General features: G+C 27.6%; 105 protein-coding genes, 1 other RNA gene and 1 riboswitch (1 of these 107 running past the window's edge). Of the genes, 84 read left to right on the forward strand and 22 right to left on the reverse strand.

Annotated elements, in window-relative coordinates; all coding sequences use genetic code 11:
• Positions 1–199: 199 nt before the first annotated feature.
• Positions 200–1,543: a magnesium transporter gene (gene mgtE / locus HMPREF0216_RS09605; protein WP_005213853.1), complete on the forward strand. Its 1,344-nt coding sequence runs from the start codon at positions 200–202 to the stop codon at positions 1,541–1,543.
• A gap of 96 nt (positions 1,544–1,639) precedes the next feature.
• On the opposite strand, the gene HMPREF0216_RS09610 is transcribed toward mgtE, so the two are convergent.
• A complete protein-coding gene (locus HMPREF0216_RS09610; RefSeq protein ID WP_005213854.1) occupies positions 1,640–2,104 on the reverse strand; it encodes a GreA/GreB family elongation factor in 465 nt (154 codons plus the stop codon).
• A gap of 389 nt (positions 2,105–2,493) precedes the next feature.
• Here HMPREF0216_RS09610 and HMPREF0216_RS09615 point away from each other — a divergent pair, with 389 nt between their 5' ends.
• From HMPREF0216_RS09615 to HMPREF0216_RS09640, 6 genes are all read left to right on the forward strand, one after another.
• Positions 2,494–7,491 (forward strand): glycoside hydrolase family 2 TIM barrel-domain containing protein, encoded by a 4,998-nt coding sequence (locus HMPREF0216_RS09615; protein ID WP_051040693.1) that lies wholly within the window; start codon positions 2,494–2,496, stop codon positions 7,489–7,491.
• 131 nt (positions 7,492–7,622) lie between these two features.
• A complete protein-coding gene (locus HMPREF0216_RS09620) occupies positions 7,623–11,624 on the forward strand; it encodes a discoidin domain-containing protein (RefSeq protein WP_005213856.1) in 4,002 nt (1,333 codons plus the stop codon).
• A 135-nt stretch (positions 11,625–11,759) separates the two neighbouring features.
• Entirely contained in the window at positions 11,760–12,743 is a 984-nt protein-coding gene (locus HMPREF0216_RS09625) for a LacI family DNA-binding transcriptional regulator (RefSeq protein WP_040419615.1), read from the forward strand.
• Positions 12,744–13,045: 302 nt separating this feature from the next.
• Positions 13,046–14,710: a glycoside hydrolase family 13 protein gene (locus HMPREF0216_RS09630; protein ID WP_005213858.1), complete on the forward strand. Its 1,665-nt coding sequence runs from the start codon at positions 13,046–13,048 to the stop codon at positions 14,708–14,710.
• A 45-nt stretch (positions 14,711–14,755) separates the two neighbouring features.
• A complete protein-coding gene (locus HMPREF0216_RS09635) occupies positions 14,756–16,423 on the forward strand; it encodes a PTS transporter subunit IIBC (protein WP_005213859.1) in 1,668 nt (555 codons plus the stop codon).
• 2 nt (positions 16,424–16,425) lie between these two features.
• Positions 16,426–17,223 (forward strand): endonuclease/exonuclease/phosphatase family protein, encoded by a 798-nt coding sequence (locus HMPREF0216_RS09640; protein ID WP_005213860.1) that lies wholly within the window; start codon positions 16,426–16,428, stop codon positions 17,221–17,223.
• A gap of 99 nt (positions 17,224–17,322) precedes the next feature.
• Here HMPREF0216_RS09640 and HMPREF0216_RS09645 read toward each other — a convergent pair whose 3' ends face one another.
• Both HMPREF0216_RS09645 and HMPREF0216_RS09650 read right to left on the reverse strand, forming a co-directional pair.
• Positions 17,323–17,505 carry an alpha/beta-type small acid-soluble spore protein gene (locus HMPREF0216_RS09645; RefSeq protein ID WP_005213861.1) on the reverse strand — a complete coding sequence of 61 codons (183 nt, stop codon included), beginning with the start codon at positions 17,503–17,505 and terminating at the stop codon, positions 17,323–17,325.
• Between the two features lie 207 nt (positions 17,506–17,712).
• Positions 17,713–18,303: an ECF transporter S component gene (locus HMPREF0216_RS09650; RefSeq protein ID WP_005213862.1), complete on the reverse strand. Its 591-nt coding sequence runs from the start codon at positions 18,301–18,303 to the stop codon at positions 17,713–17,715.
• A gap of 281 nt (positions 18,304–18,584) precedes the next feature.
• Here HMPREF0216_RS09650 and HMPREF0216_RS09655 point away from each other — a divergent pair, with 281 nt between their 5' ends.
• The 13 genes from HMPREF0216_RS09655 (at position 18,585) to HMPREF0216_RS09715 (ending at position 31,360) form a co-directional block, all read left to right on the forward strand.
• A complete protein-coding gene (locus HMPREF0216_RS09655) occupies positions 18,585–18,923 on the forward strand; it encodes a hypothetical protein (protein ID WP_005213863.1) in 339 nt (112 codons plus the stop codon).
• Positions 18,924–18,926: 3 nt separating this feature from the next.
• Positions 18,927–20,201, forward strand: coding sequence for a TcaA 3rd/4th domain-containing protein (locus HMPREF0216_RS09660; protein ID WP_005213864.1), 1,275 nt, complete (start codon positions 18,927–18,929; stop codon positions 20,199–20,201).
• Between the two features lie 377 nt (positions 20,202–20,578).
• Positions 20,579–20,815 carry a hypothetical protein gene (locus tag HMPREF0216_RS09665; protein WP_005213865.1) on the forward strand — a complete coding sequence of 79 codons (237 nt, stop codon included), beginning with the start codon at positions 20,579–20,581 and terminating at the stop codon, positions 20,813–20,815.
• Positions 20,816–20,957: 142 nt separating this feature from the next.
• On the forward strand, positions 20,958–21,197 hold the full coding sequence (locus HMPREF0216_RS09670) for a hypothetical protein (protein ID WP_040419618.1): 240 nt from the start codon (positions 20,958–20,960) through the stop codon (positions 21,195–21,197).
• Between the two features lie 295 nt (positions 21,198–21,492).
• Positions 21,493–22,776 carry a trigger factor gene (tig, locus tag HMPREF0216_RS09675; RefSeq protein WP_005213867.1) on the forward strand — a complete coding sequence of 428 codons (1,284 nt, stop codon included), beginning with the start codon at positions 21,493–21,495 and terminating at the stop codon, positions 22,774–22,776.
• Positions 22,777–22,929: 153 nt separating this feature from the next.
• On the forward strand, positions 22,930–23,535 hold the full coding sequence (gene clpP, locus HMPREF0216_RS09680) for an ATP-dependent Clp endopeptidase proteolytic subunit ClpP (RefSeq protein ID WP_005213868.1): 606 nt from the start codon (positions 22,930–22,932) through the stop codon (positions 23,533–23,535).
• Between the two features lie 38 nt (positions 23,536–23,573).
• Positions 23,574–24,872: an ATP-dependent Clp protease ATP-binding subunit ClpX gene (gene clpX, locus HMPREF0216_RS09685; protein ID WP_005213869.1), complete on the forward strand. Its 1,299-nt coding sequence runs from the start codon at positions 23,574–23,576 to the stop codon at positions 24,870–24,872.
• 165 nt (positions 24,873–25,037) lie between these two features.
• Entirely contained in the window at positions 25,038–26,687 is a 1,650-nt protein-coding gene (gene lonB / locus HMPREF0216_RS09690) for an ATP-dependent protease LonB (RefSeq protein ID WP_005213870.1), read from the forward strand.
• Between the two features lie 267 nt (positions 26,688–26,954).
• Positions 26,955–29,282, forward strand: a complete 2,328-nt coding sequence (lon, locus tag HMPREF0216_RS09695; protein WP_005213871.1) for an endopeptidase La — start codon at positions 26,955–26,957, stop codon at positions 29,280–29,282.
• Positions 29,272–29,892, forward strand: a complete 621-nt coding sequence (yihA, locus tag HMPREF0216_RS09700) for a ribosome biogenesis GTP-binding protein YihA/YsxC (RefSeq protein ID WP_005213872.1) — start codon at positions 29,272–29,274, stop codon at positions 29,890–29,892. The genes lon and yihA overlap by 11 nt, the downstream gene beginning before the upstream one ends.
• A 150-nt stretch (positions 29,893–30,042) precedes the next feature.
• A complete protein-coding gene (locus HMPREF0216_RS09705) occupies positions 30,043–30,426 on the forward strand; it encodes a hypothetical protein (protein WP_005213873.1) in 384 nt (127 codons plus the stop codon).
• Between the two features lie 24 nt (positions 30,427–30,450).
• A complete protein-coding gene (locus HMPREF0216_RS09710) occupies positions 30,451–30,750 on the forward strand; it encodes a hypothetical protein (protein ID WP_005213874.1) in 300 nt (99 codons plus the stop codon).
• Between the two features lie 112 nt (positions 30,751–30,862).
• The gene (locus HMPREF0216_RS09715) at positions 30,863–31,360 is read left to right on the forward strand and encodes a hypothetical protein (RefSeq protein WP_005213875.1); all 498 of its coding nucleotides are present in this window, start codon (positions 30,863–30,865) and stop codon (positions 31,358–31,360) included.
• Positions 31,361–31,522: 162 nt separating this feature from the next.
• On the opposite strand, the gene HMPREF0216_RS09720 is transcribed toward HMPREF0216_RS09715, so the two are convergent.
• Positions 31,523–32,443: a hypothetical protein gene (locus HMPREF0216_RS09720; protein WP_005213876.1), complete on the reverse strand. Its 921-nt coding sequence runs from the start codon at positions 32,441–32,443 to the stop codon at positions 31,523–31,525.
• A 78-nt stretch (positions 32,444–32,521) separates the two neighbouring features.
• A complete protein-coding gene (gene perR, locus HMPREF0216_RS09725; protein ID WP_005213877.1) occupies positions 32,522–32,926 on the reverse strand; it encodes a transcriptional regulator PerR in 405 nt (134 codons plus the stop codon).
• A 232-nt stretch (positions 32,927–33,158) separates the two neighbouring features.
• On the opposite strand from perR, the gene HMPREF0216_RS09730 reads away from it, so the two are divergent.
• Together HMPREF0216_RS09730 and HMPREF0216_RS09735 are read left to right on the forward strand one after the other, a co-directional pair.
• The gene (locus HMPREF0216_RS09730) at positions 33,159–33,491 is read left to right on the forward strand and encodes a hypothetical protein (RefSeq protein ID WP_005213878.1); all 333 of its coding nucleotides are present in this window, start codon (positions 33,159–33,161) and stop codon (positions 33,489–33,491) included.
• A gap of 188 nt (positions 33,492–33,679) precedes the next feature.
• Positions 33,680–33,898: a hypothetical protein gene (locus HMPREF0216_RS09735; protein WP_040419619.1), complete on the forward strand. Its 219-nt coding sequence runs from the start codon at positions 33,680–33,682 to the stop codon at positions 33,896–33,898.
• 115 nt (positions 33,899–34,013) lie between these two features.
• Here the strand turns inward: HMPREF0216_RS09735 and HMPREF0216_RS09740 are convergent, their stop codons facing one another.
• Positions 34,014–35,480: a nicotinate phosphoribosyltransferase gene (locus HMPREF0216_RS09740; RefSeq protein WP_005213880.1), complete on the reverse strand. Its 1,467-nt coding sequence runs from the start codon at positions 35,478–35,480 to the stop codon at positions 34,014–34,016.
• A gap of 121 nt (positions 35,481–35,601) precedes the next feature.
• Here HMPREF0216_RS09740 and HMPREF0216_RS09745 point away from each other — a divergent pair, with 121 nt between their 5' ends.
• The 5 genes from HMPREF0216_RS09745 (at position 35,602) to HMPREF0216_RS09765 (ending at position 41,984) form a co-directional block, all read left to right on the forward strand.
• Positions 35,602–37,599 carry an ATP-dependent helicase gene (locus HMPREF0216_RS09745; RefSeq protein ID WP_005213881.1) on the forward strand — a complete coding sequence of 666 codons (1,998 nt, stop codon included), beginning with the start codon at positions 35,602–35,604 and terminating at the stop codon, positions 37,597–37,599.
• An 18-nt stretch (positions 37,600–37,617) separates the two neighbouring features.
• Positions 37,618–37,998 carry a hypothetical protein gene (locus HMPREF0216_RS09750; RefSeq protein ID WP_005213882.1) on the forward strand — a complete coding sequence of 127 codons (381 nt, stop codon included), beginning with the start codon at positions 37,618–37,620 and terminating at the stop codon, positions 37,996–37,998.
• Between the two features lie 145 nt (positions 37,999–38,143).
• Positions 38,144–39,325: a M20 metallopeptidase family protein gene (locus HMPREF0216_RS09755; protein WP_005213883.1), complete on the forward strand. Its 1,182-nt coding sequence runs from the start codon at positions 38,144–38,146 to the stop codon at positions 39,323–39,325.
• Between the two features lie 68 nt (positions 39,326–39,393).
• Positions 39,394–40,362 (forward strand): RluA family pseudouridine synthase, encoded by a 969-nt coding sequence (locus tag HMPREF0216_RS09760; protein ID WP_005213884.1) that lies wholly within the window; start codon positions 39,394–39,396, stop codon positions 40,360–40,362.
• 17 nt (positions 40,363–40,379) lie between these two features.
• Entirely contained in the window at positions 40,380–41,984 is a 1,605-nt protein-coding gene (locus tag HMPREF0216_RS09765; protein WP_005213885.1) for a putative polysaccharide biosynthesis protein, read from the forward strand.
• Between the two features lie 94 nt (positions 41,985–42,078).
• Here the strand turns inward: HMPREF0216_RS09765 and spoVB are convergent, their stop codons facing one another.
• Positions 42,079–43,581 carry a stage V sporulation protein B gene (gene spoVB, locus HMPREF0216_RS09770; RefSeq protein WP_005213886.1) on the reverse strand — a complete coding sequence of 501 codons (1,503 nt, stop codon included), beginning with the start codon at positions 43,579–43,581 and terminating at the stop codon, positions 42,079–42,081.
• A gap of 256 nt (positions 43,582–43,837) precedes the next feature.
• On the opposite strand from spoVB, the gene HMPREF0216_RS09775 reads away from it, so the two are divergent.
• The 19 genes from HMPREF0216_RS09775 to HMPREF0216_RS09865 all read left to right on the forward strand — a co-directional run bounded on the left by HMPREF0216_RS09775 (position 43,838) and on the right by HMPREF0216_RS09865 (position 64,444).
• Positions 43,838–45,115 carry a PQQ-dependent sugar dehydrogenase family protein gene (locus tag HMPREF0216_RS09775; RefSeq protein WP_005213887.1) on the forward strand — a complete coding sequence of 426 codons (1,278 nt, stop codon included), beginning with the start codon at positions 43,838–43,840 and terminating at the stop codon, positions 45,113–45,115.
• Between the two features lie 254 nt (positions 45,116–45,369).
• Positions 45,370–45,867: a hypothetical protein gene (locus tag HMPREF0216_RS09780; protein WP_040419620.1), complete on the forward strand. Its 498-nt coding sequence runs from the start codon at positions 45,370–45,372 to the stop codon at positions 45,865–45,867.
• A gap of 14 nt (positions 45,868–45,881) precedes the next feature.
• Positions 45,882–47,567 (forward strand): B12-binding domain-containing radical SAM protein, encoded by a 1,686-nt coding sequence (locus HMPREF0216_RS09785; protein ID WP_040419654.1) that lies wholly within the window; start codon positions 45,882–45,884, stop codon positions 47,565–47,567.
• Between the two features lie 199 nt (positions 47,568–47,766).
• A complete protein-coding gene (locus HMPREF0216_RS09790; protein WP_005213890.1) occupies positions 47,767–48,093 on the forward strand; it encodes a hypothetical protein in 327 nt (108 codons plus the stop codon).
• The gene (locus tag HMPREF0216_RS09795) at positions 48,080–50,029 is read left to right on the forward strand and encodes a V-type ATP synthase subunit I (RefSeq protein WP_005213891.1); all 1,950 of its coding nucleotides are present in this window, start codon (positions 48,080–48,082) and stop codon (positions 50,027–50,029) included. The genes HMPREF0216_RS09790 and HMPREF0216_RS09795 overlap by 14 nt, the downstream gene beginning before the upstream one ends.
• Positions 50,030–50,041: 12 nt before the next feature.
• Positions 50,042–50,527: a V-type ATP synthase subunit K gene (locus HMPREF0216_RS09800; RefSeq protein ID WP_005213892.1), complete on the forward strand. Its 486-nt coding sequence runs from the start codon at positions 50,042–50,044 to the stop codon at positions 50,525–50,527.
• 33 nt (positions 50,528–50,560) lie between these two features.
• A complete protein-coding gene (locus HMPREF0216_RS09805) occupies positions 50,561–51,145 on the forward strand; it encodes a V-type ATP synthase subunit E (protein ID WP_005213893.1) in 585 nt (194 codons plus the stop codon).
• 11 nt (positions 51,146–51,156) lie between these two features.
• Positions 51,157–52,158: a V-type ATP synthase subunit C gene (locus tag HMPREF0216_RS09810; RefSeq protein ID WP_005213894.1), complete on the forward strand. Its 1,002-nt coding sequence runs from the start codon at positions 51,157–51,159 to the stop codon at positions 52,156–52,158.
• Positions 52,151–52,462, forward strand: coding sequence for a V-type ATP synthase subunit F (locus tag HMPREF0216_RS09815; RefSeq protein ID WP_005213895.1), 312 nt, complete (start codon positions 52,151–52,153; stop codon positions 52,460–52,462). The genes HMPREF0216_RS09810 and HMPREF0216_RS09815 overlap by 8 nt, the downstream gene beginning before the upstream one ends.
• Positions 52,463–52,479: 17 nt before the next feature.
• Positions 52,480–54,255 (forward strand): V-type ATP synthase subunit A, encoded by a 1,776-nt coding sequence (locus HMPREF0216_RS09820; protein ID WP_005213896.1) that lies wholly within the window; start codon positions 52,480–52,482, stop codon positions 54,253–54,255.
• Positions 54,248–55,630, forward strand: coding sequence for a V-type ATP synthase subunit B (locus tag HMPREF0216_RS09825; RefSeq protein WP_005213897.1), 1,383 nt, complete (start codon positions 54,248–54,250; stop codon positions 55,628–55,630). The genes HMPREF0216_RS09820 and HMPREF0216_RS09825 overlap by 8 nt, the downstream gene beginning before the upstream one ends.
• 3 nt (positions 55,631–55,633) lie before the next feature.
• A complete protein-coding gene (locus tag HMPREF0216_RS09830; RefSeq protein ID WP_005213898.1) occupies positions 55,634–56,281 on the forward strand; it encodes a V-type ATP synthase subunit D in 648 nt (215 codons plus the stop codon).
• 221 nt (positions 56,282–56,502) lie between these two features.
• Entirely contained in the window at positions 56,503–57,453 is a 951-nt protein-coding gene (locus HMPREF0216_RS09835) for an MraY family glycosyltransferase (protein ID WP_005213899.1), read from the forward strand.
• 44 nt (positions 57,454–57,497) lie between these two features.
• Positions 57,498–57,601, forward strand: a riboswitch (SAM riboswitch).
• 120 nt (positions 57,602–57,721) lie between these two features.
• A complete protein-coding gene (gene metF, locus HMPREF0216_RS09840) occupies positions 57,722–58,597 on the forward strand; it encodes a methylenetetrahydrofolate reductase [NAD(P)H] (protein WP_040419621.1) in 876 nt (291 codons plus the stop codon).
• A 22-nt stretch (positions 58,598–58,619) separates the two neighbouring features.
• On the forward strand, positions 58,620–59,075 hold the full coding sequence (locus tag HMPREF0216_RS09845) for an S-ribosylhomocysteine lyase (RefSeq protein ID WP_005213901.1): 456 nt from the start codon (positions 58,620–58,622) through the stop codon (positions 59,073–59,075).
• Between the two features lie 166 nt (positions 59,076–59,241).
• The gene (locus tag HMPREF0216_RS09850) at positions 59,242–59,907 is read left to right on the forward strand and encodes a hypothetical protein (RefSeq protein WP_005213902.1); all 666 of its coding nucleotides are present in this window, start codon (positions 59,242–59,244) and stop codon (positions 59,905–59,907) included.
• The gene (locus HMPREF0216_RS09855) at positions 59,897–62,275 is read left to right on the forward strand and encodes a homocysteine S-methyltransferase family protein (protein ID WP_040419622.1); all 2,379 of its coding nucleotides are present in this window, start codon (positions 59,897–59,899) and stop codon (positions 62,273–62,275) included. Before HMPREF0216_RS09850 ends, HMPREF0216_RS09855 begins: the two co-directional genes overlap by 11 nt.
• 181 nt (positions 62,276–62,456) lie before the next feature.
• A complete protein-coding gene (locus HMPREF0216_RS09860) occupies positions 62,457–63,176 on the forward strand; it encodes a LytR/AlgR family response regulator transcription factor (RefSeq protein ID WP_005213904.1) in 720 nt (239 codons plus the stop codon).
• Positions 63,176–64,444, forward strand: coding sequence for a sensor histidine kinase (locus tag HMPREF0216_RS09865; protein WP_005213905.1), 1,269 nt, complete (start codon positions 63,176–63,178; stop codon positions 64,442–64,444). Before HMPREF0216_RS09860 ends, HMPREF0216_RS09865 begins: the two co-directional genes overlap by 1 nt.
• Before the next feature lie 87 nt (positions 64,445–64,531).
• Here HMPREF0216_RS09865 and HMPREF0216_RS17120 read toward each other — a convergent pair whose 3' ends face one another.
• Together HMPREF0216_RS17120 and HMPREF0216_RS09870 are read right to left on the reverse strand one after the other, a co-directional pair.
• Positions 64,532–64,669, reverse strand: a complete 138-nt coding sequence (locus tag HMPREF0216_RS17120) for a hypothetical protein (RefSeq protein ID WP_005213906.1) — start codon at positions 64,667–64,669, stop codon at positions 64,532–64,534.
• Positions 64,647–65,228: an accessory gene regulator B family protein gene (locus HMPREF0216_RS09870; RefSeq protein ID WP_005213907.1), complete on the reverse strand. Its 582-nt coding sequence runs from the start codon at positions 65,226–65,228 to the stop codon at positions 64,647–64,649. The genes HMPREF0216_RS17120 and HMPREF0216_RS09870 overlap by 23 nt, the downstream gene beginning before the upstream one ends.
• A 238-nt stretch (positions 65,229–65,466) precedes the next feature.
• On the opposite strand from HMPREF0216_RS09870, the gene HMPREF0216_RS09875 reads away from it, so the two are divergent.
• Entirely contained in the window at positions 65,467–66,753 is a 1,287-nt protein-coding gene (locus HMPREF0216_RS09875) for a sensor histidine kinase (protein WP_005213908.1), read from the forward strand.
• A 36-nt stretch (positions 66,754–66,789) separates the two neighbouring features.
• Here HMPREF0216_RS09875 and HMPREF0216_RS17330 read toward each other — a convergent pair whose 3' ends face one another.
• Complete coding sequence (locus HMPREF0216_RS17330) at positions 66,790–66,936, reverse strand: hypothetical protein (protein ID WP_005213909.1); 147 nt, start codon at positions 66,934–66,936, stop codon at positions 66,790–66,792.
• A gap of 179 nt (positions 66,937–67,115) precedes the next feature.
• Between HMPREF0216_RS17330 and HMPREF0216_RS09880 the strand changes: the two genes are divergently transcribed.
• The 5 genes from HMPREF0216_RS09880 to HMPREF0216_RS09900 all read left to right on the forward strand — a co-directional run bounded on the left by HMPREF0216_RS09880 (position 67,116) and on the right by HMPREF0216_RS09900 (position 74,650).
• Entirely contained in the window at positions 67,116–67,385 is a 270-nt protein-coding gene (locus HMPREF0216_RS09880) for an ACT domain-containing protein (protein WP_005213910.1), read from the forward strand.
• A gap of 21 nt (positions 67,386–67,406) precedes the next feature.
• Positions 67,407–68,762: a PFL family protein gene (locus tag HMPREF0216_RS09885; RefSeq protein ID WP_005213911.1), complete on the forward strand. Its 1,356-nt coding sequence runs from the start codon at positions 67,407–67,409 to the stop codon at positions 68,760–68,762.
• 364 nt (positions 68,763–69,126) lie between these two features.
• Entirely contained in the window at positions 69,127–71,418 is a 2,292-nt protein-coding gene (helD, locus tag HMPREF0216_RS09890) for an RNA polymerase recycling motor HelD (RefSeq protein WP_005213912.1), read from the forward strand.
• 348 nt (positions 71,419–71,766) lie between these two features.
• Positions 71,767–72,756 (forward strand): calcium/sodium antiporter, encoded by a 990-nt coding sequence (locus HMPREF0216_RS09895; protein WP_005213913.1) that lies wholly within the window; start codon positions 71,767–71,769, stop codon positions 72,754–72,756.
• Between the two features lie 211 nt (positions 72,757–72,967).
• Positions 72,968–74,650: a cell shape-determining protein gene (locus tag HMPREF0216_RS09900; protein WP_234088588.1), complete on the forward strand. Its 1,683-nt coding sequence runs from the start codon at positions 72,968–72,970 to the stop codon at positions 74,648–74,650.
• 98 nt (positions 74,651–74,748) lie between these two features.
• On the opposite strand, the gene HMPREF0216_RS09905 is transcribed toward HMPREF0216_RS09900, so the two are convergent.
• Complete coding sequence (locus HMPREF0216_RS09905; protein ID WP_005213915.1) at positions 74,749–75,378, reverse strand: NUDIX hydrolase; 630 nt, start codon at positions 75,376–75,378, stop codon at positions 74,749–74,751.
• A gap of 107 nt (positions 75,379–75,485) precedes the next feature.
• Here HMPREF0216_RS09905 and HMPREF0216_RS09910 point away from each other — a divergent pair, with 107 nt between their 5' ends.
• The 4 genes from HMPREF0216_RS09910 to ssrS all read left to right on the forward strand — a co-directional run bounded on the left by HMPREF0216_RS09910 (position 75,486) and on the right by ssrS (position 77,107).
• Positions 75,486–75,995: a SprT-like domain-containing protein gene (locus tag HMPREF0216_RS09910; protein ID WP_005213916.1), complete on the forward strand. Its 510-nt coding sequence runs from the start codon at positions 75,486–75,488 to the stop codon at positions 75,993–75,995.
• A 116-nt stretch (positions 75,996–76,111) separates the two neighbouring features.
• Positions 76,112–76,387, forward strand: coding sequence for a DUF1292 domain-containing protein (locus HMPREF0216_RS09915; RefSeq protein WP_005213917.1), 276 nt, complete (start codon positions 76,112–76,114; stop codon positions 76,385–76,387).
• 14 nt (positions 76,388–76,401) lie between these two features.
• Entirely contained in the window at positions 76,402–76,800 is a 399-nt protein-coding gene (locus HMPREF0216_RS09920; protein WP_005213918.1) for a hypothetical protein, read from the forward strand.
• 129 nt (positions 76,801–76,929) lie between these two features.
• A non-coding RNA gene (gene ssrS, locus HMPREF0216_RS16800) (6S RNA) lies at positions 76,930–77,107 on the forward strand.
• 37 nt (positions 77,108–77,144) lie between these two features.
• Here ssrS and HMPREF0216_RS09925 read toward each other — a convergent pair.
• Positions 77,145–77,354 (reverse strand): hypothetical protein, encoded by a 210-nt coding sequence (locus HMPREF0216_RS09925; RefSeq protein ID WP_005213919.1) that lies wholly within the window; start codon positions 77,352–77,354, stop codon positions 77,145–77,147.
• 546 nt (positions 77,355–77,900) lie between these two features.
• Between HMPREF0216_RS09925 and HMPREF0216_RS09930 the strand changes: the two genes are divergently transcribed.
• The 3 genes from HMPREF0216_RS09930 to HMPREF0216_RS09940 are packed head-to-tail and all read left to right on the forward strand — an operon-like array spanning position 77,901 to position 80,431.
• Positions 77,901–78,095: a DUF896 domain-containing protein gene (locus HMPREF0216_RS09930; protein ID WP_040419624.1), complete on the forward strand. Its 195-nt coding sequence runs from the start codon at positions 77,901–77,903 to the stop codon at positions 78,093–78,095.
• 13 nt (positions 78,096–78,108) lie between these two features.
• Positions 78,109–79,017, forward strand: a complete 909-nt coding sequence (gene hprK, locus HMPREF0216_RS09935) for an HPr(Ser) kinase/phosphatase (RefSeq protein WP_005213921.1) — start codon at positions 78,109–78,111, stop codon at positions 79,015–79,017.
• 25 nt (positions 79,018–79,042) lie between these two features.
• Positions 79,043–80,431, forward strand: a complete 1,389-nt coding sequence (locus tag HMPREF0216_RS09940; protein WP_005213922.1) for an aminopeptidase — start codon at positions 79,043–79,045, stop codon at positions 80,429–80,431.
• Positions 80,432–80,481: 50 nt separating this feature from the next.
• Here HMPREF0216_RS09940 and HMPREF0216_RS09945 read toward each other — a convergent pair whose 3' ends face one another.
• Positions 80,482–81,312 (reverse strand): PHP domain-containing protein, encoded by an 831-nt coding sequence (locus HMPREF0216_RS09945; protein ID WP_005213923.1) that lies wholly within the window; start codon positions 81,310–81,312, stop codon positions 80,482–80,484.
• 97 nt (positions 81,313–81,409) lie between these two features.
• On the opposite strand from HMPREF0216_RS09945, the gene HMPREF0216_RS09950 reads away from it, so the two are divergent.
• From HMPREF0216_RS09950 to folK, 7 genes are all read left to right on the forward strand, one after another.
• Positions 81,410–81,994 carry an anthranilate synthase component II gene (locus tag HMPREF0216_RS09950; protein WP_040419625.1) on the forward strand — a complete coding sequence of 195 codons (585 nt, stop codon included), beginning with the start codon at positions 81,410–81,412 and terminating at the stop codon, positions 81,992–81,994.
• An 81-nt stretch (positions 81,995–82,075) separates the two neighbouring features.
• Positions 82,076–83,422: an aminodeoxychorismate synthase component I gene (gene pabB / locus HMPREF0216_RS09955; protein ID WP_005213925.1), complete on the forward strand. Its 1,347-nt coding sequence runs from the start codon at positions 82,076–82,078 to the stop codon at positions 83,420–83,422.
• Positions 83,422–84,171 (forward strand): aminotransferase class IV, encoded by a 750-nt coding sequence (locus HMPREF0216_RS09960; RefSeq protein WP_005213926.1) that lies wholly within the window; start codon positions 83,422–83,424, stop codon positions 84,169–84,171. Before pabB ends, HMPREF0216_RS09960 begins: the two co-directional genes overlap by 1 nt.
• The gene (folE, locus tag HMPREF0216_RS09965) at positions 84,171–84,722 is read left to right on the forward strand and encodes a GTP cyclohydrolase I FolE (RefSeq protein ID WP_005213927.1); all 552 of its coding nucleotides are present in this window, start codon (positions 84,171–84,173) and stop codon (positions 84,720–84,722) included. Before HMPREF0216_RS09960 ends, folE begins: the two co-directional genes overlap by 1 nt.
• Before the next feature lie 40 nt (positions 84,723–84,762).
• Positions 84,763–85,242: an HD domain-containing protein gene (locus tag HMPREF0216_RS09970; protein ID WP_005213928.1), complete on the forward strand. Its 480-nt coding sequence runs from the start codon at positions 84,763–84,765 to the stop codon at positions 85,240–85,242.
• A gap of 55 nt (positions 85,243–85,297) precedes the next feature.
• Entirely contained in the window at positions 85,298–86,107 is an 810-nt protein-coding gene (gene folP, locus HMPREF0216_RS09975; protein ID WP_040419626.1) for a dihydropteroate synthase, read from the forward strand.
• A gap of 9 nt (positions 86,108–86,116) precedes the next feature.
• Positions 86,117–86,929, forward strand: a complete 813-nt coding sequence (gene folK, locus HMPREF0216_RS09980; RefSeq protein ID WP_005213930.1) for a 2-amino-4-hydroxy-6-hydroxymethyldihydropteridine diphosphokinase — start codon at positions 86,117–86,119, stop codon at positions 86,927–86,929.
• 62 nt (positions 86,930–86,991) lie between these two features.
• Here folK and HMPREF0216_RS09985 read toward each other — a convergent pair whose 3' ends face one another.
• Positions 86,992–87,480 carry a DUF4883 family protein gene (locus tag HMPREF0216_RS09985; RefSeq protein WP_005213931.1) on the reverse strand — a complete coding sequence of 163 codons (489 nt, stop codon included), beginning with the start codon at positions 87,478–87,480 and terminating at the stop codon, positions 86,992–86,994.
• Positions 87,481–87,656: 176 nt separating this feature from the next.
• On the opposite strand from HMPREF0216_RS09985, the gene HMPREF0216_RS09990 reads away from it, so the two are divergent.
• From HMPREF0216_RS09990 to HMPREF0216_RS16805, 5 genes are all read left to right on the forward strand, one after another.
• Positions 87,657–88,679: a pyruvate kinase gene (locus tag HMPREF0216_RS09990; protein ID WP_005213932.1), complete on the forward strand. Its 1,023-nt coding sequence runs from the start codon at positions 87,657–87,659 to the stop codon at positions 88,677–88,679.
• A 68-nt stretch (positions 88,680–88,747) separates the two neighbouring features.
• Positions 88,748–90,208 (forward strand): amino acid permease, encoded by a 1,461-nt coding sequence (locus HMPREF0216_RS09995; RefSeq protein WP_005213933.1) that lies wholly within the window; start codon positions 88,748–88,750, stop codon positions 90,206–90,208.
• 182 nt (positions 90,209–90,390) lie between these two features.
• Positions 90,391–90,672, forward strand: a complete 282-nt coding sequence (locus HMPREF0216_RS10000) for a tripartite tricarboxylate transporter TctB family protein (RefSeq protein WP_005213934.1) — start codon at positions 90,391–90,393, stop codon at positions 90,670–90,672.
• Positions 90,673–90,988: 316 nt separating this feature from the next.
• Positions 90,989–92,194, forward strand: a complete 1,206-nt coding sequence (locus tag HMPREF0216_RS10005; protein WP_005213935.1) for an NADP-dependent isocitrate dehydrogenase — start codon at positions 90,989–90,991, stop codon at positions 92,192–92,194.
• A 96-nt stretch (positions 92,195–92,290) separates the two neighbouring features.
• Entirely contained in the window at positions 92,291–92,467 is a 177-nt protein-coding gene (locus HMPREF0216_RS16805; RefSeq protein WP_005213936.1) for a hypothetical protein, read from the forward strand.
• Positions 92,468–92,672: 205 nt separating this feature from the next.
• Here HMPREF0216_RS16805 and HMPREF0216_RS10010 read toward each other — a convergent pair whose 3' ends face one another.
• Positions 92,673–93,902, reverse strand: a complete 1,230-nt coding sequence (locus tag HMPREF0216_RS10010; RefSeq protein ID WP_005213937.1) for an aminopeptidase — start codon at positions 93,900–93,902, stop codon at positions 92,673–92,675.
• 214 nt (positions 93,903–94,116) lie between these two features.
• On the opposite strand from HMPREF0216_RS10010, the gene glsA reads away from it, so the two are divergent.
• From glsA to HMPREF0216_RS10030, 4 genes are all read left to right on the forward strand, one after another.
• Complete coding sequence (gene glsA, locus HMPREF0216_RS10015) at positions 94,117–95,037, forward strand: glutaminase A (protein WP_040419627.1); 921 nt, start codon at positions 94,117–94,119, stop codon at positions 95,035–95,037.
• Between the two features lie 144 nt (positions 95,038–95,181).
• Positions 95,182–97,791 carry a DNA polymerase I gene (polA, locus tag HMPREF0216_RS10020; RefSeq protein ID WP_005213939.1) on the forward strand — a complete coding sequence of 870 codons (2,610 nt, stop codon included), beginning with the start codon at positions 95,182–95,184 and terminating at the stop codon, positions 97,789–97,791.
• Between the two features lie 9 nt (positions 97,792–97,800).
• A complete protein-coding gene (gene coaE, locus HMPREF0216_RS10025) occupies positions 97,801–98,397 on the forward strand; it encodes a dephospho-CoA kinase (protein WP_005213940.1) in 597 nt (198 codons plus the stop codon).
• A gap of 14 nt (positions 98,398–98,411) precedes the next feature.
• Entirely contained in the window at positions 98,412–98,954 is a 543-nt protein-coding gene (locus tag HMPREF0216_RS10030; RefSeq protein ID WP_005213941.1) for a lytic transglycosylase domain-containing protein, read from the forward strand.
• A gap of 39 nt (positions 98,955–98,993) precedes the next feature.
• Here HMPREF0216_RS10030 and HMPREF0216_RS10035 read toward each other — a convergent pair whose 3' ends face one another.
• The 5 genes from HMPREF0216_RS10035 to HMPREF0216_RS10055 form a co-directional block, all read right to left on the reverse strand.
• Entirely contained in the window at positions 98,994–99,854 is an 861-nt protein-coding gene (locus tag HMPREF0216_RS10035; RefSeq protein ID WP_005213942.1) for a 50S ribosomal protein L11 methyltransferase, read from the reverse strand.
• A gap of 15 nt (positions 99,855–99,869) precedes the next feature.
• Entirely contained in the window at positions 99,870–100,637 is a 768-nt protein-coding gene (locus HMPREF0216_RS10040; protein WP_005213943.1) for a flavin reductase family protein, read from the reverse strand.
• A 260-nt stretch (positions 100,638–100,897) separates the two neighbouring features.
• Positions 100,898–102,178 (reverse strand): D-alanyl-D-alanine carboxypeptidase family protein, encoded by a 1,281-nt coding sequence (locus tag HMPREF0216_RS10045; protein WP_005213944.1) that lies wholly within the window; start codon positions 102,176–102,178, stop codon positions 100,898–100,900.
• A 29-nt stretch (positions 102,179–102,207) separates the two neighbouring features.
• Positions 102,208–102,930, reverse strand: a complete 723-nt coding sequence (locus HMPREF0216_RS10050) for a type 1 glutamine amidotransferase (protein ID WP_005213945.1) — start codon at positions 102,928–102,930, stop codon at positions 102,208–102,210.
• A 14-nt stretch (positions 102,931–102,944) separates the two neighbouring features.
• Entirely contained in the window at positions 102,945–104,306 is a 1,362-nt protein-coding gene (locus tag HMPREF0216_RS10055) for a Mur ligase family protein (protein ID WP_040419629.1), read from the reverse strand.
• Between the two features lie 285 nt (positions 104,307–104,591).
• Here HMPREF0216_RS10055 and HMPREF0216_RS10060 point away from each other — a divergent pair, with 285 nt between their 5' ends.
• From HMPREF0216_RS10060 to HMPREF0216_RS10070, 3 genes are all read left to right on the forward strand, one after another.
• Positions 104,592–105,518: an alpha/beta hydrolase gene (locus tag HMPREF0216_RS10060; protein WP_040419630.1), complete on the forward strand. Its 927-nt coding sequence runs from the start codon at positions 104,592–104,594 to the stop codon at positions 105,516–105,518.
• 84 nt (positions 105,519–105,602) lie between these two features.
• Positions 105,603–106,154 carry a TspO/MBR family protein gene (locus tag HMPREF0216_RS10065; protein ID WP_005213948.1) on the forward strand — a complete coding sequence of 184 codons (552 nt, stop codon included), beginning with the start codon at positions 105,603–105,605 and terminating at the stop codon, positions 106,152–106,154.
• A 181-nt stretch (positions 106,155–106,335) separates the two neighbouring features.
• Positions 106,336–108,510, forward strand: a complete 2,175-nt coding sequence (locus tag HMPREF0216_RS10070; protein ID WP_005213949.1) for a type IA DNA topoisomerase — start codon at positions 106,336–106,338, stop codon at positions 108,508–108,510.
• A 51-nt stretch (positions 108,511–108,561) separates the two neighbouring features.
• On the opposite strand, the gene HMPREF0216_RS10075 is transcribed toward HMPREF0216_RS10070, so the two are convergent.
• Positions 108,562–109,263: an LrgB family protein gene (locus HMPREF0216_RS10075; RefSeq protein WP_040419632.1), complete on the reverse strand. Its 702-nt coding sequence runs from the start codon at positions 109,261–109,263 to the stop codon at positions 108,562–108,564.
• Positions 109,264–109,267: 4 nt separating this feature from the next.
• The gene (locus tag HMPREF0216_RS10080; protein WP_051040695.1) at positions 109,268–109,666 is read right to left on the reverse strand and encodes a CidA/LrgA family protein; all 399 of its coding nucleotides are present in this window, start codon (positions 109,664–109,666) and stop codon (positions 109,268–109,270) included.
• Positions 109,667–109,847: 181 nt separating this feature from the next.
• On the opposite strand from HMPREF0216_RS10080, the gene HMPREF0216_RS10085 reads away from it, so the two are divergent.
• The 6 genes from HMPREF0216_RS10085 to HMPREF0216_RS10110 all read left to right on the forward strand — a co-directional run.
• A complete protein-coding gene (locus tag HMPREF0216_RS10085; protein ID WP_005213952.1) occupies positions 109,848–110,891 on the forward strand; it encodes an ABC transporter substrate-binding protein in 1,044 nt (347 codons plus the stop codon).
• Between the two features lie 197 nt (positions 110,892–111,088).
• On the forward strand, positions 111,089–111,859 hold the full coding sequence (locus HMPREF0216_RS10090; protein ID WP_005213953.1) for an ABC transporter ATP-binding protein: 771 nt from the start codon (positions 111,089–111,091) through the stop codon (positions 111,857–111,859).
• A complete protein-coding gene (locus HMPREF0216_RS10095; RefSeq protein ID WP_005213954.1) occupies positions 111,840–112,637 on the forward strand; it encodes an ABC transporter permease in 798 nt (265 codons plus the stop codon). Before HMPREF0216_RS10090 ends, HMPREF0216_RS10095 begins: the two co-directional genes overlap by 20 nt.
• 405 nt (positions 112,638–113,042) lie before the next feature.
• On the forward strand, positions 113,043–114,260 hold the full coding sequence (locus tag HMPREF0216_RS10100) for a tetratricopeptide repeat protein (RefSeq protein WP_005213955.1): 1,218 nt from the start codon (positions 113,043–113,045) through the stop codon (positions 114,258–114,260).
• Between the two features lie 4 nt (positions 114,261–114,264).
• The gene (locus tag HMPREF0216_RS10105) at positions 114,265–114,792 is read left to right on the forward strand and encodes a tetratricopeptide repeat protein (RefSeq protein WP_005213956.1); all 528 of its coding nucleotides are present in this window, start codon (positions 114,265–114,267) and stop codon (positions 114,790–114,792) included.
• Between the two features lie 306 nt (positions 114,793–115,098).
• A protein-coding gene (locus tag HMPREF0216_RS10110; protein ID WP_005213957.1) for a 6-phosphofructokinase crosses the window boundary here: on the forward strand, positions 115,099–115,343 show its 5' end (the start). The gene runs 856 nt beyond the window's last position; only the first 245 of its 1,101 coding nucleotides appear in the window; the start codon lies at positions 115,099–115,101; the stop codon falls past the right edge of the window.

Here is a 115,343-nt window from a genome sequence, read left to right on the forward strand (position 1 = left end):
ATAAAATAATTATTTTCCTCCTACTCGATTTTGGGGGTGATATTATGGATTCGTATCTGAGTAGAAATATTAATTATGTAAAAACTAAATACAGATTATATAGGAAATTAGTCATAAATATCAGTAATTTAAATTAGCTTAATTATTTAAGAATATTATTTTAGATGTCTTATTTCCTATGTAAATATGGAGGTAGGCTATGAAATTAAATATGAATAAAGAAGAGCTAAGAAAGTTTTTATTACATGCTCCACAAAGCAGCATTATTAAATATGTAGAAAATATACACCCAGTGGATGTTTTAGATGTATTACATGAAAATGTAGATGATAGAAAAGATATATTGAATAGATTGCCAGAAAAGTTTATTGCAGATATACTTGATGAAGCTGAAATTGATGAAAAATATGAAATATTAATGGAGTTTTCAGAAAACAAGCAAAAAAATATAATTGAAGAAATGTCATCAGATGAGTTAACAGACTTACTTGGTATTTTAGATGAAAATAAGGCAAATAAGATATTAGCAAAGATGACAGATGAAGATGCAAGAGTAGTAAGACAATTATTGAGTTATGCACCAGATACTGCAGCGGGAATAATGGCTACGGAGTTTATATCATTAAAAACAGATATGACTGTTTGTGAGACTTTAAAATATTTACAAAAATATGGTCAAGAAAATGAAAATATAGATGATTTATATGTTGTAGATAAGTTTGATAAACTTAAGGGGATAGTATCATTAAAGGAACTTGTAACTAAGGACTTTGACACTAAGATTTCAGATATAGTTCATACTAAAATAGAAGGAATACTTTTTAATACTGACCAAGAAGAAGTAGGACATAGATTTGAAAAGTATGGATTTTTAACAATGCCAGTAGTTGATAACTCTAATAGATTACTTGGAATTGTAACAGTAGATGATGTTATGCAAATATTAAGAGATGAAACTACAGAGGATATACATCGTCTTGCAGGAATAGATGAAGGCGAAAAGGTAGATGGAACATTAAAAGAATCTATAAGAAGTAGATTGCCATGGCTTATTATTAACTTAGTTACAGCAATTTTAGCATCTTCAGTAGTAGGTATATTTGAAGGAACAATAGAAAAGGTTGTATCATTAGCAACATTTATGCCTATAGTAGCTGGAATGGGTGGAAATGCTGGAACACAAACACTAACAATAATAGTTAGAGGACTTGCACTTGGAGAATTAAATTTTAAAAATATGAAGAAAGTTTTCTTTAAAGAAGTTGGTGTAGGTGTTTTATGTGGAGCCACAATAGGAGTTATAATAGGTGTATTAGGATATATATGGGAAGGTAACTTTATTTTTGGAATTGTAATAGGAGTAGCTATGATTTTAAATATGGTAGTAGCAACTATTTCAGGATATTTAGTTCCAATAGTATTAAAGAAGTTTAAGGTAGATCCAGCATTAGCATCTTCAGTATTTGTAACAACTTTTACTGATGTATTAGGATTCTTCTTCTTCTTAGGATTAGCTACACTTTTCTTAAGATATTTAGTTTAGTATAGATAATTATCTTTATATTTTATAAATAAGTTTATAAAATAAAAACAACCACTTATGTTATGTAAGTGGTTGTTTTAATATATAAATTATATATTAAAGTATTTCTAAAATTTTTACTTCGTAATTATCACCAGGTGCATTTACAGTAACTATATCACCAGCTTTTTTACCAGCTAAAGCTTTACCTAAATCAGATTCAATACTAATAAGCATTTCTTCAGGTTTTGCATCTAAAGTAGTTACTAAAGTTATTTCATCTTCAAAATCATCTTCTAAAAATTTGATTTTTGCTTTACTATTTATACCTAGAATTGATTTATCAACTATTTCATCATCAATAACAGTAGCTGTTGAAATCATAGTAAATAAATATTGAATTCTATTATCATTTTCTCTATATTCTTCACAAGCAGCTTTATATTCTGCATTTTCTGATCTATCACCATGTGCAGCAGCTATAAGTTTTTCTTTTGCTATAGCAGCTCTTTTCACTGTCATTCTATAATCTAATTCTTCCTGTAATTTTTGTATATTTGATTTTGTTAAAATATTATTCATAAAATTAATCGTCTCCTAAAAAGTAGTATTATTATAATATTATATAATAAATATGAAAAAAGAAAAGGTAGTATATAACATAAATAAAAAAACATACAATAATTTATTAATATAATACAGTAAAATATTAATAAATATTAAAGAATAACATTCAAAATCTATGAGTAGGTTAAGAGTGTTATTTTTTATTTATATAAATTATAAAGTTCTTACTTAAATAGCTAGGATTAGATAAGGAAAATAAATGGATAAATACAATATATGTAAATAAATTGCTGAAAAGTATAAAATTATTGTGATGATGATTAAAATGTAAAGGTTTTACAAAAAGTTTGTTAAATATAAATAATGGGATAATTTCAAATAAAATGGAGGAAAGAGGAGAAACTATGATAAGAAAAAATAAAAAAATTATTTCTTTAATTGTTGCATCTACAGTTTTTGTATCTGTAAGTGAAGGTGTATATGGAAATTTTACAAAATTTATTGAAGCCTTTGCAGAAACGAAAGAGGAGTGGAAAAACCAACCTGATGTTTATGAAATAAACAGGGAGGAAGCCCATGCTACATTTGTATCATATAAGGATAGTGCTACAGCATTAGACTATGAAAAGAAAACAATAGCAGAAAGAGGAATTAGAGTTGATTCTGATTATCATATGTTATTAAATGGACAATGGGATTTCAATATAGTAGATAAACCAGATTTAAGACCAACAGAAGTTGGCGAAAATGGTTTTGATACTAGTGGATGGGAAGAAATAAAAGTTCCAAGCAACTGGCAAACACAAGGATATGATTATCCTATATATACAAATATAACAATGCCATGGAAGGGAATAGAAACTCCAGTAGCTGGTGTTGCACCAACTGTATATAATCCAGTAGGAACTTATCAAAGAAGCTTTACAGTTCCAGAGGGCTGGGAAGCTAATAGAAGAGTATATGTATCTTTTCAAGGAGTAGAATCAGCATTTTATCTTTGGATAAATGGAGAGAAGGTTGGATATGCAGAAGATAGTTATACAGCTAAGGACTTTGATATTACTGATTATTTAAGAGAAGGTGAAAATGTAATATCAGTTCAAGTATTTAGATGGTCAGATGCAAGTTGGGTAGAGGATCAAGACTTTATAAGATTAAGTGGTATATTTAGAGATGTTTCTATATATTCAACACCAGAAGTTAGAGTAAGAGATTTTAGTGTAGTAGCAGATTTAGATAAAAATTATGAAGATGCAACACTAGATATTGAGGTGGATTTAACTAATTATTTAAAAAGTAATGATGAATATACTGTTGAAGCAATGATTTATGATGAAGACTTCAATCCAGTATTAGATTCTCCAATATCTGTTTCAACAGATTTTACAGATGCTACAGACTATAATGAAGATGCAACTAGAAAAGTTGTAAATTTAACTCAAGAACTTAAGAGTCCTGAAAAATGGTCAGCAGAAACTCCATATCTTTATACTGCAGTTATTACACTAAAGGATTCAGAAGGAAATGAAAAAGAAGCTGTAAGTACAAAGTTTGGTTTTAAGAAGATGGAAATAGTAAATAGACAAATTCTTATAAATGGTAAGCCTATTTACTTTAAAGGGGTTAATAGACATGAAACAGATCCAACTGATGGTAGAGCAGTTTCTATTGAAAGTATGATAGAAGATATAGAAATAATGAAATCATATAATATAAATTCAGTAAGAACTTCTCATTATCCTAATAATCCAGCTTGGCTTGAATTATGTGATGAATATGGCTTATATGTTGTAGATGAAGCAAATATAGAGTCACATGCTACAAGAGGAACTTCTGATCTTTTACCAAGTAGTAGACCAGAGTGGTCAGCCATGACTTTAGATAGAATAAAGAGTATGGTAGAAAGAGATAAAAATCATGCATCAGTTACTATGTGGTCATTAGGAAATGAAGCTGGAGATGGACAAGCATTTATAGATATGGCAAATTGGATAAGAGAAAATGATCCAACAAGGCCAGTACACTATGAAGGTGATTATAATTCAGAAACAAAAGCATCAGATGTATATAGTATGATGTATTCTCATCCAAATGCTTTAGCATCATATGCAAGCAGAAGTAAACCAGTAATTCTTTGTGAATATGCTCATTCTATGGGAAATAGTATAGGTGACTTAAATTCTTATATGGAAACTTTTGAAGCACATGATAACCTTCAAGGTGGCTTTATATGGGATTTTGTAGATCAAGGATTATACAAAGATATAGAAGAAGAAACGGTTATAAAGGATTCAAGTAAAAATTCTTTTGACGTTACTATTCAAAATGGAACTTTAGCAGAAGGGTTAAATGGAAATGCTTTTAAAGGATATGCTACTTTACCTAATGATTCAAAGCTTAATATTATAGGAAATGCTTTAACTGTTGAAGTATCAGTTAAACCAGAAAATACTACAAGTGATAGCACATTTGTGGCAAAGGGAGACACTCAATTTGCAATTAAAGAAACTATTAATTACAAAAACACAGGAAATAGAGCACTAGAATTCTTTATATATGATGCTAATAAACCAGGAGATTGGACTCAATGGGTAGCAGCAGCAACAACTAATTTACCAGAAGATTGGGTAGGAAATTGGCATGATATAGCAGGGACTTTTGATGGAGAAAGTGTTAAGTTATTTATTGATGGTGTAGAAGTAGCTTCAACTGAATATACAGGAAGTATAACAACTTCTAATTACCCTATAACTATTGGTGGAGATGCACAAGAAAATAGAAGAAGTAATGCTGTAATAGACAATGTAAGAGTTTATAACAGAGCATTATCTTTAGATGAATTAAATGATAAAACAAGGACTCCAGATGATAATTCAGTTTTATGGGTAGATTTTGATAATCTAGAAACAAATAATCCAAGTGGAGATAGTCAATTTATTGCATATGGTGGAGATTGGGGAGATAATCCTAACGATGATAATTTCTGTGCAAATGGATTACTTAATGCAGATAGAACAATAAAGCCACAATTGATAGATGTTAAATATCACTATCAAGATATTGAAATGAAAGATATTGATATTAATAATGGAGTAATTTCTATAGAAAATGAAAGCTTATTTACTAATGTAAGTAAATATGATGCAGTTTGGGAGTTATATCAAGATGGTGAAAGAATTCAAGAAGGAACTTTAGATTTAGATATTGAACCACTTACAACTAAAGAAGTAGTTATTCCATTTACAGCGCCGGAAGCTATTGATAATGGATCAGAATATTTTGTAACTGTAAGATTTAAAGAAAAGGCAGCTACTAAGTGGACAGAAGCAGGCCATGAAGTTGCAAAACAACAATTTGAGGTTAGCTTTACAGAAGAAGGAAAAGATTTTGTTGATGTTGAAGCCATGGAAAATTTAGTAGTAGATGAAAGTGAAACTGATATTAATATTAAAGGGGAAGGTTTTGAAGTTAATTTAAATAAATCAACTGGAAATATTGATTCATTTAAAAATGGTGAAACGGAATTATTAAGTTCACCAATAATTCCAGATTTTTGGAGAACTCCAAATGATAATGATAGAGAAAATGGTATGCCAAGTAGAACAGCAACATGGCAATTTGCAGGTCAAAATAGAACAATAGATAATATTACTGTAGAACAAGCTGATAAAGTTATTACTATTAAAGTAGATTCAACACTTCCAACTTCAACAGCTTCTAAATATACAAATATTATAAATATTTATGGAAATGGTGATGTTGTTATAACTTCAAATCTGGAGCCAGGTTCTTCTAGTTTACCAGAAATACCAGCAGTAGGTATGGAGTTAAAAATGCCAGAAGGTTTTGAAAATATAGAGTGGTTTGGAAGAGGACCAGAAGAAAATTATTGGGATAGAAATATGAGTACAGATGTTGGAGTATATCAAAGTACTGTTGATAATCAATATTTTGACTATATAGAACCACAACAAATGGGTAATAAAACAGATGTAAGATGGGTAACATTAACTAATAGTGATGGTATTGGATTAATGGCTTCAGGAGATAGTGTAATAGAAATGTCTGCACTTCATTATACTGAAGAGGAGCTTAATTCTAAAAAACACTCATATCAACTTGAAAGAAGTAGTGATATTGAAGTAAATCTTAACTATAAGCAAATGGGACTTGGTGGAGATGATGCTTGGGGAGCAAGACCACATGATGAATTCCAACTTAAATCAAATAAAAATTACACTTATAGAATGAGACTTAGAGCAATTAATACAAATGTAGAAAGTGCTATGGATATAAATAAATTAGCATTACCATATGAATTAGCCGATAATCAAGAAATATCACTAAGTGGTTTAAAGGGTAGTAAGCCAGAATTACCAACAAATATCACTGTAACAACTACCGAGGGATTAAGTAAAGAAGCAACTGTAACTTGGAATGAGATAACAGAAGATCAATATAATACAGTTGGAACTTTTGAAGTTGAAGGTACTATTAATGGTACAGATAAAAAAGCTATTGCAACAGTAACTATAAAGGAACTTAAAGATACTACACAAAGTATAAGTGCTAAAATAGGTAATGAAGTTACAATGCCAAAAACTATTTATGTAGATTTTACAGATGATACTAAATTAAATGTAAATGTTAATTGGAATGAAATTGACAACAATATATTTAGTATAGAGGGTGTTCATAGTGTTGTAGGAAAAGCTACTGTAATGGGTGTAGAGGTAGAAGTAAAAGCCAATATTAATGTTGCAGATGGTGATTATACAAGCGATATTGATTGGGTAAGTGCTACTGTAGGATGGTCAACAATAAAAAAAGACTTGTCAAGTGATGGAAATCCATTAAGATTATTAATTGGTGATGAAGTAGTAACATTTAAGAAAGGTATTGGTACTCATACTGATTCTACTATAATTTACAATGTAGAAGGTAAAGGATATAAGTACTTCCAAAGTTATATTGGTAATGATAGAGAAGCAAGCAATAATAGTGATGGTATGATATTCAGAGTATACCTAGATGGAACTTTAGCATATGAAAGTACAAAAATGATGTATAATACTCCAGCAGAATTTATTAATTTAGATATTGAAGGAGTAAAAGAAGTTAAGCTAGAAGCAGATAAAGTTGGGCACAACGGTAACGACCATTCTGATTGGGCAGATGCTATGTTTATTAAAGAAGCAGAGGAAATTATAGAAGAAAATAGCGGCGACTTTAATAACAATGGTAAAAATGATATAGGTGATGTTGCTATGCTTTCTAAAAACTTTGGTAAAACTTCAGAAAGTGAAGATTGGGAAACTGTTAAAATATTTGATATGAATAGGGATAAAAAGATTAACGGTGAAGATATTGCTATATTAGTAGATAAGATTTTAAATAAATAAATTTAAGGAATTTATTGCAATGTAGAGAATAGACTAGAGGATGATTAAAAGACCTCCTTAAAACTAACAATTTTAAGGAGGTATTTTTTATAGTAATGCAAGGAAGTTAACTAATTAAGGGGGAAGTTATAATGAGGAAAAAAGGAGAGTTAAAAATTTATTGCAAAATATTTGTTATAATATTTTTATTTAATATGTTAATATCACCAATAACCAATATTTTTGCTAATGAAGTTAAAGCAGAAGTTAAAGATACTTATGGAATAAATTTAGCCTTAAATAAAGAGGTAGAGGTATCAGGAACAGAAACTTCAAGCCTTACAGGAGATAAAGCTGTAGATGGTGATTATACAGATGATAATTCAAGATGGTCTAGTGCTACAGTTACAGATAGTAATCCACAGTGGTTATATGTAGATTTAGAAAAAGAATATATTATTGAAGAAATAAATATACGCTGGCAAAATTGGGCCTATGGAACTGAATTTAAAGTTCAAAAATCAAATAATGGAGAAGAGTGGACAGATATAGCTTTACTTACTAATCCATTAGGTAAAGATGAGGCTAATAAAAATTTAGTTAATATTGTTGATGTAGAACAAGAAAGTGCTAGATATATAAGAGTATATATAACTAAGAGAAATCAATGGACTTCAGTAAGTATAAGAGAACTTGAAGTTATTGGTTATGAAATAAAAGAAGGTAATATTGCAGAAGGAAAAAAAGCCACTGTATCAGCCGTAGAAAATAATAGTACTGTATGGACAGCTGATAAGGTTATAGATGGGGATAAAGAAAGTGATGATTCAAGGTGGGCAAGTCCTACAATGCCAGTAATACCAACAGAAACAGATACTCATTGGGTATCTATAGATTTTGGAAAAATTGTTGAAATGGATAGCGTAAATATTCATTGGTATAAAAAGGCTTGGGCAGAAAATGCTATTATTCAAATATCTAATGATGGAGAAAACTTTGAAGATATAGAAACAATAATTCATGAAGCTGGAGATACTTTAAATTTAGTTGATACAGTGCAATTTGCTGAAGTTAAAACAGGAAGATATCTAAGAGTATTTATTGCTGAAAGAAATGCAAATGCTTATAATAATGTTTCTATAAGAGAAATAGAGGTTATTGGAAGAGAAAAATATATACCTGAATTAGATATGACTTGTGAACAAGTTATCAATAGTATTACAACATTAGGAGAAATAACTATAGATACTACAGAATTAACTTTACCAGAAGTACCAAGAGGATTTGGTATTAGAGTTAGAGGAAGTGAGTTTGAAAATATAGTTACTAATGATGGAGTAATAACTAGACATAATATAAATGATGCAAATGTATCTATATTATTAGAAGTATATAAAGAAAGTGATGATACTAAAACTGCTACAAAAAATATTGTAGTAACAATTCCGGGAAAATCTTCTTTATATCCTGAAATATTCCCAGAGGTTTCGGAGCAAAATGATGTGCCAAAAGTAATACCAAGCTTACAAGAATGGTATGGTTTAAATGGAAGCTTCACATTAACTGAAAACTCAAGGATATTAATAAATGATGTTAATAATGTTGACTTAAATAAGGTTGCTGATTTATTTAATGATGATTTAAAATACTTTACTGATATAGAATTAGAAGTAGTTGAAGTTTCTTCAGAAGAAGAAGTAAAGCCAGGTGATATTTATATAGAATCTATTGATGAAAATGGCTATGATCTTGGGAAAGAAGGATATTTTACAATTATAGACAATAGTATAAAAATATATTCACCAACGTATACAGGAAATTTATATGGAACAGTTACTTTATTACAAATATTATGGCAAGCAGAGGATGAGTTAAATATTCCTTGTGGAATAATTAGAGATTATCCTAAATATGAGATTAGGGGTGTTATGTTAGATGTAGCTAGAATGCCTATGAGAATAGAATTTGTAAGAGATTATGCAAAGATATTATCTTGGTATAAGCTTAATGAATTCCATTTGCATTTAAATGATAATCAATGGTCTGATGGAGATTATAAGAATCCAGAAGCTTGGAATGATGTATATAATGCATTTAGATTAGAGAGTAAAGAACATCCAGGTTTAAAACCAAGTAACAGTGATTTAAATGATCCATATTATACACAAGAGGAATTTATAGAACTTGAACTTATGGCTATGGATTATGGGATGGAGGTAGTACCGGAAATAGATAGTCCAGCTCACTCGCTTCCATTTACAAAATATATGAGAGAGCTAGGAACTCCAATACACAATACTAAATATTGGTTTGATCATATAGATATAGAAAATGAAGATGGTAAAAATCTTATAAAAGGTTTATTAGATGAATTTATCGATGGAACTGATGAAAATGAGCCAGTATTTTTAGGAAATACTGTTCACCTTGGAATAGATGAATATGATACAAGTGTTGGAGATAAATTTAGACAATATACATCTGAAATGAGTAATTATGTTTTAGAAAAAGGTAAAACACCAAGAGTTTGGGGATCATTAAAGCAATTTTCAGGAACAACAATGCTACCAGAAGGAACTGTCATTGATGTTTGGAGCATGGCTTGGGAAGATGTAAATGCAAGAATAAAAGAAGGTTATGAGATAGTAAATGTACCACAACCATTCACTTATATTACACCTTCAAGATGGCATAAGGATTTTATGAATACTCAAAATGTATATAATAATTGGGAACCAAATGATTTTAATGGAGTTAAGCTACCATTAGGTGAACCACAATTGCTAGGTGGGAAAATGGCAATTTGGGGAGATGAATCTATGGAAGGTATAGTTGAAGCAGATTTACACGAAAGGTTATTACCAGCAGTTGCAACAGTTGGTGAAAAGACTTGGAGTGGTACAAGAGAAGATAAAGATTATCTTGAATTTATGAAGACATTTAATGCGTTAGAGGAAGGTCCTAATACAACAATACAAAATGAAATAGTAAGTGAAAATGAATTAGTAGTAAAATATAATTTTGAAGATGAAACAGCTAGTGATTCAAGTTTAAATAAGTATGATGCAAGTATAGTTAATGGTGAAGTAGTACAGGTAGAAAATAATAAGGTTCTTACTCTTAAAGGAAACACTACTTTAGAAACGCCATTACAATCATTAACTTACCCATATACAGCAACATTTGATGTTAAGGTTGATGAGTTAGGAAAAACAATAAATTTATTTGCAGGATATGATGGTGAATTAAAAATTAAAGAAGATGGAACTTTATCTATAAGAAGAAGCTTCTATGAACAAGATTTTGATTTTAAAGTAAAAGAAGAGGAGTGGAATGAAATAACTTTAGTTGGAACATTCCAAGCATTAGCATTATATGTTAATGGTGAATTTGTACAGCAATTACACTCATATAGAGATCATAGTAATAATATAATAAGTGGACAAGAACTTCATGCAACATTTGTACTACCACTAGAGAAAATTGGGGAAAATCTAAAAGGACAAATGGATAATATTGAAGTTTATAATACAGCAATGCCAGAGGAATGGATAGCAGGGGATAAAAATGCTAAATTGAATTTAGCATGTGGGGCAGATGCATATTCTTCTTCTAATAGCTTACTTTATACTAAAGAATGGAGAGCTGTAGATGGTGATAGTAGAAATGGCGATTCTAAATGGATATCACAAAATAGTGATAATCAATGGTTATTAATTGATTTAAAAGAAGTTAAACAGATAAGTGAAGTCAAATTGTTATTTGCAGAAGCAGCAACAGAATATAAGATATTAACATCCATTGATGGAGTTAATTTTGAAGAAGTTTCTCATATAACAAGCAATACAAAGACAGAAGTTGTAAGTGAATTTGACTTAAAAAATATAAGATATATTAAATTCCAAGGTGTTAAAAGAGGTGGCAATAACGGATACTCTATTTTAGAACTTCAAGCATTTGGAGAAAATGTTCAAGAAGAAAAAAGTGCTGATTTTAATAATGATGGAGTTATTGATTTAAAAGATTTAGCCATTGCATCAAGATACTATGGGCAAAATAATAAAGAGTATGATTTAGATGGTGATGGTAAAGTTGGTATTTATGAACTACAAAAAATAAGCGATATAATTTTATCAGATAACAGAAGAATATAATAATGTAAATAAAAGAAGATATCAAATATATTTTGATATCTTCTTTTATTATTGTTAGATGCTTTTATTTATTTAAAATAGGCTTTATAATATAATAAGGGTTAAATGAGAAATTTTTTAGAAGGATGTAAAATTATGAAAGTAACAATTAAAGATGTAGCCAGAGAAGCGAAAGTAGCAACTTCTACTGTTTCAAGAGTTTTAGCTAATAGTGATAAAATTAGTGAGGAAACAAAGGAAAGAGTAAATGAGGCTATAAAAAAACTAAATTATACACCAAGTATAGTTGCAAGGGGATTAGCAAAAAATAAAACTAGAATTTTAGCTGTGATATTACCACAAGGTGCAGAAAGTTCTTTTGAAAATCCATTTTTTGTTCAAGCTATGAAAGGAATAAGTATGTGTGCACAAAAAGAAAATTATTATATTATGTATACATTTAAAGAAGAAAATGAACAGTGGATTAAGAAGTTTACTGAAGGTAATATAGTAGATGGATTATTTTTATTTAATGCTAAAAGTGATGATAAAACTATTGAGCATTTAAAAAAGAATAAATTTCCTTTTGTTATTATAGGCAGACCAGAAGATATAAAAAATGTTTTATGGGTTGATAATGATAATTTTGAAGCTGTATATCAGTTAACACAAAGATTAATTGATAAAGGCAATAAAAAAATAGCCTTTATAGGTGCAAAGAAAGAATTAAATGTTTCTAAAGACAGATTAAATGGATATAAGCAAGGAATGTTTAGTAGAGGTTTAGAAGTAAATGAAGAATTAATATTTGAAATGGACGATTTTACAGAAATAGAAGGATATAAAGCAGCAAAGTGTATTTTGGAAAAAAATAATGTTTCAGCTTTTATAACTACAGATGACCTTCTTGCTTTTGGAGTACAAAATGCTATAAAAGAAGTAGGAGAAGACATTTCGGTAGTTGGATTTAATAACATTCCACTGGCTAGTTATAGAAAACCATCACTATCATCTGTAGATATTAATTCTGAAAAATTAGGATTTTACGCAGCTAAAATATTAATAGATAAGTTAGAGGGTAAAAAAAATATGGGATATCATGTTATTGAAACTAAATTTATAGAAAGAGAATCAAGTTAAAGAGGATTAAAACTTTGTGCAACCGATTGCATAAATTCATAAATTTAAGAAAAATGAAGATAATCTAATATAATCTTAAAATTTGAAGTAAAATGGTTCGTTTTACTTATTGTAAACAATTTCTTTTGATGTTATTATAAATACATAAGAAAGAGATTGTTTCGATTTTATAAACACAAAAATGGAAACGGTTCCTGGATTAATATTATACAAAGATGAATTAAAAAATATGTACAGAGATTTCTGTACATATTATTTGGACAAGTTATGCAAGCGATTGCATTATAGTGAGGTGTTTATTTATGAAAGAAGTATGGTGGAAAGAAGCTGTTGGGTATCAAATATATCCAAGAAGTTTTAAAGATTCTAATGATGATGGAATAGGAGATTTAAAAGGGATAATATCAAAGCTGGATTATTTAAAAGAATTAGGTATTGATGTTATTTGGATATGTCCAATGTATAAATCTCCTAATGATGATAATGGTTATGACATAAGTGATTATAAAGATATAATGGATGACTTTGGAACTATGAAAGATTTTGATGAACTATTAAATGAAGTTCATAAGAGAAATATGAAACTTATTATTGATTTAGTTGTAAATCATACAAGTGATGAACATAAATGGTTTATAGAATCTAAGTCATCTAAAGATAATCCTAAAAGAGATTGGTATATATGGAGAGAAGGTAAAGATAATAAAGAACCCAATAATTGGGAAAGTATCTTTAAAGGTTCAGTTTGGGAATATGATAAAACTACAGAAGAATACTATTTACATTTATTTACCAAAAAACAACCAGATTTAAATTGGGAAAATAAAGATGTAAGAGAAGCTGTTTATGAAATGATAAATTGGTGGTTAGATAAAGGTATAGATGGATTTAGAGTAGATGCAATCAGCCATATAAAAAAGGAAGAAGGCTTAAATGATATGCCAAATCCAGAAGGATTAGAATATGTAGAATCTTTTGATAAGCATATGAATGTAAATGGAATACATAAGTATTTAGCTGAGTTAAAAGAAAGAACATTTGATAATTATGATATTATGACTGTAGGAGAAGCAAATGGTGTTGATGCAGAGGATTCAGACCTTTGGGTAGGAGATGAAAATGGAAAGTTTAATATGATATTCCAATTTGAGCATCTTCATTTATGGGGAGCTGAAAGTGAAAATGATTTTGATGTAAAAAATTATAAAAAAGTATTAACAAAATGGCAAAAAGCATTAGATGGAAATGGATGGAATGCTCTTTATATAGAAAATCATGATATACCTAGAGTTATATCTACCTGGGGTAATGATTCAGATTATTGGAGAGAGTGTGCTACAGCTTTTGCTCTTATGTATTTTATGCAACAAGGAACACCTTTTATATATCAAGGGCAAGAAATAGGAATGACAAATGTTAAATTTGATTCTATATATGACTATAATGATGTAAAAGGTATAAATATTTATAAACAAAAAATGGAGCAAGGATTGACTGAAGAAGAAGCATTAAAGTTTGTTTGGGCAATATCTAGAGATAATTCACGTACACCTATGCAATGGAATAATAAAGAAAATTCAGGATTTACAAAAGGAAAACCGTGGATTAATTTAAATGAAAATTATAAGACTATAAATGTAGAAGCACAAATAAATGATGAAAATTCAATATTAAACTTTTACAAAAAAATGATTAAAGTAAGAAAAGAAAATAAAACTCTTATATATGGAAGTTACGACTTAATACTTGAAGATGATGACAAGATTTATGCATATACAAGATATATGAAAAATGAAAGATTTATAGTTATAGTTAATTTATCACATGATGAAGTACTTTATTCATACGATGAAGAATTGAAATATGAGAATTTATTAATAAACAACTATGAGGTTGAAAAACATGACGTTATAAAAGAAATAAAATTGAAGCCTTATGAAGCTAGACTTTATAGAATAACTGATTAAAAATTAAGTAAAATCAAATAAAATTGTAAAAAGGGGAATAAAAGAATGGGTAAAGCAAATAAAAAAGGAAAATTATTTTCATTTGATTTTTGGCAAAAATTTGGTAAAGCATTATTAGTAGTTATTGCAGTTATGCCAGCTGCTGGCTTAATGATAACCTTAGGTAAATTAATAGGTATGTATTTTGATGCAGAAATAATGCAAGGAATATCACGAGTAATGGATAATATAGGATGGGGAATAATCGGAAACCTTCATATATTATTTGCAGTAGCTATAGGGGGATCATGGGCTAAAGAAAGAGCTGGAGGAGCCTTCGCAGGATTATTATCATTTGTATTAATTAATCGTATTACAGGAGCTATATTTGGTGTAAGTAGTGAAATGTTAGCAGATAGTACTGCAACAGTTAAATCACTTTTAGGTGCAACATTAACAGTTCCAGATTATTTTACAAGTGTTTTAGGATCACCTGCACTTAACATGGGAGTATTTATAGGTATTATTTCTGGGTTCTTAGGAGCTGCATTATTTAATAAATATTACAATTACAATAAATTACCTCAAGCTTTAAATTTCTTCAATGGAAAAAGATTTGTTCCTTTTGTGGTTATTTTATGGTCAACAATTACAGCTGTTATATTATCAATAGTATGGCCTTTTGCTCAAGGTGCTTTAAATAACTTTGGTATTTGGCTTGCAAATTCAAAAGATACGGCACCAGTTTTAGCACCATTTGTTTATGGAGCATTAGAACGTTTATTATTACCATTTGGATTACATCATATGTTAACTATTCCAGTTAACTATACAGAATTAGGCGGTGTTTATACATCTCTAACAGGAGCTGCAGCAGGTTCAGTAATTGCTGGTCAAGACCCACTATGGTTTGCTTGGATAACAGATTTAATTAACTTTAAAGCTGCTGGCAATATGACAGAATACAACAATTTATTAGCAACAGTGGTTCCAGCAAGATTTAAGGTTGGGCAAGTAATTTTATCAACTGCATCATTATTAGGGGTTGCACTTGCAATGTATAAAAATGTAGATGCTGATAAAAAGAAAAAATATAAATCAATGTTCATATCAATAGGATTAGCAGTATTTTTAACAGGTGTAAGTGAACCTATAGAATTCTTATTTATGTTCATATCACCAGTACTTTATGTAGTTTATGCAATTTTAACAGGATTAGCTTTTGCTTTAGCTGATATAATCAACTTAAGAGTTCATGCATTTGGAGCTATAGAACTTATAACACGTATACCAATGCTTATTAATGCAGGATTAGTTGGAGATGTAATTAATTTTGTACTTGCTTGTTTAGCATTCTTTGGAATTAATTTTGGAGTATTTAATTTCTGTATTAAAAAATTTAAAATTCCAACACCAGGACGTTTAGGAAATTATGATGATGAAGAAAATCAAAATGAAGTTAAGGAAGTAGCTGCAGATAAAGCTTCATCTAATGATGACTTAGCAATTAAGATAATATCTTTATTAGGTGAAAAAGAAAATATTGAAGATGTAGATGCATGCATGACTCGTTTAAGAGTTACAGTTAAAGACTTAAGTAAAGTAGCAGAAGAGAAAGAATGGAAGAAAAATGGTGCAGTTGGATTAATATTAAAAGATAGTGGTGTTCAAGCTATATATGGACCAAAAGCAGATGTAATAAAATCTAATATTCAAGATATTTTAGGAGTTTAGTTATGAAACTTTTAACTTTAAATTGTCATTCTTGGCAAGAAGAAAATCAACTTGAAAAGATTAAATATTTAGCACAAATAATTAAGAAAAATCAATACGATGTAATAGCCCTTCAAGAAGTTAGTCAAAGTATAAAAGCAAAAATTACTGAAGGTATCATTAAAGAGGATAATTTTGCCAAGCTATTACTTGAAGAACTAAAATCTATTGATGAAGAAAAATATAGCTTTATATGGGATTACTCCCATATAGGCTATGATATATATGAAGAAGGGTTATGTATATTTACAAAGCATGAAATTAAGGAGTATAAATCTTTTTATATTTCAAAAAGTAATGAAAAAAGCAATTATAAAAGTAGAAACATTATTAAGGCTACTATTAATATAAATGGTGAAGATATTGATTTTTACAGTTGTCATACAGGATGGTGGAATGATGAGTTAGAACCATTTAGATATCAAGCAGATAAGCTTATTGAAAATTTAAATAATAAAAATGTTTCTTTTATAATGGGAGATTTTAATAATAATGCTTTGGTTAAAAATGAAGGGTATGATTATTTAATAAACAAGGGTATTATAGATACCTATACTACTGCAGAAAGCCGTGATGATGGAATAACAGTAAGTGGTGAAATTGCAGGATGGGAAGATCAAAAAGAAAAGAAGAGGTTAGATTTAATATTAACTAATACAAATGTAAATATAGTTAGTTCTAAAGTTATATTTAATGGGAAAAATAAAAAAATAATTTCAGATCATTATGGTGTAGAAGTAGTGGTAGGGAAAATATATTAAAATTAAAGTATTAAGATAACTATAAGTAATAGCAAAAATAAGAGAGTGTAAAATATTTACACTCTCTTGTTTTTGCTATTAACTTATTTTTTAGTTAGTTTATTTCATTCCTTGTTCGTATTGTTCTACCATTCTCTTAACCATTTCTCCGCCAACGCTTCCGCATTGTTTTGAAGTTAAGTTACCGTTGTAGTCTGTAAAAGGAACTCCCATTTCACTTGCTACTTCAGTTTTGAATTTTGATAATCCGTTTTTTGATTCAGGTACTAACTTTTGAGCCATAAAAGACCCTCCTTTAAAATAAATTAATATTTGTTTGATTTAGTAAGTATTGATTTTACTTACACTAGTATTATATGTAACGCTAATTTATATAAACTATTAAATTTAAGGCAATTTAGGAAAAAAAGAAAACATTAAGAAGTAACTGGTTAATTTGTTTAAAATAAAAATACTTATAAATTTTTTAATTTATAAGTATTTTTATAATTACTTCTTTTTCATTTTAAGCATTGTTACAACTATTGGTACGGCAATTAATGCTGAAGCAATAGCTTCTGGAACACCATTAGTTAATCCTACTGCTAGCAATGTACCAGCAACAGCATCACGAGAAATTTCCTTAGCTGCAGCGTATCTATCAAGATATAAAACATAAGTTAATCCAAGTACACCAATTGTATTTGTTAATGTTGCTAAAATAGATGATATGGTTGCGGAAATAGCTGTGTTTTTTAATTTAGTTGATAATAATTTAAAACTATAATATGCAACAATTCCAATTAAAACTCTAGGTATTAAAGCTATTATTGGATTCCAAAATAAAAAGGAAGTTAATCCAGGGGCAGTGAAGTTCTGATACATTGAAAATAAACCAAAAATTAATCCTATAGCGGCACCAACAAAAGGACCTTCAAGTAAGGCACCAATAATAACTGGAATATGCATTACAGTTATGCTAAATAAAGGTAGTCTAATTATCCCTATACCACTTACCCCAAGAAATATAGAAATTCCGCCAAGTGCTCCTATAATAACAAGTCGTCTAGTTTTTTCACTAGCAGTCATTTTTCTCTCCATATGTTTCACCTCAAATATAAAATTACATAATATTTTTCGTTTAGAAATATTTTTATAAAATTTATTTAGCAAATAAATAGTACAGATTTTAATTTAATATAAAAAGACAAATTTTTCAACAATAAATGAGAAAATAGATTTAAAATCATATTTAAAGAAGTGTTTAAATTATAAATATAGAAGTTTTAAGGGAATAAAGAGATAAAATTAAATAATATGTTGAATAAAGTAAGTAAATTAGTATATTATGATTATAAATAACTTAAAAGGAGAAATATATAATGGAATTATTTAAAATTAATGATTTAGTATTTAATAAGGAAGATTTTTTAGATAACATAAGTGAGTTTGAAGACATTATTCCTATCGTAGAAGAGCTTAGCGCAAATTTATCTTATGATGAAATTGAATGTGTTGGTGAAAATGATTGCTGTAATAAGACTAATAAAAACTATATAGTTGAAATACAAGGTTTCATCAATGATGAGGATGAATTTGTAACTAAAGAAGAAATAGAAGTAAATAAAGATATAATAAGCGGAAGTGGAATGGACATATTTATTATAAGATTATATAAATGTGTAGAATGTGGTAAATGGATAATAGATATTTTGGAGTAATATATGAAAAATAACTTAAAAGCTAAAATAATTGATATAAGAAAAAAAAATTTTAGTTATTTAAAAATGTTAAAATATGATTTGCTTAATTTGAAAGATATAGGAATAAAAAAAGTCATTCTTAAAAGAAAGTTTGAGATAGGTATAATTATATTTATATTAATATTAGGCATATTACTAGTTCCTAAGTTTTCTTATAAAAGTAAGGAAAGTATATTAGAAAGCTTTAGGAAAGGGTTAATTGAAGAAAATTATAAGACTCTTTCAAATATTATAAGGATAAATGATAAAAAAGCAAAAGTAGAAGAATTAGAGCCAATAATAAAATATTATAGAGATAATGAAGAAGATATAGACAGTGTTATTAATGAACTAAAAGCCAATAATAATTCAAATAAATTTTATATTGAAAGTAAAAGCGGTTTTTTAAAAGAAGAATACTACATAGATTTAGAAACAGTAGCTATTACTTTTCAAACAGATGTTAAGGGAATAGAACTTAATATAGATGGTATTAAAAAAGTTATAGAAGACAATATAACAATAGATCTAATTCCAGGAAAGTATGAATGTAGCTATGAGTTAAAAACTGATTATGGAAATATAAATGAAACTGTTAACTTTACAGCAATGGATGATGGTAAAGTTAATATTAATGTACCAGCAATTTTTATAACATTATATTCTAATTTTGATGATGCTAAAGTTTTTATTAATAACAAGGATACTTTAAAGAAGGTTAATGATATTAAAAACTTTGGACCTATACCTGAAAATAAAAATGTAAGCATTTATATAGAAAGAGAATTTCCGTGGGGAAGTTTAAAAAGTGAAAGTGTTAATATAAAAAATGAAAACTATATTAAACTTGATATTAATATGGTAAATGATAAGTTAACTGATGAAGTAAATAAAAGTGTATATAGTTTTTATGATAGCTCATTTCAAGCTCTTAATGAAAGAAATAGTGAATTAATTTCCAATGCTACAGAAGATGCAAAAAATAAGATGTATGAATATATAAATGAAAAGGCGTTACTATTTTCTAATAATTATGAGATAACGGATTTAAATGTAGAAATAGAAAAAAGTGATTTTAAATATGAAGATAATAAATATAGAGCAAGTTTAGTAACAAATATTAGTTATAGTATATATAAAAAATTATTTCCATTTTTAAAGACAGCTAATAATGGAGTATTTTTACTTTCATTAGAATACAATAATAATGAAGGCTTTTACGTATATGATATTCAAAAAATTGAGGTTTTAGATTAATTTTAAAGTAAAAAAGTTGTTGCAAATAAATAGTTGCACAACTTTTTTTGTTAAGCTAATAAAAGGAATAAAAACTTGTACAAAATAAAAAACCTGCACTTTAGTGCAGGTTTAAGGGATTACAATCACTTAAGAAAGGGAATAAGTGATTGTGTGGGGTTTTATAAAAACTCTATAATAAAATTATAGAGCGGTATGGGCAATGTTTAATAAATATATTTAATTTAATAATATTTGCTATATAAATATTATACAGTATTTTAAAATAAAAGCAAACAAATTTTACAAAAAAAATAAAAAAAATATTTTTTTTATTTTATTATGATAGAATTAATAATAAAAACATATAAAAGATATGAAAATGAAGGAGTAATTTGATGAAAAATATAAAAAATATATTGAAAGATACACCAGAATATGAGTCTTATTCAAGAAATGAAGCTAAATTAACTACAGAGGAAATGCAGGAATTAGGTATAAATACTTGTAAGAAAGGTTGTTGTAATAAGCAATCAAATGGTTTTCAGAAATGTTGCCAAACAAAAAATAGTGGAATATGTTTTGAAAATAAGACTGAAAATAGTAAAACAAAATGTTGTTGTAGAAAAAAATAGCTTTGTCGAAAGATGATGTGGTAAAAATTTCTTGAGACAAAAATGAAAATAAAAGTATAAAAAGTAAAAAAATGTTTCTTTATTTAAGAGTTTGTGGTAAATTTATTACATGGAAATTTTTATACAAGTTAGGAGGTATAAAATGGCTAAGCCTAGTATATTTAGTAGAGATTATGAAAGGCTTATGAGAAAAAGACGTAAAAGAATAAATTGTTTAATAGGGATTATTTTATTTGCAATCATAGTAGGTTTGGTAATATTTTTTAAATTTAACACTGGATATATTAAATCTCTTATTGAGAAGTTTGTAGATAAACAAAGTGTAAGTATGAATATACATAATATTGAGGATATTATCTTTTATAAGCATTATCAAATTTAGTAGTATTAAGTAATATATTATACTTTATTAAAAAATGAAATTAAAAATTAATAAAAAATATATATAATAAAATAAATAGTTATGTTTAATATATATACAAGTGGATATTATTTAAATGATTGGCTTAAAATTAGTAGAGTGTTCGATTATTAATAAGCAAAAATATAATTTTTTAAAATTATTTGCTAGAAAAGAGATTTTTTGAACAAACATTTGTAAAAATTAGTTTAAATGTGTTATAATAAGCTAGTTGTATTAAGTAAATAAGACATACTATTTCTAGGAGGAATATACAATGGAAGCTAAAATGGAAAAAATTGATGTAAATGTTGTTAAATTTGAAGTAAAGGTTGAAGCAGAAAAATTTAACGAAGCTTTAACAAGAGCATATAAGAAAAATGTTAAACATTTCAACGTACCAGGATTCAGAAAAGGTAAAGTGCCAATGAATATGGTAAAAAAATATTATGGAATTGAAGTTCTTTTAGAAGATGCAATAAATTTTGCTATTGAAGGATCATATGGAAAAGTATTAGAAGAAAATAACATAATACCAGTAGATTATCCAAAGGTAGATGTTGTTGAAGTTGGAGAAGGTAAAGATTTTGTATATACTGCCGAAGTAACTGTTTATCCAGAAGTTGAATTAGGAGCATATACAGGATTATCAATAGAAAAGAAAACTTACGAGGTTACAGAAGAAGAAGTTTCTAAGAAGCTTAAAGAAATGCAAGAAAAGGGTGCAAGAATAGAAACTAAAGAAGATGGAACAGTTGAAAATGGAAACATTGCTGTTATAGACTTCAAAGGATTTGTTGATGGAGAAGCTTTCCAAGGTGGAGAAGGAACTGATTACTCTTTAGAAATCGGATCAAAGACTTTCATTGATACATTTGAAGAACAATTAATAGGAGCTAAAGTAAATGATACTGTAGAAGTAAATGTTACTTTCCCAGAAAACTATGGTAAAGAAGAATTAAATGGTAAACCAGCTAAATTCGAAGTTACTATAAAAGAAGTAAAATTTAAAGAGTTACCAGAATTAGATGACGAATTTGCAAAAGAAACATCAGAATTTGATACTTTTGCTGAATTAAAAGAAGATATAACTAAGAAACTTGAAGCAGCTAATGAAACTAGATCAGAAAGAGAATTCGAAGAAGCTGTTATAACTGCTGTTGCAGGAAATGCTAAAGTTGATGTTCCAGCAGTAATGGTAGAAAAAGAAGTAGATAAGATGGTTAAGAATCTTGAACAAAGATTACAATATCAAGGATTAAGCTTAGAACAATACTTCCAATTCACAGGTACTGACGCAGATAAAATGAGAGAATATATGAGAGAAAATGCTAGAACTAAAGTTAAAGTTGATTTAGTTTTAGAAGCAATTGAAAAGGCTGAAAAATTTGAAGCTACTGAAGAAGAAATAAGAGAAAAAGCTAAAGAAGTTGCTAAAATGTACTCAGCACAAGAAGATGAAAAGATGGTAGATCTTTTACTTCAAAGTCAAGCAGCTGCTTTAAAGGCTGACGTTGTTACAAACAAAACAATGAAGTTCTTACTTGAAAATAATAAATAATTTATTTGTAATTGCCAGAAGAAATTCTGGCAATTATTAAAATATTCTATTAACAAAATAAAGTAAATTTTATATAATTTTATTATAATTACTTTATAATAAATTGGATATATTATTATATGAAGGGTTTTATAAGAGAAGGAGGGAAATAAAATGAGCAATTATGTACCATATGTTGTAGAACAAACAGGAAGAGGAGAAAGGTCTTACGATATATTCTCAAGACTTTTAAAAGATAGAATAATAATGTTAAGTGGAGAAGTAAATGATGTTACAGCTAATTTAGTAGTAGCACAATTATTATTCTTAGAAAGTGAAGATCCAGAAAAGGATATTTATCTTTATATAAATAGTCCAGGTGGTTCAATAACTTCAGGGATGGCGATTTATGATACTATGCAATATATAAAATGTGATGTAAGCACTATTTGTATAGGTATGGCTGCATCTATGGGAGCATTTTTACTTTCAGCAGGAGCTCCTGGTAAAAGATTTGCACTTCCACATAGTGAAATTATGATTCATCAACCTTTGGGTGGATTCCAAGGTCAGGCAACTGATATTGATATTCATGCAAAAAGAATATTAAAAATTAAAGAAAACTTAACTAGAATTATGGCAGAATCAACAAATGGTAAAGTTGATTATGAAACTATGGTAGGAATGTGTGAAAGAGATAATTTCTTAGATGCGGAAGAAGCATTAAATATTGGTTTAATTGATGAAGTAATTAAGAGAAATAAAATTAATAACAAGTAGTATTTTTGGCAAAGCTTATGCCAAAGTGAGGTGAGGTTATGGCTAAATTTGAAGATAAAAAACAATTAAAGTGCTCTTTTTGTGGTAAAAATCAAGATCAAGTAAAGAGATTGATTGCAGGTCCAGGTGTATATATTTGTGATGAGTGTATAGATTTATGTTCAGATATAATTCAAGATGAATTTGAAGAAAATAATGTAGAGTTAGATACAACGACTTTACCAAAACCATCAGAAATAAAGGCATATTTAGATCAATATGTAATTGGTCAAGATAGAGCAAAAAAAGCATTATCTGTTGCAGTTTATAATCATTATAAAAGAGTTAAATCTAATACAATAGATGATGATATTGAGCTTCAAAAAAGTAATATATTACTTTTAGGGCCTACAGGTTCAGGTAAAACACTTTTAGCTCAAACTTTAGCGAAATTTTTAAATGTTCCATTTGCAATTGCAGATGCAACAACATTAACTGAAGCAGGGTATGTTGGGGAAGATGTTGAAAATATTTTACTTAAACTAATACAAAATGCCGATTATGATGTTGAAAAAGCTGAAAGAGGAATCATTTATATAGATGAAATTGATAAGATAGCTAGAAAATCTGAAAATCCATCAATAACTAGAGATGTTTCAGGTGAAGGGGTTCAACAAGCTTTATTAAAGATTTTAGAAGGAACAACTGCTTCTGTGCCTCCTCAAGGAGGAAGAAAGCATCCACATCAAGAATTTATACAAATAAATACTTCTAATATATTATTTATTTGTGGTGGTGCTTTTGATGGAATTGAAAAAATAATTCAAAAGAGAACAAGAGTAAGCCAAATGGGATTTGGTGCTGAAATTCAATCTAAAGAAATGAAAGATGTTGGAGAAGTATTGAAAAATATTTTACCAGAAGATTTATTGAAGTTTGGATTAATTCCAGAGTTTGTTGGAAGATTACCTATGGTAGTTTCTTTAGAGTCTTTAGATCAAAATGCTCTAATTAATATTTTAAGTCAACCTAAAAATGCCTTAGTAAAGCAATATTCAAAGTTGTTTGAAATAGATAATGTTGAATTAGAATTTACTGAAGAAGCATTAAAAGCTATTGCAGATGAAGCTATAGCAAGAAAAACAGGTGCTAGAGGATTAAGAGCTATAGTTGAAGATATAATGATTGATATTATGTTTGAAATTCCTTCAGATGAACAAATTACTAAAGTTGTTATAACTGAAGAGGCTATTAAGTCTAAGACTTTCCCAGAGGTTATAAGATTAGGGGAAAATGAAAGTAGACCGCTTCTTAAAAGTAAAAAAACTAAAAAGAAAAAGGGCATGGAAACTGCTTAAAAAGAGGCTGAATAGCCTCTTTTTTTATTTATAATTTTACAAAGAAAAATATGTAAAATTTTAAAGGTTAAATAAGAATATAACTACTAAGTTGTGTTAATACTTAAAATAACAAAATGTAAAGGAGGTTAATATTTACATAATTTTTATGTAAATTAAAAAAGTATGAATCAACTAGTAATTGTTCTTCAAATAATAATGATGATTTTATTTATTATATATTTATTTAATAATAATAAAGCAAATCATGCGAAATCTACAATTGTAGATAAGGAAAATAAAAAAGAAATGGAAAAACTTTTGAAAATGAGGAGTATAAGCCTTACAGAGCCTTTAACAGAAAAAAGTAGACCAAGTAATTTTGAAGAGATAATAGGTCAAGAAGAAGGGATTAAAGCACTACAGGCAGCAATATGTGGACCTAATCCACAACATGTTATAATATATGGTCCGCCAGGTATAGGTAAAACAGCAGCTGCAAGATTAGTTCTAGAAGTAGCAAAAAAGAAAAGTAAATCTCCTTTTAGAAGTGATGCAAATTTTATTGAAATAGATGCAACTACAATTAGATTTGATGAAAGAGGAATAGCAGATCCTCTTATAGGTTCAGTACATGATCCAATATATCAAGGGGCAGGCGCATTTGGTATTGCTGGAATACCACAACCTAAACCTGGAGCAGTAACTAAGGCACATGGAGGAGTATTGTTTATTGATGAAATTGGAGAACTACATCCAATTGAAATGAATAAATTACTTAAAGTATTAGAGGATAGAAAGGTGTTTTTGGATAGTTCATATTATAGTTCTGAAGATCCTAATATGCCAGGGTTTATTAGAGAAATATTTGAAAATGGTTTACCGGCTGATTTTAGACTTATAGGAGCGACAACTAGAAGTCCAGAGGAAATAGCTCCAGCTATTAGATCGCGATGCGTAGAGGTGTTTTTTAGAGCTTTAAATACAGATGAGATTAGAAAAATTGCAGAAAATTCAATTAAAAAAGTAGGACTTAAAGTTTCAGAAAAAGGACTAGACATTATAAGTAGACATTGTAACAATGGAAGAGAAGTTGTTAATTTAGTTCAATTATGCTCTGGAATAGCAATAAATGAAGAAAGAGAAAAAATATTAGAGGAAGATATTAATTGGGTTATAGAAAATGGTCAATACACAGAAATTCCAGAAAAGAAAATAAATGAAAAGCCACAAATTGGAGTTGTAAATGGATTAGCAGTATATGGAGCAAATATAGGAATGGTTATGGAGATTGAAGCTACAGCTAAAAAGATTGTTGGAAGAAAAGGAGAGTTAAAGATAAGTGGTATAATAGAGGAAGAAGAAATATCAATGAATAATAAGAAGGTTAAAAGAAAAAGTACAGCATATTCATCTGTTCAAAATGTTTTAACTGTATTGAATAATGTATTTAATTTGAAATGTGATGAGTTTGATATTCATATAAATATACCAGGTGGAATGCCTGTTGATGGTCCATCAGCAGGAGCAGCAATATCTATAGCTGTATATAGTGCCATAACTAATAGCATTATAAAAAATGATGTGGCTATTACAGGAGAAATTAGTTTGCTTGGAAATATTAATCCTATAGGTGGAGTTAATGCTAAAATATTAGCTGCTAAAAAGGCTGGTGCAACAACAGTTATTATACCTGCAGCAAATTGGAATGAAGCATTTCTAGAATATGAAGGTGTTAGAATTATACCTATAAAACATATAAAAGAAGCAATAGATATATCTAGTGTGGAAATTTTAAATAGCAAAAGAGATATATTATCAGCAAAAAGTAAATAAAATTATTTGAAGGAAGTGTATAGAAGTAAAATGTTAACTAATAAAATAAATACTTTGACGTCAAAATTTTATTTACTTTAATACCCTTCCTTATTGCAATTAAATTAAGTGGGAGTTTAGTTATTAAATTGATATACATAGTAGGTTCTATATTAATATTTTATACTTTATAATAAATAGAGCCTTAAAAAGTTGAAAAAGTTAAATATTATGTGTATACTAGAAAAGTTAGAAGTAGTATAATGAAAATTTGAATGGAGGGGGAAAATGAATAAGAATTTAATTGAAATGCCTGTGATTCCACTAAGAGGTATAACTATTTTTCCCAATATGATAATACACTTTGATATTGGAAGAGAAAAGTCTATAAAAGCTCTTGAAGAGGTTATGTTACAAGGTGGAAAAATATTTTTAGTAGCACAAAAAGATCCTGAGATTGAAGAACCAGGATATGATGATATTTATTCTATAGGAACTATATGTAAAGTAAAACAAATATTAAAGCTACCAAAAGACGTTACTAGAGTATTAGTAGAAGGCGTTGAAAGAGCTACATTAGAAGAAGTAGTAGAAAATGATAAATATATGAAAGCTTTAATAAAAAAGGTTGAAGAAGATTCACAAGAAGTAGAAAGCACAGAGGATATTGCATTTAGAAATCAATTAGGGAAGGCTTTTTCAGCATATATTAAAGCAACAGAAGGCGACAATAGTAAAGTACTTCAAATGATGAGTCATGAGAAAAATTTAGGTAAAATTACCGATTTAATTGCTGCATATATACAATTAGAAGAATCAAAAAAACAAATAATTTTAGAAACTCTTAATATTCATGAGAGAATAGAAAAACTACTTGCTTTTATTGATGAAGAAATTGAAGTTATAACTATTGAAAAGTCTATAGGAGAAAAAGTAAAGGACAAGGTTGAAAAGGCTAATAAGGAATACTTTTTAAGGGAGCAAATAAAAGTTATTCAAGAAGAGCTTGGTGAAGATGAAGATAAAAAAGAAATCGAAGCCTATGAGGAAAAAATAGATAGATTAAAAATGTCTAAAGAAGCAAAAGAAAAAGCTAAGAATGAATTAAATAGATTAAAAACCTCTGGTTCTGGTGAAGCTAATAATATAAGAAATTATTTAGATTGGATTTTAGCAATGCCTTGGGGTAAGGCAACTAAGGATTCTTTTGATATAGAGAAAGCTTCTCAAATGTTAGATGAAGAACACTATGGATTAGATGAAGTGAAGACTAGAATTTTAGAATATTTAGCTGTTAAGCAATATACTAAAACATTAAAAGGACCTATACTTTGTTTAGTTGGGCCTCCTGGAGTTGGAAAGAGTTCCATTGCAAATTCCTTAGCAAACTCTCTTAATAGAAAATTTGTAAGAATTTCTTTAGGGGGAATAAAAGATGAAGCGGAAATAAGAGGACATAGAAGAACTTATGTAGGAGCAATACCAGGAAGAATTGTATATGCTTTAAAAGAAGCTAAAGTAAATAATCCTTTAATATTACTTGATGAAATAGATAAATTAAGTCAAGATTACAAAGGAAGTCCTGCAGATGCATTACTTGAGGTTTTAGATGAGAAACAAAATAAAGCATTCAGAGATACTTTTTTAGAAGTAGATTTAGATTTATCTAATGTTTTATTTGTTACTACAGCTAATTCTTTAGATACAATACCAAGACCTTTATTAGATAGAATGGAAGTTATAGAAGTAAGTGGATATACTTATGAAGAGAAGTTTAATATAGCTAAGAATCATCTAATAAAAAGAGCATTAAAAGAATTAAATATAGCTGAAGATAAAATTAAAATTTCTGATAATGCTATTAAGGAAATTGTTAATGGATATACTAGAGAATCAGGAGTTAGAGGATTAAATCGCCAAATTAATAAGGTTATAAGAAAAGCTATAACAGAACTTGTTAAATCTAAAAAAGATAGTATAACTATAACTGCTAATAGATTAGAGAAATATTTAGGACCAGTAGTTTTTGAGTTTGAAAAATCAGAAATGGAAGATAAAATTGGTGTTGTTACTGGACTTGCATGGACAGCGTATGGAGGAGATACACTTCCAGTAGAGGTAGCTGTTATGAAAGGAAATGGAAAACTAGAATTAACAGGTCAGCTTGGAGCTGTAATGCAAGAATCAGCTAAAACTGCATATAGTTATGTAAGAGCTAATGCTAAAAAATATAGTATTCCTGAAGATTTTTATAAGAAAAATGATATTCATATACATGTTCCTGAAGGGGCTGTACCAAAGGATGGACCATCTGCAGGTGTAACGTTAGTTACTGCACTAGTTTCAGCTTTAGCTAAAAGAAAAGTTAAGGGAAATATTGCAATGACTGGAGAAGTTACATTAACAGGAAGAGTTCTAGCAATTGGAGGAGTTAAAGAAAAATGTTTAGCTGCTCATAGAATAGGAATTGATACAATTATTTTACCTAAAGAAAATAAAAAAAATGTAGATGAAATACCAGCCTCAATAAAAGGTAAGTTAAATTTAATATTTGCAAGCCATGTTGAAGAGGTATTAGAAGAAGCATTAATTGGAGTTGAGTATAGTGATAATTAAAAAATCGGAGTTTATTATATCTGCTGTAAAAAGGAATCAGTATCCTATAGATGGTAGAAATGAAATTGCCTTTGTTGGTAGATCTAACGTTGGTAAAAGTTCTATAATAAACGCTTTAACAAATAGAAGAAAGCTTGCTAAGGTTTCTCAAACGCCTGGTAAGACTAGACTTATTAATTTCTTTTTAATAAATGATGATTTCTACTTAGTGGATTTACCTGGATATGGTTATGCTAAGGTATCTAAGAAAGAAAAGGAAAGTTGGGGTAAGACTATAGAGACATACCTTACAGATAGAGACGAATTAAAAAGAGTTATACTTTTAGTTGATTCAAGACATAAGCCAACAGCTGATGATATAATGATGTATGAGTGGATTAAGCATTATGATTATGATTGTATTGTAATTGCTACTAAAAGTGATAAGTTATCCAATAATGAATTAGGAAAGAGCAGAAAGTTAATAAAGGAAACTTTAGGGCTTGGAAATACAGATAAGTTTTACTTCTTCTCATCTTTAAATAAAAAAGGAAAAGATGAATTAATAGATAATATATTTGCAGATTTATCAGAAGAAGCTATTAGAGAAGAAATGGATAATGTTGAATAGTAAAAAGCTACCGTTTGGTAGCTTTTTATTTTATAAAAAATAAAATTTAGTAAATTTGAATCGATGAAAATTGTGTCAAATAATATAATACGGAATAGTATATAGTATAAAAACAAAAAAATAAAATCTGATCCTTAGGAGGAATATAGTATGCAAATGAATGATATCATTGATGGATTAAACTCATGTGAATGTCCAGATTATCCTCCAGTAAATCCAGGTGGAATGGTAGGAAACTGTGGTGTTAATGGCTGTGGATTTGGAAGCTGGATATGGATATTATTAATTCTTTTCTATTCTAATGCAGGTGCATGTGGTGGAAATACAGGCTATGGATGTGCACAAAATAGTTGTGGCTGCGGTGGTGGCTATGGACAAGGTGGCTTATTTGGTGGATTAGGTAATTGTGGTGGAGGATATTTATTCTTACTAGTTATCTTATTCTTATGTAATGGATGCAATGGATGTAATGGAGTTGGTAATGGATTTGGATACGGCACAGGCTTCGATGGAGCTTGTGGTGGATTATATTAGAGGTAGGAAGGAGGATAAATAACTATGTCAAAGAAGAGAGATAAAAAGAATTGTTGCTGTCAACCATGCTGTCAACCATGTTGTGAACCATGTTGTTGTAATCAAAACAATGTTGGTGGATGTGGTAATGTATTTGGTGGTTTAAATAATTGTGTTGCACCAATTATATTCTTGCTTATAGCTTGTGGCTCAGGCATTCTTAACAACAATTGCTCATATTTAATTATCTTATTATTCTTACTATGTGGTGGATCCTACGGAAACCTATTTGGAGGTAACTACGGAGGAAACAATTGCTGCTGTGAAAGTAACTGCTGCTGCTAGTTAAGAGGATGGAGGGTTTTGTTAAACCCTCCAAAAAAATGCCCTTTTTTATAACATATATAAATTAATTACATATAATGGAGTAAGGCAGTTTGTAATAGGAGGAGAGTAAATGTCAAAGCGGAAACATAAAAATAGGAATACTAGAAGAGAAATTAATAGTGATAATAGAAGTTCTATGAATAATAATGTAAATAATAATATGAATAATATGAACAATAGACAACAGTTTAATAATCCATTTGGTATAAATCCAAATCAGTTATTGAGTATGCTTGGTAATATTGATATGAACCAAATTAATAGCATGTTACAGTCAATGAACACACAAGGATTTGATTTTAATAATTTCAATTTAGGAAATTTACAAAATATGATGGGAAATATGGATCAAAGAAATAATAGCAATATGAGTAAAAATAGTGAAGAAAATAATAGTGATATGGAAGATGATAGAGATAGCTCAGTAAGAAGTGAAGTAAATAATCCAATAAGAAATGATGAAAACATACAAATGTTGAAGGCCATTAGAAGCATTGTAACAGGAGATAAAGCAATTTTTATAGATAAGGTAATTGACTCATATAATAATGGAGTTTTTGATGATTAATTATTATGTATAAAAAAAATGGAACTGTAAATAATATTAATGTACCGGAGAAGTATTCTCCTATAGCATATGAAGAGAAATCTTCATGAAAGCTAAACCCCCCCATCCCCCTTTTAGGTCGCATTTATAATGCGACCTTTTAATTTTTAAATATATAAATAATTAAATTTTTTTTAATGATGAAATTTTAAACTCTCCTAGTTCATCTAGAACTACTTTAGCTGAAATTATAATTTCACTATTTTTATTATCTGGATTTGTATAAGTAGATTTTTTAAAGGATAGTATCCAATAAATTGTGGTTGGATACCCTTCTTCATCCCAAGTTGAATCGAAAAAATAGCCATTAATGAAAGTATAGTGAAAAGTTTCTTTATCCAACTTCCAAAGTAATGAAAGTTCTTCACTAGAAATAAAGGAGCTAAATATATCTGGTGTTTCACTAAGTTCATATTCAGCTTGTATCAAATCTATAAGAATTTGAATTTCGCCCAGGGAAGGGATTGAGGGAGAAGAAAAATTTATATTTTTTAATGTATTATTGTTTAAAATATATCCACTAGTACTTTCATTTCCTTTATCGGATAGAGTGTCTAATATTTTAGGTGTTCTAGAATTATTATAATCAAGTATTCCAAATATGTTTTTATTTGACATTAATATTTCCTCAAAATCATATCCATTCCATTTAAAAATATATGTTGTAGGAATATTATTTTTAATTCCCATGATAATTACTTCTGGGATATTACTTCTACTTAAATGAGCTGTTTGAATTTTAATATTACAATAAGGTGAAACATCAAGTAGAGAATAATCATTTTTTTTGCTTTTTAATAGTATATCAAGTTTTGAACTTTTAAAGTTTAATGAATAAGTGGAGTTGTTAGAAATTACGTTTAGGGTATCAGCGTTACCATCTCCATCAAAATCAAATTCTACTTTATTATGTACAGTTTCAAAATGGGAAAATGTAGAAGTAGATTTAAACTTAAATAAAAAAAAGATATTAATTAAAATAAAGATAATAGCTATAGATATTATTAAAATTGTATTATTTTTCAAAACCATAAATTTGGACATAATATCACCTCAGTCTAATATATGTAAATAGTTTGTTATAAATACTAAAAATAAAAAAATGTTAGCAGATAAAATCTACTAACATTCATTACATTCTCCATAAAAGAATAATTTATTAAATTTAATTTTATAATTTGTTTTTTCTTCTACTAAATTATTTAAAGATGAAAAATCTATAAAATCTATATCTTCAACTTTGCCACAATTTACACATTGAACATGAGCGTGTTCATGATAATTTGCATCATATCTAAAATTACCTTCTCCAACATTTAATTCTTGAACTAAGCCTATTTCTACTAGAGTTTTTAGAGTTTTATAAACTGTAGCTAAGCTCATAGTTGGATAGTTAGGTTGTAGAGCTTTATAAATTGTTTCTGCTGAAGGATGTTCTAAAGTTCCCTTTAAATATTGATAAACAGCAAGTCTTTGAGGGGTTAATTTAAGTTTTTTTTCTTTAAACGTTAAAATGATATCATCCATATATAGACACCTTCCTATAATAATTTAATTATATTATATTTCTAAATACAATTATTTGTCAATAATATTTATTAAATAATAAAAATATTTAGTCAAATTTATTATTGTAAAAATATACTTAATATGTTAAATTGAAATAGAAATATCATAAGAAATGCTACATATTTCTTTGGTTTGTTACACAAAATATTAAAATGTAATAGAAGCGAGTAATAAAAGGAGGAGATTATTTATGTCTAAATATAAAGTAGGCGATGAATTACTAATAATTAATGATCCAACAGAACAAAGTGAAAAATTAAAGAAACTTACATGTCTATCAGTAGATGGAGATTATGCTCAAATTTCTTGGGGATTAAAAATTGAAAAAGTAGAATACGATAAGCCTTATGTTACATTAACTTATACAAATGTAGATGGAGAACTTAATAAAGTATTTGCAGAATGTAGAGATATAGAAAATTTTGATCAAGAAAAAGTTTTAGAAAAAGCTTTATTAAAAGCATTCCAAAATGAAATAATAAATATTTCAGTTGCTAAGAATACAGCACTTAAAAGAATATAATAAAGAAAGCTTCCTGTAAAAGGGAGGCTTTTTGTATATTAAATAAGGAAAAATGTTGATTTATATAATAAATATGGTATATTATTAATATAATGTATAAAAAATAAATAAAAGGTTTATTTTTTATATAAAATGGTATATAATTACCTTGTAATTCGTTTACAAACGGTGTGTGGGGGTTGTGGGTTATGAGTAAATGTCCTTTTTGGTCAAGTAAAAAAGAAAATATAAGTTGTAATAAAGAATGTCCAATGAATCCGATAAAAAATAATAATGAAACATGTCCATTTATTGAACATTTATTAACTGAAAAAATAGTATTTAAGGATGTAATAGACGAAGAATTTGCATATTCAAAAGATGAAAATTTAGATTATATGATATCATCTTATGGCAAATATAGATAGAAAAATAGTATTATTTTGTTAATACATTATAAGATAAAATTAGAATGATATAAGCTTTATAAGCAAAGATTAAATAAAAAAATAAGGATGAAACTTGAAGTTTCATCCTTATTTTCTATTTAGATTGTTTTATAAGTAATTCTTGTTTTAAATTCCAAAGGTTTGGCGATAAATCTACATAATAAGTATGTGGATTTTCAAATCTTAATATTTCAGGCCAAAGTTTAGATGTTTCCTTTTTAGAAAATTCTTTAATTTCTAAAACTGATGGAGATGAGTAAACTTGTTTTCCATTTTCAAATATTTTTACAAGTAAGTCTTTTACATAAAAATTATTAATTTTCTTTCTTTTCCAAGTATGAACTGGATCAAATATTTCTAGTTCTGAATTTTCATCTATAATTTCGTCATTTAAAGCAATTATATCAGCAATTGCAATATCAGTATCTTTATCAAATAATCTATAAATCTTTTTAAAACCAGGGTTAGTTATTTTCTCGCTATTTTCACTAATTTTTATTTTTGGAATTATAGTTGAATCTTTTTCAACAGCAACTAATTTATATACACCACCGAAAACAGGTTCTGATTTTGCAGTTATAAGTCTCTCACCAACTCCAAAAGAATCAATACATGCACCTTGAGATAATACATCTCTAATTATATGTTCATCTAAAGAATTAGAAACTATAATTTTACAATCTTCATAACCAGCAGCATCTAAAATTTTTCTGCATTTTTTAGTTAAATAGGTAATATCACCGGAATCAATTCTAATTCCTTTAGGTCTCTTACCAAGAGGTTTTAGGATTTCATCAAATACTTTAATAGCATTAGGTAAACCAGATTTCAACACATTATAAGTATCTATAAGCAAAGAACAATTATCTGGGTAAGTTTCAGCCCATGCACTAAAGGCTTCAAATTCTGTATCAAATAACTGAACCCAACTATGTGCCATTGTACCAACTGCAGGAACATTGAAGTATTTATCAGCTATAGTACAAGCAGTTGAATCACATCCACCTATTATAGAAGCTCTTGCACCATAAATAGCACCATCATATCCTTGAGCACGTCTAGAACCAAATTCCATGACAGTTCTACCATCAGCCGCTCTACAAATTCTATTTGCTTTAGTTGCTATTAAAGTTTGGTGGTTAATAGTTAGAAGAATCATTGTTTCGATAAATTGAGCTTGTACCACAGGTCCTCTCACTGTAACTAAAGGTTGATTTGGGAAAACAGGATTACCTTCAGGAATTGCCCAAACATCACAAGAAAACTTAAAGTTTCTTAAGTAATTTAAAAATTCTTCAGAAAATAAATTTTTACTTTCTAAATATTTAATATCAGAATCAGTAAAGGTTAGATTGTTTAAATATTGTATAAGTTGGTCAACACCAGCCATTATACAGTATCCACCGCCATCTGGAACCCTTCTAAAATACATATCAAAATAGGCTATTCTATCTTGTACACCTTTATTAAAATATCCATTTGCCATTGTTAATTCGTAGAAATCCACAAGCATAGTAAGATTTCTCTCGTTAGTAACATCGAATCTCATTAAAGTTTCCATTTTAATCTCCTTATATTGAAAAATACCTAAAGATATTGTACAACTATATATAAATTATTACAATATAGTTATTTATATTATAGGTAATAATTAAAAGTATCGAAGGAAAAAAGGAGTTAGTATGAAAATACAATTAGATAAATTTCAAGAAAAAGCTGTAAATATAAATGATAAAAATGTCTTAGTAGTTGCAGCACCAGGTTCAGGAAAAACTACAGTAATAATAAATAGAGTGAATAATTTAATAGAAAATAGAGGTGTAAAAGCTTTTAATATTATAGTGATAACTTTTACAAGAGCAGCAGCAGAAAATATGAAATTAAGATATAAAAATATATTTAATAAAGAAGATGCACCTTTTTTTGGAACATTTCATGGATTATTTTATAAGATTTTATTAAGAGAGGGACATGAAATAAAAATAATAGATTCTAATAAAAGCCATGGAATAATTAAGGGCGTGTTATCAAAATATTTTGATGATGTAAATGATGATAGAGTAAGAGAGGTATTAAATAATATATCGTTATACAAAACATCTTTAGGAAACTTGGAGAATTTTAAGCCATCAACTTCTATAGAAATATTCAAGGCTTGTTATGAACAATATGAAACCTATAAGGAAAGGGAAAAGCTTTGGGATTTTGATGATTTATCAGTTAGAACCTTGTATTTATTTAAAAATAATAATGAATTACTAGAGAGATATAAGAGATTATTTAAATATATATTAGTTGATGAATTTCAAGATTGTGATGAACTTCAAGTTGAGTTTTTGAAAATGATGAATGGAGAGAAAAATGAACTTTTTGCAGTAGGAGATGAAGATCAGTGTATATATTCATTTAGAGGATCTAAACCAGAGTATATGGTAGACTTTGAGAAGGTATTTAAAGATGGAAAGAAGGTTTATTTATCTATTAATTATAGAAGTAAGAAAAATATAATTGAAATATCTAAAAATATAATAGCATATAATAAAGGTAGAAATAATAAAGAAATAATAGCATTTAATAAACAGAATGGGATAATTAAACTGATAAAACCGTACAATGAAAATATTCAAGGAGAAGAAATAGCAAGTATAATAAAATCTTTTAGCAATGAAGACTTTAAAAATAATGCAGTATTATATAGAACTAATATGGAAGCTAGATGTATTATAGATGTCTTTTCAAGAAGAAAGATACCATTTGTATTATTAGATAAGGGATATAACTTTTTTGAACACTTTATATGTAAGGATATTATTAATTATTTAAAATTATCAATTAATATGTGTGATAGAGATGCTTTTGTTTCAATAATTAATAAACCATTTAGATATGTTAGTAAAAATAATATAAGTTATGTAAAAACATATTTAGAAGAAAGAAATTGTTTTGATATATTAATTACTAAAAAGGATATACCACCATTTCAAGCTAAGAAATTAGATGATTTAAAAAGGGATATAATTTATTTAAATAAAGTATCATTAGGTAGTGCAGTGCAATGTATAATTTCGACTTTAGGATATATAGATTACTTAAGGGAATATGCAAGTAAGTTTAATCAGAGTTTTAGTGATTTAGAGGATATAGTTGAAGAATTTAAAGGTGCCATTGATGGATTTAAAACTATAAATGAATTTTTGATTCATGTTGAAAATGTAAAAGATGAAATAGAAAAGAGTAAAGTTGTATCGGATGGAGTCGTTTTAAGTACAATACATGGTGTAAAAGGTATGGAATTTAAAAATGTATTTATAATAAATTGTGATGAAGAAACTATACCACATAAATCTTCAATGGATACTAATATAGAAGAAGAAAGAAGGTTATTTTATGTAGGGATGACAAGAGCGATTGAAAATCTGTATGTATTTACGCCAAAGAATATTAGAGGAAAATTTAGTGATGTGTCTAGATTTATTTTTGAAAGTAAACTAGAGGAGGAAAGTAATGTTACTAACTATGGAATTAAAAAAGGAGATTTTGTATATCATAGGCAATATGGTGATGCTAAAGTAAAAAATATTGAAGGTGATAGAATTACATTAGATTTTAAAAATGATATTCCTAGAAGTTTTTCATTAAGAATACTAATGGAAAATAATTTAATAATTATTATAAAATAAAGATATGGAGAGTTTGTTATGAATAGAAAAAACACTAATAAATTTATTTTAGTTATAATTTCATTAGTACTAACTTTAAATATATTTACAATTGGAGCTTATGCATCTCCAAAGGAGGCTGAAAAAATAAAAAATTTTATTGAAAAAAATGAAAGCCTTTTAACTAATGAAAATAAGAAGAACTTAGAAGGTATAATTGAAAAATTAGATAATTATGAAGTGATTTCTCAAGAAGAAAGAGAGTATATTAGAGAGTGTGAATTAAATGTAATAAGAGAAAAACTTGGTGATGCGCAATATGATGAATATATGAAGTTATTAGAGAAAAGAAGGTCTAGTGAAAATTTTGAACAAAGTGATAGGCTTAGACTTTATCAATTGGAAAAGTTACTAAAATAAGCAATTAATTGAAAAATAATATCTGATAATATATAATTTTAGTAGATTGTGTCAAATTTATCATAATATACAATTTTAAATATAAATAATATATATAATTTATAATTTGACACAATTTTATCTTATTTAAATTGGGGGATACAATATGAATTTTAAGAATGAAGCAATAAGCATGGAAAAAGAGTTAATAAGTATAAGGAGGTATTTACACCAACATCCAGAGTTAGGATTTGAAGAGGAAAACACTTCTAGATATATAAAAGAAATATTGACAAGAGAAGGAATAGAGTATAAAGAATTTGCTAAAACAGGAGTATGTGGAATAATAAGAGGTGAAAAGAAATTAGAGAATGAAAAGGTTGTTGCATTGAGAGCAGATATAGATGCCCTACCTATTGAAGATAAAAAGAGTTGTAAATATTCATCTAGGATAAGTGGAAAAATGCACGCATGTGGTCATGATGGACATACTGCTATATTATTAGGAGTTAGTATTTTGTTAAATAAGCATAAAGAACTTTTTGGTGGAACTGTTAAGTTAATTTTTGAACCAGCAGAAGAAACTACAGGTGGAGCCAAAAATATGATAGAAGAAGGTGTGTTAAAGAATCCAAATGTTGATGCTATTTGTGGTCTTCATGTAGATGAATGTTTTAATTCTGGAGAAATTAAAGTAAGACGAGGAACTGTTAATGCAGCATCCAATCCTTTTAGCATAAAAATTATAGGATCAGGTGGACATGGGGCATATCCAAAAGATACAGTAGATCCAATTGTAATAGCAGGGCATATAATAACTTCTCTTCAAGATATAGTAAGTAGGGAAATAAATCCTTTAAATCCAGCAGTAGTGACAATAGGAAGTATTCATGGGGGAACAGCTCCTAATATAATTCCAGGAGAAGTTACTTTAAGTGGAATTATAAGAACTATGAGTATGACTGATAGAGAGTTTGCAAAAAAAAGATTAAAGGAAATAGTTGATGGCATTTGTTTGACTTTTAGAGCTAAAGCTGAGATTGAAATAGAAGATTCTTATCCTTGCTTATATAATGATGATACTATGGTTTCTTTATTAGAAAGTTCAGCTAAGAAAGTATTAGGAGAAGAAGGAGTTAAGGTTCAAGAAAATCCTAAAATGGGAGTTGAAAGTTTTGCATATTTTGCAAATGAAGTTCCGGCTGTATTTTATTTCTTAGGATGTAGGAATGAAACTAAAGGAATAATTCATCCAGCACATAATAGTTTATTTGATATAGACGAAGAATGTTTATCTTTAGGGGTAGCTATACAATGTGAATTTGTTGTGGATTATTTGACAAGATGAGAAAATAATATTAATCTATTACAATGGGGAAAATATATACAAGTAGATAAGTTATAGGAGTTGATTTTTTGAAAATTGAAATAGGAACAAATGAAGCAGGTCAAAGACTTGATAAATTTTTAAGAAAGTATTTAAAGGATGTACCATTAAGTGCAATTTTTAAAGCTTTAAGAAAAGGTGATGTAAGAGTAAATGGGCTTAAAAAGAAAGAAAATTACTCTTTAGAATTAGGTGATGTTATCGAAATCAAATATCTTCAAAGTAAGCAAGAAAAGAAAGTAGATACATTTATAAAAGTTAATGCAAGTGGGCTAATGATTACCTATGAAGATGATAATATATTAATAGTTGAAAAATGGCCTGGAGTTTTAGTTCATCCAGATCAAAAGGGAGCAGAGCCTTCACTTACAGATTATGTATTATCTTACCTAAATAATAAAGGGGATTATATACCAGAAAGAGAAAAAACATTTACTCCAGCACCTTGTAATAGATTAGATAGAAATACATCAGGTGTTGTAATATTTGGTAAAAATTTCGAAGCATTAAGAACTATGAATGAAATGATAAGAGAAGGAAAAGTAAAGAAATATTATAATGCGTTAGTTAAAGGCAAAATTAAAGACGGATTATATAAAGGATATATTTCTAAGGATGAAAATGAAAATATATCTAAAGTTTATGATGAAAAGAAACCTAATACAAAAGAAATTGCTATGGAAGTTAAAACAGTACAAACTTGTGGAAGTTTTTCACTTTTAGAGATTGATTTAATAACTGGTAGAAGTCATCAAATAAGAGCTCATTTAGCTCATTTAGGAAATCCAATTATAGGTGATTTTAAATATGGTGATAAAAAACTTAATTCATTCTTTGATAATAAGTTTGGATTAAATTATCAATACCTTTATGCATATAAACTTATATTTAAAGGTGGAGAAGGAAAGCTTGAATATTTAAAGAATAAGACAATAGCAGAATCTCTACCTCCAATGTTTAAAAAGATTAGAAAGGATGTATTTAGGGTAACTATATAACATAAAAGGGGTAAGTTATGGAAGAGAAATCATTGGGTCGTAGTTTTCTTATATTATCTGTAGCGGGAATATTAGTTAAAATATTATCAGCTGCGTATGTTCCGGTACTAAAGGCAATTATTGGAGACGATGCAATAGGAATATATCAAGCAAGTTATACTTATTTTGTATTTATACTGGCGATAACAAGTCTTGGAGCACAACCAGCAGTTACTAAAGTTGTTTCTGAACTTAGAGCAATGGGACATCATAAAGATGCATTAAGAGCTATGAAAATTGCAAGAAAATATTTAATTATAATAGGTGGAGCCATAACAGTAATATTTATATTGATAGCAAAGCCTCTTGCAAAAGCAACTGATTGGGAAAGAGCATCGTTATCTCTTATATTTTTGGCACCTACTATACTGTTTAGCTGTATATTAGCAGCTTATAGAGGATACCTTCAAGGAATTGAAGATATGAAAAATTTAGCAGTATCTCAAGTTATAGAACAAATAGCAAATATAGTAATAAGTTTAGTTTTTGCATTTTTACTAATTAAGGTAAGTATTGAATGGGGAAGCGCAGGAGGAACTGTAGGAACTACTGTAGGGGCCATTATAGCTGTAGTATACATAATATATATATATAATAAATATGATTATGAAGATGAGGCTATAGAAAATGATAATAGTGATAAGCAATTAAGTGATAAAAAAATATTAAAAAAGCTTATCGCATATGGATTACCAATTATATTAGTGGCAGGTATGCAAAATGCAAGTTCATTAGTTGATGCTATAGTTGTAAAAGGGAAATTATTAGATTCAGGTTTTACGGAGAGTGAGGCTAGTATTAGATATGCAGTTTTAGTATTTTATAATACGTTATTATACGTTCCATTAGCCATAGTAACTGCATTAAGCTCTGCTGTATTCCCAAAAATAATTCAGGCATTTACAAGTAGGAATAGAAAAGAGTTAAAAGTACAAATTGCATATACTTATAAATTAACTTATTTAATAACAATTCCATCTGCATTTGGTCTTGCTATATTAAGTAAAGAAATATATATCATGATATTTGGATCTACAAATGGATATAATTTACTAATGTATGGGTCAGTAGTATTAATTTTAATGTCTATTACAACTATTCAAAATACAATATTACAGGGTATAAATAAGCTATATTTAGTATTAACAACAGCTTTTATAGGTGTTGTAATTAAATTAGTCATAGAATCTTTACTTGTTGGTATTAAGGAAATAAATATTTTAGGTGCTGTAATAGCAACTTTCTTTACATTTTTAATTCCAGCAATAATAAATCAAAATAGATTAAGAAGAATATTTAGAATTAAAATTCCTGTAATAAGACTTGCCATAATTCCTTTTATATCATCTTGTGTAATGGGGATAGTTATTTATAGTATAAGAATGCCACTTAATAGATTAATAAATATATTTGAAGGTGGAAGGCTTTCAATTACTTTTATGGTATTATTTTTAGTTGCTATAGGAGGAATTGTATATTTATTAATTTCTATTTTCTTAGGTGGAATAACTAAAAAGGACTTAGATGGGTTTTCACCTAAGCTATTTACATTATTACCAAGATTTTTACGTAAAAAAATGTAATATTTTAAATAATAAAAAGAGTTTGTAGAAATTAACTACAAACTCTTTTTTGTGAAATAAAATCTTATGATTAAAAGATTTCCTAGGAAATTTTTTAAAAATCTTCGTCTATACCAAATCTACTTAAATAAGCAAAAATTCCATAAGTTAAAACTAAAATTATTATGTTTTTAGTAATAAATAAATCGCCTAAGAGTCTGTTAGCAAATAATCTTATCATAAGAAATACTAAAACTCCTGTAAGAAAGAAGATAATAATGTTAGCCGTGCATATATTTAGATCGATATGCTTTTTTACTTCATGTAAATTTATTATTAAGCTAATGGATGAGGTAATACATATAGTTATTGCATAAGAAAAAATATTTATGCTAGGAATAGCAGTTAATGTATAAAGGCAAATAACTTCGACTACAGATACTATAATAGAATTTCTAAGGATTATACTTTGTCTATTTAGACCATTTAAAATACCAAACATTGTATTAGCGGTGAAAAAAATTGGTGCTGATAATGAAGAAAGTTTTATATAAAGTCCTAAGTCATCTCTTCCGAAAAACATCATACCTAAAGAATCAGGTATTACCAAGCAAATAATATTAGTTGCCATTCCTAGTAAAAAGGCTATCTTTAAAACTGTTTTAATTCTATGTGTAGCATTATAATAATCTCCTTCACTTATACTTTTAGATAAATCAGGAACTAAAAGTGAATTTATAGAATTAACAACTATTAGGGGAAAAGTAACTATAGTAAGAGCCATACCAGAAAATTTTCCTATTAAATTTAGAGCCGCGCTATAATCAATACCAGAAGCAACCAATTGACGTGGTACTATTAGTGTTGAAATAGTTGAAAAGCCATTAGATAAAAAACCATTTAAACAAAGTGGAAGTGAAATTACTAAAACATTAAAAAGTAATTGAGCTCTACTTTCTGTTTTTTCATAGCTTTTAGGAAGTTGTTTTGATATTTTTTTATAATAAGCATAAAGCAAAAGTAAACTTTGCAACTCACCAAGTGCTAGTGAAACGTACGCTAATGTAACTAAAGAAGAAAGTGTTTGTGCTTTAAATACATAAACTAATAAGCTTATAATAATTATTCTCATAGCTTTTTCAAAGATGTCAACAAAAGCAGGAACTACTATTTTTGATATACCATAAAAATATCCTTTTAATATGTTGGAAAGAGCTATAAATATCATTGCAGGACAAGTAACTCTAATAGCGTTTAATGTACGGGTATCTTGTATTCCGTATTTACTTATGTAAGGAGATAATATAAATACTAGAATACCTATTATAACTGCCCAGATTATATTAAAGGAAGCTACTGTACGTATTGTTTTAAATAAATTATTATATTCGCCTTTAGATGAATATATTGCAGAACGTTGAGAGATAGCAGCAATCACGCCAGCAGTCATAAGACATATAAAAAGGTTATATATAGGCATTACTAAACCGTAAAGTGCCACACCTTCAGGTCCACTAATCTTTGATAAATAAATAGAAAAAATAAAGCCTAAAATACCAGTGGTAATATTTGATGCGGTTAAAAAAAATGAGTTTTTAAAGAAATTATCCTTTTCCAAATAGATTCCCCCCTAAGTAAGATTTTAAATTATAGCCTTGTTAATGAAACTTAAGTTTTAAAAAGATAATTCTTAAGTGAGTATACAAGCTTAATTAACTATATTTAATAAGTAATATACATATAAATGATATTTATGTTAAATTACATTAATACTTATTCAGTAAAATAAAGGAATATGATTAATATAAATTTTTGTATTAAGTAATAATTCATATGTTAAAAATATAAATTATTAATAAAGAGGGGGAGTTGAGATGAAAAGATTTTTGAAATTTTTATGTTTAGCTACAGTAGTTATAACTTTAGCTTTTGGTATATATGAATTCAGTAATAAATATAATTTAAATTTAATTTATTCAAATATAGAATGGTCAATAAATATAAAAGATTGCATAGATGCTGTCTCTTTTGATTTTGATAATGAAGGTAATATATATATAGCTTATAAAGATTATATAAAGGTAATTAAAGATAACAAGGAAGAAGTTTTATTAAAGCAAGATAGCTTTAATATTTATGATATTGCCTGCTATAAAGGAGATATTATAATAGCAACAGGAAATGATATTTTAAGGTATTATAAAGATGATAAAAAGTTAATTCAGTTAGTGGAAAATATGCCGAATAAAGGATTGAATAAAGAAACTAAAATAATAATAAATAATGATGATTTCTACATTACAATTGGATCTAATACTAACTCAGGAGTAGTAGAACAAAAAGGTGGAGAGGTTGATAAAGCTTCTTTTGAATGGATATCAACTGGTGTTAGTTATGGTAATACTAAAACGAGTGCATTTAGTGAGTTTGGTAAAATTATAAATGAAGGAGAAAAAATTAAAGAAGAAGCTTTAAGTAATGCATCAATTTTAAAATATAACTTGATATCAAATGAAATAATTACTTACTCAACAGGACTTAGAAATATAGAAGGATTAGACTTTGATAGTTCGGGAAAGATGATAGCAATAGTTGGTGGAATGGAGGATAGTGGTGTTAGACCAGTAAAGGATGACTTTGATTATATTTATGAAATAAAAGAGAAGGCATGGTATGGATGGCCAGATTTTAGTGGTGGAGATCCAATTATTTCACCTAGATTTGCAGATGAAGATAGTAAACTTTCCTTTGTTATAGCAAATCATCCTACTGAAGTTACATTAGGACCTATGTATCAGCATACTTCAGTTTCATCTCTAAGAGGATTAGCTATAGATGATGATGGTAACTTTTTAGTTAAAGACACAGTTATTTTTGCAGATAGTAAGAAAAATATTGTTTATGCAAAAGATAAAGATGGATATGTTAGGGAAATAATAGCATTAAATGATAATTGTAATATAAAAAAGATAAAATATTATAAATCTAGTATTTATATATTAGATAATAACATAGGGTGTGTATATAAAGTAGAAGTTGCAAATAATAATACTGGATTTAATATACCTAAATTTATGCTAATATTTTTAATTAATTTTCTTATAATAATTTTGATATGTTTATTGTATAAATACAAAAGAAGTAAGAAATAAGAAAAATATATAATAGAGATTTAGTAAGGATTTTACAGCTGTGTAAATAGTGTTAAAACATAGCTGTAAAATTTTTATATAAAAATTAAAAAATTTTGCATTATATTGGAGAAGTATTGTAATATGTGAATATGAGAAATTTAAGAGGAGTTAAATAAAAATAACATAATTTTACTCATTACATAATAAATTTATAGTAGTTCTATATTGAACAATAAAGAATGAAAAATTTATATTATGTAAAGGAGAATCTTATGGGAAAAACAATAATATTAAATCTTACAGATGTTAGAGTAAAAGGTGATATTTTAGATGTTGGGGAAAGCTATGGAGTTATATATAACATTTCTGAAGATGTAATAGAAGAGGTTTGTGTAGATTATGTGGAATGTGAAATTAAAGAAAGTAAAATGGTAGAACAATATGACACCTGTACTATGTTTTTTTCTTTAAGTAGCATATGGAGAGAAGGAGAAAGAGCGAACCTAGTTAAAGAAGTTAGTAAATATGTTAAGAAAGGTGGAGAAATTTTAATTTGGGATATCAATAAAGAAATGGGGGAAGTTTTTAGTAGTAATGTAATGGCAGTATTGCCTAGAGGCAAGATAAAAGAATTTGAGTTTAAAAATTTAAATCCTATAGTCAAGTCGAATATAGAGGATACAAAGAAAATAATAAGTCCAATATATGAGATAAAAGAGGAAAAAGTATGGGAGGATATATTTTTTATAAAAGCAGAAAAAATTATTTAACAAGGGGAAGAAAAATGAAAGTTTTATTAACAGCAATAAATTCTAAATTTATTCATAGCAATTTAGCTATAAGATATTTAAAAGCATTTACAGAAGATCTTAATTATGACTGTACTTTAAGAGAGTTTTCTATAAATGATAGAGATGAAAAAGTTTTAGAAGAGATAATTAAAGAAAAACCTGATGTAGTAGCCTTTTCAACTTATATTTGGAATATAGAAATGGTAAAAAGATTATCTTCACTTATTAAAATAGTTAATAAGAATATAGAAATACTTTATGGTGGGCCTGAAGTATCATATGATAGTTTAAATATATTAAAAGAACTTGAAGGTGATTATATTATTTGTGGAGAAGGTGAAAAAACTTATAGGGAATTTATTGAATATAAATTAGGTAAAGGAAATATTCAAGATATTAGAGGTCTATACTTTAAAGAAAATGACGAAGTTATAGCTAATGGTAATAGACCTCTTATGAATATGAATGAAATAGTATTTCCTTACAAGGAAGATGAAAATTTAGATAATAAAATAGTTTATTATGAAGGGTCTAGGGGATGTCCATTTAATTGTAAATATTGTTTATCTTCAACTACTCATGGTGTAAGGTTCTTAGATATTGATAGAGTTAAGAAAGAGCTACAGTTCTTTATTGATAAAAAAGTTAAGTTAGTTAAATTTGTTGACAGAACTTTTAATTGTAATTTTAAATTCTCTATGGCAATATGGGAGTTTTTAATAAATGCAGATACTAAAACTCAATTTCATTTTGAAATATCAGCAGATATACTAAAGCCGCAAGAATTAGAGCTTTTAAGAAAAGCGCCAAAGGATAGATTTCAGTTTGAAGTTGGAGTTCAAACAACTAATGATGATGTACTTAGTAGGATTAATAGATTTGTTAACTTTAGCGATATAAAGGAAAAAGTTGTTGAGTTACTTGAAATAAGAAATATTAAACAACACTTAGATTTAATTGCAGGACTTCCAGGTGAGGATATAGTATCTTTTAAAAAATCTTTTAATGATGTTTACAGTATTGAACCAGAAGAAATTCAATTAGGATTTTTAAAATTACTTAGAGGATCTTCTATGAGAGAAGAGGCTGAGGAATATGGAATGAAATACTCACCATTTCCACCATATGAAATTTTAGAAACAAAAGATGTATCTTATGATGAATTGTTAGTATTAAAAAAAGTAGAACATATGGTAGATAAGTATTATAATTCTCAAAAGTTTAATAATATAATTAAATACTTAATTAAATCCTTTGACACTCCGTATGATTTTTATTTAGCGCTAGGAAACTACTTTGATTTAAAGGGGTATTTTGATAGAAACATAGGAAATAGTGAATATTACAAGGTATTTTTAGATTTTAATAGTGAAATAACAAAGTTAGATAGTAATATTTTACGTGACATAATAAAATATGACTACTTAAAATTTAATAAGAGAAGAGGGATGCCAGATTTCTTAAAAAGCGATATTGAAAAAGAAAAGGAACATAAAATTAAAGAAATATTTAGAGAGGAGTATTCTTTTAAGGATTATTACATAGAAAGTTTTTGTGTAGATATCAATAAGTTTATTGATGAAGAGGTTATTAATAAAAATAGAAGTTATTTCTTAATAGGATATGAGGGCGATATCATAGATATAACAAATAAAGTAAGTAAAATCCAATGGGAATAACAGCAAAAAAATATAAGAGAAAAATATTCACAAAATAGTAATATTTATAAAAATAAAATATTGTTTAGGAAATGTTAACAAAAAAAAGTTGAAAAATTGTTAAAACCGTGTATAATAAAAAGAGATAAAAAGTAATTAATACTATATAAAGTATTAATATTTATATTATCCAAGTTGTTACAGTAAAGGTGGTGAGACTTTGGCATTAGAAGCAATTAATGAGATAAAAGAGGCTGAAAAGAAAGCAGAAGAAATGATCTCTGAAGCAAATCAAAAAGCTAAAGAAGTTGTAAATGAAGCTACTAAAGAAGCAAACATTAAATATGATGAAATAATAAGCGTTGCAAAAACAAAAGCAAATGATTTATTAAATGCTGCTTTAGAAGAAGGAAACAACAAAGCTAAACCTATCTTAGAGATGGGTGAAAAAGAAATTGAGGCTATAAAAAATATGTCTCAAGAAATAAAAGATAATGCTATTAATATAGTTGTTGAGAGGATAGTGAAGATTCATGGCAATAGTTAAGATGAACAAATTCACTTTGCTAACCTTTGAATCAAAGAAAGAAGAGTTACTTCAAAGATTACAAGGATTTTCAAATGTAGAATTTATAAATCTACAAGATGAGAATTTACTAGAAGCTAACGAATATTTAAAATCACTTTCAAAAGATGAAGTAGATTCAAACATAGCAAAGTATGAAGAAGATTTATCAAAGGCTAAAATGACTCTAGACTTTTTAAATAGCTATATGCCTAAAAAGTCAGGTTTAAAAGCATTAGAGGATGACAAGGAAGACTTAACTATTGAGGAATTAGAAAATGCAGTTAATAAAATTAACTGGCTTGAAATTTACAACAAGGTTAAGGAAAAGGAAGATGAGCTTCACGCTATAGAAGGCCAAATTACTAAGCTAGAAGGCGAAATTGAAGTTTTAACTCCATGGCAAGCCTTAGATATTTCTTTTGAAGCTCTAAATGAGTTGAAAATGGTAAGTAGCTTTGTGGGAAGTATTTCCAAGCAATGTGAAGAAGAACTTACAAAAGCTTTAGATGCAGGATATGTTGAAATTATCTCAAGAGGCAATAGTGATACTAATGTTTTAGTTATAGTGGAAAAAGAAAAATATGATGAAACATTATCACTTTTAAGAGGATTTGGATTTAGCTCATTTAAATCTGAATTTGATAAAGTGCCGCAAGTGGTAATTACTAACAATGCTCATCAAATAGAAGAGTTAAAATCAAAAATATTCTTTATTAAAGAAGAAATAGCTTCTTTTGAAGAAGATTTTAAGAAAATGAAGTTAGTTTATGACTATCTTTCAAATCAAGTTTTAAGATATAAAGCTTCAAATAATTTTTTAAGAACTACTAATACTGTTACTATTCAAGGATGGTGTGAAGTAGAGAAAAATGAAGAACTTCAAAATATATGTAACGAAGTCTTAAAAGATGAATATTACATTGCATTTGAAGAGGTTAAGGAAGATGAGGTTGAAGAAGTTCCTGTAAAACTTAAAAATGGATTACTGAATAAGACCTTTGAATCTGTTACAGAAATGTACAGCCTGCCTAAATATAATGAAGTAGATCCTACACCATTATTAGTACCATTCTACTTAATATTCTTTGGTATGATGGTTGCTGATGTTGGATATGGATTAGTAATGTTAATAGCTGCATTTTGTGCAATGAAATTCTTAAAGCTAAATAAGAAAAATGAAGATTTCGCAAGATTCTTCTTATTCTTAAGTATACCAACTATAGTTATAGGGTTAATTTATGGATCATTCTTTGGTGATGCTGTGAAAATACCAGGACTTATAAATCCAACTGAAGATGTTAATACTCTTTTAGTTGCTTCAATAGTATTTGGTGTTATTCAAATATTCTTTGGTTTATGTATAAAAGCATATACACTTATTAAATCAGGAAAGCCTAAAGATGCATTTTATGATGTTGGTTCATGGCTTATAACTTTAATATCAATTGGTGTATTAGCTGGTTGTATAATGTTAGGTTGGCCATCAGTAGTTAAATATATTGCAATAGCTGCTATGATATTTGGTATGCTTGTTATAGTATTAACTGGTGGTAGAGCAGAAAAAACAAAAGGAGCTCAAATTGGGCAAGGGCTATATGCTTTATATGGAATAACAAGTTATATAGGTGACTTAGTATCATATACAAGACTTATGGCACTTGGATTATCAGGTGGATGTATTGCAGGAGCATTAAACTTATTAATGAAATCATTAACTGGTCCAGCAATTATATTATTACCTTTCGTGTTCGTAGCAGCTCACGTATTTAATCTATTACTTGGATTACTTGGAGCATATGTTCACACAGCAAGATTACAATACGTAGAATATTTCTCAAAATTCTATGAAGGTGGAGGAAAAGCATTTACTCCATTTAAAGCATCAGAAAAATATATGAATTTAAAAGAAAACTAGGAGGATTTTAAAATGAATATGACATGGATACAATTTTTTATGGAAAATAACGGTGGGTTAATATTTGCAGCTATAGGTGTTGCATTAGCAGTTGGATTATCAGGTATAGGTTCAGCTAAAGGTGTTGGACTAGTTGGGGAAGCAGCTTCAGGATTAGTTACAGAAGAACCAGAAAAGTTCGGTAAAGCATTAGTTCTTGAATTATTACCAGGTACTCAAGGTTTATACGGTTTCGTTGTTGGTTTCGTTGCTTACACTAAGATGTCTTCAGGAATGTCTTTAGAACAAGGTTTATACTTAATTGGTGCTTGTTTACCAATAGCTTTAGCAGGTTTATTCTCAGGTATAGCTCAAGGTAGAGTTGCTGCTTCAGGTATTCAAATATTAGCTAAGAGACCAGAACACAATACAAAAGGAATCATCTTATCAGCAATGGTTGAAACTTATGCATTATTAGGATTCGTTATATCATTCATGCTAGTAAGTATGGCAATGTAATAAGTCTGACAATATAAGATTGGAGATATAAATATGTCAAATGTAAAGAATATGACTTCTAAGATCCTTAAGGATGCAGAAGCTAGAAAGGAAAATATCTTAGCTACAGCACAAGAAGAAAGAAACAAAATTGTTTCTAAAAAAGAAAGTAGTGCAAATGAAATTGCAAAAGAAATTTTAGAAAAAGCTGAAATAGAAGCTAAATCTAAAAAGGAAAGAGTAATTTCAGGAGCTAAATTAAAGGTTAGAAATAATAAATTAGCTGTTAAGCAAGAAATTATAGATGAAGTATTTGAAAAAAGCATAGATAAATTAACTAAGCTTTCTAAAGAAGAATTCTTAAATTTTGTAAGAAATACAATTTCTTCAATGAATTTAAGTGGTAAACAAAACTTAATCCTAAATAAGCAAGGATTAGAATTTGTAAATGCATCATTTATAGAAGAATTAAATTCAAAAGTAAATGCAGAGATTACTTTAAGTGAAACAGTTGGAAACTTTAAAGGTGGTTTCATTTTAGAAAATAACGGCATAGAAATAAATAGCACTTATGAAGCTTTAGTAAGCTCATTAAGAGATGAGTTAGAGTTTGAAGTAGCAAAGGTGTTATTTAATTAAGGAGGGGTAGTATGGATGTAATGCAATTTACTCAAGCTCTTTCAAGAATTTGGGTATTGGAAACAAGACTCCTTGATAAAGCCAAAGTAGAAAGAATGCTAGAAGCAAATTCTGCTGATGAGGTTTTAAAAATACTTGGGGAAACTGAGTATGCAAATTTAATGGGCAATGTTAAAAGAGCTAGTGATTATGAAGAAATTTTAAGTAATGAACTTAAAAGAGTATATAAATTAGTTTATGAACTTTGTCCAGTAAAAGAAATCGTAGATCTTATGAGTACTAAGTATAAGTACCACAATATAAAGGTATTATTAAAAGGAAAATTCTTAAATAAAGACTTTTCTAATATGTTAATAGACTTAGGAAGAGAAGATTTAAATGAGCTAAAGAGAAAAATTGATACAGATAACTTTAGAGAATTAAAGGGAAATGTAGAAAAAGCAGTTTTAGAAGTAATAGCTGATTTTGAAACAAACAAAGATCCTCAAAATATTGATATTATAGTAGATAAATATATGTTTGACGAGTTGGTTCAAATTAAAAAATCTTTAAACTATAAGTTTACAGATAAGCTTGTAAATGCAATTATTGATTCTACAAATATTAAGACTTTACTAAGAATTAAAAAGCAAGGTAAGGGAAGAGAATTTGCAAATGAAGTGCTAGTAAAGGGTGGATCAATAAGTAAGGATACTTTAGTATCTATAATAAATGAGACACCTGAAAATATTATTTCTAAATTAAGCTCTAGCATATATTCAGATTTAATAAAAGAAGGTGTTGAAGGTTACATAGCTAGCAATTCAGCAAATCTTTTAGAAAAATTAAGTGATAACTATATAATGGATATAATGAAGAGTGGTAAGCTTGTATCATTTGGACCAGAAAGAATATTATCATACATTTATGCTAAAGAAACAGAAATTAAAATAATAAGAATTATTATGGTAGGAAAGCTTAATAATATTGCTGAAGGAGTAATAAGAGAAAGGCTGCGTGATATATATGTATAAGAAAATCGGAGTAGTTGGCGATAAAGACTCAGTTTTAGCTTTTAAAGCTCTAGGAATTGATGTATTTCCAGTAGTAGAAGCTGATGAAGCAAGAATTGCAGTCGATAGAATGGCTATGAATGGATATGCAGTTATCTTTGTAACAGAACAAGTTGCAGTTACAATTGAAGAAACAATTGAACGTTACAATAAGCAAATACTTCCTGCTGTAATATTAATTCCAAGCAATCAAGGAACTTTAAATATAGGTTCAAAGAGAATTAGTGATAGTGTGGAAAAAGCTGTTGGTGTAAATATTTTATAGGAAGGCAGGTTAGAGATTTGAAGACCGGAAAGATAATCAAGGTTGCAGGTCCTTTAGTTGTTGCTGAAGGAATGGACGAAGCAAATATATACGACATGGTTAAGGTTGGAGAAAAGGGTCTTATCGGAGAAATCATTGAAATGAGAGGCGATAAGGCATCTATCCAAGTTTACGAAGAAACTACAGGAATAGGGCCAGGGGACCCAGTTGTTACAACTGGTGAACCATTAAGTATAGAACTTGGGCCAGGACTTATAGAGTCAATGTTTGATGGTATACAAAGACCACTAGACGCATTTGAAAAAGTAGCTCAATCACCATTCTTAACAAAAGGTATTTCAGTTACTTCATTAAATAGAGAAAGAGTATGGAACTTTACGCCAGTTGCTAAGGTTGGAGATAAGGTTGAAGCTGGAGATGTTATTGGTACAGTTCAAGAAACTGCAGTTGTTCTTCACAAAATAATGGTACCTTACGGAATAGAAGGTACTATTAAAGAAATAAAATCAGGAGACTTCACAGTTGTTGATACAGTTTGCGTTATTGAAACTGCAAAGGGAGACAAAGAAGTTCAAATGATGCAAAAATGGCCAGCAAGAAAAGGTAGACCATTTGCACAAAAATTAAAACCAGAAGCACCAATGACTACAGGACAAAGAGTTATAGATACTTTCTTCCCAGTAGCTAAGGGTGGGGCGGCTGCAGTACCAGGTCCTTTCGGAGCAGGTAAGACAGTTGTTCAACACCAAATTGCAAAATGGGGAGATGCTGAAATAGTTGTTTACGTTGGATGTGGTGAACGTGGTAACGAAATGACAGATGTTCTTAATGAATTCCCAGAATTAAAAGACCCTAAAACTGGTGAATCTCTAATGAAGAGAACAGTTCTTATAGCAAATACTTCAAACATGCCAGTTGCTGCCAGAGAAGCTTGTATATATACAGGTATCACAATAGCTGAATACTTCAGAGATATGGGATACTCAGTATCAATCATGGCTGACTCTACTTCAAGATGGGCAGAAGCATTAAGAGAAATGTCTGGTAGACTTGAAGAAATGCCAGGGGATGAAGGATATCCAGCATACTTAGGTTCAAGACTAGCTGATTACTATGAAAGAGCTGGTAAAGTTGTTTGTTTAGGTAAGGATGGAAGACAAGGTGCTGTTACTGCAATCGGTGCGGTTTCGCCTCCAGGAGGAGACCTTTCTGAGCCTGTTACTCAATCAACACTTAGAATAGTTAAAGTTTTCTGGGGATTAGATGCTCAACTTGCATATAAGAGACACTTCCCAGCTATAAACTGGATTAATTCTTATTCATTATATGCTGATACTATAGATAGTTACTTAAACAAGACAGTTGCTGATGATTGGTCAAGTCTTAGACAAGAAGCTATGACTTTACTTCAAGAAGAATCAGGACTTCAAGAAATAGTAAGTTTAGTTGGTATTGATGCATTATCAGAAAAAGATAGATTAAAATTAGAAGTTGCTAAGTCTATAAGAGAGGACTATTTACAACAAAATGGTTTCCACGAAATAGATACTTACACTTCACTTGATAAACAATATAGAATGTTAAAGCTTGTATTATTATTCAGAAAAGAAGCTGAAAGAGCTTTAGATGCAGGGATTTACTTAGATAAGGTATTAAACTTAGAAGTAAGAGATAAAATTGCAAGAAGTAAGTATATCCATGAAGATGACATTGCTAAGATGGATGATATTGCTGCTGAATTAAGAGCTGACATCGATACTTTAATTAGCGAAGGAGGAGTTCTTAATGCTTAAGGAATATAGAACAGTAACAGAAGTTGTTGGACCTTTAATGGTTGTTGAAGGTGTTAGCGGCGTTAAGTATGATGAACTAGTTGAAGTTGAAATACAAACTGGTGAATTAAGAAGAGGTAAAGTTCTTGAAGTTAATGGATCTAAAGCAATGGTTCAGTTATTTGAAGGTTCTTCAGGAATTAACTTAAAAGGAACTAAGGCTAAATTCTTAGGTAAGCCACTTCAACTTGGTGTATCAGAAGATATGTTAGGTAGAGTATTTGATGGTATGGGTCATCCAATTGATAATGGACCAAAGATAATACCAGAAAAGCAATTAGATATAAATGGGGAAGCAATTAACCCAGTATCAAGAAATTTCCCATCAGAGTTTATACAAACAGGTATATCTGCTATTGATGGATTAAATACACTTGTTAGAGGACAAAAGTTACCAGTTTTCTCTGGTTCAGGTCTTCCACACGCACAATTAGCTGCTCAAATAGCAAGACAAGCGACTGTTTTAAATTCAGATGCTAACTTTGCCGTTGTATTTGCAGCTATAGGTATAACATTCGAAGAATCTCAATTCTTCGTTGATGAATTTAAGAAGACTGGTGCTATAGATAATGCTGTATTATTTATGAACCTTGCTTCTGACCCAGCTATCGAAAGAATAGCTACTCCAAGAATGGCATTAACTGCTGCTGAATTCTTAGCATACGAAAAAGATATGCATGTTCTTGTTATCATGACTGATATAACTAACTATGCTGAAGCTTTAAGAGAAGTATCAGCTGCTAGAAAGGAAGTTCCTGGTAGAAGAGGTTACCCAGGTTACCTATATACTGACCTTTCTACATTATATGAAAGAGCAGGTAGAATTAATGGAAGAGGTGGATCAATCACTCAAATTCCAATATTAACAATGCCTGAAGATGATAAAACACATCCAATTCCAGATTTAACTGGATATATTACAGAGGGGCAAATAATCCTTTCAAGAGAATTATACAAAAAGGGAATTATGCCTCCAATAGATGTTCTACCATCACTTTCAAGACTTAAAGATAAGGGTATCGGTAAAGGAAAAACTAGAGAAGACCATGCTGATACAATGAACCAATTATTCTCAGCTTATGCACAAGGTAAGCAAGCTAAGGAATTATCAGCAATCTTAGGTGAATCTGCATTATCAGATACAGATAAGAAATTTGCTAAGTTTGCAGAAGCTTTTGAAGAACAATATGTTTCTCAAGGGTTTGAAACAAATAGATCAATAGAAGAAACTTTAAATTTAGGTTGGAAATTACTTAAGATTCTTCCTAAGACAGAACTTAAGAGAATCAGAGATGAATATCTTGAAAAGTATATGCCAAAGGGAGATGAAGAGTAGAATATGGCAAAGTTAAATGTCAATCCTACTAGAATGGAGCTATCTAAGCTGAAGAAAAGACTATCTACAGCTTCAAGAGGGCATAAGCTTCTTAAAGATAAACAAGATGAATTAATGAGACAATTCATTAACCTTGTTAAATATAACAATGAACTTAGAAAATCGGTAGAAGCTGAACTTGAAGGGTCTTTTAAAGATTTCGTTATGGCAAGTGCTGTAATGAGTTCAGAATTCTTAGAAGAAGCAGTTGCTTATCCAAAAGATAGCGTATCTGTTGAAGTAGGAACAAAAAACATAATGAGTGTTAATGTTCCACAAATGAAATTCCACAGACAATTACAAGATAGTGAAGGAAGCATTTACCCATATGGTTTTGCAAATACATCTTCTGAATTAGATGATGCTATAGGTAAGCTAGAGTCAATACTTCCAAAGTTACTTGAATTAGCTGAAGTTGAAAAATCAACACAGCTTATGGCTGATGAAATTGAAAAGACAAGAAGAAGAGTTAATGCTCTTGAATATATGACAATTCCTCAATTACAAGAAACTATTAAGTTTATAAGAATGAAACTTGATGAAAATGAAAGAGGAGCTTTAACTAGACTTATGAAAGTTAAAGATATGATTCAAGCAAGAGCTGCAGAATAGTATTAATAAGTATCTTCTTATGAAGTCTACGGTATAAGTAAAAATAATTAGTTTTACTTAAACACATTATCACTAGGGATAACAGGTATAAAGCTATATTTATACCTGTTATTTTCATATTATGGATATAAATTATATATTTGATAAAAAGAAGATTTAATAGTATAATGCTTATAGAATACGTAAGAAGAATATAAGTTGATATAACAAGGAGAGTTTTAATGAATTATTTCATAGCTATAATTATTGCTTTTTCTATAGTATTTTTGATAACTCCATTACTAATGAAGTTATCATTTAAATATAATTTTACAGATAAACCTACTAGTAGAAAAAAGCATAGGGGTGAAATTCCTCTTTGTGGTGGAATATCTATGTTTATTGGATTTTTCACAGCATATTTTATAATACTTCGTAATAATAATTTTGATGAAAAGTATGGAATTTTTGTAGGAGCATTATTAATTTTATTAATAGGAATAGTAGATGACTATTATAAGAGCGTTGGAAAAGAATTTGCTATAACTCCAAGATTAATAATACAATTATTAGCAGCAGTTATAGTATATAAATCAGGAGTATCTTTTGAAGGCTTTACCAATCCACTAACTGGGGTATACTTGCATTTACCGGAAATAGTTCAGTTTATTTTAACTATAACTTGGATTTTTGGAGTAACAACAGTTATAAATTGGTCTGATGGAATGGATGGATTAGCAGGAGGATTATCATTTATATCAGCAATGACTTTTGCAACAACTGCTATAATATTAGTTCAACCTACATCATTATTATTTTCCCTTATATTAGGGGCTGTAGTATTAGCTTTCTTATTTTATAATAAGTATCCAGCAAAGATATTTATGGGAGATTCAGGTGCAAACTTTTTAGGATTTATTTTAAGTATAATTGCTTTAGATGGTGCTTTTAAAGGAGCAACAATATTGAGTTTGATGATACCTATATTAGCACTTGCAGTACCTATATTTGATAACTTATTTGTTGTATTTAAGAGATTTTCAGAAGGAAAACCAGTATATCAAGCAGATAGAAGTCAGATACATTACAGACTTCAAGCAAAAGGATTTAATACAAACCAAGTTGTTACATATATAAGTATAATAAGTTTAACTTGTAGCATAGTATCAATTATATTACTACTAATAAAATAATAAAGCTATTTACAAGAATGTAAAGAAATAGTATAATATATTAAAACTTATCAAGAGTGGTGGAGGGACTGGCCCGTTGAAACCCGGCAACCTATTAACTATATTAATGTGGTGCTAATTCCAACAGCTTATGGCTGATAGATAAGGATATTTTATAGGCATGAATTATATTAACCTAAGGGAAATATCCTTTAGGTTTTTTTGTGCTTAAAAAATAATTTTTAGTTAAGAAATTAGTAATTTATTTATGAGATTGGGGGCTATTTATATGAAAATTAATGAGTTATTTGAAAGTAAAAAGGTAGTATTTTCTTTTGAGATTTTTCCACCTAAAGCAACATCATCTATTGATACTATATACTCAACTTTAGAAGAACTAAAAGATTTGAAACCGGATTACATCAGCGTTACTTATGGGGCAGGAGGTAGTTTAACTAAAAATAAAACAACAGAGTTATCATCAATAGTAAAAAATAAGTATGGTGTAGAGTCAGTTGCACATTTAACTTGTATTAATTCAACAAAAGAAGAAATAAATATTATATTGGATGATTTAAAATTTAATGGTATTGAAAATATATTAGCTTTAAGAGGAGATGTTCCAGAGGGGGGGAATCATAAAGGGGATTTTAAATATGCATATGAATTAATTTCTCATATAAAGAAAAGAGGAGATTTTAACATACTTGGTGCATGTTATCCTGAAGGGCATGTAAAGGGGAGAGATTTAAAAGAGGACATGCTTCATTTAAAGATTAAAGAAGAAAGTGGAGCATCACAATTTATATCACAATTATTTTTTGATAATAATCATTTCTACAATTTATTAGAAGAGAAAGAGAAATTAGGTATAAAATCTCCTATACAAGCAGGAATAATGCCTGTAGTAAATAAAAAGCAAATAGAAAGAATAACATCTTTATGTGGTGTAAATATGCCAAAGAAGTTTATTAAAATAATGGAAAGATATGAGTATGATAAAGAAGCATTAAGAGATGCAGGAATTGCATATGCTGTTGAACAAATAGTAGATTTAATTTCTAGTGGAGTAGATGGAATACATTTATATAGTATGAATAATGCATATGTTGCTAGGAAAATTAATAATAGTATCAGTTCAATTATTAATTCTATTAATAAATAGATAATTTTAGGAGGAATGAATTATGGAAAAAGTAGAAAGCTTTGAATTAGATCATAGAAAGGTAAAAGCGCCATATATAAGAAAATGTTGTTTATTAAATGGCCCTAAAGGTGATGAGGTAACTAAATTTGATATTAGGTTTTTACAGCCTAATAAGGAGGCTTTTGGAACAGCAGCAATGCATGGATTAGAGCATTTATTAGCATTTGAGCTTAGAAAAAATTTAGATGGAATAATTGATTTATCACCAATGGGATGTAGAACAGGATTTTATTTAAGTATATTTGGGAATAGAGATAGTGAAGAAATAAAAGTAGCGGTAGAAAATGCTTTAAAAGAAATATTAGAAGCAAAAGAAATTCCAGCAGCAAATGAAATACAATGTGGAAATTATAGAGATCTTTCATTATTTGGAGCTAAAGAATATGCAAAAGAGGCACTAAATAAAGGTTTTTCCCTAAATATTTATGGTGAATAACTAAATCGAAAAATACTATTATAATATTTTAGGAACTGATATGATTTCATAAAGAATGTATAGCTTAGCGAAATTATAGCAGTTCCTAAAGATAAAGTTATGAATTTTTTAGACAGATAAGCTCTTTATAAGTTAGGTATATTTTTATTGAAAGTGGGGTAGTTAAATGGTAAATAGGGATGAAGTTTTAAGATACTTAGGTTTTAGGGGACAGATAATTGATGAAAAGCTTGAAGAACTTATAGATGAATGTAGGGAAACAGTAGTTGTAAAAAGTGATCCTAAATATGTTTATGGATATTTTAATATAGAAAATAATGATGAAGGTATTTTAATAAAGGATACTACATTGGTTTTAAAGGGTGAAGATATAAAAAATCATTTAAAGCATTGTGATAAATGTGCCTTAATGGTAGTAACTTTAGGATTAAATATCGAAAGAGAAATTATACTCAATGAGAAGATTAGTTTAACAAAGTCAATAGTTTTAGATTCATGTGCTACTACTTATATTGAAGAAGTTTGTGATAATATTCAAAATGATATAGAGCAATTTGCAAAGAAAAACAATTTAAATATTACCTCAAGATATAGTCCTGGATATGGGGATTTATCATTAGATTCACAGGAAAAAATATTAAGCGTAACTGATGCAAGCAAAAGAATAGGGGTTACAACTACAGAGCATAATATATTGTTTCCAAGAAAATCAGTAACTGCGATTATTGGATTAAGTAAGGGGAAAATACAAAAGACAAAGAGAGACTGTACTAAATGTAATAAATATAATAATTGTGTTTTTAGAAAGGGAGGAAGTAATTGTGGGAGTTAAGGAATTAATTAATAAAGAATTAATTTTATTTGATGGGGCAATGGGAACAATGCTTCAAAAAAATGGTCTAAAGTTAGGAGAAAATCCTGAAAAATTAAATTTTAGTCATGAAGATATGATTATAAAGATACATAAATCTTACATAGATTCAGGAGCAAATATTATTACTACTAATACCTTTGGAGCTAATAGATTAAAGCTTAAAGAAAGTGGCTATTCTGTAGAAGAGACAATAAGTAAAGCAGTATCATTAGCAAAAGAAGCAACAAAAGATACCAATGCATTTATAGCATTAGACATTGGACCTATAGGAGAGTTATTAGAGCCAATGGGGACTCTATCATTTGATGAAGCATATGAAATCTTTAAAGAGCAAATAATTATAGGGCATAAGGCTGGAGCGGATTTAATCCTTATAGAAACCATGACAGATTTGTATGAAGCAAAAGCAGCTATTTTAGCAGCAAAAGAAAATTGTAATTTACCTGTATTTTGTACTATGAGTTTTGAAGAGGATGGTAGAACATTTACAGGGTGTCTACCAAGTAGTATGGCAATTACTTTAGAGGGATTAGGTGTAGATGCTTTAGGGGTAAACTGCTCATTAGGACCAGATAAAATTTTAAAAGTAATAAAAGAAATTAAAAAGTATACTAACTTACCTTTAATGGTACAACCAAATGCAGGTCTTCCAAGTATAATTTTTGGAGAAGCAATATATGATATTTCAATAGAAGATTTTACAGAAGGAATAGAAGAGTTAATTAATGAAGGTGTATCTATTATAGGGGGATGTTGTGGTACAACTCCAGAGTTTATATCTTCAATTAGACTTTTAATAAATAGTAAAGAAATAATTTCTAGACCTAAAGTGAGTTTTACAGCTGTATGTAGTCCTTCAAAATTTATAGAAATAAATGGTGTAGAAGTAATAGGTGAAAGAATAAATCCAACAGGTAAAAAATTATTTAAAGAAGCTCTAAAGAATAATGATATGAATTATATACTTAAGCAAGGAATAGAGCAAGTAGAAGCTGGAGCCTCTATATTAGATGTTAATGTTGGATTACCAGAAATAGATGAAGTAAAATGGATTAGAGATTCGGTAAAATCCCTACAAGGAATTTTAGATACACCTCTTCAAATAGATTCAACTAATGTAGATGCTGTAGAAGCTGGACTTAGATATTATAATGGAAAAGCTATAGTTAATTCTGTTAATGGAGATGATGAGATATTAGATAAATTACTGCCTATAGTGAAGAAATATGGTGCAGCTGTAGTTGGTTTAACTTTGGATAAAGAAGGAATACCAGCGTTAGCAGAAGAAAGATTCAAGATAGCAGAAAAGATATTTAATAGAGCAATTAGCTATGGAATTAAAAAGGAAGATATATTTATAGATACATTAGTAATGCCAGTTTCTGCTGATGGACAAAGTGCAAAGGAAACTTTAAAAGCATTAAGATTAATTAGAGAAAAATTAGGTTTAAAAACTGTATTAGGAGTCTCTAATATATCATTTGGATTGCCTAGTAGAGAAATAATAAATAAGACTTTTCTATCTTTAGCATTAGAAGAAGGATTAAATTTACCTATAATGAATCCAAATTCAGAAGCAATGATGGAAGTGATAGATTCTTTTAAATTGCTATATAATTATGATAAAAAAGGGAGTAAATTCTTAGAGAAATATGGAAATAAAATTAAAAAAGAAGTTGTAGCAGAAAATAAAAATAATAGTGGCTTAAGCGAATTAATAATAAAGGGATTAAAAAAAGAAGCACAAACAGTAACAAAAGAACTTTTAAAAGAAAATGAACCTATAGATGTTATAAATAAGCATATTATTCCAGCATTAAATATTGTAGGAGAAAGATTTGAAAAAGGACAAATATTTTTACCGCAATTAATATCCTCAGCAGAAACGGTACAAAGTTCTTTTGAAATATTAAAAAATAATATAAAAATTAGTGATAATATAAATAGTGAAAAGATAATACTTGCAACAGTAAAGGGAGATATACATGATATTGGTAAAAATATTGTTAAAGTAATGCTTGAAAGCTATGGATTTCAAGTGATAGATTTGGGTAAAAATGTTGATAAAGAAGAAGTATTAAATTGTGCTAAAGAGCAAAATGTAAAATTAATAGGTTTAAGTGCTCTTATGACAACCACTGTAAAAAGTATGGAAGAAACTATTCAGTTATTAAAAATTAATGATTTAAATGCTAAAATTATGGTTGGTGGAGCTGTGCTTACAGAAGAATATGCAAAAGAGATAAATGCAGATTATTATGCAAAAGATGCAATGGAAAGTGTTAAAATTGCTAAAGAATATTTTGCAAATTGTAATTGTATATGATATTAAATTATAAATTTTAATAAAGATAATAGATGAGTTAAATTTTAAATCATAAATAAAAAAGACTACGATAAGTAGTTTTTTTTATTTTATAATAATTTAAATATTTACTCGAAATATAGCAAATTATGTATAGTTATATTATAATATAGTCATATAGGTATATGTTGGAGGACTACAGATGAATATATTATTAGTTGAGGATGAAAAGATACAACGTCAAGCCTTAGCATCAATTATAAAGGAGAATTTTATAGATGTAAGAATATACGAGGCAGGTTCTATAGATGAAGCAATTAAATTAATAAATGAAAAGGATATAAATTTATTTTTTATAGATATTAATTTAAATAATTCATCAGGATTAGAGCTTGCAAAACAAATAAGAGAATATGAAAAGTATAAATTAACGGGGATGGTTTTTCTAACTGGAGAGGTTGTACATATTATTGAAGCATTTAAAAAAGTTCATTGTTATGATTTTATAGTAAAGCCGTTTAAGGAAAAGGAGATAATAGAAATTATTAATGTATTTTTAAATGCATCACTTTTAAGTAATAGTAGAGAAGGAAAATATACCTTTATAGATATAGATTCTAATCTTTCTGTAAAATTATATCATAATGATATTATTTATATTGAGTATGAAGGAAGGGTTTGTGACATACATACTGTTCATGGAGTTTATAAATTTAAAAGAACTTCTTTAAGTAAACTTATTAAAATTTTAGATGATAGAAAAATATTACAAACTCATAGATCTTTTGCGGTAAATACAGATTATGTTTTAGAAATTGAAAAAACTTATGAAAAAACTTGGAATATATCTTTAAGGGGGATAGAAGATAAAATTCTACTTAGTTACACATTTAGACAAGCATTTATGGGGGGAATAGAATAGTGGATACTGGAATGTTTATAATATCATTAGTTGAAATATTAACAGGAATATTCATATATAATATATTAATAAACAATGAATTATTTAGTAGAATAAAAATTAAAACTTTAATTGCTATAATAACATCTGTTATATATACTTTTTCAGTAAATGTCTATAAGTCAGATCAGTTAATTACTCTGGTAGGGTTGTTATTTTTAATTGCAATTATGATAAGTAAACTTGAAGATAAAGATACTATAATTACTTTTATAGAATTGTTAGTTTGCTTTATAGTAGTATTAGTTTTAGAACTGATAGCTACTTTTATAATGCATTTAATATTAGGCAATGATGATGTAAGTTTAACTACATATTATATTTTAATAACGACAATAATGATTTCTTTAGTTTTATTACTTAGGTTTACAACTTTAGGAAAGAAAATAAGATTGTCTGAATTTCTTTCAGGATATAAAAGTATTAATATAATAATTTTAAATCTTTTTGTATTCTTTTTATTTATAAAACTTTTAGCATCAAATGATTTAATGGATACTGAAATTGTTATTCAGGTAACGGTATTAGGGTTAATATTACTAGGAATAAATTGTTATTTTTATATATATTTATATAAAGTTTTAAATGAAAAAAAGAAAAGTGAGATAAAAAAATCATTTAATCCACTTATTAATGATTTAATGGGAAAAGTTAAGGCTAATGAACATGAATATAAAAATCATTTAAATACAATTTGGAGTATTGCTCAAATTTCTAGCCCAGAAGAGGTAAAAAGTAAAATAAAAGAATATATATCTAGTATTGTAGATGATAGCGAAGAGTTTTCAATGCTAGTAGATGTTGAAAATACTATAGTTAAGGCTGTTCTTTATAATAAGGGACAAAGGGCAGAAAAATTAGATGTAAAATATAATTATAGAGTAAATAGTAATTTAAAGGATATTTCACTTGATAATTCAGAGTTAACTGTAGTATTAAGCAACTTATTAAATAATGCAATTGAAGCTACTAGTATTATTGATAAAAAAGAAATAGAAGTTGATATTTCAGAGGATAACAAATCTTATATTATAAATGTAAGAAATTACACTGAAGGATTAAAAGCCGAAAGCTTATCTAATATATTTAAAATGGGTTATAGCACAAAAGGGGAAGGTAGAGGCTATGGTCTATATAATGTAAAGCAAATAGTTGAAAAGCATAAAGGAAAAATTCAAATATCATTAGATGATGATATTATAAATATAAGAGTAATATTTATGAAATAAAAACTAATAGTTTAAATTAGAATAAAAAATAAGCTTTAAAATATATAGTATAATTTAAAGCTTATTTTTTTATAACAAGAACTATACTTATTTTTCAGGCTTTTCCATTGGTGGAGTTGGTTCACCCCATAGTAAAAAGCTTTGTGGTAATCTTGCAAGTTCAGAAACACCTTGCGTTACAAGTAACATTAAAGCAGCTAAATTAACCATTAATTTTTTTTTCATTTCTATATACCTCCCTTAAAAAATCAAAAATTATATATAATATAATTAATATTCCACAATTAATATAATAATTGTTAAGTATTAAATTTGACACAATGAACCAAGTTATAAGTGTTAAAGTGACAATGTTTTTAAATTTTAAGTTTTTATACTGAGTATTTACAGTTTTTCTCAATGGACTTACAGGTTTAAACTTTCTAATAATTATTATAGAAAATACTATAATGAAAAATTGTAAAAATATATTTATGCTTGGAATAATAGAAGCTAAATAATATATTATTAAAAACAATAAGTTGCTTTGAATCATACAGCTAATAAAACTTTTAGCATGACTTCCACCTACATGAGGTCTAATCAATGTTAATAAAGTAATCATTATAAAAAAAGAAGGAAGTTTGTCTAAAATTAAAGCTATAAGTATCATTACAATTAACTTTGAAATTTCTCCATAAAAAACTTCTAAACCGTATCTTATTTTATCTATTTCATAAATATCAGTTTTTCCAGTATTATTAATAATAAAATCTAATTGTTTTTTTATAAAAATATTGGCCAAATTATTCCTCCTTTACTATTCAATACTATTATAATACAAAAATTCAACAAAAACTAATAAAAAATTTAAATTTCATTAAAATGTACATTTAAAGAAGAAATGATAGATTAAAAGTATAATCATACAGAAAAATATATGTTTTATGACAAAAAAGTATATAAAATTATTTAAAACTTCGACATGGTATGGTAAAATATTCATGATATTACCAAAATTTTAAAAATGATAGGGGAATTAAATGGAAAGTGTTTATAAAATAGTAGAAGCGATGAGTATAGTATTAATTTATCACTTAGTTTTTCTTAATAAAAATAGTATTAGATATAATATATCAAGAAGTAGTATTATTACATTAATAGCAAGTATACCTGTAATAATGGTTGATAGAGTTAGTATTTCAATGTTATTAGCCTTTATTTTAATACTAGCTATAATTACAAATATAGGAGTAAATAGGGATATTATAGTTAATTTTGTAGAAATTATATTATCTACAGCTTTAGCGTTATTAGTTCAATTAATTTCTCTTGGTACATTTATAGGGATTTCCTATGCCTTTTTTGATGGGAAATTTTCAGATAGTATTAGTTTTATATGGTTTATAGTAGTGTTAGTAATACTATTAAGTATTTTTCACCTTTATACAAAGGATAAAGATCTACAAATAGATAAATTTATAAAGAAATATAATGATATTATTATTATATGTATAAATACATTAATAGCTTTTTTAATTATTAGATTAGCAGTAGAAGTTAATACTATTTTAAATGAATATATAGAAGTTAATGCTATTTTAAATGAATATTTAATAGAGTTAGGATTTTTAAGCTTTACAGCAATATTTTTAAATATTTTTTACTTTATAAATAAGTATAGAACTAATCTTAAAAATAAAAAGTCAGAAATAAAAGAAAGTATAAATCCACTTATACAAGAACTTATTGATGAGATGAAATCAAGTGAGCATGAATATAAAAATCATTTGAATATATTATATTGTATGATACAGGTATGTAAGCAAGAGGAGTTAAAAGATAGAGCTAAAAATTACATAGGTGATATATTTGAAAATAAAAATTTATTAAATACACTTTCAGATATAAATAATACTATATTAAAGGCAGTATTATTAAGTAAAATTAATCAAGCTGAAAAAAATAATATTAATTGCAAACATAAAATAGAAAATGATTTAGAGAACATACCATTAGATGATAGTGAATTAACTATTATATTAAGTAATTTATTAAATAATGCAATAGAAGCAGCTAACAAATGTGAAAATGCTAAAATAAATATACATACAGTATTAGAAAATAATAAACATATAATTAAAGTTGCCAACAGTGTAAATAATTTTGATGAGAAAACTATACCTTCTTTAACAAAAGCTAAATTTTCAACTAAGGGTAAAGGTAGAGGTTTTGGATTACATAATATTAAAAATATAGTTGAAAAGTATAAGGGAAATTTAGATATAAGATTAAATGATGATATGTTAGAAATAACCATAAGTATATAATTTCTTTAAGGAGGCCATTTATATGGACTCCTTTTTTTATTTATTATCTAGATTATTTTTAACTTTTTCTAGATAATTATGTTCTTTTACAATTCCAGTTTCAAAGGATTGAACTGCATTCTTAGTAAAATTACCTATTTTAGACATTGAATATGTATTATTAGTATTTGATGATTTTGACATAGTGAACACCTACCTTATAAATATAGTATTACTAAAAAATAAATAATTATTATTATAAGTATAATGTTAGAAATTGACATCTAACTTTCAAATAGGATAGAATAAAATAGAGGTTGTATAAATTTTACATTTATATTATATATAACCTTTTGATGAAATAAATTGGGGGCGATTTTATAATGAAAGCTATATTAACTGTAATAGGGAAAGATAAAGTAGGGATTATAGCAGGAATCAGTGCAGAACTCGAAAAATTAAATGTTAACATATTAGATGTTAATCAAACGATTATGGGTGAATTTTTTACCATGATTATGATGCTAGATTTGAAATTAAGTAGTAATAGTTTTGATGAAATTAAAAAGTCGTTAGAACTAAGAGGAAAAGATCTTGGTGTTGAAGTAAAAATACAAAGAGAAGAAATTTTCAAATCAATGCATACTTTATAAAACAGTAAAGGGGGGAAAGCAATGAATACAAATAATATATTAGAAACCATTAAGATGATAGAAGAAGAAAAGTTAGATATAAGAACTATAACTATGGGAATTTCTCTTTTAGATTGTATAGATTCTGACGGAGATAAAGCTAGAGAAAAAATATATAATAAGATTGTTAATTGTGCAAAAGATTTAGTGAAAGTGGGAGATGAAATTGAAAATGAGTTTGGTGTTCCTATTGTAAACAAAAGAGTATCTGTTACTCCTATTTCAATAATTGCAGGAGCAACAAATGAAACGAATTATGTTAAATTCGCAGAAACTTTAGATAAAGCTGCGCATACACTTGGTATAGATTTTATTGGTGGTTTTTCAGCACTTGTACATAAGGGATACACTAAAGGTGATAAAATACTTATAGATTCAATTCCAGAAGCATTAGCTAAGACAAGTAAAGTATGTGCATCTGTAAATGTTGGTTCTACAAGATGCGGAATAAATATGGATGCGGTAAAGGAAATAGGACAAATAATAAAAAGAACTGCAGAGTTAACTTCAGAGTCGAAAGGTTTTGGATGTGCTAAGTTAGTTGTATTTGCAAATGCAGTAGAAGACAATCCATTTATGGCAGGAGCATTTCATGGCGTAGGAGAAGCTGATAGAATAATAAATGTAGGTGTAAGTGGACCAGGTGTAGTTCAAAGAGCTATAGAAAAAGTTAAAGGTGAGAGTTTTGATGTAGTTGCAGAAACTATTAAAAAGACTGCTTTTAAAATAACTAGAATTGGACAATTAGTAGCACATGAGGCTGCCAAAAGGTTGAAAACACCTTTTGGTATAGTAGATTTATCATTAGCACCAACACCAGCAATTGGAGACTCTGTAGCTCATGTATTAGAGGCTATGGGACTTGAAGTAGTAGGAACGCATGGTACTACGGCAGCACTTGCTCTTTTAAATGATGCTGTAAAAAAAGGTGGAGTAATGGCATGTAGTCATGTTGGTGGATTAAGTGGTGCATTTATACCGGTATCGGAAGATGTAGGAATGATAAATGCAGTATTAAATGGTTCACTAAATTTAGAAAAGCTTGAAGCTATGACAGCAATTTGCTCAGTTGGATTAGATATGATTGCAGTACCGGGAGATACACCTGCAGAAACAATTTCAGCTATGATTGCAGATGAAAGTGCCATAGGTGTTATAAATAATAAAACAACTGCTGTTAGAATTATTCCAGCACCAGGATGCAAAGTTGGAGATTTAGTTGAATTTGGTGGGCTACTTGGAACAGCTCCTGTTATGAATATAAATAAATATTCTTCTATGGAGTTTATTAATAGGGGAGGGAGAATTCCAGCACCTATACACTCCTTTAAAAATTAGGTATTATATATAATGATAAAATCATGCAGTAATTATTTTATTATATTTATAATTAAATAAAGTTCAATTGCATTTAAAATATTATATTTAATATACAAAAAATTGCGAAGTAAAATTAGTGGCAAATAGTAAGGTGAAAATTTGCAAATGATTTACTTCGTAATTTGTTTTTGCAATAAGTTAGTGAATATATTTATATTAGGTATTTAAGTTAAATAGTTTTAGTATAGGAAGAATGAAATAAAAAAGTGTAAAATAGGCAATACTATAAATAATTATGACTATACAAAAGTGGTATAGTGGATTATTATTAAATGTTGCATAAAATAATATAATAAAAATAGGATTGGTCGTGAGAAAACATATGAATGATAGAATAGCTTTAGAAAGAGAAATTCTTAACCAAAAGCGTAAGGATATATTAAGAGAAGTAGAAGAAAAAAGAAAATATCAAGATGAAATAGAAATGAAGCTTAAAATGCTTACTAAAGAATCTAAGGGAAATTATAATCAAGAAAAAGAAAATACAGAAAAAATATATAATTTATTAAAAAAGGAAATAGAAAATTATGAAGAAGCATTAAGGGAACCTTATTTTGGAAGGGTTGATTTTAGTGAAAAGTTTGGAAATGAAGAAAATATATACATAGGCAAAAAAGGAATATCATCTAGTGTAGATGGGGAAGAAATAGTTGTTGATTGGAGAGCTCCAGTTGCAGATCTTTATTATAGTGGAACTGGTGGAGAAGCATATTATAGGGCACCTATGGGCGTTATAGAAGGAGAATTAAACTTAAAAAGAAAATTTCTTTATAATAATAATGACTTAGAAAAAATATTTGATGAAAGCACAAATAAAATTATTATTAATGATGCAGAAGGTTCAGAATTAGTTGATGAATTTTTAAAAATAAACCTTGAGGAAAGTAGAGGTAAAAAGCTTAAAGAAGTTGTTGCAACTATTCAAAAAGAGCAAAATGATATTATAAGGTGGCCTAAAAATTTACCAATTATAGTTCAAGGTTCTGCTGGATCAGGGAAAACAACCATTGCATTGCATAGATTGGCGTATTTATTATATAGATATAGAGAATCAATGGATGGAAAAGATATACTTGTATTAGCACCAAATAAGTTATTTTTAGATTATATTTCAGAAATACTACCGACATTAGGTTCTAATGATGTTAAGCAGACTACTTTTCAAGAATTAGTAATAAAAGAACTAAAATTAAAAGGAAAAATAAGAAGTAAGGATGATAAGTTAAAGGAACTAATAGAACTTGAAGATAATAAAGATAAAAAAAATATAGTTAATGCATCTAGGGTAAAAGGTAATTTAATATTTAAAACTATAATAGATAGATATATAACCTTGCTTGAAGGAAGTTCTTTAGAAATAAATGATATAGAAATTGCAAACTATATACTATTTTCCAAAAGAGAAATAATGAGGTTATATTTAAAAGACTTACAAAGTTATCCAATAAATAAACGTAAAGACGAAATAAAGAGATATTTAAGTTTAAAAGTAAAAGAAAAAGTTGAAAGTTTAGTTATCCAAATAGATAGAGAATGGGAGTTAAAAATTAAAGAGATAAAAAAGAATTTAGAAGATGGAGAAGAAAGAAGACATAAATTAATAGAAGTTTATAATGAAAGAGATAATCTTAAGGAATATATAAGACATGATGCTAAAAAGGTAATGAATGAATACTTTAAAAATTGGAGAGGAATAACCTGTAATGATATATATATGAATTTGTTTAAGGACGAACAAGTTTTTGAAATTGCAACAGGTAATAGAATACCAAAATCTTTAGCAGAATATATAAAGGCTGAAGCAATATCAAATAATGAAAAAGGTATAATTGATGAAGATGATTTACCGGTATTGTTTTATATTCATATGATATTAGAAGGAATAGATGAGAAATCTAAATATAAACATATTGTAGTAGATGAAGCTCAAGATTATAGTCCTTTCCAAATATATTTAATAAATAAACTATCAAAAGGAAATTCTTTAACTTTAGTTGGAGATTTAGCACAAGGTATTTATCATTATAAAGGGATTAGAACATGGGAAGATATAACTGAAGGCGTTTTTGATGGAAAAGCTACCTTTATATCTTTAAGTCAAAGCTATAGATCAACTGTAGAAATAATAGATTTTGCAAAAGGTGCGTTAGAGGCACAAGGATTAGGATTAAAGACTGCAAAACCAGTTTTAAGACATGGTGATAAACCTAAAATTAAAAAAACAGCATCAAGAAGAGAATCTATTAGAATTATGGAAGAAATAATAGATAAATTAAAGGATCAAGGAAAGCATAGTATCGCAATCATAACAAAAACTTATGCTGAAGGTAAGGTGTTAGAAAGAGAATTTAAAAAGCATACTAATATAGAATTTACCTTAATAAAAGGAAATGAAAAGCATGGACCTTTAACAGATGTTATTATAATACCTTCATACTTAACAAAGGGATTAGAGTTTGATGGAACAATAATTTACAACCCTACAGAAAAAAATTATCCAGATAACCTTTTGAATCAAAGGTTACTTTATGTTGCACTTACTAGAGCACTTCATAATGAGTATATAGTTGCAGAAGAGGAACTTTCAAAGAATATTATAAATCGTATATTATAGATATATTTAATTGAAAATAAAATAATTTTTAATAGAAAAATACTAGTAAACTTTAAGTTTTACTAGTATTTTTGTGTGAATTTTAACTAATTTACTTGTATTTTTATTTCAATACTGTACATAATGATTATAAAAATATATTTTTAAATAAAATATTAAGTTGTAATTATAATGGGTGAAAATTATTTAATATAATCTATATAGAGTGTAAATTGAGAGGAAATTTAAGGAATATGTAAATAAAAATATACAAAAAATTAATTTGTAAGATTATACTATATAGGCTAAAATATCATAGTAATGACTGGAGGATTAATTTCGTAATAACAACTAAATAGGAGGAAATCAATGGACTATATATTTTTAATCATAGGATTTTTTCTATTAATTAAAGGGGCAGATATTTTTGTATCAGGAGCAGCAGCTATTTCTAAAAAACTTGGTATTCCATCTGTTATAGTTGGATTAACTATAGTATCTTTAGGAACAAGTGCACCAGAATTAGCTGTAAGTGTAATATCGTCTATTCAAGGAAGCAATGATATTGCAGTAGGGAATGTATTAGGATCTAATATATTTAATACTCTTATGGTGCTAGGTGTTACAATAATAATTATGCCGTTAATTATTAAAAAAGAGACAATAAAAAAAGATTTTATTATTAATATTTTAATAACTATTTTATTTTTAATTTTAACCTTTAATGGAATTCTTTTTGGTGGACAAAACTATATATCAAGGCTAGATGGAATAATACTTTTAATTATATGTGTAACATATATAGGATTTTTAGTATGGAGTGTTAAAAAAGGTAATGTTATTAAAGTAGATAAATTAGATGAGGAAATTTCAGTTGAGGTAGTACTTAGTGAAGATATAAATATAGGGAAGAGTATATTAAAAATTATTATTGGTATAGCTGGTATTGTTATTGGGGGAAATATTGTTGTTGATTCAGCATCAACAATAGCTACAGCATGGGGAATGAGTGAGAAGTTAGTAGGTCTTACTATAGTAGCTATGGGAACGTCTTTACCTGAATTAGTAACTTCAGCTGTTGCTGCATTAAAGGGTGAAGAAGATATGGCACTTGGGAATATTTTAGGTTCAAATATATTTAATATATTATTAATAATAGGTATTTCTTCGGTAATTAGTCCTATATTAGTATCATCAACATTAATAGTTGATTTTGTTTTCTTAATTGTAGTAACTTTATTTATAGGAATTGTAGTATTCTTTAATAAAGATGAGGAAAAAAGATTAGGTAGAATTCATGGAATAATATTTGTTTTATTATATGCTTCTTATATAATGTACATAATATTTAGAAATTAAAGTGCTAAAAGCGAATTGAATAAAATTCGCTTTTGGCATTTTTTTTGTATTTTATATTTTGTATATCAATAAAAATTATAGAGATATAAAAACAGTTATGAAATAAAGATAAGAAGTATACAAAAACTTATAAAAAAAGTTTTTAACAATTTATAAAATGTATTGAAATAATATTTAATAAGGAATATAATATCACCATGGAGGGATGAAAATGAATTTACAAAGTAGTTTTAAGCAATATTTTAAATGGTTAATAGGAAGTTATTTATTAGTCTTTATATTACTTGCATTTAATAGTAAATTAATATTAGATTTTTCTTTAAGTGCATTAGTATTAGTAGCACCTTTTGTTTTATGTACAGTTGCATATGGTGCAATAAAGCTAAATAAAAAATATATAGGAGTAGGTATAGGAGTTGGAGCATTATATGTAGTTGCAAGTATAGCATTAAGTCCTATATTTATGGCAAAAACTCATAGAGATTTAATTGGAGATGTAAAAGAGGTAGAATTTTCAAATCAAGTAGAACATATGGATTTGAAACAGCTTCCAATAATAGATAAAGATTTAGCATATAAACTTGCAGATAAGAAGTTAGGGGAAATACCTAGCCTAGGAAGTCAGGTTACTATAGGTGATTTATCGTTACAAAGTGTTAATGGACAACTTTATTATGTAGGTCCATTAGAACATTCATCATTCTTTAAATGGTTTACTAATAGAGAAGGTACAAAGGGATACATTAAAGTAAGTGCTACAAATCAAAATGATGTACAATTAGTTACTGAATTAAATGGACAAGAAATACATTTAAAATATATTCCATCAGCGTATCTTTTTAGTGATTTAGACAGACATGCATATTTAAAGGATATGAAAGCTGGACATACAGATTATACTTTTGAATTAGATGATGAGGGAAATCCTTATTGGGTAATTACAAGATATGATAATGCCATTGGAATAGTAGAAAGTAAAGCTATAGGAACAGAAATAATAAATGCTCAAACTGGTGAAACTAATATTTATGATATAGAAAATACTCCAGAATGGGTCGATAGAATTCAACCATCAAATTATATAAATAATTATTTAAATAAATGGGGTGAATTAGTACATGGTATACTAAATTTCAGTGATAAAGATAAATTAAAGCCAACTCAAGGAATGAATATAATATTTAATGATGATACATGTTATTATTATACAGGAATAACATCTGTAGGTAATGATGAAGGGCTAGTTGGATTTATGATAACTAACACTAGAACTGGAGAAACTACTATGTATAAGACTTCAGGGGCTACAGAAATTGCAAGTATGCAATCTGCACAGGGTAAAGTCCAACAATATGGATATACTGCTACTTTCCCATATTTAATAAATATTCAATCAGAGCCAACATACTTTATGACATTAAAGGATTCTAATGGACTTGTTAAGCAATATGCAATGGTTAATGTTAAAAATTATAATACAGTAGCTGTTGGTGATACGCTTCAAGCAACACTAAATAGATATTTAGAAGCATTAACTAATACTAATATTTCTTTAGAGGGAAGTAATAGTGAAGAAGCATTAGAAGGTGAAGTTGAAAGAATTGGACTTGTTGTTAAAGAAGGATCTAGTATTTATGATATAAAACTTAAGGGAGAAGATAGTTTATTTTCAGTTTCAACTGAAACATCAAGAGAAGTAGCTTTAACTAGAATGGGAGATAAAGTTTCACTTAAGTTTATAAGAGTTGGAGATGGAAATTATATTATAACTAATTCTTTTGAAAATTTAACTTTAAACGAAGGTATAAAAAATAATACTAATGATGCAAATGCAACAAATGAAAACACAGATAACACAACTGACAATAGTAATGAAGTAAATCCACAACAATAAGTGGAATTCAAAATTAAAATTTGAGAAATTTAAGTTACACAACGTGTACATCTTTGACACAAGAAAAAGATATTGCATATATATAAATAAAAAAACTATCAGGGAATCTGATAGTTTTTTGCTTTTAAAACTGATATAAAATTATATAAAATTCTTGCTGTTAATCCCCAAATAACATATCCGTCATAATTATAAAAAAGAACTTCATAAGAGCCTGTATTAAATTTATATTGTTTCTTATTAGGAATTAAGTCATAAGGAAAATCATTATGTGGTATCATATTTATGCTATTAGTAAAGGCTAAGGGTTCTGTTTTTAAAAGATAATCTAAAGGAACTAAAAATATTTTTTCTACCTCTTCAGCATTGGTATTAATACTGGCAATGTTATTTAATTCAATTAAAAATGGATGGATTAAAATATTAAAAGGTGAAATGAAAATATCAAGTGAAGATATAACATTTATATTACTTTCATTTATACCTAATTCTTCAGAAGTTTCTCTAATGGCTGTAACTATAGGGGTTTCATCGTTTTCAATTTTTCCGCCGGGAAAACAAATTTCATTTGGTTGATATCTTAAAGTTTTAGATCTAACCTCAAAGAGTATAAAAATATTATTGTCTTTTTGTACTAAAGGTATAGTAACAGAAGCACGCTTGTAGTTTTCCCAACCATTGATATAAGAAGTATAGTTTTTAAAAATAGAATTTATATTATCAATCATAAAATCACCTAAAATAATATATTAAGAATTTTTAAATTTATTCTGTTAATGTTTGTTAATTATATTATATTGTATATAATTAATAAATATAATTCAAGGAGAGTGTAATGAATAAAATTTGGTTAGTAGAAGATATAAAATTAGTTATCGATGAAATTGGTAGTAAGTGGAATTATCCATGTAATATAAAGGTTGAAATATCGAAACGAGCAAAAAAAAGAATGGGAGCATTTTTCTTTAAAAACAATAATGGAAAAATAGAGCCTATTAAATTTGTATTTGCCCAGGATTTGGTGAGTGGAGCTTATGAAGAAAGTATAGTTAAAGAAGTAATAATACATGAATATTTACATTATTATTGTGATACAACAACTAATAAAAGCAATGGGCATAATAAATTTTTTAAGGAGTGTTGTATAAAAAGTAATATATCAGATAGTACAAAATTTAAATATTATAATAATAAAGAAAATGCTTTAAAAAAGTATAGATATAAAATATTTTGTAGCAAATGTAATAGGTTAGTTTGTGTACATGCAAGAAGAGATGCAGCTGAAAATAAAATAAAAAAATATATATCAAGCTGTTGCAAAGAAAGACTTTATTTGGTAGATTAAATTGGTTAGATTAATGTTTTATAGCTATTTTTAGTTATTTATATATTTATACACACCTATAGATTAACAAATTTTATTATAGTATAATATCATTAAAAACAAAGGAGAATAGAAATATGACTAATGAAAGAGAAGAATTAATTGAAAAAGATGAAGTTGAAATAATGACTTTCTTAGATGAAGAAGGGAATAAGGTAGAATTTGAAGCTATTGCTAGAATTTATTTAGAAAAACAAGAATATCTATTATTAGCACCTGCTCATGATGAAGAATCAGAAGATATATATGTATTTAGAGTTGATGAAGTAGATGGTAAGCAAGAATTAAATTTAGTTGAAGATGATAAAGAGTTTATTGCTGTAAAGAAAGAGTATAATAAATTAAAATATTAAGGAGATAAATAAGAGTGCAAGAGAGCAAAATAGTAAATATATTAAATAATAATGATTTAGGGGATGTTGAAGTATTAAAAAAAGGTAAAGATTTTACTTTAGTTAACTTTTACTTTGATTTTGATAAAGATGTTTTAGATGCAGCAAAAGCATTTGCAAATGAAGAAAGTAATGAAGAGGAATTTTCAAGTAAATGGCTTAATGAATATTACTTTACTTATCTTTATGATTTTGCTAATGATGAAGTTTTAGATATTATAGAAGAAATAATAGATGAAACTGAATTAGAAGGAGAAATAATGGCAATTCAAATGACTGAAAAAACAAAAGATTATGTTCAGTTTATGGCATTATTTTCAGAAGAAAATAGTGATGTTGTTATAGAGGATGTAGTTAGAGAATTCCTTTCATAAGATTAAAATTAATATTAATATATAAAATTTATTGACTTGAAAATATAAGAAGATTATTTATATAAAAAACAGAAAAAAGATTAAAATTACCATTGAATTTATAGATAAATTTGATATAATTAAATTATAGAAATCCTGAGATGTGCGTTAAGCTTATAATGTTCAACCTACATTATAATTACGGGATTTGCAACATATTTGTGGATGTCGGGCTTCCAATATGCAGAAGATGGCAGAAGCAAGTTGCGCAGAACCCACCTGCGAGCTGCAGGTGTGAATATTTAAGCACCGGCATGTTGGGATATTAATTAGAAATAAACACCTCAATATTGAGGTGTTTTTTCTTATGCAGCTTTTGATTTTGAAAGATGTACTTTTTTCTTATGTCTTTTCTTATAACGTTTATATATTAGTTTTTGATAATTACTAATATGCTTGTCTAAAATTTGAGATAATGAAATAACTATGGAATTTCTGGGTGATAAAAATTTAAGTAATAGATTTAAAGTAATTTTTTGTAAAATTATCTTTCTTTTAAGACTGCTTTTATTCACAAAATGACCTCCTTTGTAGAAAAATTAGAATTATATAGAATATTATACCTTATTTGGAATAAAGGTAAAATATTAATCGGTAAACAAAAAATACAAGTGATGACAGTATAAAATGTTATAGTATGTCGATAGATAAATATAATTTTTAAAAGTAAAAAATAAATTCCGTAAGCTTATAAAAATAAAAAAACATGACGAAAAAAATAAATTTGTGAAATAATAAATAATAAAGTTGATATTAATAAGAAATAAATGTAAAATAATCATAAGTGAGATTCTAAAGTGTAATTTAGCAAATCGAACTTAACTAAAACTCCGAGTTTTAACTGATACTATAAATCGATGAATTAGCTAGTGAAACTTACCTATTTGGTAATTTGGATAGTTGAAGTTGTTTCATAGTGAGATTCTAAATTTTAATTTACTAATATAGAATTTAACTAAACTTTAACTTTAGTTAGTGGAAATTTATACAGTGTACAATTTGAAACTAAGAAAAAGTGTTTCATTATAAATTCAATTATTGTTTACGAAAGGATGAAAATTATGGATTATACAAATGCACCAATAGATGATGTAATAAAAAGAATAAATGAATTATATAAAAAGAGTAAAGAAGAAGGCTTAAATGAGCAAGAAAAAGAAGAACAACAAATTCTAAGAAGAAGATACATAGATAATGTAAAAGCAAACTTTAAAGTACAATTAGCGGGTGTTGAACTTAAGAATAGAAAAAATTAGAGGGTGATTAATATTGTCAGTTACTGTAGAAAAATTAATTGCAGATTTTGATTTAGAAGTATTAGTTGAAGGTGAAAAGGATATAAAAATATCTGTTAACGATATAAACAGACCAGGGTTACAGTTAGCTGGTTTTTACAATTATTTTGCACCTGAAAGAATTCAAGTTATAGGCAAAGCTGAATGGAGCTTCCTGCAAGATATGCAAGTTGAACTTATGAGAAAAAGAGTAAATAAATATTTTAGCTTTAATTCAAAATGTGTAATAATGACAAGAGGTTTAGAACCACATAGTGAATTTTTGAAAGCTGCTAAAAAGACTAAAACTTGGCTTTTAAGAACAGATGTTGTTACAACCAAGTTTATAAGTAAATTAACTATGTATTTAGCAGGCAAACTTGCTCCTGAAACAAGATTACATGGAGTACTTGTTGATGTATATGGTATAGGTATATTAATTACAGGAGAAAGTGGTATAGGTAAAAGTGAAACTGCATTAGAGCTTATAAAAAGAGGTCATAGACTAGTAACAGATGATGCAGTAGATATAAAAGAAATAGATGGGGCACTAATTGGAACATCTCCAAAGATAACTATAGGAATGCTTGAAGTTAGAGGTATAGGTATAATAGATATATCTTCTCTTTATGGTTTAAGTTCAATACTTCCATCAAAGGATATAAATCTTGTTATGCATTTTGAGCATTGGAAGGATGATGGAGATTATGATAGATTAGGCATAGATAACGAAACACAAGAAATATTAGGTGTTAAGGTTAAAAGATTAAGAGTACCTGTAAGACCAGGTAGAAATATTGCAGTGATAATAGAAGCCGCTGCAGGTAATTATAGACATTCATTAATGTCAGATGTTACCCCAGTGGATATTATAGAACAAAGGATGAGTGAAATAAGCGAATAAGTAATAATTTTAGGAGGGGTACTTTATGACTAAAGAAAATAAAAAAAATGCATGGCTAAAATACGAAGAAGAGGGAAAAAAAGAACTTTTTGATTTTTGTGAGGGATATAAAAATTATCTTTCAGTAGGAAAAACAGAAAGAGAATGCGTATTTGAAGCTATAAGACTTGCAGAAGCTAAAGGATATAGGAATTTAGAAGATATAATTAAAAATAATGAGGTATTAAAGGCTGGAGATAAGGTTTATAGTAATAATAAAGATAAGTCTTTAGTCTTATATCTAATAGGAAATGAACCAATAGAAAGTGGTATGAGAATAATAGGATCTCACGTAGATGCACCAAGAATAGATATAAAACAAAATCCATTATACGAAGATAGTGATTTAGCTTTAATGGATACTCATTATTATGGGGGAATTAAAAAATATCAATGGATTGCTCTACCTTTAGCATTACATGGAGTAGTAGTTAAAAAAGATGGTACTAAAATTAATGTAGTTGTAGGAGAAGATGATACAGATCCAGTATTAGGTATATCAGATCTTTTAATTCATTTATCAGCAGATCAAATGCAAAAGAAAGCAAGTGAAGTTATTGCTGGTGAAGATTTAAATGTTTTAGTTGGAAATATTCCATTAAAAGGAGAAGAAAAGGAAGCTGTTAAAGCTAATATCTTAGCTATCTTAAAAGAAAAGTATGATTTTGAAGAAGAAGATTTTATTTCAGCTGAATTTGAAATAGTTCCAGCTGGAAAAGCAAGAGATTTAGGTCTTGATAAGAGCATGGTTATGGGATATGGGCAAGATGATAGAATTTGTGCATATACTTCATTAATGGCTTTATTAGATGTTGAGACTGTAAGTAAGACATCAGTTATTTTATTAGTAGATAAAGAGGAAGTTGGAAGTATTGGGGCAACCGGAATGCATTCAAGATTTTTTGAAAATTCATTAGCTGAAGTTATGGATAGAAAAGGTGAATATTCAGAATTAAAATTAAAAAGAGCTCTTGCAAATTCTTTAATGTTATCAGCAGATGTTACAGCTGCATATGATCCAAATTATCCAGCTGCATGTGAAAAGAAAAATACAGCATACTTTGGAAAAGGATTAGTATTTAGTAAATATACTGGTTCAAGAGGAAAAGGTGGCTGTAATGATGCAAATCCAGAATTTATTGCATGGCTTAGAAAGGTAATGGATAAAAATAATGTTTCATATCAAACAGCAGAGCTTGGTAAAGTTGACCAAGGAGGTGGAGGTACTATAGCTTATATTTTAGCACAGTATAATATGGAAGTTATAGATTGTGGTGTTGCACTACAAAATATGCATGCTCCATGGGAAGTTTCAAGTAAGGTTGATATTTATGAAACAATGAGAGGCTATAAAGCATTCTTAATAGAAGAATAATTAAGTAAATGGCAAATGATAATTTTTAATTTATCATTTGCCATTTATTTTTAATTATTTAGTGCATCTATAAATTTATTAAGTCTATTTTCTTCAATTGATTGAGATCCTAAGAAACCATGTTTTTTATCATCTTCTTCATATCCATGAGAATCAGAACCACAAGAAGTTAATATATTTTTTTGATCAACTATCTTTAAGAATCTTTCAGTATCTTCTTTTGTATTAAGACCATAAATTCCTTCAATACCATCAAAATCAAGATGAAGAACGTCAAGTACATGTAATTTTTTTAGTAATACAGGATGAGCTAATATTACAAGTGCATTATATTTTCTAAGTAAAGCAATTCCTTCTTCGGTAGCTAATTTATTTGCAGGTATATATGCTGGGCAATGATCACCTATAAAGTTATCAAAAATATATTCCTTAGTATAATTATACCCTGCATCCATTATAGCTTTGGCTATATGAGGTCTTGCAATGGTATCTTTACCATTTTTTAAAACTTCGTTAACATCTATTTCAATATCATTGAATTTCTTTAGTCGTCTAACGATTTCATGAGCACGAGCAATTCTCTTTGTTTTTAAATCTTCAAGAAAATTATTTAACTCTACATTTTTATAATCATCACCTCTAAAATAACCTAGTATATGAATAGTTTCACCTTTATAAGTAGTAGAAAGTTCTACACCAGGGATAAAGTGAATATCTAGTTTTTCAGCAGTTTCTTTTGCTTCTTGTATTCCAGATAATGTATCATGGTCAGTAAGAGCTAAGTATTTAACACCTCTATCATAAGCTTTTTTTACAACTTCGCTTGGAGAAAATTTACCATCAGATGCTGTCGAATGTGTATGTAAATCGCATATTACCATAATTAATTTTAACTCCTTTCAACTAATAGTTTTGAACTATATAAAGCTATGATATAATTTATTCAACAATAATGCAACATAAAAAATGGAGGGAAAAATGCTTTTAATGATTGATAATTATGATTCTTTTGTTTATAACTTAGTTAGATACTTTGAAGAATTAGGTGAAGAGGTAATAGTTTATAGAAATGATAAAATAGAAATTGAAGATATTAAAAAAATGAATATAGATGGAATAATTATATCACCAGGGCCTAAAAGTCCAAAGGAAGCTGGACTTAGTCTTGAGATAATAGATAATTTTAAGGGGAAGTTACCTATATTAGGAATTTGCCTTGGTCATCAATGTATAGGCCATTATTTTGGTGCAGAAGTAATCAAAGGTAAGGAACCAGTTCATGGGAAAATATTTTATATAGAGCATGATAATAAAGAGTTATTTAAAGAAGTTAAAAATCCATTAAGAGTAACAAGATATCATTCGTTAATAATAGATAAAGAATCTATACCAAAAGAATTAGTTATAACTAGTGAAACAGATGACGGTATTATTATGGGAGTAAAACATAGAGAATATGAAATACATGGAGTTCAATTTCATCCAGAAGCTGAAATGACAGAAGAAGGACATAAAATATTAAAAAACTTTATAGATATAACTAAAAATAAGATGAATTCTTAATGAATAGAGTTTTTATAGTAAGTAGGATATGAGATAAATAGTTTTAAATTTTGAATAAATTAGACATTAGGAGGAAGTTAAGTGGGGGTTATAAAGGTAGAGTTAGACAGCAATTTAAATGCATTTGAAATATATGATTTATTTAAAGGAGAAGAAAATACTATACTTCTTGATAGTTCAAAAGAAGATGAAAATCTTTCTAAATATTCTTTTATTGGAGTAAATCCATTTTTGATTTTTGAGTGCTATAAAGAAAAGGCATATATTAATGGTAGTTACACAATAGGGGATCCTTTTAAAATTCTAGAAAATTTAATTAATGAGTATAAAGTAGATTTACAAAATGAAGATATTCCATTAATTTCAGGAGCAATAGGATATATTTCTTATGATGCAGGAAGAATAATAGAAGAAATACCTAATACTTCAAAAGAAGATTTTAATATACCAGATCTTAGATTTATATTTTATAAAAACATTATAGCATTTGATTTGAAAAATAATAAAAAATATATAACTGATATCGATGGGGATGATAAAAGAATACATAATTTAATTAAAAAAATACATAGCGGAAGTGAAAAGGAAGAGATAAAGGTTAAAGAAGAAAGTGATACTGTATTTTACTCTAACTTTGAAAAAGAAGAGTATAAAGATGCAATAACAAAAATGAAGAACTATATCTCTACTGGTGATATGTACATAGCAAATATGACACAAAGATTTTATTGCAATAATTATGAAGATTCATTTTATATATATGAAAAATTAAGAAGTATAAATAAAGCACCATTTTCAGCCTATTTAAATTTTAATGATTTTCAAATAATAAGCTCATCTCCAGAAAGATTTATTCAAATTAGGGATAATAAAGCACATACAAGACCGATTAAGGGGACAAGACCAAGAGGAACTAATAAGGATGAGGATGAAAAAAATAGATTAGAGCTTATAAATAGTGAAAAAGATAAGGCAGAGCTTTTAATGGTGGTAGATTTAGAAAGAAATGATTTTAGTAAGGTATGTAAACCACATACTGTAAAAGTTACTGAATTATTTAAGCTAGAAGAATATGCAACTGTATTTCATTTAGTTTCAACTATAGAAGGTGAACTAAAAGATACAGTTTCAGCCGTTAAGTTTATTAAGGAATGTTTTCCGGGAGGTTCAATTACAGGAACGCCGAAGATAAGAACAATGGAAATAATAGAAGAGCTAGAAGGGCTTAAGAGAAATATTTATACAGGAGCTATAGGATATTTTGATTTTAGAGGAAATTCGGATTTTAATATAGCAATAAGAACTATAGTTAAAAAAGATAATAAAGCTTATTTTGGTGTTGGTGGTGGAATAACATATGATTCTATTGAAGATGATGAGTATAACGAAACACTAGATAAGGCTAAGGCTTTAATGAGGGTATTATAATGAGAAAAGTTATATATAAAGAGGATTTAGCTATAATAGATAGCGGATTGTTTTTCGGAAGAGGAGTTTTTGAAACTATTTTAGTAAATGCTAATGCTATATTTTTGAAAGAACATATAGATAGGTTGAATAAAAGTATACTTGCTTTAAATTTAGGTGAAGAAATAAGTTATGAAGAAGTTTATAATTTTATAAAAAATAATGATATAAAAAATAAGGCATTAAAAATAACTGTTACAGAAAAAAATATAATATATACTTTAAGAGAAATTAAATATAAAAATGAAGATTATGAAAATGGCTTTAATATTAGATTTTCAGAGGTTTTAAGAAATTCTACATCAAGAATTGTCAATTTTAAAACTTTAAATTATCTTGAAAATATTATAGAATATGAAATATGTCAAAAAGAAGGTTTTAATGAAACAATATTTTTAAATGAAAAAGGTTTTGTAGCTGAAGGGTGTACAACTAATGTATTTATTATAAAAGATAATAAAATATTTACGCCAAAAATCTCTTGTGGATTATTACCAGGAATTATTAGGGGATGGGTAATAAGTAATTTTGAAGTTGTTGAAAAAGAAATAACAAAAGAAGAACTTTTAAATAGTGATGAAATATTTTTAACAAATTCATTGGTAGGAATAATAGGAGTATCAAAGCTAGATGATATTAAGTTTGATATTTCATATTCAAGAGAAATAAGAGAAAAGTATGAAGATGTAATAAATGGAGGGGACAAGTAATGGATAAAGAAAAAATAATGGAAGGTGTTAAGTTAATTTTAGAAGGTGTTGGGGAAGATGTAACTAGAGAAGGTTTAATAGAGACTCCAGATAGAATTGCTAGAATGTATATGGAGATATTTGAAGGGTTGGGTAAAGATGCTAGTGAAATTTTATCTAAAACATTTAGCGTTGAAGATAATGATTTAGTTATAGAAAAGGATATTAACTTTTTTTCTATGTGTGAACATCACTTAGTACCTTTCTTTGGAAAAGCTCATGTAGCGTATATTCCAAAAGGGAAGGTAGTTGGGCTTTCTAAGCTTGCAAGAACTGTTGATTTATATGCAAAAAAGCCTCAATTACAAGAAAGATTAACTACAGAAATAGCAGATGCATTAATGAAATATTTAGATGCAGAAGGTGCAATGGTAGTTATTGAAGCAGAACATACTTGTATGACTATGAGGGGAATTAAAAAGCTTGGAGCCAAGACTGTAACAACTACGTATAGAGGTGTCTTTAAAGAAAATTTAGAACTTAGAAGAGAAGTTATGAATTTTATTAAATAATTTTATATGGTAGGCCTTTAAAGATGAGAGGAATTATAAAATGAGTAATAATAGAGTAAATAGTATTATTAATAATAATACTTATAAAGAAGCAATAGTAAAACTTGAAGAATATGAAGAAAAGAGAGAGTTTTGTAAACATGATATGGAGCATTTTATGAATGTTTCAAGAATTGCTTATATTATGACTTTAGAGGAAGGATTAAATTACTCTAAAGACGTAATTTATGCAATAGGGCTTTTACATGATATAGGAAGAGTAAAGCAATATGAAGATGGAACTAATCATGATATTGCAAGTGTAGAAATGAGTGTTGAAATATTAAAGGGAACAGATTTTACAAAAGATGAAATTGATGTAATTTTAAATGGAATAGCCAATCATAGAAAAGAAAGTGATAACAAACTTGAAGAGATAATTTATAAAGCAGATAAATTATCTAGACAATGCTTTAGATGTGAAGCAGAAAACGAATGTTATTGGAGCAAAGAAAAGAAAAACTTTAGAATTACATATTAACAGTTGTGATGTTGAAAAGTTAAGATTAATTATATAGTTAGAGGGAGGTTTTATTTTGAGAATTGGGAATAAGGAGTTCAAATTAGGTGAAAGAACTTACATAATGGGAATATTAAATGTTACACCAGATTCTTTTTCGGATGGTGGGAAGTTTAATGAGATAGAGGCTGCTGTAGCTCAAGCTAAAAAGTTAGTGGAAGATGGAGCAGATATAATAGATATAGGGGGAGAATCTACGAGACCTGGAGCAGACTTTGTTAGTGAAGATGAGGAAATAAGAAGGGTTGTCCCGATAATAAAAGCCATAAAGAAAGAAATGGATATAACTATATCAATTGATACATATAAAAGTAAAACAGCAGAAGAGGCAGTTAAAGCTGGAGCTGATATTATAAATGATATTTGGGGGGCTAAATATGATGAAAATATAGCTAAGGTTGCAGCTAAGTATGATGTACCAATTATATTAATGCACAATAGAAAAGATATACCATATGTAAATTTAATAGATGATGTAATTAATGATTTACAAGAAAGTATAGATATAGCATTAAGAAATGGTGTTAAAAGGGAAAATATAATTTTAGACCCAGGTATAGGTTTTACAAAAACTTATGAGGAAAATTTAAAAGTTATGAACAATTGTGAAAAGGTAAAAGAAATGGGATATCCTGTACTCTTAGGAACTTCAAGAAAATCAATGATAGGACTAACTTTAAATTTACCGCCATTAGAAAGAGTGGAAGGCACTGTAGCTACTACAGTTATGGGAATAATGAAAGGTTTAGAGTTTGTAAGAGTACATGATGTATTAGAAAATAAAAGAGCAGCTTTAATGACTGATGCAATATTAAGAGTAAAGTAGGTAAAAGTAATGGATAAAATATATTTAAAAGATATTGAAATTTTTGCAAATCATGGTTTATTTCAAGAAGAAAAAGTTTTAGGTCAAAAATTTATATTATCATTAGAACTTTCTTTAGATATTAAAGAATGTGCTAAAACTCATGATTTAACAAAGTCAGTTCATTATGGTGACTTATGTCATAAGGTAATAGATTTATTTCAAAGTGAAAGTATAGATTTGATTGAAACGGTAGTAGATAAAATCGCTAAATTTGTATTAGATAATTATTCTATAGTTAATGAAGTAAAAGTATTATTAAAGAAGCCATGGGCACCTATAGGAAGACATTTAGATTATGCTGCTGTTGAGACTACTAGAAGTAGACATAAGGCATATATTACTATAGGAAGTAATATGGGAGATAAAGAACAAAACTTTATTAATGCTATGAAAAAGATAGAAGAAATTGAAGGTATAAAAATATCTAAGGTATCTTCATTTATAACTACAGAACCGTGGGGAAATGAGGATCAAGATGAATTTTTAAATGGTGCTTTAGAGATTAAAACTTATTTAACACCACAAGAGCTTATGAGAGAGCTTCTTAGAATAGAACTTGAGCTTGGAAGAGTTAGAGAAGTTAAGTGGGGACCAAGAATAATAGATTTAGATATAGTTTTATTTGATGATATAGTTAGTAATGATGAATTTGTAATAACTCCTCATCCATTAATGCATTTAAGAGATTTTGTATTAAAGCCATTAAATGAAATTGCACCATATGCACTTCATCCACTTAAAAATAAAAGAGTATTTGAATTATTAGAAGAAATAAAATAAATTATATAAATAAATTTTAATTGTGTATAAATAGCCAGTAATATTAATCAAGAGGATTAATATTACTGGCTATTTTTATGAGATTTATTAATTACATAAAGACAAAATGAATAAATATTATTATGCTCAGAAACACCATCCATAGTAATTATATCTTCTGCAAAATTTCCATCCCAAGGGAAAAGAGTAACTGTATTATTATCATAAGCATTGAAAAGATATTTAGAATCTTCAAATTCAACAATTAGTTTATAAGTGATTGTTTTTTCAGATATATCAATATCATTATTATAATTATCCATATTTAATGATTCTAAAAAAGATAATAAAATATCATAGTCCTCAGGAGAAACTATATATTCTTGATAATAATTAACATCAAAGACTTTTAAAGTAAATTTTTTATCCTTTTTAAGGTTTTTATATACTTCATTTGAATAATAATAAATATTAGGCTTTTCTTTTAAATTTAAATATTTAGGGTCATTAAAAGTGCAACTAGGTAATAGAGAAATTAATAAAATTAAAATAATGAATTTTATGTATTTCATTTTAATCCTCCTAAAATAGGTTATACATATAAATATTCTGTTAATTAAATTTTTAGAACAAATAACTTTTTCGAAAATAATGTATTTTTTAGATAATAAAGTGTTGAAACATAGTAATAATTGATAAACAATAATAATATTATATTTTGTAATCAATATTTTAGGATAGAGTATTAATGAGAATAATTGCAACCATAGGACCAAATTCAGCTAATGAGGAAATAATAAGGCAAGCTATCTATAATGGGGCAGATACTTTAAGATTGAATTTTTCTCACTTTTATGAAGAACAGTTTAAGTTTGTAATAGAAGAAGCAAGGAATATAAAGTCGGATATTTCTATTATGGCTGATTTATGTGGCAAAAAGATAAGAGTGTCTGAAAAAATAAATAAAGTTTTTAAGGTTAATAAGGGCGAAAATATTCTATTTTGTAGTGAAGATATTTATGAATCCATTTGTATGAATATTTATGAAAAGATTATACCATTAACATTAAAGTCAGATATTATAAAAAATAATGATATAAAATATATATCTATGAAGGATGGCACTATAAAGTTTGAGATTGTAGATAAAGGTAAAGTTTTTTTGAAGGCAAAGGCTATTAATGATGGAATTATTAGAGGTGGAAAGGGATGTAATATTTCGGGTATAAATAATGGAGAAGTAATATTATCTAAGAGAGATAAAGAATGTTTAAAATGGGCATTGAATAAGGATATTAATATTATTGCACAATCATTTGTAGAAAATGATAAAGAAATTTTAGAAATAAGAAAGTTTATAAAAAACAGTAATTATGATAATGATAAAGTGAAAATATTTTCTAAAATAGAAACAACTACTGGCTTAGAGAATTATAAAAATATATTAAATGTAAGTGATGGAATAGTTATTGCAAGAGGAGATTTAATACCAGAGTGTGGATTGATTAACTCTGTAATTGGAGAAATGAAATTATTGAATAGTTTGAAAAAAGAAGAATTAAAAAAGGAAATAATAGTAGCAACACATTTATTGGATAGTATGATGAAAAAGGATACTCCTAATATTACAGAAGTAGAAAGTATTTGCAATTTTATAAAATATGGAGTAAATGGATTTTTGTTAGCCTCAGAGACTTCTGTTGGGAAAAGACCTATAGAAAGTATAGTTTTTATTCAAAAAATAATAAAAAGTTTTAGTAAATTGGAGTAATATATTATAGACAAAAAGGCACTTACTTTGTATTATTAAAGAGTATATTTTACTTAGGAGGAAATAAAATGAATGAACAAGAGAGAAATCTAAGATGGTACAACTTAGCTATGATGGCATTTGTATCTGTATGGGGTTTTGGTAATGTTGTAAATAACTTTGCCAATCAAGGATTAACAGTAGTAGTTTCATGGGTACTTATGATAGCTTTATACTTTGTACCATATGCCTTAATGGTAGGTGAACTAGGTTCTGTATTTAGAGAAAGTAAAGGGGGAGTAAGTTCTTGGATAAAGGGTACATTCGGACCTACTTTAGCTTATTTTGCAGGGTGGACATACTGGGTTGTACATATTCCATATTTAGCTCAAAAGCCACAAGCTGCTTTAATAGCTTTAGGGTGGACTGTAAAGCAAGATGGTAATTTTATTAAAGGTATGGATCCATTAATTGCTCAACTTTTAACTTTAGCAGTATTTTTATTTTTCTTATGGGTTGCATCAAGAGGTATAACTTCACTTAAATTAATAGGAACAATAGCAGGTACCTCTGTATTTGTTATGTCTTTATTATATGTAGTTTTAATGTTAGCTGCACCTGCAATAAGAGGAATACAACCAGCAACAACTAGCTTTGAATTTAAAAATATGATGCCAGAATTTAATTTCTCATATTTTACAACACTTTCAATGTTAGTATTTGCAGTTGGAGGAGCTGAAAAGATATCACCATATGTAAATAATATGAAAAATCCAAGTAAAAGCTTCCCAAAAGGGATGATTGCATTAGCAATGATGGTTGCAGTTTCTGCATTACTTGGTTCAGTAGCAATGGCAATGATGTTTGATGCAAATAATATTCCAGCTGATTTAAAAATGAATGGACAGTATTATGCATTCCAAATGCTAGGTGAATACTATGGCGTTGGTAAGTTATTCATAATTATTTACGCATTAGCTAATCTTCTAGCACAAATATCTGCATTAGTATTCTCAATTGATGCTCCACTTAAGGTGCTTTTAGCAGATGGAGATAGAAAGTTTATACCAAAAGCTTTAACTAAAACTAATAAGTATGGTGCACCGATTAATGGTTATATGATGACAGCTATATTAGTTGGAATACTTATAATAGTACCTGCACTTGGTATTGGAGATATGAATTCATTATTTGATTGGTTATTACAATTAAATTCTGTAGTTATGCCAATGAGATATCTTTGGGTATTCTTAGCCTTTATAGGTCTTAAAAAGGCAGCAGATAAATATAAATCAGATTATAAATTTGTTAAAAATGATAAGATTGCAATGACAATAGGAATTTGGTGTTTTGCATTTACTGCATTTGCTTGTATAATGGGGATGTTCCCAAATAGTGTTGAAGCATTTACTGGTGAATGGTGGTTCCAAGTTTCATTAAATGTGGCAACTCCATTTATATTAATAGGTTTAGGATTTATATTACCTGTAATTGCGAAAAGAAAAAATGATATGTCTAATTTAGAAGAAGCTTCTAATATTAGTGCATAGTATTAAAATTAAATTTATGCATATTAATAAGTTACATGACTTTTAATATGCAGTTTTTTTAGAAATATAAGTTATTTATAACCTTATAAAAAAATAATAAATAACTTATATTGCAAAAAATATATCTTCATAGTATAATGGGGCTATGGATAAAATATTATTAAAAAATGAGGTTGGTTATAATGAGTAGTTTCAAATCGATTATATGGACAATATTTGGAATTGTGGTTTTCATAGCTATTATTAGATTTGTAGGCTTTATATTGCCATATGTTTTAGTTGCTGCATTGGTAGCGTACATAGTATATAAAGTTAGAAAAAGCTTAGGATTGAAAAATAAAAAAGAAAACAATGAAACATATACTTCTTCATATAAGCAAAATAATGATATTTATGAACCAAGTTCTTCAAATGAAGATTACACAGGTAAAGTTATAGATGTTGACTATGAAGATGTAGATTAGTAGAGAATAATTTTTAAAATTTAATTAGTTTATAACACTATATAAGGCTATAACAAAATGTTTATTTAGTTTAGCTATATATAGTGTTTTTTATATGTTTAATTTAAAGTTTGTAAAAAATAAATTAAAAAAATTGCAAGAAAAAATAAAAATAATTCATAAATAATATATAATGCCTATAAAAAAATATATATATATAATATAAATGCAAGTAAAAGGATATATACTATCAAATGTTAGTTGATTTACCTTGAAAATATGGTATAATTAGGATATTGATATTAAAAAATAAAATAAATAAAAAGGGGCTATATTTATGAAAAAAATAAAAATGACAACTCCGTTAGTTGAAATGGATGGAGATGAAATGACTAGGGTTATTTGGGGAATGATAAAAGATGAATTATTAAAACCTTTTATTGAATTAAAAACAGAATATTATGATTTGGGGATAGAGTATAGAAATGAAACTAATGATGAAGTAACAGTACAGGCTGCTGAAGCTATAAAAAGATATGGGGTAGGAGTTAAGTGTGCAACAATAACTCCAAATGCAGATAGAATTAAAGAGTATAATTTAAAAGAAATGTGGAAAAGTCCTAATGGAACTATTAGATCAATCTTAGATGGAACAGTTTTTAGAGCACCAATAACAGTAAGTTCAATTAAACCATTTGTTAGAACATGGAAAGAACCAATTACTATTGCAAGGCATGCTTATGGTGATATTTACAAGAATGTTGAAATGAAAATTGAAGGAAAAGGAAAAGCAGAATTAGTTTTTACAGATGAAAATGGAGAGGAGAAAAGAAAATTAATTCATAAATTTAATGATAGTGGAGTGGTTATGGGAATGCATAACACTAATAAATCAATAGAAAGCTTTGCAAGAAGTTGCTTTAACTTTGCTTTAGATACAAAACAAGATTTATGGTTTGCTAGTAAAGATACTATTTCTAAAAAATACGATCATACTTTTAAGAATATTTTTTATGAAATATTTGAAAATGAGTATAAAGAACGTTTTAAAGAAGCAAATATTGAGTATTTTTATACGCTAATAGATGATGCAGTAGCTAGAGTAATAAAATCTAAAGGTGGATTTATCTGGGCTTGTAAAAATTATGATGGTGATGTAATGAGTGATATGGTTGCAACTGCTTTTGGTTCTTTAGCAATGATGACTTCAGTTTTAGTATCCCCAGAAGGATATTATGAATATGAAGCTGCTCATGGAACAGTTCAAAGACATTACTATAAACATTTAAAAGGAGAGGAAACATCAACTAATTCCATAGCAACTATTTTTGCATGGAGTGGAGCTTTAAGAAAAAGAGGAGAATTAGACTCTAATTTAGAGTTAGTTAGTTTTGCAGACAAGCTAGAAAATGCTGCTATTAAAACTATTGAAGAGGGAGTTATGACTAAAGATTTAGCACTTCTTACAGACTTAAAAGAAGTTAAAACTGTAAACACATATGACTTTATTAAAGAAATAAGAAAGACATTAGAAACAATGTAAAAGGATGCCTCTAAGGTCCAAATATTGGTTTGGATTTAGAGGCATAAATTATTTTAGTCAACATAAAATAATTATAAAAGCAAAGGAGGAAAAATTATGTCTCATAAAAATAATAAGAATTCTAAAGATAATAAAAAGTCAGGTCAAAAGACAAGAAGTGAAATGAGAAAAATGAGAGAGGAAACAGCTAATGAGGTTGGATATTCAAAGGAGTCAAGAAAGTTAGGTAAAGATAATCCAAGACCAGATTCAGCTCAAAAGATAGAACCATAATAAAAGTTATATACATGTTGATAATAGGAAAGTGTTAAGATGAATAGTAAAAAAAGAGTGTTTATTTGTAAACACTCTTTTTTATCAATATTTTTAAAAGAAAATTCAGCTTATCAGCAGAGTAAGTTGCTAAATAATCAAGTAGGTAAGTTCAAATAACTAAATTAAAGATTTAATTATTTGAATTTAAAATTTAGAACTTTACTTAAAATGCCCAATTTCCATTAGAGAAAATTTGAATAGTTTCATTATTTTTATTAATTCCAGTAATATTAAGGTCATTATTTCCTATCATAAAATCAACATGAATTATAGAATCATTAACTCCGATTTCTTCTAATTCTTTTTCTGAGTATTTTTCAGCATCCTTAACACAAGAAGAATAAGCTCTACCAAAGGCTAAATGACAAGCAGCATTTTCATCAAATAGAGTATTGAAGAAAATAAGTCCAGAATTTGAAATTGGAGAATCATAAGGAACAAAAGCTACTTCGCCTAAATATTTAGATCCTTCATCGCTATCAAGCATTTGCTTTAATACATCATATCCAGTTTCAGCAGTAAAATTTATAGCCTTACCATCTTTAAAAGTGATAGAAAAATTATCTATTAAATTTCCACCATAGCTAAGAGGTTTAGTTGAATAAACTATACCATTAACACCAGTTTTTTTAGGAAGTGTGAATACTTCTTCAGTTGGCATATTTGCATTGAAAGGAATATTATTAACATCATCTTCACTTCCACCAGCCCAAAGATGACCTTCAGGAAGTTCTATATTTAAGTCTGTTCCATTAGAACTAGTTAAATGTACACTTTTAAAATTATTATCATTCATAAATTTAATTTTTTCAGCTAAAGAAGAATTATGTTTTTCCCACGCTAAAGTAGGGTCTTCATTATCTACTCTTACTGTTTTAAAAATAACATCCCATAATTTTTCCATAGCTTCATCATTAGTAGCATTTGGGAATACCTTTTTAGCCCAAGAAAGAGTTGGAACAGATAATACACACCAACGACACTTATTAGACATTGTACTTTCACGATATTCTTTAACAGCTTCGTTTCTTGCTTTTTGAGAAGCTGCTATATTTTCCATTGGAACTCCTTTAAGACCATCTGGATCACTTGCAGAAATTCCAATAAAACAAGCTCCTTGTCTTGCATAATAATTATAGCTTTCTCCAACCCATTCAGGAACATCAGATAGAGTTTCAATTGAACTGTTAGAAAGTCTTATTTTACTAAGCTTTTGATCAGCATAATGTACAACAACGTCTTTAGCACCTCTTATGTAAGCTTCTTCAGCAATAAGCCTAGCAAACTCAGCTGTTTCTATTGGTGAATTAATAACTAATATATTATCTTTTTGAATGTTTACCCCAGTACTTACTGCAAGGGATGCGTATTTTCTTAATAAATTATTATTCATTTTATATAGCCCTCCTAAATATTAGTAATCGCTAATATTATAACATATTTAATAAGTTAAATTATAGAAATAAAAATAATATTATTAAGTTTTATAGTGATATAATATTATTTGACTTTTATATTTGGAATTTTTATGGCTTGCAACATCTTGTAAGCCATAAAAAAAATAACTATAATTAGTATTACAAGAATAAATGAAAAGGAAGAAACTAATGAAAAATTTATTAATTAACTTAGTAGAAAAAAATAAAAAATATACAGAAGAAGGGAAGCTTGCATCATATATACCTGCGCTATTAAAGGCAGATAAGGAAGCACTAGGACTTTGTGTTGTAGACATTAAAAATAATGAAGAGTATTGGGCTGGAGATAGTGATGTTAAATTTACTATTCAAAGTATCTCAAAGGTTGTTAGTTTAATTATAGCTCTTAATGATAACGGTAGAGAAAATGTATTTAAAAAGGTAAATGTTGAACCAACAGGAATGGGTTTTAATAGTATAGTTAATCTTGAGATTAGAAATCAAGATAGACCATATAATCCAATGATAAATGCTGGAGCAATAGTAACTACATCTCTTATTTTTGGAGAAAATGAAGATCATAAATTACAAAGGATATTAAATTTTTTAAGAAGAGCAACAAATAATCCTAGCATAGATATAAATAAAGAAATATATGAAAGTGAAAAGGCTACAGGAGATAGAAATAGATCTTTGGCTTACTTTATGAAAAGCTCTAATATATTAGAAGGAAATGTTGAAGAAGTATTAGATCTTTATTTTAAACAATGTTCTATTGAAGCTACAGCAAAAGATATGGCGAGATTTGCAGCTGTTATTGCAAATGATGGTATTGCACCATGGAGTGATGAAATTTTAATTTCAAGAGAAGTATGTAGAATAGTAAAAACTATAATGGTTACTTGTGGAATGTATGATGCATCAGGAGAATTTGCAGTTCATGTGGGCGTACCAGCAAAATCTGGAGTTGGTGGTGGAATAATAGCTACTGTACCTAAAAGATATGGCATAGGAATTTATGGTCCAGCTTTAGATTCTAAAGGAAATAGTATTGGTGGAATCCACATATTAAAAGATTTATCAGAAGAATTAGAACTTAGTATATTTTAAGATAAATATGATATAATTACTAAATAATACTATAAAAATATAGGACTATTTAAATTAATGTTTTTATATAATTTTAAATTTCTTGTTTATAAGTTATATACTGTAAAACTAATGATTTAAAATGTCAAAATACTGGAGGAATAAATGGAGAGATTACTTATTTTAGACTCAAATAGTCTAATGAATAGAGCATTTTATGCAATACCACCACTTACAAATAGTGAAGGAATACATACTAATGCAGTTTATGGTTTTACAAATATGCTTTTTAAAATGAAGGAAGAAATAAAACCAGATTATATAGTTGCAGCCTTTGATAGAAAAGCGCCGACTTTTAGACATAAAGAATATGAAGATTATAAAGCTGGTAGAAAAAAGATGCCTCCAGAGCTTGGCGAACAATTCCCTATAATTAAAGAATTACTTAACTTATTAGCAGTTAATATTTATGAAATAGACGGCTTTGAAGCAGATGACATAATAGGAACTTTAGCAAAGTTTGCTGAGAGTCATGGAATTGAAGTTTTCATAGTAACAGGAGATAGAGATGCTCTTCAACTTGCAAGTGATAACATTAAAGTTGTTATAACTAAAAAGGGTGTTACTGAAACTGCTGTGTATAATAAAGAAGCTTTTGAAGCTGAATTTGGAGTTACTCCAACACAATATATAGATGTTAAAGGTCTTATGGGAGATAAGTCAGATAATATTCCGGGAGTTCCAGGGGTAGGAGAGAAGACAGCCTTTAAGCTTATTCAAACTTATGGTTCTATGGAAGGTGTACTTTCTAATATAGATGAAATAAGTGGTAAAAAACTTAAGGAAAATTTAGAAACTTATAGTGAGCAAGCAATTTTTAGTAAAAAGTTAGCTACTATAATGACAGAAGTTCCTATAGATTTTGACTTAGAAGATATAAAAAGTCAGGATTCTTATAATAGGGAAGAAATTAAAAAGATGTTCTTTAAGTTGCAAATGAAATCACTACTAGCTAAACTACCAGGTGAAGATGAAGAATCTAATGAAGAAGAAAGGTTAGAAATAAAGGAAATTAGTACTATAGAAGCATTTAAAAATGAATTAAGTAAAAAGAGTAACATAACATATATAGGCTATAGCACTACAAATGCTAATCTTTATTCCAAAATAGAATTAGATAAACTTTACTTAAAGATTGAAAATGAAGTTATCTTAATAGACTTTAAACTTATATCTATGGAAAATTCAGAAGAAGCTATAAAAATACTTAAAAGCTTTATGGAAGATGAATCTATATCTAAGGTTATACATGATGGGAAAAATATTATAACTATTTTAAATAAGTTTAATATACAAATAAAGAATTTTATATTTGATACTGCTGTTGCAGCATATCTTATAGATTCAGCAAGAAGTAACTATCCTTTAGAAATATTAATTAATGAATACTTAACTAAAGAAGTTAAAGGTGAAGGAGATACTTTAATTTGTAATGCTGTAGCAAATATGGATGAATTATATTCTTATTTAAAAGATAGGATTAGCAAGGAAGGAATGGATGAATTATATTATAATTGTGAACATCCATTAATAAGTATTTTATCTAGTATGGAGGCTGTTGGGTTTAAGGTTAATGAAGAAAAATTAAATGAACTTGCAGTTAAATTTAAAGAGGAAATAGCTAGAACAGAAAAAGAAATTTATGAACTTTGTGAAGAAGAGTTTAATATAAGTTCACCAAAGCAACTAGGAAAAATTCTTTTTGAAAAGTTAGATTTACCTGTAATTAAGAAGACTAAGACAGGTTATTCAACTAATGCAGAAGTATTAGAGAAATTAATGGATAAACATCCTGTAATAGAAAAAATAATTTATTATAGACAAATAACTAAGCTTAATTCTACTTATGTAGAAGGCCTTAAGAATGTTATAGATGAAGACGGTGCTATACATTCTAGTTTTAATCAAACTGTTACAACAACAGGAAGACTTTCAAGTACAGAGCCAAATCTTCAAAATATACCTGTGAAGTATGAAATGGGTAGAGAAATTAGAAAGGTATTTATACCTAAAGAGGATACAGATGTTCTATTATCTTGTGACTATTCACAAATTGAGCTTAGAGTACTTGCACATATGGCAGATGATAAAAATATGATAGATGCATTCAATCATCATAGTGATATTCATACAAAGACTGCCTCAGAAGTATTTAAGGTACCTGTAGAAGAGGTTACATCTATTATGAGAAGTAGAGCTAAGGCTGTAAATTTTGGTATAGTTTACGGAATAAGTGATTTTAGTCTTTCACAAGATTTAAAGATAACTAAGAAGGAAGCATCAGAGTACATGGAAATTTATTTTGATAGATATCCAAAGATTAAAGGGTATTTAGAAAGTGCAAAAGAGGAAGCAAAGGAAAAGGGCTATGTATTAACTATTTTAAATAGAAGAAGATTTATACCAGAAATAAAATCTTCTAATAAAATAGTAAAGGCTCTTGGTGAAAGATTAGCGATGAATGCGCCAATTCAAGGAAGTGCCGCAGATATTATTAAGCTTGCTATGGTTAAAGTTTATGATAGATTAAACAAAGAAAAGCTAGAAAGTGAAATAATATTGCAAGTGCACGATGAACTTATTTTAAATGTTAAGGAAAAAGAACTTGAAGTAGTTAAAGCTTTAGTAAAAGAAGAAATGGAAAATGTACTTAAGATGTCTGTTGCTTTAGAGGTTGATACTAATATAGGAAATACTTGGTATGATGCTAAATAGGGGGTAAGTATGATTAAAATTGGATTAACAGGAGGAATAGGTTCTGGTAAAAGTACAGTATCTTTTATGCTAAAAGAAGCTGGATTTAATGTAATAGATGCAGATACTATAGCTAAGGAGGTATTAGTTAAGTATCCTGAAATATTAGAAATGGTTAAGATAAATTTTGGCTCAGGATTTTTTGATTGGCGAGGAGAATTTCGTAGAAAAGAATTTGGAAATCATATTTTTAGATTTCCAAAGGAAAGAAAGAAATATGAAGGTATAATATTACCTTATATAAAAAGAGAAATTTACGAAAAAATAGATTACTATGAGAAAAAAAACGCTGATATAATAATTCTTGATGCACCTACTTTAATAGAAAATGAGTTGCATAAAGATATGGATTATGTTATTTTAGTGTGGGTGGATAGTAACACTCAAATTCAAAGGGTAAGAGCTAGAGATGCATTAGCAAGGGATGAAGCAATTAATAGAATAAATTCTCAAATGCCTTTAGAAAGAAAAAGAGATTTTGCTAATATAATAATTGAAAATAATGATACGTTACCTAAGACTAAAGCACAAGTAGACTTACTTATTGAATTTTTGAAATCTATTTAAAGTAGGGAGAGTAAATGAATTTTAAAAAAATAATAATTAGTCTTATTATTATTGTCTCACTTGCTTTAGCTTCAGTATATGGTGTAAAGCAATATATTTTCCCGTATAAGTATAGTGATATAGTTAATGAGTATAGTGAGAAATATGAAGTTGATCCCCTGTTAGTTCTGTCTGTAATTAAGGCTGAAAGCAATTTTAATAAAAATGCAATTTCAAATAAAGGTGCAAAAGGACTAATGCAGATTATGGATAGTACAGGAGAATGGATTTCAGAGACATTAGGTATTGAAGATTTTTCTTCAGAGAAGCTTTTAAATCCAGAAGTGAATGTTGAGTTTGGTTGTTGGTACTTAAATAATTTAATTAGTGAATTTGATGATTTAAGCTTAGCATTAGCTGCATATAATGGTGGAAGTGGAAATGTTACAAAATGGCTTAAAAATCCTGAATATTCTATAGATGGTAAAAGTTTAACTTATATTCCATTTAAGGAAACTAAAAAATATGTAGATAAAGTGACTTTAAATTATAACATCTATAAGTTTTTTTATAGATAAAATTAAAGGCAAAGGTTAGATTTAACCTTTGCCTTTTTGTTATTTAAAAATAGCCGTAACCCATTCATTTGTTTGATGTTTACTTTGTAATTTAAATCCGTATGATTCTACATTTTCCTTTATTTCATCAAAACTCCATTCAACAAGTCCTGAAACTAAAATAGTACCATTAGTGTTTAAATGAGTTTTAATAAAATTCATAAACATTTTAGTTTCTTCACCACCGATATTTATGAATATCCAGTCATAATTATTAGTAATTAGAGAGGAATCATCTAGGATATTTCCAACAATAGGAGTAATATTTTCTAGATTGTTTAAAGAAGAATTTAATAATACCTCATCTGTTATATCTCTAATATCAACAGCATCTACTATAGAAGCACCTGCGATAGAAGCAGCAATTGATAATATTCCAGAACCAGTTCCTATATCTAATACAGATTTATTCTTTAAATCTAAATCATTTAATATTAATTTTAATATGTCTTGTGTAGTTTCATGAAGTCCTGTACCAAATGCTCCTTGAGATATAAAGTTAATTTTCTTTTTATCTTCAAAATCTTCTTCTGGATTTGCAATTACCCAAGTATCATCTAAATGTATAGCTGGGAAATCATATGTAGTATAATCATAATTATTTTCTTCTATATTTATGTAATCCATATTTAAAAGTGAAGTTAAAGTTTTAATAAAATCATCTAAATATTCTTTTTTATCTTCAAAAGCAACTTTTAATATTATATCTTCATCTTCTTTTTCTAAATAACCATATCCGTAATCGTCTGTAGTTATTTCTAAAGGATTTTCATAGAATACGTTATATATATCGTTTATTGCTAAAGTTTCAATTGTAGAGTCTAATTTTGCATATGGAAGCTTATATGAAATTATAAACATAAAATCATCCTTTCATTATTTAGTAGAATTATTCTTTTTCTTTGAAATATATGTTTTTTTAGATTTACTCTTTAAGTTTGCTTTAGAAGAATTCTTCTTTTTTGAACTTTTTTTATAGTTAGATTTTTTATTATTTTTTTCTTTTGATGGAGATGAATTTTTAACTTTAACACTAGTTTCAGCATCTTTTGATTGAGAATTTTTTATGGCTAAAGGTTTTTTTGCAACTGAGTAACCAAATTTACCTAAAGCTTCGGTATCCATTTTAAAATACTCTCCATGACAATATGTTATTAAATCTGCATTTTCAAAATGTATTTTACCTTTTTCGTCCATTAAATTTTTATTTACATGAGAACCAACAACTTCTGCGATAAATAAATCATGAGTACCTAATGGTATTATGCTTTTAACTTTACATTCAATTGAAACAGGACATTCATCAATATATGGTACATTGATATTAGTACCAGGTTTCATTGTAAAGTTCATTTCTTTAATTTTATCAAATTTTCTACCAGGACGAACTCCACAGTAATCAACGGCTTTAGTCATGTTAGAAGTAGGAAGATTTACTGTAAACTCCATAGTTTCTTTTATATATTCATAGGAAAGACGTTCTGGTCTTACTGAGATTGATAGCATAGGTGGCTTAGTACAAACGGTTCCTGTCCATGCTACAGTAAAAACATTTTCTTTACCTTCCTTATTTTTTGAAGTTATTAAGACAACAGGTACTGGGTTTAAAATAACGCTACCTTTAAAGTCTACCTTTTCATTCATATTTTTCACACCTTTTCAAAATTATCTTTACGATTATAACATAAAGAATAATAAAGTTACAAGAAGATCAATGAAGATAAGGTAAACCATCAAGAAATAAGAGTTATTAGGTAAAGTAAGACTTAGAGATTTAAAATTGGGGTTATAGAGTAAGGGTAACTATCTAAATAATTAAATTAAAAAATTAACTAATTAAAAAATTAAAAATGGCAATTAAAGGAATTGTGATAATAGTTTAATCCTTCATTTGCCATTTTTGATTATCTGTAATATCTACTTCTTCTATTTCTTCTATTTGATTTTGAAATCAATTTAACAATTACAACTATTAAAACTATTGCAATTATTATAGCAAGCACAGCTGCTGCATATATAGGGAAATTAGCTTTTAATAATTGACCAGTAGATAATTGAACACTACCTTGAACTGTTTCATTATATCCTGCTATAGAGAAGGTTAAATCAACAGTATTGTTTGAAGCAACTTTCCAAGCATCTAAGTCTGTATTAGATAATTCAATTTTAGCATTTGCTGAATTATAGTCATTATCATAATACATTATGTCTGAATCCAGTACAACTGGTGCAGTTATTGTTTTTGTTGGACCGAAGAATCTAAATAATTTATATTCTAATTCTGTAGTACCAATTTCAGTTCCTGCAGTTTTAAAAGGAACTTTTTCGGCGTTATAACTATAATCTGCTATTGATTTAGTATCATTAAATACGTTAATACCTTCTGCGCCATATTCAGAACCTAAAACAACAGTAATTAAGTTTCTGCCATCTCTAGTGTAGTAACCTACGAAACAATGACCAGCCATAGTTTCAGTTCCTGTTTTACCACCAACATTACCATCTTTACCAAGATTTTTATTTCTTGTATCTATTATTATTTTAGCATCGTTAATTGATACAGAAGTTGAAGGTAATTCCATAGTTTCTCTTATCCAATCATTTTGATAGGCTGCTTTACCTATAAGAGCTAAATCATAAGCTGTAGTTACATTGTGAGTAGTATTGTTAACTTCTAACCCATTAGGATTAATGAAGTTTGAATTTACAGCACCAAGTTCTTTAGCTTTTTCATTCATCATAGCTGCAAAAGCATCTACAGAACCAGCTACTGATTCAGCCATCATAATTGAAGCGTCGTTTGCAGAAAAAATCATAACAGCTTTCATAACATCATCAGCAGTCATAGTATCTCCAGGCTTTGCTCCGCCAGATAAATAACCACTTAAAGTAGTTTCAGTAAGAGAAGCTGAAGTATCTGTATAAGGAATTAAATCGCTTTTACTCTTATTTTCAGCAAAGATTAAAGAAGTTAAAAGTTTAGTAGTACTTGCTGGTGAGCGTTTTACATCAGCATTTTTTGAGTAAATAATTTCACCAGTATCTAAATCCATAGTAATTGCCGATTCTCCAATTATTTGAGGAGCATCATTTGTAGCTGCAAATACATTAACAGTAGATATAAATGGTACTATTAATGTTAAGCAAATAAATAAAACAATTGTTTTGAAAAAATTCTTTCTCATTATAATCTCTCCGTATTTATAATATTTAATTATTTATTTAATCTAGTAATCATTACTTCTTTAGCTTTTAATTCTAAAGTATCATCTAATTTTTCAAGAGCTACTTCAGAATATTTTATTTCAAGTGCAGTTTTTATAAATCTATCTGCAAGCTCAGGGTTTTTAGCTAAAAGTGCACCATGGAAATAAGTACAATAAGTATTTTTATAAATACATCCTTCATATCCATCAGAACCGTTATTACCATACCCATGAACACATTTACCAAGAGGCTTAAGTCCATTTAGATAAGTTCTTCCTGAGTGATTTTCAAAACCTACATAAGTTTCATCAAATTCTTCATTATAGATAACAGTATTACCTATAAATCTAGTGTCACCAGCTTCAGTATAAATGTCTAGTATACCTAATCCTTTGATTTTTTCTCCGTTAGGAGCAGTGTAATACTTACCAAGTAATTGATATCCACCACAAATTGCAATTAGAACTTTACCGTTATTAATATACCTAGATAATTCATCTTTTTTATTATCCATTAAGTCATCAGATACTATTGTTTGTTCATAGTCTTGGCCACCACCAAAGAATACAATATCATAATCATCTGCATTAAATTCATCATTTAATGAAATATTAGATACATTAACTTTAATACCACGTTCTTCAGCTCTATGCTTTAATATTAATATATTACCAACATCACCATAAACATTTAAAAGATCAGGATAAAGATGACATATATTTAATTCCATAATATCCTCCTATTCTACCAAAGATTTTTTATATAACCTTTAGAGTGTAAGTACTTTCTATAATTTATCATTGCAGTATAAGTTGCAAGGATATATAATTTTTTATTTTTACCATTTTTGATTTTTTCAGTTAAGCCTTCATATTCCTCTTCTATAACAAAGCTTGAAGGGGATAGCCCAGCTGTTTTAAGTCTTACAGCCATATCAAAGCTTCTCATACCAGAAACATAAACTTCATCTAATTTTACGTTGGCTAAATTTTCAAAGTTAACATCCCAAATCCAAGAAACATCTCTACCATCTGCATAATTATCGTTAAGTAAGAATGCACATGAAAAAGCATCTTTATTTAGGCACAATGTATCGAGTGCTTGATTATATCCAGCTGGATTTTTTACTAGGATTATTTTTACTTCTTTATCATCAATGTTTATAATTTCTTGTCTACCAAAGCTAGAACTTTGACTTTCTAAAGATTTTTTTATAGTAGCATCATCTACATTAAGTTCTTTAGTAATAGCATAGGCACAAAGAGCATTGTAAATATTATAAACTCCAGATTGTCCTAAGAATATTTCAGTATCACCAAATTTAACAGTAGAACTTTCAGCTGTTAGTTCTATAATCTTATCAACACCATATTTTATCTGTGGATGAGTATAGCCACAGCCTGTACAGTAGTAATCACCTAAATGGTTATATGTAACAAAGTTGTAACTGTAAGGCGTTTTACAGAATTTGCAGAATTTAGAATCTGCATTAACATCTATTGTTTTATTCTCATTAATTGCAGTTTTGAATCCATAAAAAATACAAGGGTTTTTTACATCTAGTTTACCTAAAAGAGATTCATCACCATTTAAAACTAGCTTTGTTTCAGGAACAAGAGTTATTCCTTCTAAAATTTTAGTTAAAGTAGTATATACCTCACCATATCTATCTAACTGATCTCTAAAAAGATTTGTTACAGTTATTATTTCAGGAGTAAGATATTTTGTTATATACTTTAAATTGGCCTCATCTACTTCAATTACTGCATATTTATCTTCACCTTTATTGTTAAAGAACTTATAGTGTCCTACAAAAGTAGTAACAATTCCAGGGAAAAGATTAGCACCTGTGTTATTTGTTATTACGTTTAGACCTTTTTCTTTTAGGATGTTATAAATCATGCTTGTAGTAGTAGTTTTACCATTAGTTCCTGTTACCAAAATAACCTTATAGCCTTTAGAGACTTTAGATAAAATGTTATTATCTAGCTTTAGAGCTACTCTCCCAGGAAAAGTAGTCCCACCTTTTAAAATGGTTTTAGTTAGAAATAATGTGAATTTTGTTGCTAATATACTTACGATTGACTTAATACTAATTTCCTTCACCACCTACAATAATTTATTTACATTATTAACAATAATATTGAACTATAATCATATAAAAGTAATATTATAAACAAAATTATAATATTGTTTTAAATGTTACATCAATACTAAAATAGTATAACACAAACTTACGGTTTAACAAATGTATCTTGATAGGATATTTAAATTAAATTAAAAAAAATAAAAATAAATTTTAAAAAAATGAATAATTATTTAACATTACATTAGTTAATATTGACGATGTTTATATATAGGAAGATAATAATAAGAAAAACTAATGAGGAGATGGAAGTTTTGAAAAAATTTTCGTTTGTTGATAAAGAAGGAAAAGAAATAAAATGTTATAAATGGGATGCGAATAGTGAAGCTAAAGGGATAATACAAATATCCCATGGAATGACAGAATATGCATGTAGATATGATTATTTTGCCAATAAGCTTTCGGAACAGGGATTTATTGTATATGCACATGACCATAGAGGGCATGGAGAAACAGCTAAAAGTGAAGAAGAAAGAGGATATATAGCTGATAATGAAGGATTTGATATACTTGTTGAAAATGTTAAAGAACTAACTGATATAATAAAGAAAGAAAATAATGGCTTGCCTTTAATATTATTTGGACACAGTATGGGTTCTTTTGTAAGTCAAAGATATATTGAATTATATGGAGATGAGTTAGATGGTGTTATTTTATCAGGAACAAATGGAAGGCCAGATTACATAACAAGACTAGGAATAGTAATTTCAAAGGTTGAAATGAAGATAAGAGGAAGAGAAGCAAAGAGTGAGCTTATGGATAAATTATCATTTGGAAGCTTTAATAATAAATTTAAACCAACTAGAACAAATTATGATTGGTTATGTTCTGTTGATGAAGAGGTTGATAAATATATTGATAGTGAATATTGTGGATTTATTTGTACAACCTCATATTATTATGATTTAATAAGAGGATTATGGAAAATAAATGAGAAAGAAAATTTAAATAAGATTCCTAAGGACTTACCAGTTTATATTTTTGCTGGAGATAAAGATCCTGTAGGAGATTTTGGAAAAGGAATAATTAATTTATATGAGTGTTATAAAGCTTTAGGGATAAAAGATTTAAAATATAAGCTTTATAAAAATGGCAGACATGAAATGTTAAATGAAAATAATAAGGATGAAGTTATTGAGGATATATTAAATTGGATAAATAATATTATATAATATTTTATCATTTATAATTTACTGAACATTATTTAATGTTATGAAACATATATTTGTAGTAATAATAATGAGGGGTGTTTAGTATTGAAAGAAAAGAAGAAGGTAAAGAAAAAAAATAAAAAACAAAAAGGTATATTAAGAAATATATTTTGCTATAATAATAAATTTGATATTATGGCATTGATGAAAAATATATTACTTCCATTAGCTGGAGCTATTATAATTACTTTATTTACTAAAAATTCAATGAATACATATGATACATTAAAGAAAAGTATAGTAACTCCACCAGCAATAGTTTTTACAATAGTTTGGACTATATTATATACTTTGATGGGAATAGCTTCTTATAGAATTTATATGAATAATAAAGCTGGGAAAAAAGATTATGATGGATATTTTTATTATATTATTAAGTTATTAATTAATTTTCTTTGGTCTATAGTATTCTTTAATTTAAGACTATATGGAATTTCTTTTATTTTAATAATATTACTACTTATATTAATAGTTATTACTATAGTAAAGTTCTTTAAGGTTGATAAAATAGCTGGTATATTAATGATTCCATATATATTATGGGTATCATTTGCATCATATTTAAGCTTATATATATGGATATTTAATGAAATGTAATTTTAATTAAGGAATATATTTAAACAAATTTGGTAAAAGTTAAAAGGGGTAAATTAATTTTATTTGCCATTTTTAACTTTTTAATTATTTTGTTATTTTAATAATCATTTGAATTATAAATTTAAATGATATAAAATATACACTTAGAAATGTATATTTTATATTTAAGGAGAAGAGTATTTTGAAGAAAGTAATTATAGCGGAAAAACCATCTGTCGCTAAAAATATAGCAGATGCATTTAAGATAAAGACAAGAAGAGATGGTTTCTTTGAGGGGGAAGACTATTTAGTTACTTGGGCATTTGGACATTTGCTTCAATTATATGATGCAAAAGATTATGATGAAAATATGAAGGGATGGAGAATGGAGAAGTTCCCCTTTATACCAAATAATTTTAAGTATAAGATAAAATGTGATAGTAGCAACAGGGAAGTTGTAGATAAAGGTGCAGAAAAGCAAATTAATATAATTAAGGGATTAATAGATAGAGAAGATGTGGACGGAATAATATCTGCAACTGACTTTGATAGAGAAGGGCAAGTTATATCAGATGAATTATTTATACATTATGATATAAAAAAGCCTATATATAGACTTCTTCTTAATGAATGGACAGAAGATGAAGTTAAAAAAGGAATGGCTAATTTAAAGCTTAATAGTGAAATGAAGCCTCTTCAAGATGCGGGAATAGGGAGACAGTTAGCAGACTGGACTATAGGTATTAACTTAACATCGGTGGCAACGCTACGATATGGTGCTAGTGAAAGAAAAACTATAAATATAGGACGTGTATTATTACCAACATTAAAAATAATTTATGATAGAGATAAGGAAATAGAAAATTTTAAGGAATCGTCATATTATAAGTTATTAATAAATTTAAAATCTAAGGATAATATAGAATTTGAAAGCCTTTATTATGAAAAGGGAACAGAAAAATTTGAAAAGAAAGAGTACCTAGATAGTATAAGTAAAATATTAAAGGAAAAACAAGCAGTAGTTGTAGATAAAGAAATTGAAAAGAAACGAGAATATCCGCAGCCGCTATTTAACTTGTCAAATCTACAAGGATATATTACAAGTAAATATAAAGGATGGACGTCAGATAAAGTTTTAAAGGTTGCACAAGGACTTTATGAAAAGAAGCTTATAACATATCCAAGAACAGCAAGTAGTGTTCTTGAGGAAAGTTTAGTAGACAAAGCCAAAAAAGTACTAGAAACACATAAAAAAGGATTACCATACGAGGAAGAAATTAAGTTTGTTAAATCAAAAAGGGTTTTTGATACATCAAAGGTTGAAAGCCATAGTGCAATAACACCAACATATGTTATTCCAAAGGGATTAAGTACTGAAGAACAGTATGTTTATAATGCTATTAAAAATAGATTTATAATGCAGTTTATGCCTGTAGCTGAATTTGAAGAAACTAAAATTACATTTAAAGTAAATGAAGAAGCTTGTATAGGTGAATTTATTTCTAAGGGGAAAGTTGAAATTATTAAAGGGTGGAGAATAGTAGAAAAAATTGAAACTAAGGATACAATTTTACCTTTAGTAGAAAAAGGTGAAAATTTAGATATAGTAGATAGTAAAGTTAATAAAGTTACTAAAAAGCCACCTAAATATCATACAGAAAAAACGCTTTTAAGAGTTATGGAAACTTGTGGTAAAGGTTTTAAAGAAGAAAATTCTGATGATGAAACAAACTCAGAAGAAATGATGCAAGCTATTTTAAGTGGATTTAGTATAGGAACACCAGCAACTAGAGCTGAAACTATAAAGAAGTTAAAAGATATAGGATATATTAAGACTAAGGGAAAGAGTTTAACTACAACAGAACTTGGAAGAACAATAGTTGAGATATTTCCAGCAAAAGAGCTTCTAGATTTAGAATATACAGGGAGACTTGAAAAAACCTTAGCTGATATAGAAAAAGGAAAATTTAAAAAAGAAGATTTCCTAAATTTAATATTTGAATTTACTAAGAACTCCGTTGAAAAAATAAAAAACGACAGCTCAATGTTACATAAATTTAAGGTTGAAATACCAAATGGAGCTGAAGAAGTAGGAAAATGTCCTGTGTGTGGAAATTCAATTATTGAAGGTGAAAAGGGATTTGGTTGTGTAAATTGGAAAAATGGTTGCAAATATACTATTTGGAAAAATGATAAGTTTATCGAATCTATGGGGAAAAAAGTTACTAAGGAAATGGTTGAATTACTTTTGAAAAATGGAAAAGTAGGTTTTAGAAATCTTAGAAGTAAAAAGGGAACGTTATTTTCAGCTTATTTAAGATATGAAAAGGATGAGAATACGGGATATTATAATTGGAAAATGGAATTTATTAATTAAGAAAGCTATCTATATAGACTAATTTAAGTTTATATAGATAGCTTTTTAATTTTAAATAAATTTAGTTAATAAGGTATAGAATAGTGGTGCTAAAAAGACAGTTATAATTCCTGCAATTCCAATAGATAAAGAACTCATAGCACCTTCAGTTTCACCGATTTCTAACGCTTTAGTTGTACCAACAGCATGTGAAGCGGTACCTAATGATACACCTATAGCAATTGGATTTTTTATTCTTAAAAGCTTTAATGTTATAGGTCCTAATACAGAACCAGCGATTCCTGAAACAACAATAGCCAGTACAGTAATAGAAGAAATTCCACCAAGGCTATTTGTTATTTCGATTCCAATTGGAGTAGTAACACTTTTAGACAATAAGGAAACTATTAAAGTGTTATCTAAATTTAAAAATAATGCAATGGAGATTACAGATAGTATACTAACTAAACTACCTATTAAAATACCACTCATTATAGGAATAAAATTTTCTTTAAGTAAATTAAATTGTTTGTATAAAGGTACAGCTAATATAACTGTTGCAGGCCCAAGAAATATATTTATAAATTGACCGCCTTTATTATATGTATCAAAATCAATATTAAATATTTTTAGAAAACAAATTATTAATAGAGAAGCAATTAAAAGTGGATTAAAAAGAGGAAATTTTGTTTTTTTGTATATTAATAATCCAATTTCAAAGGCAATTAGAGAAATAAAGATTCCAAAAAACATATTGTCAGTAAAAATACTCATTATATTAGGCTCCTTTCTTAGTACTATTTTTAGGTTTTTTATTATGTACATTATTACTAGATTTTTTATTGCAGATAAATTGAACAGTTAAACTAGTAACGACAATTACTATAACTGTAGTTAGTACACATAAAAGTAGTATTTTTAATAGACTACCTTTTAATGCTTCAAATGAAACCATAAGTCCAACTGTTGCTGGTATAAAGAAGAAAGCTAAGTGATCTAAAAAAAAGTTAGATAAGTTTTCAACTTTTTCTAATTTAACTATATTGCTTATTAAAAGTAAAAATAATAATATCATTCCTACTATATTACCGGGAATAGGTAGATTAAATAATTTTGAAATTATTTCTCCAGCAAAATAAATAGATAAAATTAATATAGACTCTCTAAAAAATTTCACAGCAAATACCTCCATAAATTGATATAAAAATATTTTAACATTAAATAATAATTAAGTAAATCTACTAAATAAGATACTTAGACAATTATTAATATAAAATGCTCCATTAATTAACAAAATACAATTGTAAGTCATATTATAAAGCATAGTAATTTATAGAAGTTTTGCTGAAGGGTGGTTTATGAGTAAAGTTTTTAAAAAGTTTTTAGCTATTGTAGGTGTAGTTGCATTTATTGGAGTAGCTTTTATGGGGTGTGGAAAAACTGATAAAAATACTAATACTTCAAATGAAGAAAAAAAGGCTGAATTACAAACAGTACGGTTAAATGAAGTTGTAAGATCAGTTTTTTATGCACCTATGTATGTAGCTATAAATGAAGGTTTTTTTGAAGAGGAAGGGCTAGAAATAGATTTATCAACTGGACAAGGTGCAGATAAAACAATGCAACAATTGTTAAGTGGAAATGTTGATATAGGATTTTCAGGTCCAGAACAAGTTGTTTATATTTATAATCAAGGTAGGGAGGACTATCCAGTTGTATTTGGACAACTTACTCAAAGAGATGGTTCATTCTTAGTAGGTAGAAGTGAAGAGGAAGATTTTGATTGGAAGTCATTAGAAGGTAAAGAACTTATAGGTGGAAGACCAGGTGGAATTCCAGAGATGGCATTAGAATATGTTTTGAAACAAAATGGATTAGACCCTAAAAAAGATGTAAGTATGGTTACAAATATAGATTTTACAGCCACAGCAGGTGCTTTTAAGTCAGGAACAGGAGAATATGTAGCATTATTTGAACCTACAGCAACTATGCTTGAAAAAGATGGTGGTGGAAAAATAGTAGCATCTATTGGAGAATCAGCGGGAAATATCGCATATACCTGTTTTTATACAACAAAGTCATATATGGATGAAAATCCAGAAGTAATACAAAAGTTTACAAATGCTATTTATAAAGGTCAACAATGGGTAAAAGAACATACAGATGAAGAAGTTGCAGATTCAATTATTTCATTTTTCCCAGGTACTGATAAGGATGTTATAGTACAAGTTATAAAAAACTATAAAGATATTGAGGCTTATGCTGAAAACCCTGTTGTTTCTGAAGATGGTTTAAATAGACTTATGGACATTATACAAGGTTATGACGACAGTTTAATAAAAGAGAGACCGGATTTTAACATTATTGTAAATAACACTTTTGCAAATGAAGCAATAAAGTAAATTTTAAAGGGGTTGTAGCAAAATAGCTTGCACAACCTCTATTTTACTAAATGTTAAGATAAGTGAAATTGTAGATTTAACTCAAAATGAGTATAGACAATTTGGAAAATTGAATTTGACCCTACCAACTAAAGTAGTGGTGAGATTTTTAAATAATTAGTATTAACTTTTAATTAAGGTAAAGGGGTGGTGGTAAAGTGAGTCTATTAGAAATAAAAGATATAAATATGAATTATCATACTATTGAAGGAGTAACAGAGGCTTTAAGAAATATAAATTTTTCAGTTGATGAAGGTGAATTTATAAGTATTATAGGACCATCCGGATGTGGAAAATCAACATTATTAAATATAATTAGTGGAATTTTAACTCCATCATCAGGTGAAGTGAAATATAATGATCCTCAAATAAAAACTAATCTAGATAAAATGGGATATATGTTTCAAAAAGATTATTTATTTCCATGGCTTACAGTAAGAGAAAATGTGTTACTTGGACTAAAAATAAAGAATATATATACAAAAGAAAATATAGAATTTGCGGATAAAATGTTGGAGTGCTATGGATTATTAAAATTTAAATCACATAAGCCAACTCAACTTTCAGGAGGAATGAGACAAAGAGTAGCACTTATTAGAACCCTTGTTTTAAAACCAGAGGTATTACTTTTAGATGAGCCATTTTCAGCTTTAGATTATCAAAGTAGATTAAATGTTACAGATGATGTTTATGAAATTATAAAGAAAGAGAGAAAGACAGCAATAATGGTAACACATGATTTAGGAGAAGCTATTGTAATGTCGAAAAGGGTTATAATACTAACTAGTAGACCAGCGACTATAAAAGATGATGTTTTAATTGAGTTTAAAAATAAAGATGCAACTCCTTTTGATAAGAGAAAAGAGCCTGAATTTAATGTTTATTTTAGAAGGTTATGGGGGGAACTTGATGATGGAAAAAAACAATGAACATGAACTTTATTTAAAAGGAGTAAAAAAAGAAAAAATAAAAATTACTTTAACAAGAATATTTATTTTAATTGCTTTAATTGCACTATGGGAAATTGCAGCGAGAGTTGGTTGGATAGATCCATTTTTAACATCAAGCCCTAGTAGAATAGTTAAATCTTTAATGAATTTTATAAATGAAGGAACATTAGGAAGACATATTTTGGTTACTTGCTATGAAACTATATTAGGTTTTACATTAGGAACTGTAATTGGTGTAATAATTGCAATATTATTATGGGCATCAAAAACAGCATCTAAAGTATTAGAACCGTATTTGGTAGTATTAAATGCTCTTCCAAAAGTAGCGCTAGCTCCTATTATAATTTTTTGGGTTGGAAATGGAACGCCAGCTATAATTGTTATAGCATTATTAATATCTTTAGTAACAACTATAATAAGTGTATTATCTGGATTTAATGAAGTTGACAAAGGAAAGTTATTATTAATGCGGACATTTCAAGCGAATAAACTTCAAACATTGAGATATCTAGTATTTCCAGCATCAATACCAGTTATAATATCAGCATTAAAGATAAATGTTGGTTTATCATGGGTTGGTGTTATTATGGGAGAATTTCTAGTTGCAAGAGAAGGATTAGGATTCTTAATAATATATGGTGGACAAATTGCTCAATTAGATATGGTTATGATGAGTATAGTTATTTTATCAGTAATTGCATTTTTAATGTATGAAGCAGTAGCCATACTTGAAAATAAATTTATAAAAAAAGATTAGCTTATAAATTAAGATTTTGATAAAGTAAAGGAGAGTTATTAAAAATATATATTGATATACTTAATAAATTTAAGTTAATTAATATATAACTTTTAATAAGGCTCCATATTCTTTTACTTTACAATTTTAGTGTTACGTTTAATATGAGTAGATATTTACAAATAAATAATTTAAATGAATATTTATATAATAGCATTTCTTGTTTGTTATTATATGTGATTATATGATTATTTTAAATTATATAATATAAAAGTTAAAACGGAAGAGTAAATTTAAGAACAAGTCATAGAGAAAATAGTAAGATTTAACGTGGAATTTCCAAGATAAGAGTATATTTGAAAAAAAGTGAATTATCTGATAAAATAAAGAATATTGTAGAAATGAGAAAATAAGTATGGAGGAGTTATGGATAATAAAAATAAAATTACTAGTGAATTTGGTAATGAAGAAAGTGTTTTAAAAAAGAAAGATAATAAAAAAGACTATATTCAAGCTATAGTAATAATAGGATTATCACTATTTTTTGTTTTTGCTGTTATGGTGAGCATACAGAGTGTTATGGGAAAAGAAACATTTAGTATCACCACAAATACAGCGGAGCAATATTATTATGCTGGTAAATATGATAATGCAATAGCAGAGTATATTAAGATGCAGGAAAAAGAAGATTGGCCAATTTATAAAGTAAAAGCTGCAGAGATATATTCATTAAATGGAAAGTTTAATGAATCTAACAATTTATTAAAAGAAGCCATGATATTAAAAGATAAATTAGTAGCAGAAGATGAGGAAAAGTATTTAGAGAAAGATAAGGAATTAGTAAATGAAGTTATATTTACATTCTTTATGAATGGTGAAAATGATCAGGCTTTAAGTTTAGGTGAATATTATTTAGAGGTATACAATGATTATAAACCACTATTAAAAACTATGTTTACTGTATATATGGCAAATAATAAAAATACATATGCAAAAGAAATAGTAGAAGCATATCCGGTAGATAGAGATTCAGCATATGATTTATCCATATTAGCAGAAATGCAATTTATTTTAGGAAATGTTAATGAGGGAATAAACACTTTAAAAGAAGCCTATTATAATGATGCAAATGAAATTAAAGTATCTGATGTAATAGAGCAAGCGGTTATTTTTGATAAGAATGATTTATTATCAGAATTAGAATTTTTAAATGAAAAAAATCCAGAAGAAGCATTAAATATGTTTATTGCTAAAATATATTCAATGGATGAAGAAACAAAAGAAATCGCTAATGAAATATTAAATGATTCATTAAACAAAGTAAACAACATAAATTGTGATTTGATAAAAATATCAATAGATATAAGTGAGAATAATAAAAGTAAGTTAAAGAAGTTAGTTAAAGAATTAAGTGAAACAGAAGATGATTCATATATAGCTTCATATTTAACAGCGATAGATTACTATAATGATGGTGATTATAATAAGGCTTTTGAAAAAGCTAACGAAAGTATAGTTGAAAATAGAAACTATCCAAATAGTTATGGAATATTAATTCCTAACATAATGAATGCATTGGGGACTTTAGATAATGTAGATGCATATATTAGAACAGCTTTAGAGAAAGAACCTTTTAATTATTAATATCATGTTAAAATCAGGTGATTATTATGCTGATGTTGTTGCAAATTATACTAAAGCAGAAGAGTATTACAATTTAGCAAAGCCATTTGTATCTAAAACAGATGAGATATATTATAAATTAGCTATGTTAGATGTACATCAAGAAAAGTTTGAAGATGCAATAGTAGATTTAGAAGAAGCAATAAATGTAAACTCAGAAAATGAAAACTATTATAGAGCATTAGGAACTATTTACTTTAATGAAAATGATAATGAAAAAGCATTAGAATTTATAAGAAAGGCATTTATGGTTAATGAGAATGATGTTTTAACATTAAATAATGCAGCTTGTTATTATATGATAGTAGAGGAAGATGTATGGAGAGCGTATGCAAATATTGAATCTGCGTATGATGATATGCCTAAAGAATTAGATGAAAAAACTAAAGCTACAATAATTGATAATTATAATAAAATAAAGAAGGTTTATGATGTTGTAGCAAATGATTCTGGGGCAGTAATTACTGTACCAACATTAGAATTAGTATATTAAATAAGTTAAAAAAGATAGGAATATTAAAAGCATAAATTAATATATTTTAAATAAAGAACACTAATAGAAAGTTTTATTAGTGTTCTTTATTTTTTTATTGTTTAATATTAAAAATATAAAAAAACTATTAAATTTATAGAAAATTCTGAAATGATAAAAAAATATACTTTTCACTTTTAAAAATTTATGATATTATTAAATAAGGAAAAAGATTGAAATTTTGTAAATGTATGCAAAGTAAAAGGATCTTAAAGTACATTTTGTTGAAAAGTAAATGGGGAATTATTTTAATGGGAGGATATTTATATGGAACAAGGAATTAAAAAAATAGCTTTATTAACAGGTGGAGGAGATTGTCCAGGGCTAAACGCAGTAATTAGAGCAGTTACAAGAACAGCAATATTAAACTACGGAATAGAAGTGATAGGATATAAATTTGGATATAGAGGTTTATACAATAATGATTTTGTAAATTTAACTCTAGATAGTGTATCAGGAATACTACATAGAGGTGGTACTATATTGTATAGTTCTAATAAAGATAATTTATT

This window comes from Clostridium celatum DSM 1785, assembly GCF_000320405.1.
Lineage (GTDB): Bacteria > Bacillota > Clostridia > Clostridiales > Clostridiaceae > Clostridium > Clostridium celatum.

Excerpts from the sequence above, each read along its gene's own strand:
- mgtE (WP_005213853.1), top strand. The coding sequence starts at position 200 with ATGAAATTAAATATGAATAAAGAAGAGCTAAGAAAGTTTTTATTACAT.
- HMPREF0216_RS09610 (WP_005213854.1), bottom strand. The coding sequence starts at position 2,104 with ATGAATAATATTTTAACAAAATCAAATATACAAAAATTACAGGAAGAA.
- HMPREF0216_RS09615 (WP_051040693.1), top strand. The coding sequence starts at position 2,494 with ATGATAAGAAAAAATAAAAAAATTATTTCTTTAATTGTTGCATCTACA.
- HMPREF0216_RS09620 (WP_005213856.1), top strand. The coding sequence starts at position 7,623 with ATGAGGAAAAAAGGAGAGTTAAAAATTTATTGCAAAATATTTGTTATA.
- HMPREF0216_RS09625 (WP_040419615.1), top strand. The coding sequence starts at position 11,760 with ATGAAAGTAACAATTAAAGATGTAGCCAGAGAAGCGAAAGTAGCAACT.
- HMPREF0216_RS09630 (WP_005213858.1), top strand. The coding sequence starts at position 13,046 with ATGAAAGAAGTATGGTGGAAAGAAGCTGTTGGGTATCAAATATATCCA.
- HMPREF0216_RS09635 (WP_005213859.1), top strand. The coding sequence starts at position 14,756 with ATGGGTAAAGCAAATAAAAAAGGAAAATTATTTTCATTTGATTTTTGG.
- HMPREF0216_RS09640 (WP_005213860.1), top strand. The coding sequence starts at position 16,426 with ATGAAACTTTTAACTTTAAATTGTCATTCTTGGCAAGAAGAAAATCAA.
- HMPREF0216_RS09645 (WP_005213861.1), bottom strand. The coding sequence starts at position 17,505 with ATGGCTCAAAAGTTAGTACCTGAATCAAAAAACGGATTATCAAAATTC.
- HMPREF0216_RS09650 (WP_005213862.1), bottom strand. The coding sequence starts at position 18,303 with ATGGAGAGAAAAATGACTGCTAGTGAAAAAACTAGACGACTTGTTATT.
- HMPREF0216_RS09655 (WP_005213863.1), top strand. The coding sequence starts at position 18,585 with ATGGAATTATTTAAAATTAATGATTTAGTATTTAATAAGGAAGATTTT.
- HMPREF0216_RS09660 (WP_005213864.1), top strand. The coding sequence starts at position 18,927 with ATGAAAAATAACTTAAAAGCTAAAATAATTGATATAAGAAAAAAAAAT.
- HMPREF0216_RS09665 (WP_005213865.1), top strand. The coding sequence starts at position 20,579 with ATGAAAAATATAAAAAATATATTGAAAGATACACCAGAATATGAGTCT.
- HMPREF0216_RS09670 (WP_040419618.1), top strand. The coding sequence starts at position 20,958 with ATGGCTAAGCCTAGTATATTTAGTAGAGATTATGAAAGGCTTATGAGA.
- tig (WP_005213867.1), top strand. The coding sequence starts at position 21,493 with ATGGAAGCTAAAATGGAAAAAATTGATGTAAATGTTGTTAAATTTGAA.
- clpP (WP_005213868.1), top strand. The coding sequence starts at position 22,930 with ATGAGCAATTATGTACCATATGTTGTAGAACAAACAGGAAGAGGAGAA.
- clpX (WP_005213869.1), top strand. The coding sequence starts at position 23,574 with ATGGCTAAATTTGAAGATAAAAAACAATTAAAGTGCTCTTTTTGTGGT.
- lonB (WP_005213870.1), top strand. The coding sequence starts at position 25,038 with ATGAATCAACTAGTAATTGTTCTTCAAATAATAATGATGATTTTATTT.
- lon (WP_005213871.1), top strand. The coding sequence starts at position 26,955 with ATGAATAAGAATTTAATTGAAATGCCTGTGATTCCACTAAGAGGTATA.
- HMPREF0216_RS09705 (WP_005213873.1), top strand. The coding sequence starts at position 30,043 with ATGCAAATGAATGATATCATTGATGGATTAAACTCATGTGAATGTCCA.
- HMPREF0216_RS09710 (WP_005213874.1), top strand. The coding sequence starts at position 30,451 with ATGTCAAAGAAGAGAGATAAAAAGAATTGTTGCTGTCAACCATGCTGT.
- HMPREF0216_RS09715 (WP_005213875.1), top strand. The coding sequence starts at position 30,863 with ATGTCAAAGCGGAAACATAAAAATAGGAATACTAGAAGAGAAATTAAT.
- HMPREF0216_RS09720 (WP_005213876.1), bottom strand. The coding sequence starts at position 32,443 with ATGTCCAAATTTATGGTTTTGAAAAATAATACAATTTTAATAATATCT.
- perR (WP_005213877.1), bottom strand. The coding sequence starts at position 32,926 with ATGGATGATATCATTTTAACGTTTAAAGAAAAAAAACTTAAATTAACC.
- HMPREF0216_RS09730 (WP_005213878.1), top strand. The coding sequence starts at position 33,159 with ATGTCTAAATATAAAGTAGGCGATGAATTACTAATAATTAATGATCCA.
- HMPREF0216_RS09735 (WP_040419619.1), top strand. The coding sequence starts at position 33,680 with ATGAGTAAATGTCCTTTTTGGTCAAGTAAAAAAGAAAATATAAGTTGT.
- HMPREF0216_RS09740 (WP_005213880.1), bottom strand. The coding sequence starts at position 35,480 with ATGGAAACTTTAATGAGATTCGATGTTACTAACGAGAGAAATCTTACT.
- HMPREF0216_RS09745 (WP_005213881.1), top strand. The coding sequence starts at position 35,602 with ATGAAAATACAATTAGATAAATTTCAAGAAAAAGCTGTAAATATAAAT.
- HMPREF0216_RS09750 (WP_005213882.1), top strand. The coding sequence starts at position 37,618 with ATGAATAGAAAAAACACTAATAAATTTATTTTAGTTATAATTTCATTA.
- HMPREF0216_RS09755 (WP_005213883.1), top strand. The coding sequence starts at position 38,144 with ATGAATTTTAAGAATGAAGCAATAAGCATGGAAAAAGAGTTAATAAGT.
- HMPREF0216_RS09765 (WP_005213885.1), top strand. The coding sequence starts at position 40,380 with ATGGAAGAGAAATCATTGGGTCGTAGTTTTCTTATATTATCTGTAGCG.
- HMPREF0216_RS09775 (WP_005213887.1), top strand. The coding sequence starts at position 43,838 with ATGAAAAGATTTTTGAAATTTTTATGTTTAGCTACAGTAGTTATAACT.
- HMPREF0216_RS09780 (WP_040419620.1), top strand. The coding sequence starts at position 45,370 with ATGGGAAAAACAATAATATTAAATCTTACAGATGTTAGAGTAAAAGGT.
- HMPREF0216_RS09785 (WP_040419654.1), top strand. The coding sequence starts at position 45,882 with ATGAAAGTTTTATTAACAGCAATAAATTCTAAATTTATTCATAGCAAT.
- HMPREF0216_RS09795 (WP_005213891.1), top strand. The coding sequence starts at position 48,080 with ATGGCAATAGTTAAGATGAACAAATTCACTTTGCTAACCTTTGAATCA.
- HMPREF0216_RS09800 (WP_005213892.1), top strand. The coding sequence starts at position 50,042 with ATGAATATGACATGGATACAATTTTTTATGGAAAATAACGGTGGGTTA.
- HMPREF0216_RS09805 (WP_005213893.1), top strand. The coding sequence starts at position 50,561 with ATGTCAAATGTAAAGAATATGACTTCTAAGATCCTTAAGGATGCAGAA.
- HMPREF0216_RS09810 (WP_005213894.1), top strand. The coding sequence starts at position 51,157 with ATGGATGTAATGCAATTTACTCAAGCTCTTTCAAGAATTTGGGTATTG.
- HMPREF0216_RS09815 (WP_005213895.1), top strand. The coding sequence starts at position 52,151 with ATGTATAAGAAAATCGGAGTAGTTGGCGATAAAGACTCAGTTTTAGCT.
- HMPREF0216_RS09825 (WP_005213897.1), top strand. The coding sequence starts at position 54,248 with ATGCTTAAGGAATATAGAACAGTAACAGAAGTTGTTGGACCTTTAATG.
- HMPREF0216_RS09830 (WP_005213898.1), top strand. The coding sequence starts at position 55,634 with ATGGCAAAGTTAAATGTCAATCCTACTAGAATGGAGCTATCTAAGCTG.
- HMPREF0216_RS09835 (WP_005213899.1), top strand. The coding sequence starts at position 56,503 with ATGAATTATTTCATAGCTATAATTATTGCTTTTTCTATAGTATTTTTG.
- metF (WP_040419621.1), top strand. The coding sequence starts at position 57,722 with ATGAAAATTAATGAGTTATTTGAAAGTAAAAAGGTAGTATTTTCTTTT.
- HMPREF0216_RS09845 (WP_005213901.1), top strand. The coding sequence starts at position 58,620 with ATGGAAAAAGTAGAAAGCTTTGAATTAGATCATAGAAAGGTAAAAGCG.
- HMPREF0216_RS09850 (WP_005213902.1), top strand. The coding sequence starts at position 59,242 with ATGGTAAATAGGGATGAAGTTTTAAGATACTTAGGTTTTAGGGGACAG.
- HMPREF0216_RS09860 (WP_005213904.1), top strand. The coding sequence starts at position 62,457 with ATGAATATATTATTAGTTGAGGATGAAAAGATACAACGTCAAGCCTTA.
- HMPREF0216_RS17120 (WP_005213906.1), bottom strand. The coding sequence starts at position 64,669 with ATGAAAAAAAAATTAATGGTTAATTTAGCTGCTTTAATGTTACTTGTA.
- HMPREF0216_RS09875 (WP_005213908.1), top strand. The coding sequence starts at position 65,467 with ATGGAAAGTGTTTATAAAATAGTAGAAGCGATGAGTATAGTATTAATT.
- HMPREF0216_RS17330 (WP_005213909.1), bottom strand. The coding sequence starts at position 66,936 with ATGTCAAAATCATCAAATACTAATAATACATATTCAATGTCTAAAATA.
- HMPREF0216_RS09880 (WP_005213910.1), top strand. The coding sequence starts at position 67,116 with ATGAAAGCTATATTAACTGTAATAGGGAAAGATAAAGTAGGGATTATA.
- HMPREF0216_RS09885 (WP_005213911.1), top strand. The coding sequence starts at position 67,407 with ATGAATACAAATAATATATTAGAAACCATTAAGATGATAGAAGAAGAA.
- helD (WP_005213912.1), top strand. The coding sequence starts at position 69,127 with ATGAATGATAGAATAGCTTTAGAAAGAGAAATTCTTAACCAAAAGCGT.
- HMPREF0216_RS09895 (WP_005213913.1), top strand. The coding sequence starts at position 71,767 with ATGGACTATATATTTTTAATCATAGGATTTTTTCTATTAATTAAAGGG.
- HMPREF0216_RS09900 (WP_234088588.1), top strand. The coding sequence starts at position 72,968 with ATGAATTTACAAAGTAGTTTTAAGCAATATTTTAAATGGTTAATAGGA.
- HMPREF0216_RS09905 (WP_005213915.1), bottom strand. The coding sequence starts at position 75,378 with ATGATTGATAATATAAATTCTATTTTTAAAAACTATACTTCTTATATC.
- HMPREF0216_RS09910 (WP_005213916.1), top strand. The coding sequence starts at position 75,486 with ATGAATAAAATTTGGTTAGTAGAAGATATAAAATTAGTTATCGATGAA.
- HMPREF0216_RS09915 (WP_005213917.1), top strand. The coding sequence starts at position 76,112 with ATGACTAATGAAAGAGAAGAATTAATTGAAAAAGATGAAGTTGAAATA.
- HMPREF0216_RS09930 (WP_040419624.1), top strand. The coding sequence starts at position 77,901 with ATGGATTATACAAATGCACCAATAGATGATGTAATAAAAAGAATAAAT.
- HMPREF0216_RS09940 (WP_005213922.1), top strand. The coding sequence starts at position 79,043 with ATGACTAAAGAAAATAAAAAAAATGCATGGCTAAAATACGAAGAAGAG.
- HMPREF0216_RS09945 (WP_005213923.1), bottom strand. The coding sequence starts at position 81,312 with ATGGTAATATGCGATTTACATACACATTCGACAGCATCTGATGGTAAA.
- HMPREF0216_RS09950 (WP_040419625.1), top strand. The coding sequence starts at position 81,410 with ATGCTTTTAATGATTGATAATTATGATTCTTTTGTTTATAACTTAGTT.
- HMPREF0216_RS09960 (WP_005213926.1), top strand. The coding sequence starts at position 83,422 with ATGAGAAAAGTTATATATAAAGAGGATTTAGCTATAATAGATAGCGGA.
- folE (WP_005213927.1), top strand. The coding sequence starts at position 84,171 with ATGGATAAAGAAAAAATAATGGAAGGTGTTAAGTTAATTTTAGAAGGT.
- HMPREF0216_RS09970 (WP_005213928.1), top strand. The coding sequence starts at position 84,763 with ATGAGTAATAATAGAGTAAATAGTATTATTAATAATAATACTTATAAA.
- folK (WP_005213930.1), top strand. The coding sequence starts at position 86,117 with ATGGATAAAATATATTTAAAAGATATTGAAATTTTTGCAAATCATGGT.
- HMPREF0216_RS09985 (WP_005213931.1), bottom strand. The coding sequence starts at position 87,480 with ATGAAATACATAAAATTCATTATTTTAATTTTATTAATTTCTCTATTA.
- HMPREF0216_RS09990 (WP_005213932.1), top strand. The coding sequence starts at position 87,657 with ATGAGAATAATTGCAACCATAGGACCAAATTCAGCTAATGAGGAAATA.
- HMPREF0216_RS09995 (WP_005213933.1), top strand. The coding sequence starts at position 88,748 with ATGAATGAACAAGAGAGAAATCTAAGATGGTACAACTTAGCTATGATG.
- HMPREF0216_RS10000 (WP_005213934.1), top strand. The coding sequence starts at position 90,391 with ATGAGTAGTTTCAAATCGATTATATGGACAATATTTGGAATTGTGGTT.
- HMPREF0216_RS10005 (WP_005213935.1), top strand. The coding sequence starts at position 90,989 with ATGAAAAAAATAAAAATGACAACTCCGTTAGTTGAAATGGATGGAGAT.
- HMPREF0216_RS16805 (WP_005213936.1), top strand. The coding sequence starts at position 92,291 with ATGTCTCATAAAAATAATAAGAATTCTAAAGATAATAAAAAGTCAGGT.
- HMPREF0216_RS10010 (WP_005213937.1), bottom strand. The coding sequence starts at position 93,902 with ATGAATAATAATTTATTAAGAAAATACGCATCCCTTGCAGTAAGTACT.
- glsA (WP_040419627.1), top strand. The coding sequence starts at position 94,117 with ATGAAAAATTTATTAATTAACTTAGTAGAAAAAAATAAAAAATATACA.
- polA (WP_005213939.1), top strand. The coding sequence starts at position 95,182 with ATGGAGAGATTACTTATTTTAGACTCAAATAGTCTAATGAATAGAGCA.
- coaE (WP_005213940.1), top strand. The coding sequence starts at position 97,801 with ATGATTAAAATTGGATTAACAGGAGGAATAGGTTCTGGTAAAAGTACA.
- HMPREF0216_RS10030 (WP_005213941.1), top strand. The coding sequence starts at position 98,412 with ATGAATTTTAAAAAAATAATAATTAGTCTTATTATTATTGTCTCACTT.
- HMPREF0216_RS10035 (WP_005213942.1), bottom strand. The coding sequence starts at position 99,854 with ATGTTTATAATTTCATATAAGCTTCCATATGCAAAATTAGACTCTACA.
- HMPREF0216_RS10040 (WP_005213943.1), bottom strand. The coding sequence starts at position 100,637 with ATGAATGAAAAGGTAGACTTTAAAGGTAGCGTTATTTTAAACCCAGTA.
- HMPREF0216_RS10045 (WP_005213944.1), bottom strand. The coding sequence starts at position 102,178 with ATGAGAAAGAATTTTTTCAAAACAATTGTTTTATTTATTTGCTTAACA.
- HMPREF0216_RS10050 (WP_005213945.1), bottom strand. The coding sequence starts at position 102,930 with ATGGAATTAAATATATGTCATCTTTATCCTGATCTTTTAAATGTTTAT.
- HMPREF0216_RS10060 (WP_040419630.1), top strand. The coding sequence starts at position 104,592 with ATGGAAGTTTTGAAAAAATTTTCGTTTGTTGATAAAGAAGGAAAAGAA.
- HMPREF0216_RS10075 (WP_040419632.1), bottom strand. The coding sequence starts at position 109,263 with ATGAGTATTTTTACTGACAATATGTTTTTTGGAATCTTTATTTCTCTA.
- HMPREF0216_RS10085 (WP_005213952.1), top strand. The coding sequence starts at position 109,848 with ATGAGTAAAGTTTTTAAAAAGTTTTTAGCTATTGTAGGTGTAGTTGCA.
- HMPREF0216_RS10095 (WP_005213954.1), top strand. The coding sequence starts at position 111,840 with ATGATGGAAAAAAACAATGAACATGAACTTTATTTAAAAGGAGTAAAA.
- HMPREF0216_RS10100 (WP_005213955.1), top strand. The coding sequence starts at position 113,043 with ATGGATAATAAAAATAAAATTACTAGTGAATTTGGTAATGAAGAAAGT.
- HMPREF0216_RS10105 (WP_005213956.1), top strand. The coding sequence starts at position 114,265 with ATGTTAAAATCAGGTGATTATTATGCTGATGTTGTTGCAAATTATACT.